Genomic DNA, 110,224 nt, shown 5'->3' on the forward strand with positions numbered 1-110,224 from the left:
CGATCCGGACGAGTTTCGAATTCGGTTTCGTGGATTTTCTGCAGGAACAAAGTGCAAGCGAACTGGCGGCGCTCCAGCAGGAACTCGAAGCCTCATACGCCCAGCATGGCAATTGGGATTTCGCTCGTGAGACCGCGCCAGACCGGCCTCCATTCGACGGCGGGCCGCCGCCAGGCGCGCCGCCGGACGACGGCCGCCCGCCCGATGCGCCGGGCGGCTTCCACGGCAACGACGGCAACGGTGGCCCCTTCGGCCCCGGCGCTACCGGGCACTCGCGGCCGTTTCGCCCGCCTTACACGCTTTACGACGCGAACATGAAACTCGTCACGAGCGCGGGCCCGCCCCCGCCGCCCGACGCCGTGCGCCATCCGCTGCGCGTCGAGGGTCAAACGGTCGGCTGGATCGCGGTGGGGGGACCCACCTCGCTCATCAATCAGGCGGAGCAGCGCTTCAAGGACCGCCAGCTGCAGGCGACGTGGATCATCGTGGGCTTTACGGCGTTGCTCTCCGCCGCCATGTCGATCATCCTCGCGCGCACGCTGCTCACACCAATCAAGCGGATCGTCACGGCCACGCATCGCCTCGCGGGCGGCGACTACGCTACGCGCGTGCCGGCCAAAGGCAGCGATGAGTTGCAGATGCTCGCGAGCGATTTCAACCGGCTTGCGGCGTCGCTCGAAAAAGCCGAAAGCGACCGGCGCGACTTTATCGCCGACATTTCGCATGAGTTGCGTACGCCCCTCTCGGTGCTGCGCGGCGAACTCGAGGCGATCGAGGACGGCGTGCGCCGGCCCGACGCGGCGACCATCACTTCTCTGCAGTCCGAAGTAGCGATGCTCAGCCAGTTGATCGACGATCTCTATGAACTTTCGCTGGCCGACATCGGCCAGCTTTCGTTCGAAACAGTGCCGCTCGACCTCGTACCCATCGTGGAGGCCGCATGCGACGTATTTCGCGAGCGCCTCGCCGCCAAGGACATCACGCTGGAATTCGATCCCGACGACGCTCACGCCACGCTCTCGGGCGATCCTTATCGCCTCACGCAGCTGTGGAAAAACCTGCTGGAAAACGCGCTGCGCTACACCAACGCCGGCGGCCGCGTGAGGCTCTCGGTCACGTCGAACGACAACGACATCCATGTCGACGTTCAAGATTCGTTTCCGCCAGTTCCTGCTCCGCTACTGCCGCATCTGTTCGACCGGTTTTTCCGCGTCGATCCATCGCGCAGCCGTCAAAGCGGCGGCGCGGGTCTCGGGCTCGCATTGTGCAAGCACATCGTGGAGCAACACGGCGGCACGATCGAGGCATCGCGCTCGCCGCTCGGCGGGCTGCGGATCCTGGTCCAACTTCCTCGCCTGCACACGCATCATGATTGATCCGACCATGCGGCCGTCCATCCTCATCGTCGAAGACGAGCCGAAGCTCGCGGCCCTGCTCGCCGACTATCTCGCGAAAGAGGATTTCGCCACGACGATCCTGGCGGACGGCCGCGAGGTCGTGCCGTACGTGCGCGAACACCAACCGTCGATGGTGCTGCTCGACCTGATGCTGCCCGGGCGCAGCGGCCTCGACGTGTGCCGCGAACTGCGCACGTTCTCCGCCATTCCCGTGATGATCATCACGGCGCGCGTGGACGAAATCGACCGTTTGCTCGGGCTCGAACTGGGTGCCGACGACTACGTGTGCAAGCCGTTCAGTCCGCGTGAAGTCGTCGCGCGCGTCAAGGCGATCCTGCGCCGGGCCGAACTGCTTGCGCGGGCGCACCAGGAAGCGGAAGGCAGCGTGGCCTCGCCGTTTTCGATCGATGTCGCGCAACACGCCGCGCGCCTGGATGGTCGGGATCTGCACCTCACACCCATCGAATTTCGTTTGCTCGCGTTGCTGCATTCGGGCCCGGGCCGCATTTACGCGCGCGACTTTCTTCTGCGTGCGCTATACGACGATCACCGCGTCGTGGCCGACCGCACGATCGATTCGCACGTCAAGAACCTGCGGCGCAAACTCCAGTCGATCCGGCCCGAGCAGGACATGATCCGCTCGATTTACGGTGTGGGTTATCGCCTGGAGATCGCGCCTGCCGGCGAATGAATTCGACAGCCTGTACCCGAAACCTGGGCGGCATTCAGCGACGGCGCGCGCATCATGGATTACCTGAGCGTGCTGGTCGCGCGGCGCGTGCGCGAAAATCTTCGGAGTTCGCGCAGCGACGCACACTAGGCTCGTGAAGCCCCGAACGCTCTGAGTGGCAGGAGAGGCAAGCGCGCGCAATGCATGCGCGCACCTGGATTGCGTTTCCGATCAAGGTACGATCGGCTTGCCGCTCGCGTCCTTGACCTTCTCCTTCCACTGCGACTTGATTTCGCTGACGACCGACTCGGGCAGCGAGATGTAGTCGAGGCTATCGGCGGCGGACGAGCCGTTCTTGAAAGCCCAGTCGAAGAACTTGAGCGTTTCCTTGCCCTGCTCCGGCTTGTCCTGTGCAGTGTGCAGCAGCACGAAGGTCGCGCCGACCACCGGCCATGCGTCCTTGCCCGGCTCGTTCGTGAGGATCTGGTAGAACGACTTCTTCCAGTCCGCGCCAGCGGCCGCTGCCTTGAACGTTTCGGTACTCGGCTGAACGACCGTGCCCGCTTCGTTCTTCATCGCGGCGTAGACCATGTGGTTCTGCTTGGCGTACGCCCATTCGACGTAGCCGATCGCGCCCGGCAGACGCTGCACGAAAGCGGCCACCCCGTCGTTGCCCTTACCGCCCGTACCCGTCGGCCAGTTCACGGTCGTGCCTTCGCCGACCTTGCTCTTCCAGTCGGGGCTGACCTTCGAGAGGTAGTTCGTCCAGATGAAGCTGGTGCCCGAACCGTCGGCGCGGCGCACCACGGCGATGTCGAGATCAGGCAGCTTGACCTTCGGGTTCAGGGCAACGATGGCCGGGTCGTTCCACTTCTTGATCTTGCCGAGGTAGATGTCGCCGAGTACCGGGCCCGACAGGGTGATCTCGCCCGGCTTTACGCCCGGCACATTGATCGCCGGCACGACGCCCCCGACCACCGTCGGGAACTGGAACAGGCCGTCCTTCGCCAACTGGTCATCCTTCAGCGGAGCGTCCGAGCCCGCGAAGTCGACAGTCTTGGCCTGAATCTGCTTGATGCCGCCCGACGAGCCAATGCCCTGGTAATTCACCTTGCCGCCGCCCGACTTCTGATAGGCGTCCGCCCATTTCGTGTAGATCGGCGCAGCGAAGGTGCTGCCGGCGCCCGTGATATCCGCAGCCTGGGCGATGCCCGAGCCCAGCGCGAGAATGACAATCGCAAAGAGACTGACTCTCATCCCGTACTCCTTAAAATCGTTATTGATGCGCTGGACGTTACGTTCGCAATGTGACGATTGGGTGACGCTGGAATCGATCGCAAAAGAGAGCTTATGGATGCCGGCGTCACCATTCAGAAGACGTGTTAGCAAGGACTCACTGAACAGGTTCGAAGGTGGATCGTGGCACATATGGAATGTCGCAATAAACCGGATATACTGTTTATACCGTTTTCAGACCGGAGATCGACATGACTGTAGCGACCACACGCAAACCCACCAGGAAGGCGTTCCACTTCCCGAAGTCCGCGGCAACCGAGGCAACTGCGGATGCGCAAAGCGAAACGGCAAAGCCCGCTGCGCCAGCGCCAGCGGAAGCGGCGATTAAGTCCAGGCGCAAGAAGGCCGCGCCCAAAGCGCCTGCGAAGCCCGCTAACGGCGCCGCACAGGCACCGGCGCCTGCACCTGCACCTGCAGCCGCACCCGCGGAGAAGGTCAAGGCCAAGCGCGTGAAGAAAGATAAGGTCGTGCGCGACAGCTTCACGATGCCCAAGACGGACTACCAGCGCATCGCGCTCCTCAAACGCAAGTGCCTGGAGGCCGGCGTTGCGGTGAGAAAGAGCGAACTATTGCGCGCCGGCCTTCAATTGCTCGAAGCGGCGCCGCAGAAGCGACTGCTGGCTGCGATCGAAGCACTTGAAACCGTCAAGACGGGGCGTCCGGCCAAAGGCGACGAAAACGCGTGATGGGCGCGAAGCGTTGAAGATGTTGGGCTTGGGATAGCTGCCTGAGGAAGGCAGATGCATCGGGATTGAACGCCGTGGGCGTTCAATCCGTCACCACGAGGGCCGTGGTGTTACTTCCTGCGCCGCTGGTTGATCAGCCGCACGATATCGTTCGTCGGGCCGCTGGTGAGCAGGCGCGGGATGTCGTCGAGGTGGACCCATCGACACCTGGCTATCTCGCTGCTCGGCCGTGCCTTGGCCTGCCTGGGTATTTCACAGGAGAACACGTGATGGTGTTTCTGCTTGCCGCGAATGTCGAACAGGTACCTGGCCGACTTGCCCAGGAGCCGCGTCTCCTCCTTGAGTTCTCGAAGCGCGGCCTGCGTTAGATGCTCACCGCGCTTCAACATGCCACCCGGTAGTGCCCACTTCGACTGACTGCGTGCTACCAGGAGAATTCGCTTACCTCTACGGCAGATCACGGTGGCCCGTTTCTTCAACTCGAACTCCCACTTCGTTCCCGGGAGGCGCTTCTCGATGCATCCGCACAGCAACGCCTGACGTAGGTAAGCATCGTAATACAGAAAATCAGAAGGTCAACCTGCTGGCGACGCAAAGGCTGTCAACTTGCCAGAATTTGCACACTTCATCAAATCGTCACGAAGATCAGGTTGCCAACCGGCCGTATGGTATGGTTTGGGGCAACCTGTTTTCGTCAGACTCGAGGCACGAATGGATATGGACGGTGACTGGCCTTTACCACGGCCGCGCACTCGCTTCAGAATCGATCGGCGACGCTCCGATGCGTCACTCACCAGCAAGGCCTCCATCGCCAGCACCTTCTCATCATTGGCCATGCCAGTGGTCACCGAAGCGGTGCAAAGGACGAAAGCCCTGTCGACAGGCGTCGACCCCGAAGCATTTCATCAGCTTCGGGTGGCCTTCAGAAAGCTTCGTGCATTGTATTGGGCGTACTCGCCCTGGCTCGGCGAGGAAGCCACCGCGCAGGCCAGCGAAGAATTCAAGCGTCTGGCCGCCGTAGCGGGCGGAACGCGCGACTGGGACATCGCCGGCGACCTCCTGGAAACCGCGCAGAAGTCAGACGCATCCATCGAACTGCTGGTGACCGCCGCGCGCGAGAAACGCGCGCAAGCGGTGGCGCATAGCCAGGCCATGATCAAGAGCGAAGCCGTCGAAGCATTTCTGAACGACGCGGTGCTTCGCGCGCAAACCACGCTGCAGTCGCGTTGCAGTGATCTTCCAATCCGCGCGTTTGCCAGGCAACGGGTCCGTATGGCGCAGCGCACGCTTCGAAAACGCAGCAGACGCGCCGCGCGAAGCGAGGCTGGCCACGAGGAAAGTCTGCATGACGTGCGCAAGGCCGGCAAAAAGCTGCGCTATCTGCTCGAGTTTTTTCAACCCGTCATCAAAGGCGACCACGATCGCACCATCAAGGAACTGACCTCCGTGCAAAAGACGCTGGGGGAATTCAACGACATTGCCGCGAGCGAAACCTTGATCCGCAACACCACATTCGACGAGGTGCCTGCCGACGTCGTCGAGAAGTCGTTGCAGTGGCTGGAAGAAAGGAAGTGCCAGCGAATAGATGTTGCCTCGCGGAGGGTGAGAGCCATTTCCGACTGAACCGGCTGCGCCGCCGTCACTGGCAGGTCACGACGCTAACAGGCAGGTTCTCACTCGCCGTGCCGAGCCGCTCGCGCGATGCGGTGGTGATGGTACCGCCCGGCGGTATGCATGCCGATTGCCCCATTCCCCCGCCGCCTTCCGTTTGCGGCGCGCCGTTGTCGAACGACTGCCACGTGATGATGACCGATGCACCGCAGTTGTTGATCAGGTCGGTGTAGTCGAGACCCAGTTTGGCATTTTTCCCGCGATATTCGCGGTCGATGCAGTCTGTCGAAAGCTCGCTCGGCTCGAAGCCGGGTGAGGCGGCGGCCGACACCGCACGATCGTCGGCGGCGTGGGCCGTGCCATGCACCAGAAGGATCAGGAACAGGACGGTAAGCTGGCTGTTAGCCAGATTGCGGGAAGCGCTCATTTCTTCACCTCGCTTTCGGGTGCCGATCACCGTCAGTTAGCTTCCCGCAGAGGCAGGCGTCAAGCGCCAGGCGCCTGCGTACGTGGGCAAACAAACAATGTCGCCCCCGAGCCGCAAGTTTTTACTAAGGAATTCGAAATGACCGGGACGATGCCCGGGATCCTCACAAGGCTTGCACCTGCACTACGGGTCCGGGCGCACCGCCCACGCTCGGCGCGATCACGAGATATCGTCGGCGGTCGGACACGCCGGGCGTGCCAGGCGCGACGACTTGTCGAATCTGGCCCAGCGTGTTGACGATTGCGGAGCCGGCCGGGTTGGCCTTGAAGCTTGCGAGGACGTCGATTTTGCCACTGCCGTCGGCGTGGTCCGAAAGTCCGAGGAAATACGGCTGGCCCGCCTGCAATCCCGTCACCGCCGCCTGCAGCACCTGCAGCACTCCCTGGTCGAACAACGCTACCGAAGTCGGCGCAGCGCCATGGTCGGCTGCGGCGCCACCCACCGGGATCAGCATGACATGCGTGGCCTCCCCCGCCGCGCCGAGCGGCTGCGTGTTGGCCGTGCCGTCGCCATCCGGCACGGCTTCGGGTACATACGCCACGGCTTGCGGCGCCTGGCCGACCGCAACCGTAGCGATGACCTTGTTGGTCAGCGTGTCGATTGCCGTCATCGCATCGCCGTTTTCGAGGCCCACGTAGACACGCGTGCCGTCGCCGGACGGCCAGATGCCGTGCGGCAGGCTGCCGACCGCAATCGTCGCTACCTGCGAAAAGTCGTCGGTGCGGAACACCTTGATCTGGTTCAGGCCGCCCACCGTCACGTACGCAAACATCCCGTGGGCGTTCTGCACGATGTTCACGTGATTGGTGATCGGCCCCGTGTCGAGCGTTTTCAGCAGCGCAAACGGCGGCCGGGCGTCGAATACCTGCGTCTTGCCCACATCCTTCAACGTGAACCAGACCTGCCGGCCATCCGGCGTCGCTGCGATGTTCGGGCAGAACGGGCTCGCCTGCGTGACGCGGGCCACGATCTTGTGATCGGCGACCGAAACGACGTCGGTTTCCGGATTGAAGGACGAACAGATATACCCGTACTTTCCATCGGGCGAGAAGATCTGCATGCCCGGCCCGGCCGGCACGACAATGCGCGTCTTCTCTTCGAAGGTCTTGCCGTCGAGCACATCGACATAGTTCTCGCCGCGCACGCTCACCCACACTTCGTTGCCGTCGGGCGTGAAAAACGCCTCGTGCGGGGAGCGGCCCACATAGGTCACGTGCTTGACCGCATTGGTTTGGGTATCGATAAAGGTCACCGAGTTCGAGCCGATCGACACAATGGCCAGTGTGCGGTGATCGGGCGAAAAGCCCATCCCATGCACGAGCAACTGACCGTGATAGAGCGGGCTGAAATTGGCCGGGGTCGGCTCCCCGAGGCGGATGACACCGACCAGACGATTGGCCGCCGGATCGATGATCGACACGGTATTCGAAAACTGATCAGACGAATACACCCGGTCCCGATGGCTCACCGCAATATCGGCCGCCGCTAGCGAGCCGGGGACCTGCCCCGCCTCGGCGAGTGTCGTGGCGGCGAGCGCAGCGGCAGTCAGGGCCGCACCAAGCATGGCGTTGTATTTCATGACGTTGTCTCCTGCGTCTTGATGCGAGCGGGTCAGTGGGACATCGGCGCCGGCGGCGTGTTCGGGTCATGCACCGCGAGACGCATGGCAACGATCTCCTGCTGTTGCTCGACCACGATCTCCTGGGCGATCCTGCGTAGCTGTTCGTTGTGTCCGTGCCGCAATTCCGCCATGGCCATGTCGATGGCACCCTGGTGATGGGGAATCATTGTTGCGACGAAATCTCGATCGGTATCGCCTGTCGGCCTGGCCGCCATCCCGGCCATCATCTTCGTCATGGCCGCATCGTTCTCTGAGAGAAACGAGGCTTCGTCATCGCTGCGAGACGATCCCGCGTCACTCGCCGACGCGGCGCATAGAGCGGCCAGGGAAAGCGTGGCCGCAACGCTTGCCGTTGCCCGCAAAACGAGTCGAATTGCAGCGTTCATGACGTCCCCTCCGTTTTGGTCGAATCTCATTCGACATGAAGGCAAACAACGGACTCGCCGATTTACTCCATGCCGGGCGAAATCGATTTGCAGAGCGACGAGCCGCGAAACGTTGGCAAACGCTTCGCATCTCCCCTGTCTCGCGCGGGTCGTGTGGAATAACTTCGTCGATGACGTGTTCGTCCCGTGACATTCGCGTATGCGGGCGTACCATCATTGCACAACGCACGAAGGTCGCACGCGCGGGCCCGACCCATTCATTTTTTGCCGGGCGCCGCATAGCAGGTTAGCCGCGTCGCAGCAGTAAGGAGCGTTACATGGCCACGAGCATTGGGCTTCACGATCAAGGACGGCAACTGTTGCCGTTTCGCGAGTCGGTATTGGCGATGCTCGGCGTCGCTTCGGTTTCGATGCTGATCGCGCTCGACCAGACCATCGTCGGCACCGCATTGCCGCGCATCGTCGCGGAGCTCAAAGGCTTCGAACTCTATGCATGGGTCGCGACGGCCTACATGCTGGCGTCGGTCATCACGATTCCGATCTTCGGGCGTCTGGGCGATCTGTTCGGCCGCAAGCCCTTCATGCTGGCAGCCATCCTTCTCTTTACCCTCGCCTCGGTGCTCTGCGGGATCGCGACCAACATGCTGTTTCTCGTGCTCGCGCGCGGCCTGCAGGGCATCGGCGGCGGCATCATGATGGGGACGGTATTCGCGACCGTCGCCGACCTGTTTCCCGATCCGCGGCTACGCCTGCGCTGGCTGGTATTCGTCTCCTCCGCGTTTGGCCTGGCGAACGTGGTGGGGCCTACGCTCGGGGGCATGCTGACCCAGCACGGCAGCTGGCGCCTCGTGTTCTTCGTCAACGTGCCGGTGGGCGTGGCGGCGCTCTTCTTCGTGAATGCTTTCCTGCCGCATCTGCACCATGCCCGCGAAGGCGCGCGGCTGCGTCTCGACTGGCTCGGCGCTTGCGTCGTCGCCGTCACGTTCGGCGCGCTGCAGCTCGGCATCGAGCTTCTGCCGAGGCAAGGCTGGACGACTTCGACGATCGTGCTGGCCGCGATCGTGGTGGTCTGTTCGCTGACGCTTTTCTTCTGGGAAAAGCGCATGGGCTATCCGATCATCCCCGTTGACATGCTGCTCGACCGCAAACTCGGCCCGCTCTTTGCAATGTCGGTGCTCGGCGGATTTGCATTGTTCTCGCTCGTTTTCTACGTGCCGCTGCTGTTCCAGGGCGGCTATGCGATGTCGCCGCGCGCTTCGGGCATGCTGATCACGCCGCTGCTGCTCGGCACAACGGTCGGCAGTTTCGTGAACAATCGCGTGGTCACGCGCATCCGGCGCGCCAATGCGATCCTTTACGTCGGCTTCGCGTTGGCGGCCTTCGCGAGCCTCGCGGTGGTGGTGCTGCGAGGCAACGAGCCGCATCTCGTGTGGATGGCGTGCATGGGCGCGAGCGGCCTGGGGCTGGGCCTCGTGGGCACGAGCCTCACGGTCTGCTCGCAGCAGATCGTCTCGCGCGACCATCTCGGCGCCGCCACGGCGATGCTGCAATCGCTGCGCACATTCGGCGGCATGCTGGGCACGGCGATGACGGGCGCGTTGCTCGGCCACGTCTACACCATGGGCGTGAATCGCTCACTCGACTCGTATCAGGCGACGCAATGGTTCAGGTCGTTTGCGAGTCCCGAATTGCTCGTAGACCGCGCCGACCAGGCCGCGCTGATCAGCCGCCTCGTGAGCGCCGGGCATGCCGGCGACGCGATGATGAATTCCGCGCGCAGCGCGCTCGTGGATTCGATCCACATGGGCCTCATCGTCGCTGCCGTAGCCGCACTGGCCGGCCTGTGTCTCGCGTGGTTCGTGCCGCCCGTGCGGGTCGGTTATCTCGAGGCGCAGCCGTAAATGGACGCCGCGAAATACTTCTACGCACTTCATTTCCATTGCCGTTTAACATCTGCGTAATAAATTGGTAATTAGGGAGTAATCGAGGGTAAGCATAATTCGCCGCCGTCAGTAGAAATAACCACACAGCATCAATCACGACGACGGAGCCCTCAGCATGCCCGCATCACGCCACCGAATTGCACTGCCGGTCTACCTGGCAGTGCTTACCAGCGTTGCCGCGCTGACCGCCTGTGGAGGCGGCAATAGCGATCCCGCCACCACCGCCGCGATTCCCGCGCCGCCAGCCGACCCCGGCTTCGTGGACAACGCACCGATTCCCGACGTACCGGCTTTTGTCGACAACATCGCGACCAACCAGCGCGGCGACGCGCGTTACGCCACGCTCGCGACGAATGCGGGCGTGCGCGTGGTGGCGCGCTTTCTCGATCTCTGGCAGCCGCTCACGCAGCTGGTGGACGCGGGCGTCTCCGCGCCCGCCAACGGCACATTCCCCGCGGTCGTGCAGTCGACGTGGACGGGCGTCCCCACCGACGGCACGCCCAACGGCACGATCCTCAACAGCACCGTGCTGAACGCGAACATCCAGTACGTCGTGACTGCGACGACCCAGCGCAGCCAGGCGCAGGCCGACGCGGCCTACTACGACGATCGCCGCGGCAAGGGCTACAGCGTGACCGACGGCATGGGGCCGCTCACCGCCGCCTGGCACTCGGCTGCGCAGCAGACGACGAGCATCACGTCGATTCCCGCGGACGCGACCACGACGCTCTACAGCGACTCGGGCAACAACACGGGCGTGGGCAGCACGAGCAACGCAACCTTCGGCAAGGTGGTCGACCTGCTCAACACGATGGGCAACAATGCTTCCACCGAGCCCGCCAAGCGCTTCTACAAATACGCGCGGCCGTTCCGCTGGAGCACGAGCGTCGTGGTCGACCCCACGCTCGTGCCGGCCATCAGCACGACGCCGTCCACAGACGGCGGCTTCATCAGCGGCCACGAAGCCGAAGCCATGCGCGACGCGATGACCATGGCATACCTCGTGCCCGAGCGTTACCAGGAAATGGCGAGCCGCGGCCTCGAGCTCGGCGAAAACCGCATTCTCGCGGGCATGCATTCGCCGCTCGACGTGATCGGCGGCCGCATGTTCGCGCTGGCCGCCACTGCCGCGAATCTCTACGATCCCGCGAACGCCACGCTCAAGAGCGCGGCCTATGCGCAGGCGCACAGCGCGCTCGAACAGGCCACCGGCACGAGCGCCACGACCTTCCCCGCCTTCGCGCATTCGTCCACGACCGCGACCGACCGCTTTGCCGACTATGCGACCAACAAGTCGGAGTTCGCGCGCCGCATGACGTTCGGTTTCAGCCAGATCGAATCCACCGAAGCGCCGCCCGTCGTGCCCAAGGGCGCCGAGGTACTGCTCGAAACGCGCTTCCCGTACCTGAGCGCCGACCAGCGCCGCATCGTGCTGAAGACGACCGAAGTCGTCTCGGGCTATCCGGTCATGGACGACGCCGAGGGCTGGGGCCGTCTGAACATGTTTAGTGCTGCAGATGGTTATGGTGCGTTCAACGGCAATGTGATCGTGGCGATGGACGCGACCCAGGGCGGCTTCAACGCCGCCGACACCTGGCGCAACGACATCGCCGGCTCGGGCAAGCTCACGCTGCAGGGCAGCGGCACGCTCACGCTTGCGGGCAATAACAGCTACACGGGCGGCTCACAGGTGAGCGGCGGCATGCTCGCTGCAGCGTCGACCACGGCCTTCGGCAACGGCGACGTGTACGTCGGGTCCGGCGGCGGCGTGACCGTGGCGACGAGCGCACCGTTGACGGTGGCGGGCAAGTACACGCAGCTCGACGGCACGACGCTCGAACTCGATATCGACGGCAACGGCGGCGGACGCCTGCGTGTGGGCGGCCAGCTCACGGTGGCGGGCGGCACGCTGCATGTGAAGTTCGTGAACGGCTATACGCCGAAAGTGGGCGACACGATCGACGTGATCGACGGCAACGGCGCATCGGTGAAATTCGCGACCGTCACTGTCGATGGCTTCAAGGCCACGCCCGTTTATTCTTCGACCGGCGTTTCGGTGAAGCTCTCGGCTTCGTGACGTAGCCACGCAGTATAAAGGCCCCGAATCGCAACGGTTCGGGGCCTTTTTTACGCATCAGAAGCGATGCCGGATGCCCGCGGCCACGAGCACCTGGTTGCGGCCGCCCGACGGGTCGCAGGTGTTGATCATCGCAAGCGCACCGGACGACGCGCGCTGATAGATCGCCTCGGTATAAACGTCCGTGCGTTTGGACAGTTGATAGCCGGCCTGCAGCGCGCCTTGATGCCAATGCGCGGAGGTCGTGCCCGTGTAGGCATACATGCCCGCGAGCGAGAACGCGGGCGTCACCTGCGATAGCGCATTCACTTCGTAATTGCTGAATGCGATCGAAGGCAAGGGCGCGCCGCCGTCGGCCTCGCTGACACCGGTATGAATGGAACGCGACCAGGCCGCGCCAAGCGTGACGTCGCCCAGCGCGTAGCTCATGCCCGCGCCGATGATGTCTTCGCGCTGCACCGCGACCTCGGTCGGCACGAGGCCCGCACCCGGCAGCACCGACGTCTCGTACGCACCCACCGAAGAGGCGCCGCGGCCGTTGATGTGCATCCACGCCACGCCTGCGCTGAACGGGCCGCCTTCGTAATGGACGCCGAAGCCGTAAGCGCGATTTTGCGCGAAGCGCCCCGCCTCGTTCGAAAACGCGTACATCGCGCCGGCGCTGAAACCACCGTACGTTGCGCTCGCGTACTTCACGGCGTTCGAGGCGAGCCACGAATTGTTGGCGTTGTCGTTGTCGAACGGATGCGCGAATGCCGTGCCGCCCGCGCCGCCCGTTAGCGTGAACGGGGCGAAGTAGTCGTGCATCGTGTCGTACTGGCGGCCTAGCGTGATCGTGCCGAGTCGTTCGGATTGCAGACCAACGTAGAACGGATGGTCGTTGAAGGCTTCGCCAGAGGTGGCCGAGAAGCCGCGCTCGAGGCGAAAGATCGCGGCGTTGCCGCCGCCGAGGTCCTCAGTGCCCTGCAGGCCCCAGAAGCTGCCGTCGACAAGACCCGAGCCTGCACGATATTGGGTGCGGCCGCCAACGTCGCTGACATAGTCGACGCTCGCGTCCATCTCACCGTACAACGTGACCTGCTGCGCCGAGGCGCCAGCGCCGGTGAATGCCAATGCCGTCCCACCCAGGACGGCGAGAATGTTCTTGTTCATGAGTCATCTTGTTTGTGTAGGTGGGATTGTGTGGACGAGCGCCGTCCGCCCCCGCTCGATGCGGCGAGGACGTAGCGAGGTCTGATTTCTGGCTCGATTGACAGCCGGTCACAGTGGCGCGACCGCGCCGGATTCTCACTGGCTTCCCTGCTGCGTTTCGCTTGTGCAGCGCCTACGCGCGAAAAACAGCCGCAAGGATAGCGTAAGTTGCGGGAGCAGCCAAACCGGGTGTTTTTGCCACACGACGCTCGTCAAAGGTTGACGCACCGAATGCGCGGCCCTTACCCTTGCGCCCTGATGGTTCCCGGCGACGGGATCAAAAGGGAACGCAGTGCAAGACTGCGGCTGCCCCCGCAACTGTAAGCGGCGAGTCCATGCCAGAGAAGGCCACTGGGAAACCGGGAAGGCCGGCTGCGGATGTCGACCCGCGAGCCAGGAGACCTGCCATCAACCGAGTCCAGCAGCCGCAGCGGGCGGGGATCCCCGATGCGCAAGCACCGCCCGCGTGGCGATCGCCCGTTGCACGGACAGCCCGTATTTCAGGAGCTGTTTCCAGCCATCGCATCATGAAGTTTCGCCAATTCGTATTGACTTCCGCCGCGCTCGCCTGGGCGTGGCAAACCGCGCATGCCGCCGACGCCGCCGACGCCGCCGACGCCGCCAATGCATCGTCCGCCCAGGCGCGGCAGCAAGCCGGCGGCGACACCACGCTGCCCAATATCCTCGTCGTGGGCGACGCGCAGCATCTGCCACAATCGTTCGATCAGCGCTACGCAACCACCCAGGTGCTTACGCGCCAGGACCTCGAACGCGTGTTCCCCGTCGACCCCAGCATCGCGCAGGCGCTCGCCACGCTGCCGGGTGTCACCGTCTCGCAGACCGGCGGCCCAGGGTCGTACACGGGGGTGAGCATTCGCGGCTCGTCGGCCGACCAGGTGGCCGTGTTCATCGACGGCATACGCATAGGCTCCGTCACCACGGGCACGGCTGAATGGGCCGATCTGGCGACTGCCTCGTTCGACCGCGTCGAGGTGATCTCGGGCCCCGCGGCCGCCTCGTTCGGCGCGGACGCCATGGGCGGCGTCGTGCAGCTCTTCACGCGCCATGCGTCGAACCAGCCGAACCAGACCACCGTCTCGTTCGGCGGCGGCTCGAACAAGACCTTTGACACGCAGGTGCGCACCTCGGGCACAATCCCATCGACAGGACCGCTTTCCGCACTGAGCGGCCTCACCTACTCGCTGGGCCTGCACGACTACAACACGGCGGGCATCGACGCGACGCAGCCCGGGGCCTACGGCCACGAAGACGGCCGCAATCCATACCACGCGCAGAACCTCGACGCGCGCCTTGGCTACGCGCACGACAACTGGTCGATCTCGACCTTCGCGCTCTACCACCGCTCCGATCTCTCCTACGACAACGCGGGAGGCAACGACCGGCAGCGCGACACGCAGCTCACGACCGGTCTCGCGTTCCACCTCGACATCACGCCGACCACGCAGTTCGACCAGTCGGTGGGCTACGCGACGGACCGTCAGTTCCTCTATTCGAACGACCCGACGATCCCGACCGACGAAATCGACTCGACGCGCTTTTCCACCTCCACGTCGATCACGCATCAGGAAAGAGGCCATACGCTCTTCGGCATGCCGCTCGACGGCGAGACCAAACTCGCCTACGACTACACCCGCGAGCTGGCGTTCCTGCCGGTGGATGTGCCGGGCGGCCTGCCCGCGCGCAACGATTCGGCCGTGTCGATGCATCAGTCGACCACGCTCGGACCCGTCACGCTGTTTCTGGCGGGGCGGCACGAAATCGTGCAGGGGCAATCGGTGAATACGGGCAACGTCGCGCTCTCGTGGGCCATCACGCCGGTCTACACGGCGCGCGTTTCGTACGGCAATGCGTTCCGCCTGCCGACGTTCAACGACCTCTACTATCCGGGCTACTCGAATCCCAACCTGCTGCCCGAGCGCAGCGACTCGGTCGAAGCCGCGCTCGATGCCACCACGTCCATCGGCACGTTCACGGCGGCCGTGTACGACACGCGCGTGCACGATCTCATCACGTACAACTCGCAGACCTTCCTGCCCGTGAACGTGGGCCGCGCGCACATTCAGGGTCTCGACCTCTCGTACAAGGGCACGCTCGGCCAGTACACGCCGGTGAGCCTCACGGTGGGGATTCTGAATCCGCAGGACGTGACCGACCAGACCTGGCTCAATCGCCGCCCGCGCCAGACGGTGAGCCTGAGCGTGGATCACACGTGGGACGAGTTCCAGCTCCACGCGCTCAGCACCGGCGTTTCGCTGCTGTATAACGGCTCGACGTTCGACGACCAGCTCAACACGATCTACCTTCCCTCGTGGACGACGGTGAGCCTGCGCGCGTCGTACAAGGTCAATGCGCATCTCGCGCTATCGGCCACGCTGGCGAACGTGTTCAACCGGCAGTACGTGACCGCCTACGGGTACAACACGCTGGGGCGCACGGCGTTTGGCAAGGTGACCTATACGTTCTGAGCGTTGCGTGCGAGCGGGTGCGTTCAAGCGTTTCGCGCGCCCGCTCGCCTAGCCCTCGCGCTTCGGACGCCGCACCGCGCGAATCTTCCCACTGTTCCCGCCGCCGCAGAAAAACTGCTCGCCGCCATCGGACTCCAGCCCCGAAACGGCGGTGCCGGGCGGCATGTCGAGCTGTTCCAGCACTTCGCCCGTGCCCGGATCGATACGCCGCAAATCGCTCTCGTCGCCTTCCCAGGTGCCGTGCCACAGTTCACCGTCCACCCACGTCACGCCCGTGACGAAGCGGCTCGATTCGAGCGTGCGCAGGATCGCGCCCGTCTGCGGATCGACCTGATGGATCTTGCGCTCTCGATACACCCCGACCCAGAGCGTGCCGTCCGCCCACGCGAGCCCCGAGTCGCCGCCGCCTCCGGGCGCGGGAATCGTCGCGAGCACGCGGCCCGTTTCGGGGTCGATCTTGTGAATGCGATCCTCGGCGATCTGAAACAGATGCCGCCCGTCGAAAGCCGTGCCCGCGTGCGCCGCGATGTCGATCGAGCGCTGCGTCTCGCCGCTCTGCGGATCGAGCGACGCGATGCGCTCGCCGACGGCGAACCACACCTGTTTGCCGTCGTACGTGACCCCGCCCACCTTCTCGATGCCGGGGAAAGGGCCGTACTCGCGGACGATTTCGGCAGTCGTTCGTTTCATGGTTTCCTCCTTGAATGACGGGACAGACGTTCATCCTAGTCGCCTGGCAGCGGGGCGGGGAGTAACAAGGTCGTCGCGAATCCGGGGACGGGCGGCGTGGTCCAGCGGCGCGCGCGGCCGTAGCCGAACGATTGCACCTTGTCCGCCGCCGCGAGCGAATCGAGCGCGCGCTGCACGGTGCGCTGGCTCGCGCCGAGCGCGAGCGCCAGCGCCGAACTCGACCACGATTGCCCATCGGCGAGAAAAGCCAGCACGGCGGCGTGCTTTTCTTCCACGGGCCGCGCCAGTACCACCACTTCGCTCGCGTGGCGCGGCGCCAGCGCGAAGCCCTGCTGGGTCGCGCCGATCTCGGCCACGTCGCGCATCAGCGTGCGCAAGCGGCCGATTTCCACGCGCAGGCGGGCGCGGTGCGTTTCGTCGGCGTGCTTCGTGCGAAAGGCGCGGGCGATGAGCGCATCGCGCGGCACGTCGGCGGGCCACGCCTGCGCAAGCGCGCGGGCGAGCACGAACAGCACTGGCCGTCTTGCGAGTTCGATGACGGTTGGCCCCTCGCGCGCGACGTAGCGGCACGCGTCCACGACGAGGGCCTTCGAGGCGAGCAGCGCCTCGACGTCTTCCAGCAGCAACACCCGCTCTTCACCGCGCGCGATGAGTCGCGCCGCCGGTGAGGCCAACAGCAGCGCTGCGCTCTCGATCTCGGCGCTCAGCGCCGCGATGCCCGCCTCACGCGCGGCGCGCGCGGCCGCGCAGAGCGCTTGCCGCGCCGCTTGCGTTTGAATGCGCCGCATGGCAATGCCGGCGGCGATCAGCTCATGCGCCGCGCGCAAAGCGGGCGGCAACGGCGCGGGATCGACTTCGGAAAGCATGCCCCCAGCCTCGTCGAGCCGGCCGATCAGCAGCAAACGGCGAATTTCCAGGTAGAGCGCGTGCGCGGCATTGAGGCGGTCGCCATGGGCTTCGAGCGTTTGCCGCGCCGCAGCGAGCGTATCGGTCGGCCAGCCGAGATCGCGCGAAGCGAGCGCGATTTCGGCCTCGGCGACGACGCAGCGCGCGCGAGCGACGGCCTCGCGAGCGCCGAAGCCGCGCGCCGCGCTGCGCAGCAGCGCTTTGGCGCGCGCGAAGTCGCCGAGCTGCGCCATGGCGATGCCGCGCAGCGCGAGCGCGGGCGCGTCGTCGCGCAACGCGACCCGGTTCAGCGCGCCGAGCGGATCACCGGCCGCGAGCGCGCGCGCGGCAGCCGTGATCAGCGAATCCATGGTCATGGGAATCCCGCCACACTTGTCACTCCCCCTCCTTCTCGGTCCGGACCTAATCTAACACGGCGATCAAATGAATCATCGATCGAACGACGCGGCAGTACCCACAGCACGCCGCCACCGTAGTCAACCCATAGGAGGACCAGGCAATGGCAACCCATACCACAGGAACACGCGAAGACTGGCTCGCGGCGCGCATCGAACTGCTCGCGGCCGAAAAGGAGCACACACGGCGCGGTGACGCATTGGCGCAGCAACGCCAGGCGCTGCCCTGGGTGCGCGTCGACAAGATGTATCGCTTCGAAACCGAAGAGGGCGGCGCCACGCTCGCCGATCTCTTCAAGGGGCGCTCGCAACTGCTCGTTTATCACTTCATGTTCGGGCCGGACTATGCGGCGGGCTGTCCGTCGTGTTCCTCGATTGCGGATGGTTTCGACGGCATCGCGGTACATCTCGCGAATCACGACGTGCGGCTCGTGGCGGCGTCGCGCGCGCCGCTCGCGAAGCTGCTCGCCTACCGCAAGCGCATGGGATGGCATTTTCCGTGGGCCTCGTCGAACGGCAACGACTTCAACTTCGATTTCAACGTGGCGTTCACCACGGCGCAGCAGCGCGCGGGCGACATCGAATACAACTATGCGCGCAGCGGCCACGCCATGGACATGAATCCGCCGCCCGCGCCCGTCGCCGAGTTCGCGGCGAGTTGCGGCACCGACGCGGCGACCTATACGCGCGACCGTCCGGGCCTGAGCGCATTCGTGCTCGAGGACGGCGTGGTCTATCACACGTACTCGACCTATGCGCGCGGTCTCGATGGCGTGTGGGGCATGTACCAGTGGCTCGACCGCGCGCCGAAGGGACGTAACGAGGCCGGCATCTGGTGGCACCGGCATGACGAATACGCACAGAGCTGAGGCGCATCATGGATAACGTCGGCATGACGGTACGGCCCTGCGGCGGTATACCGCGCGCGATTTTCTTCGGCGTTGCGTCGCTGGTCTTCGCGGCGAGCGCGGCGGCAACGTTCGTCCGGTGCGCTTCGATGCAGGCGATGGGCGGCACGCCGATGCCCGGCGGCTGGACGATGTCCACGCTCTGGACGCCCATGTGCGGACGCACCTGGTTCGACGCCACCGTATCGTTTGCCGGCATGTGGAATGTGATGATGGTCGCGATGATGTTGCCTGCGGTCACGCCCGCTTTGTGGCGATATTTCGAGGCGCTGGGCGACGCACGCGCGGCGCGTGCGGGTGGGATGACGGTGATGGCTGGGGTGGGTTACTTCTTTGTGTGGCTCGTGGTTGGAGTGCTCGTGTTCGCGGCGGGGGCGCAACTCACCGCGCTAGTCGTCGATGCGCCTGCATTGGCGCACACCGCGCCAGCCGTGGCCGGTGTCGTCGTCGTGATGGCGGGCGTGTTGCAGTTCTCTGCGTGGAAAGCGCGGTGGCTTGCGTGCTGCGGGAACTTGCCGTCGTGCGGGCATGCGCGGCTCGACGTGCAGGCCGCGCTGCGGCACGGTTCGAGGCTCGGCCGGCATTGCCTGTACTGCTGCGGAAATTTGATGGCGGCGCTGCTTGCGGCAGGCGTGATGGATCGGCCTGCGATGGCGCTGGTCGCGGCGGCGATCGCAGCGGAGCGGTGGATGCCGGGCGGCACAAGAGTCGCGCGCGGGATTGGCGCGGCTGCGATCGCGGCGGGCGTCGCGATGGTGGTGCGGGCGGTGGCCGCATAAAAAAATCGCCGTTCCGCATCCGCGAAACGGCGATAAAACGCTCCGACTCTAACGTCGAACTCACGCCTCCAGACTCGCGCCTGCACACGAGTCTGATCGACGCTCCGGATTGTTGTTAGCAGTCCGGAGTAGCAGCAAGAGGCCGGCCGAATTCCACCTCTGTGCTGCTGGGCGAAGCGCGGCGCGACCAGGGGGACTCCCGGCCTCGCCGCGCTCCGCGCCTCTTGTGGCGGCTTACATGCCGCCGAAAGACTTCTTGACCGTCAGCTTGTTGGTCACCGACGCCACGCCGGGAACGCCCTTCGCGATCTCCTCGACCCTGGCGATCTGCGCGGTGTCCGAAACGGTCCCGTTCAGCGTAATCGCGCCACCCCTGGCCCCGACGCTGATGTTGCCCGCGTTGATCGACTTGTCCTTCCCGATGGCCGCATACACCTTGCGGCGCATGGCACGATTCGCCTGCCTGTCCGTGGGAACTGCCGCGCCAGGAGCAGCCGTTGTCGACGCCGCCTGCGCCCCCGCAGCCGCGCTCGCGTCACCCTGCGCCCACGCACTCATGGAAGCCGCCGCGACGAGCGTCGCGATCGCCAATCCGGCTACCGTAGTTCTCTTCATGAATTGCTCCGTTCTTTCTTGAGTTTATGAGGATCAGAACGCGTGACGAATACCCACCATCGCCGCCGTCGTCGACTGGCCCGGCGCGACCGGCGCTCCGTAGATGATCGTCTGGTTCATGGTCCCCTTGTTGCTGACGTAGCCGACCTGGGCGTAGGCCCTGGTTGCCTTCGAGAGGTTGTATTCGGCGCCCACGGCGACTTCGCTCGAATGATTCGCCGAGTTGTTGCGGTCCTTCAAATAGTAGTAGCCCGAAGTGACCTTGAAGACCGGGCTGAACTGGTAACCCAGGCCGGCCGAGATCATTTCGAAGTTGTAGGTCGCTTTGGTGAACAGGCTGGACGAATTGGACGAACTGAACGAGCCGGATATCGAGAATCCGCTGATCGTGTACATCGCGCCGACATAATAGAAATTGTTGTTGTTGCGGCCCGTCGCCGGCGCGGCCGGCGTCGTCGGATAGGTGCCCGCGTACGGGTTGGTGTCGTGCCCGCTGTAGTAAACGCCAGCCAGGTTCAGGCCGTAGTTCGAGTACTTGAGCACGGCCGACTCGCGCGTGCCGCCCTGGAATTGCCCCGGCACGCCACCCGGCGCGTATTCCAGCGCGAGCGATGCGCCATAGAACTTTGGCGAGCTATAGACGATCGCGTTGCTGTCATAGAGCGCGCCGATCGGCGCATTCGTGCTCGTGCCCGGCCAGCCGGCGGCCTGATTGAGGCCCAGCCACGCGGTGAGAATACTGCCGAAGTACTGCGCGCCGCGTACGTCCGTGTCCGCCATCGCGTAGATCATCGGGATGATCTGCCGGCCTGCGTCGATCGAACCGAACCAACCCGATCCGCCGATGGTCGTGATCTGGTTGAACAGCGCCGTCACGCCCGGCGTGTCGGACAGGCCCGGCTTGCCGTTGTTCGACGTGAACGACCCTTGCAGCTTGAAGTTGATCTTGTAGCCGCCGCCGATGTCCTCGGTCCCCTTCAAACCCCAGATACTCGAAAAGATGCCGCCGTCCTTGAGTTGCCAGACGCTCCCCAGATTCTTCGCAGTCCCCGAAAAGTTTGCGGCCGAAGTGCTCTGGTACAGCACACCGGTGTCGACCACGCCATAAAGTGTGACCGACGATTGCGCATGCGCCGCGCTGGCGAACAGGACCAGCGCTGCCACGCTGCCGAACTTCACTTTCATTGCCTCTCTCCGTGTGTGTGGCTGCCGGGTGGTCCCGGCGCCTTTTGTTGTTGCCTGGTGGGGATTACATGACGTCCTTGCGGCGATCCACGATCTGCATGAGGCGGCTGCTCCATCATCAGACCCTGCATGGTTTGCTATCCTAAGTGACTTCGGTACGTATGCGGTTCTTGAGTGCGATGCCGTGGCTATGCCTGGCTCGGAGCCGGCGTTTCCATGACACTCACCAGCAGCTTTCCTTGCGCAGTCCGCACAGGAAATGTCGTGACCTTCAGCCCGCCCGCGCCCGGCATACAGCCGCTGCGCAAGTCGAAGCGCAGTCCATGCGCGGGGCAGCGCACCACGCATCCTTCGAGCGGGCCGCTCGCGAGCGAAGCGCCGCTGTGGGGGCACGAATTGTCGATCGCGTGCAGCTGTCCTTCGATATTGAACAAAACGATGCTGCGGCCGTCGACGAAAACCAGCTTGCGCTCGCCCGGCGCAAGTTCGTCGGCCGTGCCGACCGGCACTTCACGTGTCATCCCCGTTCCCCTCGACTTTCTTCAACTCGCCTCAGTGCGCGACCGCCAGCGCCATCGTGCCGGCCATCGCGACCGGCGAGTACACGCCCGAGAGCGAGTACCCCGTGTTGAACACGAAATACGGCACGCCGTTCACCTGTGGATCGGCGTACGGCGCGCGCTGTCCGGTCGGGTCCGCGAGGCGCTTCGATGCGGCAATGTGAGCCGCCAGGCGCTCACGCTCGAGGCCGCATTCGAGCCCCAGACGCTCGAGCACCGCGTAATCGCCGATGTTCTGGCCTTCCATGAAGTACGCCTCGAGCACGCGGTCGATCAGCACCGCGCTCTGTTCGCGCGTGCCGCGGCTCGCGGCAAACGTGACGAGGTCGTGCGCGGCCGCGGTGTTCGGCAGCACTTCGATGCGATCGAATGCGAACTCGACACCCGCGTCGCGCCCCGCGCGCTGCACCTGCGCGCGCCTCGCGGCCACCGCTCCGTCGCTGCCCAGGCGGTCGCGATAGAACATCTGATACGGCATGCCTTCGAGCGGCGTCCACGGCAGCAATTGGTGTGAGCGCCACTGCACACGCACACGCACGTCGGGCCGCGAATTCGCGAAACGCGCGAGCGCTTCGTCCAGATTGCGCTTGCCGATCAGGCACCACGGGCAGATGAAGTCGAAGAAGGCTTCGATCGTCAGCACGGGCGGCTCGCCCGCGTCGCGACTCGCCTGCGCCGCCCACTTTTGATCAGACAAGCTCATGAATCAACATCTCCGCCATGGGCCATTCGCCGAAACCCGCTGCGGGATTCAGATGACCGACTTCGCCCAGGTCGACGAGGCTGCTGCCCCAGTCCTTCGCCATGGCCTCTACGCGCTCGAAGCGCGCGAGCGGATCGTTGCGGCTCGCGCCCACGATGCTCGGAAACGGCAGCGGCTTGCGCGGAATCGGGTTCCAGCCGTGCTCGGCCAGTGCTTCGAATGGCGGGTAACCCGGCGGCAGCGGCGTTTCGAGGTCGGCCGGCGCGGCCAGCAGCGCGCCGTGAATCTTGCGGCTGTGCTGCTGCGCCCAATGCACCGTGATCATCACGCCCGCGCTATGCGCCACGAGAATGACGGGACCGTCGATCTTCGCGAGCGCCGCGTCGAGCGCCGCCACGCGCGCTGCACGGCTGAGCTTGTCGTGCTCGAGCGGCGGCACCGAGACCGCGTTGGGCAGCTTTTGCTGCAGCAGCGTTTGCCAGTGCTCCGCCACGTGGTCGCGCAACCCCGGGACCATCAGCATGGTCGGTGTGGTCTTCAGCGTCATTCGTCAAGGTCTCCTGCGCGCTTCAGTACGGCTTATCGCCAATAATGCCGGCGCGTTCCATCTTGCGGTGGCACGGCGGGTAGTCCATCACCGCATAGTGCTGGGTGCTGCGGTTGTCCCAGATCGCGATGCTGTTCGGCTTCCAGCGCCAGCGTACCTGGTACTCCGGAATATAGGCCTGGCTCACGAGATAGCGCAGCAGGTCGCCCGCGCCCGGATTGGCGTCCTGCCCGAAACGCACGCGCTCGGGCGTGTGATAGTTCGTGAAGTGCGTCGTGAATGCGCTCACGAACAGCACCTTCTCGCCGGTCTCCGGATGCGTGCGCACCACCGGGTGCTCCGCATCGGGAAACTGCGCCTTCAGCGCATGGCGTTTCTCGATCGGCATGGCCGCGCCGAAGCTCGCCTCGATGCTGTGGCGCGCGTACAGCCCGGCGATCTGCGCCTTCACGTGTTCCGGCAGCTTATCGTAGGCGAGCGCCATGTTCGCCCACATCGTGTCGCCGCCCACGGGCGGGCACTCCACGCAGCGCAGCACCGCGCCGAACTGCGGCGCCTCGCGCCACGTGGCGTCCGCGTGCCACGCGTTTTCGTAGCGGTCGTTCGGCTGCTCCGGATTCTTGTAGATGCGCACGAGGCCGGGATGCTCAGGGTCGCTGCCCGCCACCGGATGATCCTCCAGCTCGCCGAAGCGGCGCGCAAATGCCACGTGTTCGGTGCGCGTGATGTTCTGGTCGCGCAGGAACAGCACGCGGTGCTTGAGCAGCGCCGCGCGAATCTCGGCAAAGAGCGCGTCGTCGTGAACGGCATCGGCGAGATTCACGCCGGTCAGTTCCGCGCCGATGGCATAGGTCAATTGTTCGACTTGCATGCTGCGCTCCTCAGATGACGAAGACCGACGACCCCGTCGTCTTGCGTGCTTCGAGGTCGCGATGCGCCTGCACCGCGTCTTCCAGCGCGTAACGCTGGTTCAGTTCGATCTTGATGCGGCCCGCAGCGACGTGCCCGAACAGCTCGCCGGCCAGCTCGTTCTTCTCCGCGGGGTCCGCAATATAGTCCGCCAGCGCCGGGCGCGTGAGATAGAGCGAGCCCTTCATCGCGAGGATCTGCGGGTTGAACGGCGGAATCGGACCGGAAGCCGTGCCGACGCAAACCATCAGGCCGCGGCGCTTGAGCGAGTCGAGCGACGCCTCGAAGGTATCCTTGCCCACGCTGTCGAACACCACGTTCACGCCCGCGCCGTTCGTCAGTTCGCGCACGCGCTTCGCGACATCTTCGCGGCCGTAGTACACGATGTGGTCGCAGCCATGCGCGCGCGCCACTTCGCCCTTCGCCTCGTTCGACACCGTGCCGATCACCGTGAGGCCCAGCAGCTTCGCCCACTGCGAGACGATCAGACCGACACCGCCCGCCGCGGCATGCAGCAGGATCGTGTCGCCGGCCTTGAAGTCGTGAATGCGGCGCATCAGGTACGACGAGGTGAGGCCTCGCATGGTCATGCCGGCCGCCGTTTCGCATGCGATCGCGTCGGGCAGCTTGATGAGCGGGGCCGCCGGAATCAGGCGTTCGGTGCTGTACGCGCCGAGCGTGTTGATGAAGCCGGTGTAGGTCACGCGCTCGCCCACCGCCACGTTGCTCACTTCGGGGCCCACGGCCTCGACCACGCCCGCGGCTTCCACGCCCATGCCGGCAGGCAGCGGAACGGGGTACAGGCCCGAGCGGAAGTAGGTATCCGCGAAATTCAGGCCGACTGCCTCATGGCGCAGGCGGACCTGTCCGGGGCCGGGATCGCCCACTTCGACGCTTTCGTAGCGCAAGACTTCGGGACCGCCGGTTTCGTGGAAGCGCACTGCTTTCGCCATGTTCAATCTCCTATCCTTTACTCAAACGCGTCGACTCGAAGTCAGTCAAGCCGACTCGAACTGCCTGTTCAATTTCATCGTTGTGCGTGACCACCGGCTTCTTCGCGCAGGGCATTCACACGATCCAGATCGACGGTGTAGTTGCGCTTGCCGATCAGGAAAACCACTGCCGCCACGAGCGGCGCAAACGGTACGAGTTGCAGCGCGCCAAGCAGGCCGATATGGTCGGCGGCAATACCCGTGAGCACCGCGGCGGGCGCGAGGCCGAGCAGGTTGTTCGCCAGCGTTAGCGTGGCGAACGCCGAGGCATGGATCGAGGGCGGCGTGAGGTTCGCCACCATCGCGCCCGAGGGGCCCGCTGCGCCGGCACAGAAGAACATGGCCGCGCCGATCAGAACCAGCTGCGCCGGGCCGGCCGGCATGCGCAAGCCGACCGCGAGCAGCGCGAAACAGATCAGGCAGTACGCAATCGCGATGCTCCATTTGCGCGCGCCATTATCCTTGCTGAAGCGGTCCGCGAGATTGCCGCACACCACCATGCCAACGCCCGTCACGAGCACGAACACTGCGGCGGTCCCGGCCGCTTTGCCGGTGGCCATGCCGTAGTAGCGGTTCAGGAAGCTCGGCAGCCAGCTCCAGACGGCCGCCGGCACGAGCAGATGCACGCCGCTGCCCACATACGCGCACACCACGGAGCGCGTGGAAAACAGGCCCTTGAGCAGCGCGCGCAGGCTCATGCGCATCCCGAGGCCATTCGCCTCGCGGCTCACGCTCGCCGGCTGCAGCGAGGCAATGCGCTTCTCCGTGACGACGATGCGATAGATCACGACCAGCACGATCCCCATGGCTGCCATCGCGCCAAACGCCGCGCGCCAGCCATGCTGCGCAGCCACCGCACCGCCCAGCGCCATGCCCAGCACCGAGCCGAAGGCGCCACCCGCCATGAATGCGCCCGTAATCGTGGAACGCAGGCGCACCGGAAAAATACTGAGGACAACGGCAATCCCCACGCTGCCATAAGCCGCTTCGCCGATGCCGACGAAGGCGCGTGCAAGCAGCATTTCGCCGTAGTTCGTCGAGAGCGCGCAACCAAGCGTCGCGAGACTCCACAACGCCGCCATCAGGACGATGCTCTTCACGCGGCCCCAGCGGTCGGCGAGCACCGACAGCGGAAACGTGAGCACGCCCACCATCAGTGCGACCACGCTGCTCAGCGAGCCGAGCTGCGTGTCCGAAAGACTCCATGCGGTCTTGAGCAGCGGAAAAACCGCATTCAGGACCTGCCGCGACATGTAGTCGGAAAGCAGCAGCCCGACCGTCAAGGCGAACACCACCCACGCATATGCGCGTACGTTCGTCCCGGTCTTCGTCAATTCGCCCGCGGTGGGCTCGGCATGCGTGAGCATGGGTTGTCTCCGTGGTAGCCCGCTCTTCGTCGGGTTCCGTTGTTCTCTCAGTTTCAGCAGGTACGACGCAAGCGCCAAACCCTCGCTTCGAGGCCCGGCACAAGCCTATGCCCGCGCCGGGCCCCACTGCCATTACGCCGCGCGCAGCGGCAGGTTCTTCACGCCGGCCACGCGGTTCGGCGCCATGCCGTTGGCCGCGAGCGTTTCGTCGACCGTCTCGTACTGCACGCCGATGCGATAGATATCACGCGCTTCCTTGCCCGTGGCAATTTCACGGCCCAGTTCGCGCGCCACGCGCACGCATTGCTCGATCTGCTGCACGGACGTGAAGCGCTTGCCGTGCTGGTCGATGATCGTATCTTCAATGCCGCAACGCGGGTGCAGGCCCATGGACATCGCCATCATGTTGAACGGCAGCACGTTCTTGAGCAGCGACTCGGCGGTGACGGTGCAGCCATCGGGCGCACGGTGCACGAAGTTGAAGAAGTTGAACGGGTTCGGGCCGTCGAAGCCGCCGCCGATGCCGATCCACGTGAGATTCAGCGGCCCCTTGTACGCGCCCTTGCGCACGAGGCGATCGAGCGTTTCGAGCGCGTGGATGCCCGTGAGCTGGAAGTGCGGCTGAATGCCCGAAGCCTGCAGACGGCGCAGATGCTCCTCCACCCATGCCGGGCCGGCCGGCACCGTCATTTCGCTATACGCGGCCATGAACGCCGGGTTGGAGAGCGAGGTGCCCGCCAGGTATTCCGGGTAGAGCAGCTCCATGATGTTCATCTGCGTGGTGTTGATCGCCACCGTCACCTGGTCCGGCTTCGGCTCGAGGTCGGCCAGCATGTGACGCGTATCGTCCGAGAGCCACTTCGCCGCTTCGCCCTCGTCTTCCGGCGCGAACGAGATCGAGCCGCCCACCTGGATGATCATGTCCGGCACCGCGGCGCGCACGCCTGCGATCAGCTCGTTGAACTTCGAGAGGCGTTTTGATCCCTTGCCGTCGAGTTCGCGCACATGCAGGTGCAGCACCGTTGCGCCCGCGTTGTAGCAATCCACGGCCTTCTGGATCTGTTCTTCCATCGTCACCGGAATGTCTTCCGGGAAGTCTTCGGGCATCCATTCCGGACCATACGGCGCGGTGGTGATGACAACCTTGTCCTGGTTCTCGGGGTGCAGCGAATCGTCGAGGAATTGCATCGTGTTCTCCAATATGGGGACGGTATTTCAACGTTTGGCAACGTGGCCGGAAGCCTGAAATAACGCTCGGAACCTGGCTGATCCGTTGAGATGCACGATACGGCAATCCTGCGCTACACTTTTCTGATTGCGCGCCATCGTTTTAGCTTTTCGCGCCACCAGGCGTTAACACCGAGACAAGCGCAAGCCCATGTTTGACGGGCTGAAAAGGCGCAGCGAGGCCGCAGCAAAGAGGAGACACGACAATGGAAACCACGCTGAGCTCGGTCTCGCTGAGCGGTTATTTCGACGTGGCAAAGCGCGTGGGATTGAACCCGGTCGAGCTTGCCCACGAGGCGGGCGTGGACGCCGCGGCGCTCGCAACTCCCGACCAACGCGTCCCCGCCGCCGCTGCGTGCCGGTTGCTGGAGCGTTCGGCGGAAAAGGCCGCGTGCCCGACGTTCGCGCTGCAAATGGCCGAGACGCGCCACAAGTTCGGCACTGGCGTGGTCAACATTCTGCTCGCGCACAAGCGCACGCTGCGCGAGGTGCTGCTCGCCACCGCAGAATACCGGCATCTGCTCAACGAAGCGCTCGCGATCTTTGTCGAAGACGCGGGCGCAACCGTCACGATCCGCGAGGAACTGGTCGTCGATCCGGGCACCCCCACATACCAGGCCATCGAACTCGCAGTGGGCGTGCTCGCGCGTCACTCCAGCGCGCTGCTGGGCGAGCACTGGAAACCGCGCGCGGTGCACTTCGTTCACCAGGCGCCGCCCAGCCTCACGTTTCATCGGCGTTTTTTCGGCTGTCCGCTGGAATTCGGCAGCGACTTCAACGGCATCGTATGCGCGGCCGCCGACCTCGACTACCCGAACCCCGCCGCCGACCCGGAACTGGTGCGCTACGCGGAAAGCCTCGCCGAATCGCTCAACGCAACGGGCGTCGATTCCACGGCACTCGAGGTGCGCAAGGCGATCTACCTGCTGCTGCCGCTCGAGCAGGCCAGCGTCGAAGGGGTGGCCGCGCATCTGCGGCTGAGCGTGCGCACGATGCAACGTCAGCTCGGCGTCGCCAATACGAGCTTCACGCGGCTCTTGGAGGAAGTGCGGGGCGAACTTGCCGTGCGCTACATGAGCAACCCGCGCTATCCCATCGGACGTGTGTCCGCCCTGCTCGGCTACGCCCAGCAGGGCTCGTTCACGAACTGGTTCAGCGCGCGCTTCGGCATGACGCCGCGCGACTGGCGCAATAGCCATTTGATCTGAAGCGACGGGACGACGGCGCGCGTGCCCTGCCGTGTGGTCCTTTAGTCCCTTAATCCCCTGGTCCCTCAGCCCGTATGCGGAAGCGGGTGCAAGTCAGGCGCGTCGGCATCGAACGTGGTCATGAGGCGCACCAGATCGGCAAGCGAGTTCGCCTTCATCTTCTCCATGACGCGCGCCCGGTGAATCTTGATCGTTTTCTCCGCCGCGCCCAGTTCGTCGGCCACGAGCTTGTTCGGCCGGCCCGTCACCACGAGCGCCATGACCTCGCGCTCGCGCGGCGTGAGTTTTTCCACCCGCCGCTGGATCTCCGCGCGCTGCTCGCGTTGTTCGTATAGCTGGCCTGCGCGTTCGAGCGCGCGCGACGTGGCTTCGAATAGCACCTGCGCGTCGATCGGCTTCGTCAGGAAATCCGATGCGCCCGCCTTCATCGCGCGCACCGCCGTATCCATGTCGCCATGGCCCGAAACGAAGACGATCGGCACCCTGCCCTCGAGCCGCTGCTGCAATTCAATGCCGCTCAGGTCGGGCAACTGGAGATCGAGCAGCAGGCAGGCAGGCGCGCTCGTCAGGTCCGCGCCGTTGAGGAAGGCGCTGGCGCTGCCGTACGCCTGTGCCGTGTAGCCGCCGGATCGCAACAAGCGGCATAGTGCGTTGCGAACGTGCTCGTCGTCGTCCACAACGAACACGATGGAAACTGGCGAGTTCATGGTGAAAAACGCGTGGTCGTCTGCACGCACGCGCCCTCCGCGGGAAGTTCGATATGGAACGTCAGGCCGCGATCGGCGTTGCGCTCGGCCCATAGCTGGCCGCCGTGCGCCATGACGATGGTGCGGCTGATGGAGAGGCCAAGGCCCAGCCCGTGGGGCTTGGACGTCATGAACGGCTTGAACAGCGTGACGAGCCGATCGGCATCGACACCCGGCCCATGATCGCGGATCGCGAGGCGCACCTTGCCGCGATTCTCGCTTGCCGTCACGAAGATGCACACCCTGCGATCTTCCGCGTGGCAGTCGTGCACCGCATCGAGCGCATTGAGGAGCAAATTGACGAGCACCTGCTGCAGTTGAACCGCATCGCCGTGCACTTGCGGCAGCCCGTCTTCGATGCGCGCGCCCACTGCCGCGCCACAGGTTTCCGTCTCGCGGCGCAGCAGGCGCACCACGTCGCGCACGAGGCTGCCGACATCGACGGGGCACAGCTCGGGCGGCTCGCAGCGCGCGGACTGGCGCATCTTGCGGATGATCGCGTGCGCACGCGTGCTGTCGGACACGACCTCGCCAAGCAGCTCCCGCAAGTCGCTCATGGCCGGCGGGCTCTGGGCGAGAAACCGTTGCGCGGCCTGTGCGTTGCTGAGAATGGCCGTGAGCGGCTGATCGACTTCGTGCGCGAGCGCGGCGGCCATGTCGCCCACCTCGGACGCCCGTTCCCGACGCAACCGGCGCGGTTCGCTGCCGGACTCCGCGAGCGTCGTGTCGCGCCTTTCCGGTTCGATGACGACCACCATGCGCGCCGCGGGTCCGGCGGCGAGCGATGCCGAAGCGCTCACATGCACGTCGATATCGGCGCCGTTCTTCGCGCGCGCGATGGCCACGCGCGTCACGCTATGCGGCAACCCCTGCGCGGACTTCAGTGCGCCGAACGATACGGGGCGTGCGTCTCTTCGCCAGGCGACGAGCACGTTTTCGATGCGCATGCCGATCAATTCGCCCAGGGCATAGCCGAGCACGTGGGTGGCCATGCCATTGGCCCATGCGACGCTGCCCGCTTCGTCGATCAAGAGCGCCGCCGCGGGCACGACTTCGAGAACGCTGTGCAGACTTTGCGCAATGGCCTGTGTGGCCTGCGCCGACGCGTGGCCGGTGTTGCGCGCGGCCAGTGCGTTGCCGTTCGGCGGAGTGCGCGGCTTGATTCTGTCGAGCCACGCCAGCAGGCCGGCCGCTGCGTGTTCGGCTCTCGGTCTGTTCAGTTTTAGTTTTTCGTTCCCCATGTCTGCCCTGATCACGGTGTCCTCCGGCTACGCTGCCCTGCTCCGGCAGCCTGCGAATCGTTTCAAACGCTTCAGCGCCCAGGCGGGGCGGATTTGACGAGCACCGGCATTCCGGCCGTTTTGCGGTGCAAACTGCGCCCCAATGATGACTGCAGCTTACTTTTGATTATCGAAGAACGCTCCGGCATGGGCGGAGAATGAGTCAGTCATTGAAGAAAAGAACGGATGGGATCATGATTGCGGAACCGCTTCGCTGTACGCTTTCACCGCGCGTTAATTATATGAAAGAAATTGCCGATGATTCGTTCCGCGCGCAATTGTTTTCGATAACTTTTTCCGCATATAACGCTAATCAGGCGCTAAGGCCTTGAATGCGCTTGCACCGGACTATATACACTGACTATTTACCGGGAATATTTGCGAACGTTTTCTTTGATTTGGTAATTGGCTCGCGAAATCATCTCTATTCAATACGAATGGCGATCGTGCAGTTTGTCGCGTGGCATTATCTATTCTGTTTTTTATGAAATAGTCGCCACCATTATTTCGATCTGGAAACGCGCGAAAATGGCCTGCAGAATCCATCACACCTCCGGCGCGTGACAGCTCGGTAAACGCCGTTGTTGATCAAGGCGCCGAAGCTGGCGCGGCTGCACTCGCCGCATGATGTTGCGTCGTATTTTGCTGACCATGTTGCCGGGACTGGTTCGAGCGGGCCTTGTGCTCCGCTTTGCGCTGCACGTCCCGCATCTGCCTGGTACCCATCGTTCCCGCTTGCGCAAATACTTCAGACATGAAGGCGGGCGCACAAAGCAGGAGCACCGTCGCACACGGCACAGCAAGACGCATTTTCATTTGGGATCTCCAGGTGTCGGCGCTGCCAGCCTCGACGAGTGAATAGCATCATTGCGCCGCCATTGCGGTGTCAATAGGACTCTGGTCCGATTGCCAGCACAGCGTGGCTTGCCGGACTATACCCGTGGGGCTCTCCGCCTCGCCACACTCGAACAAGAATGCGCGCACGCGCTCGCCCCTTCACGTTGTCGCTATCCGTCCCGCACTCCGGTTGAGCAAACAATTGGAAGGATCGGCCATGACCTCATGGATCAAACAACGCACGTACACCCTCTGCCTGCTCGTGCTCGCGTTGCTCCTGGCAGGCGCTCAGGCGGTGCGCGCGCAAGACGCGCCGCAGCCCGCCCCCTACAAGCCCGAGGAGCTGGAGGCGCTGGTCGCGCCCATCGCGCTCTATCCCGATTCGGTGCTGGCGCAAGTCCTGATGGCATCGACTTACCCGCTCGAAATCGTGCATGCGGCCCGCTGGGTCAAGGAGCACCCGAAGCTGAAGGGCGACGAAGCCGTGAAGGCCGTGCAGGACCAGCCATGGGACACGAGCGTGAAGTCGCTCGTCGCGTTCCCGCAGGCCCTCGAGCCGATGAACGACAAGCTCGACTGGACCCAGAAACTCGGTGACGCGTTCCTCGCCCAGGAAAAGGATGTGCTCGCCGCCGTGCAGCGCCTGCGTGCACGCGCACAGGACTCGGGCAACCTCAAGAGCAACGAGCAGCAAAAGGTCGTGGTCGAGCAGCCGCCCGCGCAAGGCGGCCAGACCATCGTGAAGATCGAGCCTGCCAAGCCCGAGGTGATCTATGTACCCGCGTACAACCCCACGATCGTGTACGGCGCGTGGAGCTACCCGGCTTACCCGCCGTACGCCTGGCCACCCTATCCTGCTTACTATCCCGGCGGCGCACTGATGACCGGCTTCGCGTGGGGCGTCGGGCTCGCCGCCGCGGGCGCGATCTTCGGCAACTGCAACTGGGGCGGCGGCGACGTCAACATCAACGTGGACAAGGCGCGCAACGTCAATCGCAACTTCGACAGCACCAAGGTCCAGGGAGGCAAGTGGCAGCACGATGCCAGCCACCGCCAGGGCGTCGCATACCGTGACAACGCCACGCGCGAGAAATTCGGCAACAACGTGGCAGGCGCCGACGGCCGCCGCGACTATCGCGGCCGCAATGGCCAGAATGGCCAGAACGGCGCCAGCGTGGCGGACCGCGCCGGCAACCGCACGGGCGGCGGTGCAGGCGGCCAGGGCCTGGGCAATGGCAACCGCGGGAATCAGGGCAATCCCGGCAATCGCGGCGGCGCGGGCAACAACGCGAGCGTCGGCAATCGCGCGAACCTCGCCGACAACGGAGCGGGTGGCAATCGCGGAGACCTTGGCAATAACGGTGCCGGCGGCAATCGCGGCGGCATGGCTAACAATGCCGGCGGGAGCAATCGCGTGAGCACCGGGGCAGGCGGCGGGTTTGGCGGCGGCGGTGGAGGGAGCTACGGCGGCGGCGGCCGCGATGGCGCCTTCCAGGGTGTGGGCGGCGGCGGCGCCACCCAGCGCGACGCGAGTCGCGGCCGCTCCAGCATGCAGTCTTCAGGGTTCAATCGTCCGAGCGGCGGCGGCGGTATGCGCGGCGGTGGCGGCGGTCGTGGCGGCGGCAGACGCTAGGGAGAACGGCCATGAACAGACATGAGTTTCTCCGTCCGGCTGCATCGGCAGTACTCGCGGCGGCGATCGCCATCGCACTGCTGGTATTCGCGCCGCGGCCTTGCGCGGCCGCCGGGCAAAACACCTTCGCTACGCCCGACGCGGCGATGGCCGCGTTCGGCGACGCCGTGGCCGGCAACGACGAGGCGGAACTGCGCACGCTCTTCGGCGCAGATTTCCGCCAGCTCATCCCGCCGGTCGGCGCTCAGATCCGCGACAAGTTCCTGAGTGAATGGCAGACTTCGCACACCATTCAGGATACCGATGCAAATCACGCGATGATCGCCGTTGGCGACGACGGCTGGACCTTTCCGGTCCCGCTCGTCAAGACCGCCCAGGGCTGGCACTTCGACACGCACGCCGGTGTCGAGGAAATGCGCGTGCGCCGCATTGGCCGCAACGAGCTTGCCGTGATGCAGACGATGCTCGCGGTCTACGACGCGCAACGCGAATATGCGCAGACCTATCACGACGGCAGCGACATGCTGGTCTACGCCAGCAAGCTCGCGAGTTCGCCGGGCAAGCATGACGGCCTGTACTGGCCGACCGATCCCGACGCCGCGCCGAGCCCGCTAGGCGTCGCATTCCTCAAGGCCGGCGCGCGCAACGCCGAAAACGCCGGTTACTACGGCTACCACTACAAGCTGCTGACCTCGCAGGGTCCGCACGCGCCCGGCGGCGCATATAACTACATGGTCGACAACAAGCTGTTCGGCGGCTTTGGCGTCGTTGCGTGGCCGGTGCGGTACGGCGACACGGGTATCAAGACCTTCATGGTCAGCCACGACGGCCAGGTCTACGAGCGCGATCTCGGCCCGGATGGCGCGGCAAAAGCCGAAGCGATGACATCCTTCGATCCGGGCCCGGGCTGGTCGAAGGCTGCGCCGTGACACTCGGCACTGGCGCTGCGCCACTGCGTTTCACGGTGCGCGCGCGGGCTCGGGGGCCGACGCTCGCGCCGGCGCGTCTTCACCGAGCATGTAGAGCAGCAGCGCGTCGCGATCGGGTGCGCTCATCGCCGCCGTCGAGCGCATGAGCACCGCGCTCGCCCAGCAGACGTCGGCCATCGTGGCGCCAGGGCCGCCATTCGTGACGCGCTCGAGCCGCGCCACGGACTGCGGATCGCCAGCGAGGGCCGCGTTGACCGCATCGTCGAGATGCCGCAACGCCCGCTCGTATGCCACGGGCGTGGGCAGCCTGACTGGCGCGGCGAGCAGGGATCGGATCACCACGCGATAAAGCAACGAGAAGTATTCGGCCGTGTCGGCATCGCTCATGCTGCCGATCGAAATGCCCTGAGCAAGGTCCTGCACGCTCGCCATGCCCTGGCAATTGCCGCGCGCCGCGCGTCCCATGTATTTCGCGAGCAGCGTGAGGTACGCCAGGCGGTCTTGTGGCGTCAGGCGCGCGATGCCGCCGCGGATCAGGCGCTCGCGCGCCGCGTCGTCGCGCAGCCGGGCTTCGAGGCCCGCCATGCCGCCGGGCACGGCGACCGCCACGGCCGGGTCCGCACGCAGCCGGTAGAACCACGTTTCGACGATGCGCGCCTTGATCGTCTCCTGCTCGACGCCGGCCTCGCGCAATGCCACCGCGCTCTGCGCGGACCTCGGCTCGGCGGGCGCAACAACGTAATCGAGCACTGCGAAGAGTCCCGCCGGCGTGTCCTCGCTGCGAGGCACGCTGCCCGACGCATCGTGGCCCGCCAGCGCCAGCGCCGCGCTCAGTGCGAGCCACGCACAATGCAACGTCTTCATGAGATCCCGCGTAGCGTGCTCACTCCGTCGCACTGCCAACTGTTGGATGGTCCGCGCGAATCGCGGCGGCAATGTCGGCGCTGATGGTGGCGAGTGCGCGATCGTGCGCGTCGACGAGCGCACCGTAGTCCTGGCTCGTCACCTGCTCGTGCGCTACGGTGTGCCCGAGCGTCAGCGCCTGGTGACCCGGCGGGCGCACGACCCATTGCGCGTCGATCGTCACCGAGTCTCCCAGTACGCTGTCGATGCGCGTGATATCGACGCGAACGCGCCAGACCGGCGGGGTGGCCGCGCCATCGAACGTCGAGACGTGCGCCGTCCCGAGCCGCTGTGCAAGGTCCGCGGCAACGACGCGCCCAACGTCCAGTTTGAGCGGCGTGGCCCAGCGCGCGAACTCGTTCATCTGGATCGTGTTGTCCGGATTGCGCGTGACGATTTGCGGCCGGTCCACCATGTCGGGCACAGTCACGGGACCGACGACGACATCGAGTGCAGCGGCGCTCGTCGGCACGGCGGGCGATGCGCTGGCCGTCGCGGCGCTCGCATCATCGGCGCGCAACGCATAGAAGGTCGGCGACGGCGAGGAGCACCCGGCGAGACACGCCATCGCAACGGCGAGAACGGCAGGCAGAGTCAGGTTGCGGCGGTTCACTGCTTGCCTCCAGGTTTGCCCTGCACCACGGCCTCGGGATGGCGCTCGAGGTAATCCGTAAGCATGCGCACGGACGCGGCGGTGCGGGCCAGTTCGCGCATGGCGTCGCTCGTGTTCTGCTGGAGCTGCGAGTCGGGCTGCAAGGCATCGGTGGCCGAGTTGAGCGTGGATCTTGCCGCCGAAAGCGTATCGTGCGCCTGCGGCACCACGTCGGTGCCGAGCTTCGCCACCACGTCGTTCGCACTTTGCAGCGTGCGCTGCGCACTCGCGCCGATGGCCTCGAACGGAATACCGTTGAGCTTCGCGAGCAGTCGCGTGAGCGAATCCTGCAGCGACTGCAACGTGCGCGGCACCGTCGGCATCTCGGGCGGCGTTCTCGACCAGTCGATCTTAGCCATCGCAGCGTCCGGGAAGACGTCGAAGGCGACGTAGAGCTGTCCTGTGAGAGGATTACCCGAGCGCAGCTGGAACCGGAAGCCGCTGGCAACCAGGAACTCGGCAAGCTGGCGCGGTTGCGAAGTGAGGCGTCCGGCCGGCTGGCCTTTCTCGAAGCGCGACGTAAAGCGCTCCGGATACAGATTGATTTCAACAGGAATGCTGAACTGTTTCTTCACCGGGTCGAAGCGCGTGTAGATACGTGTGACCTCGCCAATCACGACGCCGCGGAAATCGACCGGCGCGCCCACTGTGAGCCCGCGCACGGAGTCGTAGAAGGTCACGACGTAGGTGTCGACAATGCGGTCATGCTCCTTCATCGAGTCGGCGTGCGTGGCGTAAAGCTCGAACTTCGAGTCTGCGTCGGCCTCGGGCGGTTCACCGCCGGCGTCGGCGTCGGGCGTTTCAAACGCCACGCCGCCGATGAGCAGCGACACCACCGACTGCGTGTTGATCTGCACGCCGTCCGGGCTGAGCGAGACGTCGAGTCCACTCGCATGCCAGAAGCGCGTGTCGCTGCGCACGAACCTGTCGTAGGGCGCGTTCACGAACACGCGCAGCGTCACGCCCTTGCCGTTCGGGTCCATTTCATAGGCAGCAATCTGTCCGACCTGAAGACGGCGGAAGAACACCGGCGAGCCGACATCGAGCGAGCCCATGTTCACGCTGTGCAACACGAATTCGCGCCCCGGGATGTCGCTCGGGATCGCAGGCGGGACTTCGAGTCCCACGAAGTCGTGGCGCGCTTTGCTGGAGTTGCCTTCGTCCATGCCGACAAAAGAGCCCGAGAGCAGCGTGCTCAGGCCCGAAACCGTACCGCCGGAAATGCGCGGGCGCACGACCCAGAAGCGCGTGTTGTCGACGAGCATGCTCGCCGCGTCCTTCACGAGTTCGCCAGTCGCGATCACACGCTTGTGATCGGGCGAGAGCGTGACCGCCTTCACCACGCCGATATCGACGTCCTTGTACTTGATCTTCGTCTTGCCGGCCTCGAGGCCGTCGCCGGTCTTGAAGCTGATCGTGATCGTCGGCCCTTCCTCGATGATCGCCTTGGCAGCGAGCCAGCCGCCAATGAGCACCGCGACGATCGGCACGAGCCAGACAATCTGCATGCGCCAGCGCGAGCCGCGCGCCGGCTTCGCCTCGGGCAGGTCCGGCAAGGAATCGTCGTTACCGGGTGCTGCCATTTTCGTGCTCCATCGCGTCCCAGATGAGACGCGGGTCGAACATGTTCGCGGCGAACATGGTGAGGATCACGACGGCACCGAAAGCGATCGCGGCGGGCCCCGCCTTGATCGTGGCGAGCGCGTTGAACTGCACCAGCGCGACGAGCATCGTGATCACGTAGATGTCGAGCATCGACCAGCGGCCGACCAGCTCGATCAGCCGGTAGATGCGCGTGCGTTGCTCGGGCAGCCATGTCCAGCGGCGCTGCGTGGTCCACGTCAGATACGAAAGCCCCAGGATCTTCAGCATGGGCACGGCGATGCTGGCAATGAACACGAGCAGCGCGAGCGGCCACGAACCCGACACCCACAGATACACCACACCGCTCATGATCGTGTCCTTCTGCGAGCCGAACAGCGAACTCGTGTCCATGACGGGCAGCACATTCGCCGGTACGTACAGCACCATCGCCGCAACCAGCAGCGCCCACGTGCGCGACAGGCTCGCGACCTTGCGCATGTGCAGCGCGCTGCCGCAGCGCGGGCACGTCGCCGCATGCGCGGCCGCCGGCATGCGCGCGAGCATTCCGCACGCATGGCAGCGCGCGATGCCGCACGCGGCGCCCGTGAGCGGGCCTGCGGCGCGCTCGCCTCGCGCTCTGGCCGCCTCGCCCGACGCGTAGCGCGTCGTCACGCTGGGCGTGTCGAGCACCCTGACCGCGTTGGCCGGTTGCGTTGCCCGCGCCACGCGCGACCAGAACTGGCGCGCGTCGAACGCCGCGCTCGCGCCCGCGAGCACCAGCATCAACGCGCCGAACGACCACAACGCGACACCCGTCACGACCGTTGCGATATGGGACAGCTTCACGAGCGCGACCAGCAGGCCGAGTATCAGCACGTCGGTCATGCCCCACGGCCGTGCGATGTACATTGCGCGGAACAGGAGCGGCGCCTGCCACGGCGCGCGGTCGATCGCGAGCGGCACGAGGAGGGCGAGCAGACACACGACCTGCAGGCCAGGCATGAGGATCGTCGTGGCGAATACCAGCGCCGCGATGGGCCACATGCCGTCGAGATAGAGAATCTCGACCGAATGCCACAGCGTCGTGCGTACGAGATTGCCGTTCACCGAGAGTCCGACGATCGGATACAGGTTGGAAATGACGAACAGCACGAGTGCGCCCAACGCGAACGCGAGCGCACGGCCGAGGCTTTCCGGCAGATTCCTTTCCAGTTCGGCGTTGCAGCGCAGGCAGCGCAGGGTGCCCCCCGGCGGGCAAGGCGCGCCGCGCTGCATGAGATCGCAGTCGTGGCAAACGAGAAGCTCAGCGCGCTTCATTGCGGGGCCTCCCTGAATCCGGTCGTGGCGTGGTCGATTCATCGTCGCTGTACCGATTCGGCATGCGGGGCGTCAGCCCGGCGGCGGCACGCCCAGCACCGCATGGACCGCGCCGATGAGCGCGGAGTCGTCGAACGGCTTGCGCAGGTACGCAACCGCGCCGGCTGCCTGTGCCTGCTCGCGCACGCGCGCATCGTCGTGCGCCGTAATCACGATGCACTGGATGCCGGTGCCACCCAGCCGACGCTGTACCTCGATACCGTTGATGCCGGGCATCTGGATATCGAGGACCACGCACACGGGCGCGTGAGGCGCCGCGGCCGCCAGGGCGTCGAGAAATGCCTCGCCGCTCGTGTACACGTCGGAGTCGATGCCGACCGACTTCAACAGGCGCTGGATCGCTCGCCCGACCGACTCCTCGTCGTCGACGACGGCCACGGATCGTGTCACGGTGTTCATTTGACTTAGCGTTCGGTTACCGGTGAGGACAGCCAGAGCGGCGCCGCCGTGCGCGCCGACCGGCATCCTGAGCGCAAGCGGCTTCTCCATGCGCGACTACTTGTGTGGTGCAGGCTTGACGGATACGGCGAACGCTTCCGTATACACTGCCTCGACCTGATCGCCGACCTGCACGTTTGCAAGCTGCTGGGGATCCTCGACCCGCAGATCCATCGTTCCCCCTTCGGGGCCCATCAGGGTGACCGTTTTCGTCTTGGTGTCGACCGCTACGACATTCGCCGTGACTTTCACCTCACGGCCCACCATGCCGCCGGGCTTCTCGCCGGCAGCCGCACGCTCGACCTGCGGCGTTTCCTGCACCGAGGTCTCGCCGTCGCCTCCCTTCTTCAGGCTCAGCGTGAGTGATTCCTTATAGGTCATCGTCACGACATCGCCGACCTTTAGTTGATCGAAGTTTCTGACTTCCGGTCCCAGTTCGGCTTCTACCAGCTTGCCGTCGTGACGCTTGAGCGTGACGGTGCGGGTATCGGCGTCGATCTTCGTGATGGTCGCCGTCACCTTGTGCATGCCGGTGACGGTTGCCTTGCCCGGCTCGTGCGTCACGTTGGCCGTCGTCTGGCCCTGAGCCGCGGCAAGCTGCGCCGCGGCAACGATGACGGCTGAAACAACCCATTTGAGGTACGACATCGCGACCTCCTGTTACAGATCGAGCTTCGTCACCTTCGTGCCAGCGACCGACGCATCGGCCATGATGCCCGTATTGGTCATCACGATCGCCTGGACCGGCGCCGTTGCGGTTCGCGTGTCGATCTGCCCATTCGCACCGACCTTGACGAGCGCAACGGCAACATCGCCGCCAACCGACCAGCCCTTCGAGTTGCGGAACTTGTCGAGCGAGTCCTGCGTCATGAAGAGAAAGATCACGGCAGTGGACTGCACCCCTGCCTGCAAGCCGAACGAAGCGGCCGCCGTGCTGTAGTACCCGACCGTCGATCCGCCCACGCGCAACGCACCCTGGCCGTACGACCCGCCAATGATGAACGCTGCCTTGCCGACCGATGGAAAGACCAGCACGCCTTGCGACTTCGAAACGAGTTCCTGCGAGCCCGGGACAGTCGAGAACAGCCGGGACATCGTGCCGTCCACGGCGGCATCGATCTCCTGGCGTTTCGCCGCATCGGTCGCGCCGCTCGTCCCACTGCCCGTGGTCGTGCTGCAACCCGCTGCAGCGAGCCCGGCCGCGGCCGCCGCCGTAAGCACAAAAATCCGTCGCTTCATTGTTGTCCTCCATTGAGTTTAGACAGCCCGGACACGGCACTCACGCATGCGGATCGAACGTCACGCGGGAATGAGACGTTGCTCGCACATCGTTGCTCATCGTTCAGTTACATAGTCGCAGACGCGGCGCACAGGACAAATCGGACCTTGGTCTTACGCCGCCTCAGGCCGCTTCATGCACGGCGCACTACTGCACCGTGTAGCCGCGCCCTTGCATGCACGCGGCAAACGCGCGGTTGAACGTGTCGATCGCGCCCTGCTGCTGTTGCTGCGCGTTGGCCTGCTGGGCACGCCGTTCCTGGCGCGCGCGTGAGCCGCCCACCATCGTGCCGGCCGCCGCGCCCACTGCCGCGCCCCTGCCCGCATCGCCGGTGATCGCGCCGATCACCGCGCCGCCCGCCGCGCCGCGCGCCGCGCCCTGGACACGCTGGCCGCCGCCCACCGCCGGCCCCGAAGGCGGCGGTGGCGTCGACGCGACCTGTTTCGGGTCAATGCCCGTGTTGCTCCTGGCCCACGAGTAGCATGCCGATTCGTCCGAGTGCTGTTGCTGCGCGCTCTGCCCCTTCGCGGGATACGCAATAGGCGTTGCCTGCGCGGCACTCATCAAAAGCAGCACGGCGGCGCACAGGGCGCCGGTCCGACAATTTATATAGGTATCCATATCAACTCCTTGAGCGCGTGCGAGATCGCGCCGATTACGCCTGCTGCTATCGGCGGGAGATTGGACAATGACAGTCGTGCCTTCGGCACGACGCCCGAATGCGGGACGAACACCGCGCCGTGCAACCGGCGCAGTGGTCTGTTCAATGATGTGGGAGCGGCACGGCGAAGACAATCAGACCATGGTCCTACCGTCCCCCATAGGGACAGGCAGGCGCCATGAAGCGCCCGCCGTCGCACGGCCCGAACGGCCATGCGGTGCGGCGGGCGTAGAAGAATGGCTGCAGTGACTCAGAACTTGTGGCGGATGCCGAGGCTCACCATGATTTGCGAACTCGAGCTGCCGTTCAGCCCATAGTCCGCCACGGAAGCGACCGCGGTGGTCAGGATGGAACCCGTTGCGGTCGGTACGCGCTGCGTGCCGTTGGCGTGCTGCCACGCGCCGACGAGGTATACGTCGGTACGCTTGGAGAGGTTGTAGTCGCCGCCCAGCGAGACCTGGTTATAGGTCGCCGAGGTGTCGCCCGCGCTGTGCGTCCACGTATAGCCAACACCGATGAGCGACGCAGGCGTAACCGCGTAGTTCACGAAACCGGCAGCGACGTTGTAGCGCTGGTTGGATGGGAAAAGCGATTGCGAGTCCGCCTTGTACTGCGCGTTGCTATACCGGCCGCCGAACGTAAACGGTCCGGCCACGTATTGCAGGGCAACGGAACCAATGCCGACCCACTTGGCGGTTTCATAGGCGAGGTTCTGAAAACCGCCGTCGAAGGTGCCGTCCGAGGTGCTGGTCCAACCGGTGCGAGGAATCGTGGAGTTGGCATTAGTCATGCGGACGTAGCCCGCCGCGATGCTGAATGAGCCAGTCACATAGCTCGCCGCGGCCGACCAGGTCTGCTGCGAACCTGTCGCGCCCGCGACGCCGCCGAACGCATACATGCCTTCGATCTGGAAGCCCGCGAATTGCGGCGAGAGATACTTGATCGCATTGTTCGTACGAGAGCTGTTGTCGTTGTTGTCCACGTCGCCCGGCGTGGTGAAGGTGCTGCCCCAGTAATTGTCTGCGGTAAGCGGCTGGACCATGTCGACGACCGGGTCGTACTGGCGACCCAGTGTCAGCGTTCCATACTGCTGGTGCGTCAATCCTACGAAGGCTTGACGGCCAAATAGCAAGGTATTGCCGTTGTAGTTGCCCATCTTGCCGCTATTGATGTCGAATCCGCTTTCCAGCTGGAAGATCGCTTTCAGGCCGCCGCCCAGATCTTCCGTTCCCTTCAAGCCCCAGCGGGACCCTTGCAGATTGCCACCTTGCATCCGATACAGATTGTTGCCCTGAGCGTCGGCGTTGTGGACGAACTGAAAGGCTTCGTCGATCACGCCGTACAGGGTAACGCTGCTTTGCGCGTGAGCGACCGGCGCCAACATGGTGAGCGGAACAGGAAGCAACATAAGCGCAAGCTTTTTCATGTTTGCAACTCCTTCACGCACCGGGTAATCGGTATTCCTATATTAGTCGCTTGCTCCGGAACGACCTCAGCGTGAAATTGGTGCCGTTGTCGGCACAAGACATCCAATGCAACATGAATGAAGGCCATGGCTGTGTAACCGCAGCTTAACTAAAGCATTAAAACCGCCATGTTTGCAAATGCCGCGAAGCCCTTCGCTCACCGGGCCGATGTTCGTTTCGCACAAACAATCAGGAGTCCCAATCATTCGAGAAATTCCCTGATCGCGGCGGCAATCTCGTCGGCGTGCGTTTCCAGCGCGAAGTGGCCGGTGTCGAAAAAGCGCACCACGGCTAGCGGCAAGTCGCGCTTGTATGCCTGCGCGCCGGGCGGCAGGAAGAACGGATCGTTCTTGCCCCACACGGCGAGAAACGGCGGACGATGCGTGCGGAAATACGCCTGAAATTCGGGGTAGAGCGCAACGTTGTTCCGGTAGTCGCGGAACAAGTCGAGCTGGATCTCGTGCGCGCCGGGGCGGTTCATATAGTAGTCATCGAGCGAATAGCCGTCCGGCGACACCGCCGACGCATCGGGCACGCCGTGCGTGTATTGCCAGATCGTCGCTTCGCGCGAGAGCAGCGCACGCAGTGCCTCTCGGTTGGCCGGCGACGCGTCCTGCCAGTAAGCCCGAATCGGATTCCAGCCGTCGCTCAGGCCTTCCTCGTAGGCGTTGCCGTTTTGCGAAATGATCGCCGTGATGCGCTCGGGATGCGCAAGCGCGAGGCGAAAGCCCGTGGGCGCGCCATAGTCGAACACGTACACCGCGAACCGCTCGAAGCCGATGCGCTCGGTGAAGCGCGCCATCACCTTCGCAATATTCTCGAACGTGTAAGCGAATTCCTCTCGGTCCGGCAAGTCCGATTGACCGAAGCCCGGCAGATCCGGCGCGACGATATGAAAGCGGTCGGCCAACTTCGGAATGAGGTCGCGGAACATGTGGCCGGCGCTCGGAAAGCCGTGCAACAGCAGGAGCTTCGGCGCGCCGACGCGCCCGGCTTCCCGGTAGAACACGTTGTAGCCGTCGACATCGGCGCGGCGGTAGGCAATGGCAGTCATGGGTTCCTCCAGAGGTGGAACGGAAAAGCTCGCTTTACCGTGAGACATGCTTCGCTCCTTATGTAACCGTGTTGATCGTGCATTAGAGGTTACTGATCCGCGGTGTAACTTGTCAAGAACGATTTTGACGGTTACACTGAATGCACCCTGATTACCCTTTTGCGGCAAGAAAATGGACTACCGTCCCATACCGGCGATATTCGTGGCCGACGCGCCGGGGCTCGACTTCCTGAACTCGGTTGCCACACCGGTGGACGTTCCCATCGACTGGATCGCCGACGGCGAAGGTTTGCTGTCCTGGCTCGCACAGGCGGGCATGGTCCCCGCGCCGGCGCTTGCTGCGCTGCGCGCGCAGTTCACCGCGGCCGGGTTCGACACCGTCGCGGGCGAGGCGCGCGCGCTACGTGAATGGTTCAGGTCCTTCGTGCGGGACAAAAAAGGCCGGCCGCTCGCCGCCGCCGATCTGGGCGAACTCGCGCCGCTCAACGATCTGCTCGCGCGTGACGACCGCTATGGCGAAGTCGTTGCGGTCGGCAGTGACGGCGCGGCGACGTTCGAATACCGCGTGAGTCGCCGCTGGAATACGCCGGAATCGCTCTTGATGCCGATTGCCGAGGCGCTGGCGAAACTCGTCGGCGAGCAGGACTTCACGCACGTGAAAGCCTGCGAAGGCCCGAAATGCACCCTCCTGTTCGCCGACCACACGCGCGGGCACGCGCGCCGCTGGTGCAGCATGGCGATCTGCGGGAATCGCGCCAAAGTGGCCGCGCACCGCAAACGGCTCAAGGAGCGTGAAAGCGCGTAGAACGTATTCGCGCGCCGGGCGCGAGCCTTGCGGGATCTGGCGGACCTACCGGAATGGGAGAGGAACGATGACCGCCAGCAACCCGAAGCCCCATGAACAGGGCGCCAGCAAAGCGAACGAAAACCAGCAGAAACCCACCGAGCACAGCGACGACCAGCGCAGCGCCATGCCCGAGCGCGATGACAAGTCGCGCAAGCAGTCGCCCGCCGACCGCCCGGGCAAGCAGTCCGGCGAAGGGGAGCCTTCGGTGGGTTGATCTAGTGTCTGTAACGCGAAAGAGACTTGCATGGCATCGTGCAAGCCTCTTTCACAATGGTGCCGCACTTACTTCGCATCCCTGAACGAATCGCTTCAATCGCGATCCGGTGCGCCGAGCGGAAAGAGCGGACGATATGGCCGCGCCTCGTTCACGGCCCGCGCGAACGAAGGCCGCGCGAGCAGGCGCTCGCGATAGGCGCGCAGGACGGGATAGGTCGGGGCGATGCGATGCGTCCAGTCAGCATAGAAAAGCGATGAAGACCCGGCGCAGTCCGCCATCGTATAGTCCTCGCCCGCTGCCCACGTCTTGCCCGCGAGGTGGCCTTCGAGCCATGCATAAGCGAGCTCGAGTTTTTCCTCGGCAAAGGCGCGCCCTTCGTCGCGCCGCGCCGGATCGCCGGTCAACGCGCCATCCACGGCGCGCTGCACGGGCGTCATGACATGCAGGTCGAAGAAGCGGTCCAGAAAGCGCACGTCGAGCGCGGCCACGGGATCGGCGGGCAGCAGGCGCACCGGCCCGGGATGCGCGAGCTGCAGGTATTCGATGATGATGCTGGTTTCCGCAACGTTGCGCTCGCCGTCCACGAGCACCGGAAACTTGCGCAGCGGCCAGCGTTGCAGCCACTGCGCCGTATGCTCGGGAGAATCCGGACCGACGCCGCGGAACCCGAAAGGTGTGTCGTTCTCATACAGCGCGATGAGCACTTTCTGCGTGTACGAGGAAAACGGATGTCCATATAGCGCGAGCGGCATCGTCGAGTCTCCTGGTTCGAGCCGGGGAAAGTCGTTGAACCATGCACCGGTTGCGTGCGGATTGCAAGCGTTGCCGGGAACTGCAGCGGCGCATGTTCGGGGAACTGTACATGGCCGCGGCCACATGCATGACGTATCGTGCACGGGCGCGGCTCCCTCTTCTTTCCTTTCGATATGCTCAACATTCTCGGCAAAGCATCGTCCATCAACGTTCGCAAGGTACTCTGGACCTGTGTCGAATTAAACCTGCCCTTCGAGCGTGAGGATTGGGGTTCGGGCTTTCGCTCGACGCATACGCCGGCGTTCCTCACATTGAATCCCAACGCGCTCGTGCCGGTCATCAGGGACGGCGATTTCGTGCTGTGGGAGTCGAACACCATCATCCGCTATCTGGCGTCCCGCTATGGCGGCGCGCATCTCTATCCTGCCGATGCGTGCGAGCGGGCTCGCGTCGATCAATGGATGGACTGGCAGGCGACCGACCTGAACCGTTCGTGGAGCTATGCATTTCTCGCCTTGGTCAGAGCGTCGCCGGCTCACCAGGCGCCCGGCGAAATTGCCCTTTCCATCGAGAGCTGGACCCGGCATATGCGCATTCTCGACGCGCGGCTGCAGGCGACCGGCGCGTTCGTCGCCGGCGCGCAATTCTCGCTGGCCGATATTCCCATTGGGTTGTCGGTGAACCGCTGGTTCGGCACGCCGTTCGAGCATCCGCATTTGCCGGCTGTTGCTGCATATTTCGAACGGCTTGCCGAACGGCCCGGGTTTGCAGTGCATTGCGCAAACGGGACGCCGTGAGGAACGGCGCGGACCGCGGGTCAAATTGCCAGGAAATTCAGGCAGCGAAGTCAGTCGATGTCGACAGATCCTGCCATGTTTGCATTCGTAGCATTCGCGCGCGAACGCCAGGCCGTGCACAATACCGCCATGCAAGCCCAAGACCTCGAACGCCTCGTCACCTTCGCCATGCCCTTCGGCAAATACAAGGGCCGGCTCATCGCCGACCTGCCGGGGCATTACCTCAACTGGTTCGCCCGCGAAGGGTTCCCGCCGGGCGAGATCGGCCGGCTGCTCGCGCTGATGCAGGAACTGGACCATAACGGCCTGAAGGGCTTGCTCGAGCCGCTGCGCAAACGCGGCTAGCGCCAATCGGGCACCCGGCGCAGAATGCCCGGGCGAATCTCTTGCGAGGCTGCCCGACATGGCCAATTTTCAGCCCGATGGATGGCACACCGTTACGCCCCGAATTGTCGTACGCGACGCGGAGAACCTGGTCGCCTTCATCAAGACGGTGTTTCAGGCACAAGGCGCATTTCGCCATGGGTTGCCTGCCGAGATCAGGATCGGCGATTCCGTCGTGATGGTTAGCGGCGCAGACGGTCTTCGCGAGCCGATGCCGGCATTTCTGTACGTCTACGTTCAGGACACCGATTCGACCTACCAGCGAGCGATCGCGGCGAATGCGGTCTCGCTCGAGATTCCTGCCGATCTGCCATATGGCGACAGGCGCGCGATGGTCAGAGATCCGTGGGGAAACACCTGGCAGATTGCCACCCATCAGCGCGACCTTTCCGCTGCCGAGGTCCGTTCAAGGATGGACAGCGAAGGTTAGGCCGATATTCGGGCATTACGCGAATGGGGATTGCAGGACAATCGCATCGTCGCGTTCAGGGCCGGTGGTGACCATCGCCGCGGGCACGCCGACTTCGTTCTGGATCGCTTCGATCAGCGCCGCTGCCTGTGGCGGCAGGTCGCCATAGGAGCGCACGCCCCGGGTCGAACCGGCCCAGCCGTCGAAGCGCCTGAGAACCGGCTGCAGACGCTGCTGCTCGGCGTTCGTGGATGGCATGTAGTCGATGCGCGCCCCATCGAGCATGTAGCCCACACAGAGCTGCAGCGACTCGAAGCCATCGAGCACATCGAGCTTGGTCAGCGCGAGCTGGTTGATGCCTGCGACCTTGCAGCTTTGACGCAGTTGCACGGTGTCCAGCCAGCCGCAGCGTCGCGGGCGGCCGGTGTTGACCCCGTACTCGCCGCCGCGCTGCCGGAGCACGTCGCCGAGCGCGCCGTCCAGTTCCGACGTGAACGGGCCTTCGCCGACGCGCGTCGCATAGACCTTGCTGACGCCAAGCACCCGCCCCAGTTGCGACGGCGCGATGCCGGCCCCGCTGGCCGCGCCCGCGGCGATGGTGCTCGACGACGTCACATAGGGGTAGCTGCCCCAATCCACGTCGAGCATGATCGCCTGCGAGCCTTCGAACACGACGCGCTTGCCCGACGAATGGGCGTGGTCGAGCTGTTCCCAGACGCGGCCCACGAACGGCAGGATGCGCGGCGCCATGGCAAGCAGGCCGCTCAGCATCGGCTCGCGCGGGAATGGCGCCTGGCCCGAGCCGCGAAGCCACGCGTTGTGGTGCTCGAGCAGAACGTCGAGCTTCTCGGCCAGCAGGTCCGGTTCGGCCAGGTCGCACACGCGCAGGCCGCGGCGCCCAACCTTATCCTCGTACGCCGGCCCAATGCCGCGCAAGGTGGTGCCGAGCGGCTTCGCACGCATCCGTTCCTGGGCAGCGTCGAGCGCGCGATGCACCGGCAGCACCAGCGCGGCCGTCTCGGCGATCTGCAACACCTCCGGCGTGACGCGGATACCCAGCGCCGCCATGCGGTCGATCTCCGCGAGCAGCGCCTCGGGATCGAGCGCGACGCCATTGCCGATCAGGCCAAGCTTCCCGCGCACGACGCCGCTGGGTAGCAGCGCCAGCTTGTAGGTCCGGCCGTCCACCACGAGCGTGTGACCGGCGTTGTGGCCACCGTTGTAACGGACGACGATATCCGCCTTCTCCGCGAGCCAGTCGACGATCCGGCCCTTTCCCTCATCGCCCCACTGCGCGCCGACCACGACGACATTCGACATGCGAGATTTTCCCTGGTGAGTTAATCGAACAGATCCAGAACCGGAGCTGCTGCAAAGGGGCTCAATATAGGGCGACTCCGCCGCCACGAAAAGCGATGTAAACTCACGGGACTTGTCAGGAAAAGTCACATAGGAATCCGGTCAATGTCGCGTCGTCTGCCGCCGTTGAACGCCCTGCGCGTATTCGAAGCCGCCGCCCGCGCGGAGAGCTTTTCCATGGCGGCCGAGGAGCTTTGCGTCACGCACGGGGCCGTTAGCCGACAGGTTCGGCAACTGGAGGACTGGCTTGGACTCGATCTGTTCGAACGCCGCGGCCGCAGGGTCGTCTTGACTGCGTCGGGGCGCGCCTACCTGGCCGAGGTATCGGCGGCGCTGGATCGCATCGCGCTGGCCACCAGTGAGCAGCTTCGGGCCACGCGCGCGCAGATCGTGAGGGTCAACGCGCCGACGACGTTCGCGTTGCGCTGGCTATTGCCGCAGCTTTCCAGCTTCCAGCTGACCCATCCGGCAGTGGAGGTCCGGCTGACGACTTCGGACGAGCCAATCGAAAAGCTCGGCGACGAATGCGACGTGGCGATTCGCGGCAGCGAGCAAAAATCGGCGGGCTATGCGGTCAAGGAGTTTTTATCGGAAGTCCGGCTCCCGGTGTGCTCGCCCAAGGTACTGGAGTCTCATCCGATACACCGTGTTTCGGACCTGGCGCACCACACCCTGCTTCACACGGCGACCTATCCCGGCCTTTGGGCGGAATGGCTTGCCGCGAGCGGCCACCCCGGGCTTGCCACGCGCCATTCCCAGCAACTGGATCACTTTTATTTGACCCTGCAAGCCGCCATCGACGGCCTGGGGATCGCAATGGGACCTACCGCGCTCGTCGCGCTCGACGTCAAAGAGGGCCGTCTCGTCTTCCCGTTCGACGGCCCCGCCCTGCCGGCATGGCGCTATTGCAGCTATGTCCGCGAAGCACGCCTCGACGATCCTGCGATCAACACCTTTCTGGCCTGGTTGCGCGAACTCGGCCAGCGCTTTTCACATCGCGCGTAGCGCTGGATTGGCGCAGCGCCTGCTCCGCGGTCGCCGGTTGACAGTGCGGACTCGATGCTTTAAAAAGTAAAGCATGAAAATTCCACGGCCAGGACAACCTGTACGCGGCTCGACCACCGGACGGCCAATCATGGTCGTGCTGGACCTGCTCGGGCGGCGTACCGCACTGCGGATACTGTGGGAACTTCGCGGCGAGGCGCTGACGTTTCGCGCACTCCAGGAAGCGTGCGACACCAATGCCCGCCTGCTCAATACGCGGCTCGCGGAATTGCGGGCGTCCGGTCTCGTCGCGCATGGCGATGGCGGTTACCGCATGACAGCCGAAGGCAGGAAGCTTCTGGCCGCATTGCAGCCGCTGCTGGCCTGGGCGCATCAGTGGGCCGAGCGCGATCCGCAAGGGTTCGACGCCGCCGATCCCGATCACGCCGACCGCGAGGCGTAATTCGCGGTTTTTCATACAAGGGATGTTGCACACCGTGAACCATCTCCGCTGGAAGATCGTGGCAATGCTCGTTGCGCCACTGACGTTCGTGATGACGCTCGACCGCACGGCCATGGCTGTCGCGGCCCCGACGATCCAGAATGAACTGGGCCTGTCGATCGTCGAGATGTCGATGATTCTCACGATCTACTTCTGGGCGTATGCAATCGGGCAGATACCGGCCGGCCGTGCTGCCGAGCGCTTCGGGTCGCGCAAGGTGCTGTTCGGCACGAGCACGCTCTGGTCGCTCATGATGCTCGCCACGCCGCTGGGCACCTCGTTCGCCTGGCTCTTCGGATGCCGCCTCGTGCTGGGCGGGGCGCAGTCTGCGGACTGGTCGAGCAGTGTCGTCGCGCTCAAGCGCTGGGTTCCGGCCAGCGAGCGTGCGAAAGGCAATGCCCTGCTGCTCGCCGGGCTCTATCTTGGCCCGATCGTTTCGGCGCCGCTCACGGCGTGGACCATCGCCCGGTTCGGCTGGCACGCCGTTTTCTTCGGATTCGGCGCGCTGGGCCTGCTGCTCGGCGCGATCTGGTGGTTCGGCTACCGCGACACGCCGGCGGCGCACCCACTCATCACAAAGGCGGAAGTCGAGTACATCGCCGCCGGCCAGCCACCCGAGCGCGTGGCAGCCAGGGGTGCGCTCAGGCGCTGCCTGAAGCAGCCGCGCTTCTGGATCTTCGGTGTCCAGTACTTCCTGCTGGTGCTGATCCAGAGCTTCTACACGACGTGGCTGCCGACCTATCTCATGCGTGCGCGCGGGCTATCGCTCAAGGCGATGGGTCTGTACGCGTCGTTGCCCTGGGTTGCCGTGTTCGTGGCGGTATTCGTCGCGGGGGCATTCAGCGACTGGCTGCTTCGAAAAACCGGCTCGATCTATCGGGCGCGCACGCCCGTTGCAATGACCGGATTCGTCGTGAGCGCGCTCGCATTGACGGCGGCCTCGCGCGCGGAATCGATGGCGATGGTCATCGGCTTGCTGTGCCTCTCTTTTGCCGCGGTGGGATTCGTGCAGGTGGTCGTGTGGTCGGCCACGCAGGATCTCGGGCGCGCGTTCGCCGGTGTCATGTCGGGCTGGACGAACGTGTGGGGCGCACTCTCGAACGTCGCGGGCCCCATGACGCTGGCGTTGATCGTCAAGGTCACGCATAGCTGGGCAAGCGGCATGATCGTGATCGGCGCGGCGGCCGCCTGCGGTGCGCTGCTATGGCTGTTCGTGCACCCTGAGCGCCCCTTGCTCGGCGACGACGCGGCCGGACCGCTGCCGCCTGCAGAAACGGGCGCGGCACCGGAGTCCGTCGATACCGGTGAGGTGTCCGAGGATGGTGGCTTTGCCGATGGCTCGCATGCGGTCAACGAAAGTCTCCATCGGCAGCGTTGAGTGTCTACCCTACGTCATGCCTCCCGGCCGAACGCCGGCGGATGACACGTCAGGCGAGCGGTCCTTCCTTGTCTTTCCGGCTAACCGAGACCGAAATGGCGCTGCCGACGATGAGTGCAATTCCCACAAGTGACAGCGGCTGAAGCATCTCGCCCCAGATGACGTAACCGAATAGCGCCGCCCAGACGATGCTCGTGTAGTTATACGGTGCGAGCTTCCCGACGTCCGCCTGGCGAAAAGCGACCGTCATCAAGATCTGACCTGCGGTCGCGAACGCGCCAAGAAGTGCCATGATCAAGAGCGCCTTCACAGATGGGGTGCGCCAGTTGAACACGACAGTAAGACCGGTAACGACCGTCCCTACGAGGGTGAAAAACAGAACCGTCGTCACCGAGTCGTCGGTAGATCGTATGCGTTTGATCTGGACGATGGACAGCGCGCCGAAGAAAGCACTGAGGAGAAGGAACACTGGACCGAGCCAGCTCGACTGACCGCCACCCGGGCGCACCACGAGCAGCACACCGCAGAATCCGACGAGCGCCGCGGCGACTCCACTTCCCGTCAATCGCTCTCGCAAAACCAAAGGCGCGAGCAGGATGACGATTAGCGTTTCCGAATACGCGAGTGCAACCGCTTCTCCCAATGGGACGTAAGGCAAGCCGGCAAAGAAAAGTCCTGAGGCGCCGAGGAGCGTCAGCGCACGTGCAGTCTGCCCTTTGATGTCGATGTTGGCCAGGCGCTCAGTTATCGAAAGACGCCCACGGCAGCGCATCGCGACTGCCGGCACCAGACCGAAGAGCATCCGGAAGAAGGTGACTTCATTTGCTGGATATTGCAGCGCGACTGTCTTCGCCAGTGCATCCACTACAGCGAAGCAAAACATCGAAGCCAGTATGGTGGCCACGCTGTTCAGCGCAAGCGATGTCGTTCGTGTGGCGCTGGATGATGGCATGGCGATGCGCAGATGTGGTGAGTATTGGCATCATCGCATATGGCCTGCGTCCAAATGGCGAAAGTGGCCGACCGCGACTTGAACGGACAGGCAGGTGGCAATGGCCGAACAGTTGCATTTAAGGCTGCACCAGCTCGAACGGCATCGCAACGTATATTGCGGCGCGTTGCGCGTTTGTATGCGGCCGGCGCGTTCTGGTTGCCAGCACGCACGAACGGCAACTTTCAAGGTGCAATGGACGCTCGCCGCCCGCCTCATCCGGTACGTGCGGTCCGCCGGACCATGCTGGGATCTACCGAAGATTCGCTTGAAAAAACGTGAGCACCATTTCGTCAAACTGCTTGTGAAAGACTATCCGGTTGAATCCGTTCGCATCGGCGCAGAGGTCCGGCTCATTGTTCTTCATTGCCGCAGGACACGGAGCAAGAAAAGCAAAATGCGCCGCGCTGGAAACAATGTGATATTCAGGCCTGTGAGGAAGGGTCCTGGCGAGTGCGTCGGCGTTGCGCGGCAGCACGCCGGCGCCACCGAACTGGGAAGCCCAAAGCTGAATGGGCGCTTGCACATTCTTCAGGCTCGCCGCGGTTGGGAATGCATTGAACGGGTCCGCCAGCACAAAGGCTTTGATCCGTGCGTCATGAGTCAGGTGTTCGGTGGACACCACTCCACTTCGAACCTGTTTGCAAATCGGGGCGCCCGGGTCCGGGCACGTAATATCGGCGTGCGGGAAATCCGGGTTGCCGCCGGCCAACACCAGGCCCGTGTAGCCGCCGCGCGAAAAGCCAAAAAAGCCTATCCGTTGCGGGTCGATTCTGGCTGCGTCGGGGGCGGTGCTCAACATGTAATCGATAAGACGCTTGATGTCGGTCGGTCGCTCGACGAACACAGACATATCGTCGGCCCGGGTCATATCAGAGAATGTATCGCCTGGATGATTGATTGCCGCCACGACAAAGCCCGCCTCGGCCAGCGTCTCGGCAAGGTCTCTGTGGCCAAGGTACGATCCGGCATAGCCGTGCGAAATGACAACGAGGGGAAGCTTTTCGCCAACGGTCGGACAGTCGCGCCGCCCCTTCAGGACATATGGACCGATCGGCACCTCCTGGGCAGGCTCAGCACACGGTGTCCACACGATCGCTTTTAACGCCGGACCGGCGGCATCAGCCGGAATCTGCGCGAACTTTATTCCCGCGGCGTGTGCAATTGCCGTAGACAGGCACAACAGAACGGCCAATATGGACGTTTTCATGTGGTTTTGCGAGGCGAGTTGTCTGCTTCCAATATCCTGATCGGCGGTATCACTGCGAAACGGCTCGAAGGTCGAATTCGGTCGGATCCTGATTTTATCCCCGTGCGCCAACGGCGGGATTTCGGATGATGCGGTCGCTCAGGTGTCCGATTTCCCAAGCAGACCAAACGCTCAATCGCTGGACGCGCGATTCGTCAGCTCGCAACTTCGCGCGCCCTCTAGTCACGCACGATGGCGTGCGGATCGATGGTGTAAGGATGCACGGGAGTGTTGGGACCAATCTCGGCAGCGACGCGCGACAGCCAGGCAGCGAGTGCACGGTAGGCTGGCAGGTCGATACCGATATCGCCTGCCAGGTGGGTATATGCGTAGATCGATATATCGGCAATGGACAGGCCGTCACCGACCAGGAAGGTCGCATCCGTCAGGGACCGATCGAGGGCTCGCAGCGCCTTCGTGGCGGTCTCCTGTTTGTCTGGGACCATCGCAGCATTGCGCTTTAACCGCCCCGTCAATGTCCGGAAACGCAAGGAGCCGATGACCGGTTCGATGTAGTACTGCTCGAAGCTGAGCCATTGAGCAACCTTGGCGCGCCCGAATCGCTCAGAAGGCAGGAAGGCGGTCCCCTCAGACAGGGGCGGCAATTGTTGCGGGCGAAAATGCGGACCGACTCAAACCGACACGCAGACGATACTTCGTCTGCATGGCTAACCATGCGCGACAACATAAAGTACTATTTGCACGGCAGTGGAACGTCGCGTTTGCAATACACGCTTCTCCGCGTTCGACGTTCTCGCGTTGTGAATATGAACCGCGTGTCGAAAGACAGGAGAACTGTGAATGGAGTCGATCCCGCCAATCGCGCCGGCCCAAACCGCGCTTCTCGTCATGCACTATCAGACCGACATTCTCGGGCTCTTCCCATCGGTCGCGCCGGCCTTGCTTGCCAATACGCGCAAGCTCTGCGACGCGGCGCGAACCAAAGGCGTCAGCGTTTATTTCGCCAACCTCCGCTTCAGCCCGGGCTATCCAGAAGTCAGCCCATTGAACAAGAATGGGCAGGGAATCAAGCAACTCGGTCTCTTTGTCGACGACCATATCCCGCCGGAGTTAGGGCGGCAGGCTTGCGAACCCGTCATCGTTGCACACCGGGCCAGCGTGTTCTTCGGCACCGACTTGCAGGCACGACTTCTCGCACAAGGTGTCGATTCGCTGATTATGGTCGGCATCGCATCGACCGGTGTTGTGCTGTCGTCGGTCGCGTATGCGAGCGACGCGGACTTCCGCCTGTATACGGTCAAGGATTGCTGCTATGACCCGGATCCGGTGGTACATGAACACCTGTTCTCCACCGCATTCGATTCGCGCACCACGGTACTCTCGCTCGCGGATGCCTTGCTGCTGCTCGCCTAGATATCCTCGCCTTCTCTCCCCCAAATCCCGCGAAGCAATCAAAAAGCCCCTCTCGATTCAGAAGAGGGGCTTTCGCGTAACGTGTGATGCGTTGGTGCGACGTGCTGTGAGACCACTCAGGACAGTGCGTCGGCGCACTGTCTTACTGACCGAAGTAAACCGGCTTCAAACCGGGAATGGCCGCCGCGGGCGCGCCAGACGCTGACGATCCGCTGACCATCCCGCCGTAACTGCTCCCGCCGTTCTGCGCAGCCACGCGCGCTTCGGCAGCCTGGATATCGGCTGGATAGCTTGCATTGTCGCCGTCACCGACGTGATAGCCAGCCTGTTCGAGCTGGACGAGTTCGGCGCGAACTTGTTCAGTTGTCACGGGGCCGTTCGACTGTGCGAGCGAGAGCACCGGAGCAGCCGCGATAGTAAGGATAACGACAGTTTGAGCAAGGTATTTCATGATTCCTCCTGCAACGAACGAGATCTTGCTCAAGGCGAACCTCCTTGCCTTGAGCACGACTGGGTTGAACATATGCAAACTATCGGCGCTCGAGGGCTGCGACAGCGAGCGTCGCGCAGGCTCGCATCGCCATGCGCTTGCTGCTGCACGGCTTCGGCAAACGCCCGGCGACAGAGCGTCGGCGTTGGGTAGATAAGACTGTATGCGCCGACTCCATGTGCATGGACCAGGCACCTGTCCTAAAAGAGGCTAGGGGATTGTCTTATTCGGCGGGCTGGCTCAGCCCTATTGGCTCTCGATCCACTGAATGGCGAAGCGCGTCAGCTCCTTGCCGCTACGGATGTTCAGCTTTTCCTTGATATTGGCCTGGTGCGCTTCGATGGTCTTCACGCTCCGGTTCAGCTTCTCTGCGATATCGCGGGTGCTGAAGCCGAGTCCGATCAGGTGCAGAACTTCGAATTCCCGTTCCGAAAGGTTCGCAATTTGGCTCTCGGCCTTTTTGTGTGGGACGGCAAGCGCCCGCGCCAGCTTCTCGTGCATGGCGGCGCTCATGTAGATATTCCCCGCCAGCACTTCGCGGATAGCGCTCACGACATGCTCCGTGGCCTCGAGTTTCATGAGATACCCGTTTGCCCCGGACCGCAGTGCGCGTTCGGCAAACAGGCTTTCGTCGTGCATGCTAAGGACAAGGATTGCCAGATCCGGATAACGGTGCCGCAGCGTCTTGACCAGCTCGAGGCCGGAGTCCGTCTGCAGGCTGATGTCCACAATGGCCATGTCGGGCAGACACTTCATCGCCGCGAGCGCTTCGTCTGCGCTGCCCGCTGCACCGCAGACGTGCAGATCCTCCTGCAGATTGAGCAAGAGCGTCATCCCGTCCCGGATGATGGGGTGGTCATCCACGATCAGGATTTGAGTCGCACGGCCTGGGCTAGCGCATTTCCTCTGCACGGCCAGTACCCTCCGGTAGCGGATAGCTAATGGCGACGGTGGTGCCGCCCAAGCCGTTGCGGGTCACGGTGCAGGAGCCGCCCAGAAGGCTCGCCCGGTGGCGCAGGTTGTGCAGTCCAAGACCCGCGGCACGCTCCATTTCCTCAGGGCCGATGCCTACCCCATCGTCGCTGATCGAGAGCGTCTGCAGACCGCCCGCCCGCTCGAGGTCGATCCAGATGCGGTGGCCACGACAATATTTCAGCGCGTTGTTGACGGCTTCCTGTGCGGCTCGGTACAGGTTGATCTGCAGCAGCGGGTCCAGCAAGTCCACATCCGGCGCGATCCGCAGCTTGCAATCTACGCCATCGAGCGCGCCAGCCGTCTCCGCCAGCGCTTGCAGTGCGTCCGCAAGTCCGCCGTATTCCATCGCGACCGGATCGAGGCCGTGGGCGATCCTGCGGGTCATCAGGGACGCCTGCTTCGCGAGGCCGACGACGGTAGCGGCGTCAGCGGCGGCCGGGTGGCCCTGGGTCTGCAGTTTCTGATTCAACGCCGCGCAGTACAGTCCCAGGCTGGTCAGGTGTTGCCCAAGTCCGTCGTGCAGTTCCTGGCCGATGAGTCTCTGCTGCTGATCGCCGATCCGGATCAGCTCGCCCTCCAGCAAACGGCGTCGCTGCATCTCATCTTTTAGCTCGTTGTTCGCCTTCGCGAGGTCTTCGGTACGCTCCTCCACGCGTCGCTCGAGTTCGATGTGGGCCGCCTGCAGCAGATCATGGGCGCCCTGTTCCTGAACGCGTGCCGCCGCCAGCAGCAGTCCCGTCACCGCCACGACGTTCGCGAAGGCGCACCACCTCACCAGGCTGTCCACAGGAGATTCGGCGGCAAAGGGCCCCGTACCGTGGGTAGTGCCCCAGATAGCCACGACCGAGACCACTAGCGTGACGATGCTCGCGCCAAGGCGATCGAAGCGCAGCGCCGCCCAGATAATGAATGGAAAGATCGCGAGCGCTGCCGGGTAGTAGCCGTGCCCCGCAAGTTGCGGGGCACCGAAGATGAGGTAGCTCACCCAAAAGGTCGCAGCAATCAGTCCGCACGCTTCCATGATCCGCTGTGCGGATCGCACAGGGTTTGAATACGTGAGGAGGCTGAACAGGGCCGGCGCCACGACGAGAACCCCCATCATGTCGCCGAGCCACCATTTCAGAAAGGCTGCGGCGTACCGGGCGGCAGGCACGAGTCCCCCTCCCAGCAGGGCGGTCGTGCCGATCAGCGCACTGACCCCCGTACTCGCCACCGCAGCGAGGGCGATGAAGGCCAATACATCGTTGATGCGCGCGAGGGTGATCCGGAATCGTGTCGCGCGGTTGAGCAATAGCGCTGCCGTCAACGGTCCAGCCATGGAGCCGATGCTTATCGCCGCGGCCACGGCAGCAGGCACGCCGCTCGACACGTTGGCGAGGAAGGACCCGACGGCAATACCCGGGGCCACTTCGATGCCGAGTGCGAGCAGCGCAACGAGTGCGATGCCGCTGGAAGGCCATACGAGTGAGATTGCGCCGCCCACTACCGCATAGGAAAGGCCTAGCTTTGCACCGGCGAAATACGCCAGGGCGACCATTCCGGTGTGCAGGAAAAGGCTGAATCTGGAAGTGTCCCGAACGGTGGCCATTTTCGCTTCCAATCCGGAAGCCGGAGTGCGGATACGCTACGTGCCCCCCGGGGGCGAACGCGGAGGGAGCCGCCCGTCAGTCCGTGAGTCACTCGGCGCTTGTTCCCGACCTGACTTTATGATTGTGGTGGCACCCACCGCGTTAATCAAACACTACACAGCACGCCTTATGCGTGAAGTGCTTCACGTTACGGCGTCATTTCGCTGACGATCGCCAACGCCGCAAACATCGAACCGTTTACGGCCTCATGTCGTAACGCCTTTCAACAACGTCAGGTTCTTCGCTCGTTGGTGCTGGTCGGATGCACACCGTGATCAAAGTCAAAGACCGTGGCGTCCGCCTCGGGCGCCAGCGAACCGCGTTTGAACTCAGCCGTCGCGGAAAATAAAGCTGTACGCGCTCAAAGCCGGCACGCCGCCCAGATGCGCGTACAGCACCTTCGACCCGGGCTCGAATTCGCCACGGCGCACTTTGTCGATCATGCCGTGCATCGACTTGCCCTCGTACACGGGGTCGGTCAGCACGCCCTCCAACCGCGCGCACAAACGAATCGCCTCCAGCGTGCCTTCGTTCGGCAGCCCGTACTCAGGGCCGCCGTAACGTGTGTCGAGAATCACGTCCTTCTCGCTGATATCGCGGTTCAGATCGACGAGCCCGGCGGTATGACGTGCGATGCGCGCGATTTGCGCGTGGGTCTTCTCCGGCGTAGCCGAAGCGTCGATGCCGATCACGCGGTCCGCCCGGCCGTCCGCCGCGAAGCCGACCACCATGCCCGCCTGCGTGCTGCCTGTCACCGAGCACACGACGATGTAGTCGAACTTGAAGCCCAATTGCGCCTCCTGCGCCCGCACCTCCTCGGCAAAGCCCACGAAACCGAGGCCGCCGAGCGGATGCTCCGAGCAGCCCGCCGGTATCGCATACGGTTTGCCACCCGCCGCGCGCACGCTCTCTAGCGCCTCCTCCCAGCTCGGTCGAATGCCGATGTCGAAACCGTCTGGCACGAGCCGCACGTCCGCGCCCATCATGCGTGACATCTGGATGTTGCCTACGCGGTCGTAGACGGCATCGGAATAGTTGACCCAGTTCTCCTGGACCAGCACGCACTTCATGCCGAGATGCGCAGCGACGGCTGCAACCTGACGCGTCTGGTTCGACTGGATGCCGCCAATCGAGACTAGCGTGTCGCAACCTTGAGCGAGCGCGTCGGGAATCAGGTACTCGAGCTTGCGCGTCTTGTTGCCGCCAAACGCGAGTCCGCTGTTGCAGTCCTCGCGCTTCGCGTAGAGCTCGACCTTGCCGCCGAGGTGCTGGCTCAGGCGCTTGAGCGGTTGGATGGGCGTGGGTCCGAAAGTGAGTGGATAACGGGGAAAACGCTGGAGGTTCATCGAATATCTCCGGGAGGTCGGCTCATGCGGGGCGTGGTCAACGGTCGGTACGCGCCTGGAACGCGCAATCCGATGGAGAAATGTTAGGCGCGATGCCGCGAAATGAGCTTGCTAAAAAAATATCGACGGCCTACGTTTAAAGCATTCTTTTTGGCTTCGAAAAACTTTTAATGTGCAAAACGGTTAAACGACGCAATGAAATTAACCAGACACTCTCCCGCTACGCCGAATGAGCCGCCTGCATTGGATCGCATCGATCGCGCGATCCTCAGGCATTTGCAGCAGGACGCATCGATTTCCAATGTCAGCCTCGCTGCCAGGGTGAAGCTCAGTGCGCCCGCGTGCCTGCGGCGTGTGGAACGGCTCAAGGAGTTAGGGCTGATACGCGGAATCGTCGCGCTGCTCGACCCGAAGGCGCTCGGCGCAGGCATGCTGGTCGTGATCGGCTTCGTGCTCGACCGCTCGACGCCCGAGGCGTTCGCCGCATTCGAGAAAGCGGCCCAGAAGGTTTCAGGCTGTGTGGAATGCCACGTCGTGACCGGCGAATTCGATTACTTCATGCTGGTGCGCACGCGCGACAACGAAAGCTTCAACCAGCTGCATGCGGAGCAGTTGTTGTACTTGCCGGGCGTGCGGCAGGTTCGCAGCTTCATGGTGCTCAAGGAGATTCTGTCGACGCATGCGTTACCGCTGTGACGGTGCGCGCGAATGCAATCCATTGAAAATGGCTGCGCGAATTTCGATGCGATGCGGGGAAGTGAATCAGGATGATGAAGCAACGTGCTCGAAGGCCACGCGTTCTGTTGGTGGAGGTAAGCGGGATCGAACCGCTGACCTCTTGCATGCCATGCAAGCGCTCTCCCAGCTGAGCTATACCCCCATGCAGAACGGCTTCTGCGCCAGTGGGATGACGCAGAATCGAACAGGTCAGCTTGCGGACCTGCTCGAAGAGCGGCGATTATATACGCGGCGCACGCATCCTCGCAAGCACTCCCGCGCGCTCGCCTGGAACTATGTTGGAGTCCTTATGATTGCCCGCAAAATAAAAAGCCGGCTTATCAGCCGGCTCTCTTGGGCCATTCGCAGCAGAAGCGCGCGAATGCAATTCGCTCCAGTATCACCACGCAGGTCCCGCGCACGATACTCGATTCAATTTTGGTGCCGACGGCGAGACTCGAACTCGCACAGCTTTCGCCACTACCCCCTCAAGATAGCGTGTCTACCAATTTCACCACGTCGGCAATCCAATACAACTCGGGACGCGTAAAGATCCCGTCTCTTCTCGCCTCGTGGGCTCGAAGGGTCGCCATTGTATCGACTCGCCGCGCATTTTTGAAGGCCCCGCGCGAAGATTTTTTGAAGCCCCGCGCCAACGCTTAAAACTCCGGCGTTGAAGTCAATTCAGGCGTGCGCCCGAGTCCCGCGCCCGGTGATTCGACCCCGCCGCACTCCAGCAGCGCCGGTTGGCCGCATTCTCCAGCCTTTCTTTGGTCGCTCATGACTATCTCCGCAGTTAATATCGCCTTGAGCGCATCGCGCGTGCCGGCAAAAGTTCGCCCTGCGTGGCGCCCGCGCCGGCATTCTGCAGTGATCCGGGAACATGTCTGGCTCCAGCTTTGTGAACCCACTCATAGGCTCCAGGCTCGTCGCGAGCGACGAGCCCAACGACATGAACACCTCCTCCGATTTGATCATTGCCCTTCCTGAGGGACTGTACTGCCCGCCGGGGGCGTTTTACATCGATCCATGGCAGCCGGTCGAACGGGCGATCATTACTCATGCGCACGCTGACCATGCACGCGTTGGTCATCGCCACTACCTGGCGGCACAAGCGGGACTCGGCGTACTGCAGACCCGATTGCCAGGTATCGCAGTGCAGGGTTTGCCGTACGGCGAACAGATCGAAGTCAATGGCGTGCGCGTGTCATTGCATCCGGCAGGACACGTGCTCGGCTCGGCCCAGGTGCGGCTCGAGCATGCCGGGCGTGTATGGGTCGCATCGGGAGACTACAAGATCGAACCGGACCCGACATGCACGCCGTTCGAACCGGTCCGGTGCGACACGTTCATCACGGAATCGACTTTCGGCTTGCCTGTCTACCGGTGGGAACCGTCGCATGCCGTATTCGACGGCATCAACGCCTGGTGGCGGCATAACGCGGCCCAAGGGCTGGCGTCGGTGCTGTTTTGCTATTCCTTCGGCAAAGGGCAGCGTGTGCTCGCCGGCGTGGACCCTGGCATCGGCCCGATCTTCTGCCACGGCGCCGTCGAAACGTTGAATCGAATCTATCGTGATGCGGCAGTCGACTTGCCCGCGACGCGACGCGTCGGCGAAATCCCGATGCACGACAAGGCCGCATTCAGAAACGCGCTGATCATTGCGCCGCCCTCCGCGAAAGGCAGCGCGTGGACACGGCGTTTCGGCGAGCATCGCGACGCATTGGCATCTGGCTGGATGCGTTTGCGTGGTGCGAGACGCAGGCGCGGAGTCGACCGGGGATTCGTCTTGTCGGATCATGCGGACTGGCCCGGTCTCAACGATGCCATCAAAGCAACTGGCGCTGAGCGCGTGATCGTCACGCACGGTTACATCGAGCCGATGGTGCGATGGCTTCTCGAACATGGATTCGATGCCGGCACCTTCGCAACCGAATATGGCGGCGACGCGATCGAGGCAGACGCCGATGCCGCCACGACGGAGGACGCGCCGAAATGAAACGGTTTGCGGCACTCTACGCAGCGCTCGACGCGACGACGTCCACCAACGACAAGCTCGAAGCATTGGTTGCCTATTTTTCCGGCGCCGAACCTGAAGACGCGGCGTGGGCGGCGTACTTCCTCGCAGGTGGGAAGCCTCGCCAGTCGGTGCCTACGCGAATGCTGATCGAATGCGCACGCGATTGCGCCGGCCTGCCGCAATGGCTGTTCGACGAGTCATATCAGGCAGTCGGCGACCTCGCAGAGACGATCGCGCACGTGCTGCCGCCAGCGTCGCGTGAATCGGAACTGGGTCTGGCGCAATGGGTCGGGCAGCGCCTGCTGACGTTGCGAGGCAGCGAGCCGGACGCCGTACGCGAGCGTTTGACCGCCTACTGGGACGAACTGAACTGGAGCGAGCGGTTTTTGCTCACCAAGCTCATCGGCGGCGGTTTTCGCGTCGGCGTCTCACGGCAGCTCGTCGTGCGCGCGCTCGCGCAGGTCGCGGGCGTCGACCACAAACGCATCGCGCAGCGCTTCGTCGGTTGGACGCATTCGCACAAGACACCGACAGCCGCCGGGTATCTCCGGCTAATCACCGCTTCGGCCGATGGCGACGACACCGACACGCCGCAAGCCACCGACATCGGCTTGCCCTATCCGTTCTTTCTCGCGCATCCGTTGCAGGCCGACCCCACAACGCTCGGCCCGACCGCGGACTGGATCTTCGAATGGAAATGGGACGGCATTCGCGCACAACTCGTCAAACGCGCAGGACGCGTCTGGATCTGGTCGCGGGGCGAAGACCTCGTAACCGAACGTTTTCCGGAGCTGGAGGCGATGGCTGCTGCGTTGCCGAACGGCTCGGTCATAGACGGGGAAATTCTCGCGTGGGAACCGGGGGCGAGTGCACCATTGCCATTCGCGCGTCTGCAGCCGCGTATCACGCGCAAGTCGCTGACCAGAAAGGTGCTCAGCGAGTCGCCCGCCGCGATGGTCGCATACGACCTGCTCGAAGCCGAGGGTCGCGATCTGCGCACGCAACCGCTCGAAATACGACGCGCGCGACTCGACGCGCTTGTCCAGTCGTTGTCGCAATCGCCCGCGACCGAATTGCTGCGCGTATCGCCGGTCGTGGCCGCCGAAGACTGGAACGCGATCAGGCAATTGCGCGAGGAGAGCCGCGCGCGCAGCGTCGAAGGGTTGATGCTGAAACAGCGGACATCGATGTACGGCGTCGGACGTACCAAGGCATCGGGTACGTGGTGGAAATGGAAGATCGATCCGTTTTCGATCGACGCCGTGCTGCTGTACGCCCAACGTGGTCACGGCCGGCGGGCGAGCCTCTTCACGGACTACACGTTTGCGGTCTGGGACGAAGCAGACGGCGTGCGCACGCTGGTGCCGTTCGCCAAGGCGTACTCAGGACTCACCGACGAAGAAATCCGCAAAGTCGATGCAATCGTGCGCAAGACGACAATTGAGAAGTTCGGACCGGTGCACGGCGTCACACCAACCCTGGTGTTCGAGATCGGCTTCGAAGGAATTCAGGCAAGCTCGCGGCATAAGTCGGGCATCGCAGTGCGCTTTCCCCGGATGCTGCGTTGGCGCACCGACAAGTCAGTCGAGGACGCGGATACGCTCGGCATGCTCAAGGGCTTCTTGAGCGAGGCACAGACATGAGCGCGTTCGCACCTGGCGCCTGAGTGTTGCGAGCGAGCCGCTTTCGTTGCGACGACGCCGCGGCCGCCATTACGCATGACTCGTACCTGTCAGGTCTTCGTTGCGTGCGCGGGAACAGGCTGTGCTGAGTGTCAGCAAACACCCGACTGGGATGAACCGCGGCAGCGCTCCCCGTTCGCAAGATCGAAGAGGAAACCATCATGGGCAAAGTGCGGATCGGCATTTCCGGCTGGCGCTATGATGGTTGGCGCGGCACGTTCTATCCGCCCGGCTGGCCGCAAAAGCGCGAGCTCGACTTCGCGTCGCGCGCCGTGCAGACCATCGAAATTAACGGCACGCACTACAGTCTGCAATCGCCGGCATCGTTCGAGCACTGGCGCGACGAAACGCCGGAAGGTTTCGTCTTCAGCATCAAGGGCGCGCGCTACCTCACACACATGCTGCGCTTCCGCGACGAAACGGTAACCATTGCCTGCGCGAACTTCTTTGCGCAAGGGTTGCTCGCACTGAACGACAAGTTGGGGCCTTTACTCTGGCAGTTCCCGCCAAATTACACCTTCCATGTCGAGCGCCTCGAACGCTTCCTCGCACTGCTGCCGCCCGACACGGAAGCCGCACTGCGTCTGGCGAGGCGCCACGACGCGCGGGTGAAGGCTCCGTGGCTCACCATCGACCAGAACCGGACCATGCGCCACGCCATCGAAATCCGTCATGCGAGTTTCGTTGTCCCTGCGTTCGTGGATCTGCTACGACGCTATCGGGTCGCGCTCGTGGTGTCCGACTCCACCGAGCCGTGGCCGTATGCCGAGGACGCCACGGCCGACTTCACCTACGCGCGGCTGCATGGCTCGACCGGAAGATATGCGGGCGCCTACAGCGACGCGTCGCTGGACAAATGGGAAGCCCGCTTCAGAGCATGGAGCGAGGGGAAATCCGCCGCGCACGCGCGACTCATCGCTCCGGAACTCGGTGCATCTGAGCGCAAGCCGCGCGACGTGTACTGCTATTTCGACAACGATCAGAAGACCGAAGCCCCTTTCGACGCTCGCCGGCTGATGACCCGGTTTGGTTGCGCGCAAGAAACGCCGCCACGTCGCGACTATACGGATTGCTGAGCAAGCTGGTTGAAGTAATGCTCAATACGCGAGAACGCGTATTGAGCGGCCGCGGCGCGAATCTCGTTGCGCGATCCCACAAAGCGCTCGGTTTCGGTGAAGGTCACGCATCGCCCATCTTCCAGACGCCAGGACCAGCCGAAGCACTGGGTGCCGGCCGGCGGCCCATTGCCGTCGCAGACCGCGTCGGCAACCCCGGTATTGGAGACGGCTACATCCGCGTTGCACCCATCCGCCGCCAGCGCTCCTTCGGCCATCTCGCGCGCGACCTCTTCGCTCGTGAGCCCGTAACGCTCCATCGTCTCTTCGCGCACGCCGAGGAAACCGGCCTTTCCCGTGGGCGAGTACGCGACGAACCCGACGTCCAGGCACCCACCGCTTCCCGGCACGGCAGCCAGCGTGGCGGCCATCAGTCCGCCCGTGCATGACTCCGCGGTGGCGAGTTTGCGCCCCACGGAGGTCAGAAATGAGACGACGTGCTGTTCGATACCCATCGCAAGTCTCCACGTTTTCCGGCACATCGCTCATTCCGGAACGACGGCGCTCACGGGCAACGTCCGCTTATGGCGCGTCGCTGCATGGAATCGCCGCATCATCAAACTCCCTTCGGATTTTTGAGCCGCGCTTTTTGCTCCCTCGCCTTCGTTCGCTCGGGTGCTGTCCTGTCCGCGCAAGGAGCGTGCCCTGGGTGCCGCCCGCGCGGTACGCCAGTTGCGCATCCTCCTGGACCGCAATGGCGATTCGCGTTTGTCGCGCGCGTCGCCCACCGTTTGGGGAGCAACGATGAAACTGGCCAGTCCGCGTTTCGTTCCAGTCAGCGCTCTCGCCGTGCGCGAGGCAACGCAGTGACATCGCGCACACCGCACGGCCATCGGGATCGCGACGAATCGCACCCCACGCGCCGCACCGTTACCACGCAGGCCGATCCTCATCAGGAACCCGATTCGCTGGAAGCATGCCGGCGCTGCACGTTGTGGAAAGACGCCACCCACGGGGTGCCGGGCGCGGGCAACGCGCGCGCCACGCTGATGCTCGTCGGCGAGCAGCCCGGCGACAGCGAGGATCGCGCGGGTCTGCCGTTCGTCGGCCCGGCAGGCGCGCTGCTCGACACCGCGCTCGAAGAGGCGGGCATCGAACGGAAGGCCGTCTATGTGACCAATGCGGTTAAGCACTTCAAATGGGAACTGCGCGGCAAGCGCCGCCTGCACAAGACGCCTGCCCAGCGCGAGGTGGAAGCCTGCGCATACTGGCTCGAACGGGAACTTGCGCAAATCAGGCCGAAGGTCGTGGTCGCGCTCGGCGCAACCGCCTTGCGCGCGATTTTGCGCGACCCGAACGCGCGGCTGAAGGCCTACATGGAACACGCGGGTCGCATCGGCGATCTCGTCATCGTGGCAACCTGGCACCCTTCGTACGCGCTACGGGCGCCGAACGTCGAGGCGCGCGACAAAGCGCGCGCGCAGATCGTCGAGGCACTGCGTCTCGCAGACGCGCTTGCTGGCAAACGTTGACGAGCCGCGTCATGCAACGGTGTCGGCACGCGCGAATCGAGTCGAAGCAGACGAGCGCACGTGCCGCGACGCTGTCTTGCCCGTTTCCGGTTTCTGTGTCTTTGTCGCGCCGCCATTAGCGCGGTCCTTCGCCCCCTTCGCGCGTACTTTACGGCTCGTTTGCGCGAGCAGGCGGACGAGGCTCGCGTCGCTTGACTCGCCAGCGCGATCGCGGCGCGACATCTCACGCGTCCGCCGCTTCGCGTCGCGCTTCAGAAAGACGACGAGCGCCGCCTCGTCTGCCTTCAGTCCGCGCAGGCGCACTGCGGGTAGCGCCTGCGCGAGGGCGCCCGCCTCGAACGCTTCGATCACGGCCGGATGGATATAGCACTTGCGGCAAACCGCCGGCGTATTGCGCAGCATCTGGGAGATCTGCTTGACGGTGTCGGCGACGTGCTTGCGCGCCTGCGTCGCCGTTTGCCACTCCAGCTTGCGCAGCGCCGCAAGCGCAAACACGCTGCCCGCCCACGTGCGGTAGTCTTTTGCGGTGAAATCGGCGCCGGTGACCTCATGCAAATAGTCGTTGATGTCCGAGGAGGTGACAGAATACCGCGCGCCATCGGCATCGAGATACTGAAAGAGGTCCTGGCCCGGCAGTTCCATACAGCGCCTGACGATGCGCGCAACCCGTGCGTCGCTGACCGCGACGTCGTGCTCGATGCCGCTCTTGCCGCGAAACCGGAAGCGCAGCCGGTCAGACGACACTTCCAGATGCCGCTTGCGCATCGTGGTCAGGCCGTACGAGCGGTTCTCCCGCGCGTACTCCTCGCTGCCCACGCGAATCAGTGTGCTATCGAGCAGCCGCACGACGGTCGCCAGCACTTTGTTTCGCGGCATGCCGTCGAGCGCGAGATCGCGCGCCAGCCGGGCGCGCAGTTTCGGCAGCGCGGTGCCGAACCCCAGCAAGCGCTCGTACTTGGTCGCGTCCCGTGTTTCACGCCAATACGGGTGATAGCGGTACTGCTTGCGACCCCGCGCGTCACGGCCCGTCGCCTGCAAGTGGCCACGCCCATCCGGGCAGATCCACACATCGGTATAGGCAGGCGGAACCGCCAATGCGTTGATACGGCGAATCTCGGCAGCGTCCTTGATGCGCTTGCCTCGCGTATCGAAGTAGACGAACGCTCCGTCGATCCGCTCGCGCGTGTACCCGCGATGCGAGTCATCGACATAGCGCAGGCCGCAAGGCCCGAGGTCAGTCGGCGATATGCCGCTCGCGCGCGCGGTACTTTTGCGGCCCGGCTTTCCTGAATTTGCGTGATTCTTTGCCACGGCTTGCCTCGGTCGGATTTGCCTTGTTTGGGCACGAGGAGCAATAGCCATGCCGCCAACGCCGGAGCGTAATTCTGCGCCGAGGCAGCGCGCAGCCGTACGTGCCGCCCTTCGTGCGAACCACCGGCCGAATCGGGAACAAGCGATGCGGCGATGCAGCAAGACCGCGGAACCCTATCTGCCCGGTCAAACCTCAAATCGGAGCCGATGATGATTGAACCACCGATCGCACTACCCGACGCAGGCCCAGACAACGCGCCTGAACGAGTTACGTCCCTGGGCACGGAAATGAACGAACTGGCACGCCTGTGTGTTGAGACCGCTGGCCGCATCGCAGAACTGAATAGCCATGCGTTCAGTACCACCCTGAATGAGCAGCGCGCAATCGCAATCGAATCGGCTAGCGAACGTTCGCCATTTGACGCATGGCGCTTGAACGCAGGCTACGCTTTAGCGGGCACAGTAAAGACTGCAGCCTACTGGCGGCACATCAACGAGATCATGCTTGGCGCGATCGTCGATTGCGTTAGCGGTATCGAAAGCCGCCTGAACCGGGACTTCATGGCCTGGAGTAACGCGTTCGAGGGCACCACCTCGTAAGGGCATGCGGCGGGGGCCGTGCGAGGGACACACGCCCCGCTTCCAACCGGTGCTGCGCGGGGTCAACAGAAGGCCTCGCGCGCACCGCCGCAATGTTTCCTGCTGCAACGGCTGCCCCCTTGACAAAGCCGCTCACTCAGGAATGCGTACCGACTTTCTGGGCCAGTGCCTGGGCCATCCGGTAATGTTCTTCGATGGTTGGCAACGCCTTGCGCGCCGCCGCCTTCAGGCTGTCGTTCTTGCCGTCGCTGATTTCCTTCTGGAACGCGGCCACCGCTTCCTTGTGGCCTTCTACCCCCACCTTCTGCGCGTATGCACTGTCAAATTGCGCATCCTTGAGCGGCCGTAACGAATCGAGAATCGACGTATCGGAATTGTCCTTCGGCACCGTGACACCGTGCGGCGCCGCGAGCTTTAATTGCGCTGCAAGCTTCATATGATCGGCGATCATGTGCTCTGCAAATTTGTGCACGTCCTTGTTCTTCGTGTTATGCATGGCGAGCTTCGCGGCGTCGATTTCCGTCGATCCAGACATCGATGCCGCCTGAACGAAATCGCGATCCACATCCGGCAGCGGATTTGCCGCGGTGGCGGAAGCCGCTTGGGATTCTTGTGCTGTGGCCGCGAGCGGAAGACTGCATGCCATGGCCAAACCGAGAATAGCGAAAAGGAGTTTCATGGTTGACATCCTTGGGTCGTTGAACGGTCGCGGGGCCCATATGGACCGCGCATGGGCCGTCGCGCACGGTGCGTGCCGCGGCGCATGCGGCCTCGCGCACCGCCCGGCCTGCCTTCATCGAGAGACCGGGAGCTGGGTACGCGCGCTGCGCAACACGGGCATGTCCCGTGGAGACCTGTCATGAACGAACCGAAACAGACCAGCGATGCGCTCGCGCTGCTGATCGCCGACCACCGCGCCGTCGATAAACTTTTCGATGCCTACCGGGGTGCCGGCGAGGCCACCGAAGATGCGCGCTTCACGATCGCCAAGCGAGCGTGCGAGCAACTCGCCGTGCATACGATGCTTGAGGAAGAGTTGCTCTACCCCGCAGCGAGCGAAGCACTACCCACAGAGGCGCTTGATGTGGACGAGGCTCGAGTCGAGCACTATCTCGTGAAAACGCTCATCCAGCGCTTCACCACGCTGACACCCGCGCATGCTGGTTTCGACGCGACGTTCCGTGTGCTGGCCGACCTGGTTCGCCACCATGTCGAAGAAGAAGAGAAAGAGCTATTCCCGCTCTTGCGCCGCAGTAATCTGGACCTCGCAGCGCTGGGCCGCCGTATCGCGTCGCGCAAGGCCGAGCTCGATGCAAAGCTCGAGGCCGCCGGGGTGAAGAGCACCGGCGACAAGACGTTGGTGCTCTCGCACCTCGATATGCCGCTTTGAGATGCCGCCCGGTGACGATGCTTCAAACACGGCGCAAATGCGAGGGATCACCGCGAAGAAGCGAGGCCGCTTAAGGCTGCGGTTTGACTGGAAGCGCTTTCCCGAAGCATCGAGCGTCGCTCATGGTCGTGTATTCGCCGTACGGGTCGATGTGTTGGTAACCGTGGCGCCGATAAAAGGCGATTGCGCGCCGGTTCGCCTCACGTGTCTGCAAGATGACCCGGCGAAAGTCCATTGCGGCGGCGAGTTCTTCGAGATATCGCAGAATCGCAGCGCCGGCTCCATGGAATTCGGCACGCCGGTATATCCGCTTGAACTCCGCCACTTCAAACGAGAAACGGCGCAGGGCCCCACAGCCTATCGCCTGGCCGTCGGTGGTACGGGCAATGACAAAGGCGCCGCGCGGCGTCATCGCATCCTGCTCGTTGAATCGGGATTGGGCGCCATCACCGCAGTACAGCGCGACCATGGCGCTCAGTTCGTCGAGCAGTAAGCCCGCGTCGCGCGTAGCGGGATCCTCCCGTCGCACAGTGACCACTACGGGCGATTCCTTCATCGCGCATTTCCTCCCGGACCTAGTATTACGCACTCGCGTTGTCGCGCCGCGAGGTCTAGCCGCGCGTTCAGCGCAGCAGCGCCCAGCGTGTTTTCCATGAGGTCTGAGTGCTCATCGGGGCTCTCTTCCGCTCGGGGACGCGGCATCGCGCCCAGGCCCGATTCCGCATCGCTCATGCCCGGAACAGCCGCTGGCTCCGGTGTTGGTCGAAACCGCTTTTTCATGGCTTCCGTCGGCCAGGACAAACCCGGTGCATGAGCATCGGGGAGACCGAACCACCTCTGGATATCGACCACTCCAGCGATGCGTCATCAATCCTCGGGACGCTCGACATCCAGCCGCACAAACTCTTTGGCGAGTTCGCGCACGGCGAGTCGGGCTTCGTCGGCAGTTGCGAATGGCCCGGGAACGAGACAGCCGTCGAACGGGTAGATCAACTTCCCATCAGCCTTTCGCCTGATCCTTAGGTATCCGACATATTGGCCCATCGCATTGATCTTCTGTCGGCAAACCACCTCGTAGCCCACAATTTGAAGTGCGTCTTCGGCGCGATCGGGCTTACCCATGGTTTTTCTCCCCCAAATACCGTCATAACAATCCCGCTTGATGCGCTGAGTGTCCAAGCATTTCGCGCACCTGACCTTACAAATGTGTCGTGTGGGTGAGCGCTCCGTGCGCTCAGCCCATGGGGAAAGGGTTGTCCATAAGGATGCATTTACGGACACGCCTCCCTGATACTCGACAGGTGACGGCGGGCATATGCTCCTATGAGCCACCAGCAAGCTACTTCCGGCCAAAAAGAGCGATCCGACTGGCGCACTACCAGCTCGCCTCGCGCATGTCACGCGGAGGTCGATCACACGCCACACGAGGAGGTGTGCGCGGTCAGATGTCGTTTCGGCGGACAACTATCAGGGCGGCAAGACCGCTCGTTCGAGAATCCAGGAGACATAAGTGCTGAGCCCTCACGAATTTGCGACGCTCATGCTGGTCAAGTCATCGCCGGACCAGATCGACATGGGCCGCGAGGAACTCGACACACTGCTCGAGCAACAGCTCGTAGCACTCGAGAGCCTCGCCACCGGTATGCCGCGTCCGCGTATAACGGATGAAGGCGAATTCCTGCTCGAAACGATCATGCGAAAGCGGTGACCGGCCCGCGGCACGCTCTTCGAAGAAGCCACCCGAAATGCGCCAGCCGGTTCCGAGGCAGCAGTGGCAGCACTCAGCTCGGCGATCACCGTGGCCAATGCGCTCTATGGGGCACTCGGGACCACCGGGCAGTCCGCGATCGAGGTTGCACAGGGCAAAGTCGATGTGATCGCCGACGCAGCGTCGAAAAGTGCGAGGCGCGTGAACCCGCAACGAGAACAAACGGCCAGGGAATGACGAGTGTCGCCGGCGCGAGGGCAACGTGACCGGATGCCGACTTGTTGAATGAAGGATGTATCGACAAGACAAGTACCACGGATCTCAAATCGGGATGAGCGTGAAAACGCGAGCCGCGCCTGCCGTCGCAGGGATCTGACGAATGTCCTGCGTCGACAAGGCGGAGATAGCCCGGACTCCAGCGTCACCTGGGACGACATGACCGCTCACGCGTGACCAGACGAGAGGGGCATGGGAAACAAAAATCTTCCAGCCGGTTACGGGGGGCAACGAGTAAGCTGCGATGGACGACGAGACTGAGCTACAAGCCCTGATACTTGCGGACCGCCATATCCACGAGGCGGTCTGGCGTATACGTAAGCAGCGTGCCTTACTGACGATCATCCACAGCGACGAACAACGGAAAGTCGGCGCCGTATTGCTGGCCGCCTTGTACGACGGTCTCAGGGTAGAAATCGGGCACCGCCGTCTCATCCGGCATACGTGGTTTACCAGGCATCCCCCCGGTCAGAATAGTCAGCAATACGAAACGTAAGGGGTCGGGCTGTCCGTGGATACTCCGTCTCCGCCTGTGACACGGGCGGGCGCCCGAATGAACGGCGGCAGGAACAGAATATGCGCAGACGTTCACCGGGGTTAGGGTGAACGGTATGACTCACATACTTCACCTATCGATGCCGTTCATCAGTTCGCGATCTCCGGCTCAAGAAAAAGATCGGACAGCCTTCGCGGCCGTGGTCTCACTACGAAGCTAGAAAGCGAACTGTACGAACGGCTGGCATTCAGTATGCGGGCTTGCGTCAACATGAGTAGCGTACGAATCACCTTCCTGCGCGACGTCCCGAGGCGCGTTCAAGCCGGCAGGGAGCTTCGCAATGCACCGTCCTCGCGTGCCAGGCATGCACGGCGGACAGCGTCCAGGCGTTGCTGGGCTGTAAAGGAATCGAACATGTTGCCGACGGACGCCTGCGCGCTTCTCGAACTGCTCGGAGATGAGGCGCGAGCCGTTTCCCTGAAGTATTTCAGGACACAGCTCGACGTTACCGCAAAGTCCGACGATACGCCCGTCACGGTGGCGGACCGCGAGATTGAGCGACAGCTTCGGGAACGCATCCTGTCTCGGTATCCTTCGCACAATATTGTGGGGGAGGAGGAAGGCGGAGACGTTGGGGATGGCATAACCTGGGTGATTGACCCCATCGACGGGACGAAAAGCTTCGTGGCAGGTCTGCCGCTGTTCGGCACACTCGTAGCAGTGCTTGAAGGGCGACGTCCCCGTTACGGCATGATTGAAGTCCCCGTACTCTGCGAGCGCTGGATCGGCAACGGCAATCGCACCGTTCTCAATGGGGTACTGTGCGAGGTCAGTGCGTGTAGGCAACTGCGAGATGCGCGGCTCTGCGCAACCGACCCCCAAACGTTCGCGGGCAAGGCGTCAACGGCCTTTTCAACCCTGTCGCGCGCTGTTTCAGTCACGCGGTTCGGCACCGACTGTTACGGCTACGCCTTGCTAGCCTCCGGACACGTTGACCTTGTTGTGGAAGCTGAACTGGAAATGTTTGACGTCATGGCGCTGATACCTGTCGTCCAGGGCGCGGGCGGCGTCGTGACGACATGGTCAGGTCGTCCAGTCGATAGACGTTTCGATGGCACGGTCATCGCAGCGGCGACCCCAGAGCTCCACGCCGAAGCGCTTCGATTCCTCGTGTAATAGGCTTCCAGGTTCCGCTACGTGCACGCCGCGGTTGCGTGCGAGAAGTGAACACCATGCGTTGACCACCGGCATCGCGGGGACGCGCGGGACAATCGAACCGAATGGGCAGGCGTAGCATCGCTCGTCAATGAAGGCGACATTCGCTCAACGAGGGTGCAGTTCGATGTAGTCGCTGACGCGGAGGACCGACATAGCGTCAAGCAGGTTGCCGCCTGCTCCTCCAGCAATACGGCGGCGGTAGCGGCAGTCAACCAATACTGCCTGGAGACTGCCGTCGGACCCCTACCCGAAGGCCCTGGCCTTGGTGAGGGCCTTCGCTATTTCCGCGACGAGCTGATGTTGCAGATACGGCTTACGGAGCCTCTGAATTCCGACGTCGGCTCCCTGTGGAAGCTCTGCGTAGCCGGTAGCCAGGATCACAGGGAGTGTCGGGCGCAACTCGCGCGCGGCCAGCGCCAGCTCCAGGCCCGTCATCCGTGGCATCGAATAGTCGGTGAGCAGGAGATCGATCCTGCGTCCCGCCTTCAGGATCTCGAGTGCGGCTGCGCCCGAGTCGGCTTCGATCACCTCATGTCCCATATCCTGAAGGAGGTACGCGGTGCTCGTTGCGATCAGGGCATCGTCATCGACGAGAAGAATGCTCGCCTGGATCGGATCGATTACGCTGCCCTCGGGCTGCGCATCGTGCTGCAGATCAGGCGTCGTGACACGTTGCGAGGTAACGGGCAGCCATAACTCTACCCGCGTGCCTCGTCCTGCTTCGCTCTCGAGGCGCAGGGCACCGTTCAGCTGCAGCGCGAGTCCGTGAATCATGGAAAGACCCAACCCTGTTCCCTTGCCGAGTTCTTTCGTTGTAAAGAACGGCTCGGTTGCTTTCGCAAGGGTGTCCGCATCCATGCCTTTCCCGGTATCAGCGACGATGATTCGGACATATTCGCCCGCGGGCAGTCCGTTGTCGCCCCACGTTTGCACGTCATCGACCGCTATTGACAACGTCCCTCCCTCAGGCATCGCGTCGCGGGCGTTGACGACCAGATTCAGGATCGCGAGTTCGACCTGATTCCCATCGGCAAGGGTAAGCGGAATCCCCTCCGGCAATTTCAGCTCGAGCGCCACTCGCGGCCCTATCGACCGCTCCAGAAGATCGGTCATCCCCCGAACCACGGTCGGGAGGTGGGTCGGCTCGACCTTGAGATCCTGCTGCCGCGCGAAGGCCAGAAGGCGCTGCGTAAGAGCGGCGCCACGCTGGGCTCCCCTAAGCGCGCCGTCGATCAGTCGCGTTGCTCGAATGGCGTCCTGCGGCTGCTTGCGCAGCAGTTCGAGATTGGCCATGATGGCCATCAGCAGATTGTTGAAATCGTGGGCAACTCCACCCGTCAACTGCCCGATCATTTCCATCTTCTGCACCTGGCGCAACAGCTCTTCTGCGCGCTCGCGCTGCCGCATCTCGTCCAGCACGAGTCGGTGGCTGCGCTCGAGCTCCGCAGTGCGCTGGGCAACCCTCGCCTCGAGCATGTCGTTGGCCTGTTGCAGGCTGTCTTCCGCTGCCTTGCGCATGGTGATATCGGATATCACCCCGACGAGCCGTGCGGTCTTTCGAGTGCCATCTCGAACCAGCCGCGCGCGCATGTCCGCCCAATGAACCGTCCCGTCCGGCCAGAGCGTACAGAGCTCGAGTGCGAAATCGCAGCCGGTTGCCAGGCTGCAGTCGATTGCGTCGGTCATCCGGGGCCTGTCGTCTCGACTGATGCCGGCAAGGAGATCGGAGTACGTGAAAGGCGCGCCTGACGCATGCCCGAAAATCGCGCGACACGCAGGCGAAACCACCAGTGCAAATGTCGACAGGTCCAGTTCCCATGAGCCCAGTTTCCCTGCTGTCAGGGCGGTGTGCAGGCGCGCTTCGCTTTCGCGCAGTTCATCCATACGCAGGCGCGCTTCGAATTGCCGCGCCCGGCCGCGCAGTGCTGTGCCAACCGCGCTGACGAACGTCCGCGGATGAAACGGGCGCTCGATGAATGTCGCGTTTCCCAGCGTCGCCGCGAGTCGGCTCAGTTCGGGGTCCTGATCGGGCGCGCCCCGGCGCTGCGTGAGGATGATGAACGGAAAGTCGGACCATGTGGGCTGCGCTGACACCCAGTTTCCGAGTGGCTTGAGGTCGGCGTCTCGCAGGCCCTCGTCGGTCACGATCGCGCAACAGATTCCCTCATCCAGCATGGCGACGAAATGCTCGAAGTCGCGACATACGAGCGCAAGAGCGCCTGCCTCTTTCAGGAGAGCCGTGGCAACCACAGCGTCTCGCCCAATAGGTGTAAAAACCAGTGCGGGACAGCGATTGAAATCAGGTGCTTTCATTACCAGCGGCGCCCGTCGGCATAAGCGGCCCTGAGTTACCCACAAACGTGGGTACACCGCGCAGGATGCCCTGGAAACTGTCGAGCGGTGCCCCGACGTTCAGACCGAATCGCCCAATGCGAAATTCCCGGATCGTCTCTTCGTGACGGCCGGTGCGTTTCTTGATGATCGACACCGCCCGCCGCACGCTTCCCAGCGCCTCGAAGTACCGCAGCAGGATGACCGTGTCGGCAAGGTACGTGACGTCGACTGGCGCTTTCATGTCGCCAACGAGCCCATGCTGCGCTACCGTCAGGAAAGTCGTCGCGCCTTGCCTGTTGAGGTATTGCAGCAATTCGTGGATATGAAGGACGAGCGCGTTCTCCTGCGGCATGGCGGCCTGGTAACCGTTGAGACTGTCGATGGCCACCGTTTTGGCCTCGGCGTGATCAACGCAATCGCGGACGCGCTGGGCAAACTCGCCGGGCGAGAGTTCCGCGGCATCGACCTGCTCGACATGCAACCGGCCGGTCTCGCGCATCGCTTCAAGGTCGAAACCCAACGCGCGGGTCCGGTCGAAGAACAGTCCAAGTTCTTCGTCGAAGGCGAACAGTGCCGCCTTCTCGCCTCGAGCGACCGCAGCCGAAATGAACTGAAGCACAAAAATGCTTTTGCCGGTGCCGGCCGGTCCTAACACCAGGGTGCTCGAGCCCTGTTCGATGCCGCCGCCGAGAAGCGCATCGAGTTCCGCCACGCCGCTCGTCATTTGCTCGCGCGCAAACCGGGTGCGATGTTCCGCAGCAACGAGCCGGGGAAACACGGAAACACCTCCGCGTTTGATGGTGAAGTCGTGATACCCGCCACGGAACGCCTGCCCCCGGTACTTCGAAATCCTCAACCTGCGCCGCTCGGCTCCATAGTCGGGGGCAAGTTCTTCGAGCTTGATGACGCCGTGGGCGACGCTGTGTACGGTTTTGTCTGCGGCATCTGCAGTCAGGTCGTCGAGCAGCAGGACGGTCGCTCCTTGTCGCGAGAAGTAATGCTTGATGGCGAGCACCTGGCGGCGGTAACGCAGCGAGCTCTGCGCGAGCAGACGGATTTCCGAGAGGCTGTCCAGGACGACCCGCCTGGGCCGTACTCGCTCGAAAGCGTCAAAGATCAGGCGAGTCGTCTCGCCGAGCTCGAGATCGGACGAGTACAGCAGACTCTGCTGCTGATCCGCATCGAGCAGGCTCTCTGGGGGCACCACTTCGAACACGCCGACGCGATCGCCCAGTTGCCAACCGTGGGACGCGGCGCCGTCGCGCAATTCCCGCTCAGTTTCGGACAGTGTGATGTAAAGGCCCTGATCGCCCGCCTCGGCACCTTCAAGCAGAAACCGCAGGGCGATGGTCGTTTTCCCCGTGCCGGGGCTGCCTTCGAGAAGGAAAAGGTTTCCCTGAGTCAGCCCTCCCGCCAGAACATCGTCCAGGCCGGGAACGCCAGTACGCACGACCCGCATGATTTTGGTCTCATCGTCCATCAGGCGCTCCTGACTGCTCGGTCTTTGACGCGATATTCCCGGATCGCGGGCGGTCTGCTCACTGTATCCGTCTCCATGCACTGACTGCGGCGCGCTACGTGCGCAAAACGCATGCCCGCCCTTCTTCCCCCGCCCCATGGAAGCAGCCGAAGGATATCTCGAAGCGAGTGCCAGCTTGCCGTGCAGCGGCCATGGAACGTGTCTGCCAGCGTATCCGCGAGGCACGCGGAATGCGCGTGGCAAGTCCATCGCCCATCTCAACACGGAGAAAGACCATGAGCAAAAGCACGGATTCCAGCGTCTATAAGGTGACGGAAATCATCGGCACGAGCACAACTTCCTGGGAGGAAGCCGCAAAAAATGCAGTGGAAACCGCAGCCGCGTCGTTGCGTGACCTGCGAATCGCCGAAGTCTGCAAACTCGACATCAAGATCGAAGACGGCAAGGTCGTTGAATATCGGACCCGGGTCTCCGTGTCCTTCAAATACGAGACCTGAGAAGATCGCAGGTCACGATTGCGCCCCGGGCGTCGTGAAGCAATCCGGAAGTGGCGCGCGCTTCGGTCTTTCTACTGCGCTTTGCGACCGGAAGCGCTTTGGCCGGAGTTCGCTGTCTCGCCGCCTGTTGCGGAACTGGCCGGCGCGCGTCGCTTGTCGCGCCATTCCGCGACTTGCCATGCGACGAGCCCGGGCAAAAAGACGATGATGTCACGAAGCCTTCGCGCACCCGCAAGTGCGAGGCAAGTCTGCGGATTGAAACCGAGTACCGTCCCGATCAGCAAGAATCCCCCCTCCTGAACACCGAGTCCGCCAGGCACAAAGAACGCGACACTACTGAGCGCCTGGATGAGCGACTGGAGTGCGATCGCTTGCAGAAAGCTTCCTTTCGCCCCGAGAAAATAGAGCGCGAGCCAGAGTTCCAGCGCGGTTGCGATGCATTGAAGTGACTGCCAGATGAGCAGATAACGAATGATCATGCCGCGCTGACGCCAGAGATCGCTGATCGACTGATCGATGCGCACCGACTCGCCGACGAGCGAACGGAACTTGCCGCTCGTGATGCGATTGAACAGTTTCGTCAGGCGAGCGAACGGACTCATGCGCTGCACGAACAAAAACGCGAGGAGCAGGACGGCAAGTATGGCGATACCTCCTCCGAGTCGCGCAGCGAGGTGCAACGCTCCGGCACCCGCATGTGCGATCAGATAGCCGATGGCTGCAATAGCAAAGAGCATCTCGCTGATCAGCGTTAGCTGAAGATCGACGACGAGGCTCGCCATCGCCGGGGCCGGCTGCATGCCCCATTTGCACATCATGCGGAACGTCACGACTTCACCGCCGACACGCGCAACGGGCAACGTACCGTTCACCGACTCCCGAATCCAGACGAGGCGCAGGACGCCCGACAGCGTTGGACGTCTCGCACCGCGCATCAACATTTGCCAGTTCCTTGCATTGGCGAGCATCGGCAGAACATGAGCGATCCCTGCAAGCGCGAGCCCGCCGCCGGCTGCGCGCATCAAACTGAGCACCGCTCGCGCATCGGCGTGCCAGACGAGCCAGACTGCGATGGCGAGGCCGGCGAGTGCGGCGATTCGGGGGAGATATTTCATGGGGACCTGTCACTGTGTCTGGCACGTCAGTGCGGCACAGCCGGGACGCGACGCTGTCCGAAGTCATGCGTCACGCGGGATCGTTCGGGTACGAGCGCGAGCACTACGACGCGCCGCATCTCGACGATTCCCTACCGCAGGAGCTTCTCAGTGCCGCCGCCGCTCACAAGGGTTGCGTCCAGCCCGGAGACCAGTTCGTGGATCGAGCCAACTTCATGGATACGGGCGTCGGCGGATGTCTCCGCAGTCGACATCTGCTTGCCGCACTGCAGCATGAAGGTCGGCACCCACGGCGCGGCGCTGGCCATGCCGTCGATAGTAAGTGGGGCGTGCGACGCCCCGCGCTCCCGGTAAATGACAATCGCGCCGGCTTCCTGCGCCGCCATCACGCTTCGCAGCTCGAGGAGCGTGGTCGCTGAAATCGCGTGGTAGCCCTCCGCGCGAAGCAATACCGTCAACGATTTCCTGAGCAGTTCCGACTCGCTGAAAACGATGACGGTGATCGGACGACGACGCGTCGTTTGCCGGACTATCCCCCGGCTTCGTAGCCGAAGTTCGCACGAGAGCAAAATCACCCTGGCGAGATCGTAGGCTTTGCGCGCTTCGTGGGCCTGAGCCGAATCGACCGAATGGCGGCGTATGGCGCGCTCGAGTGCAGCAGACCTCGCGTCGAGGATTTCCAGGGCAAGGTCATATTCTCTCTCGAGCGAGCCGCCTTCAGGCTGGGAACTTGCCATGTCATCTCCCGCGACCCATTTCTTCGTGAGTGGCTACCGTAATTTTAGTAAATATTGCGAGCTAGACTCGCGCTCCGGGCGGCTACAACGGCGCGAGATTTGGTGTATTCCCCAGGCATCATTTCTATCTCCTCGATTTAACATTGATGCAATGCATCATCGAGTTGACCATGATGAGGGGGACAGAAAAATGGTTTGCACGACCGACGATCTGCTGGTAGCCCTGCTGAATATCGATGCGGAGATCAAGGCGTGCATGGAGCGCCTTTCCGAGGTCGAACGCGGCACGGACCACCACGCGGCAGCGTGGTCGACCGAGATTCGAACCGCCTTGCGAACCGACCTGGTTTTAATGAAGGAACGCCGCGAAGAATATTTTCTCCGGCTGAATGGCGCGCAGCCCGATCCGGCGCCCAGATCTGCATCATCGGTAAGTATCGATTCCCGCCCTGCGCGGCTGAGCGGCGCGAGAACCTGCGAGTGTCTGTGAGACGCCCCTGACAACGTCGGCATCGACTGCCACATCGAGCGTGAATCCGTCGTATTCGTCACTTCGATGCCTATCCGGCTCTGCGCGTCGCGTGCGATTAATCTTTCCGCGGCCCACGGTCATGGGCTGATTCGGGAGTGGACAGCACTGTCAAATTGAGCGCAGAGACTGTCATTTCGAGAGGTACTTTTCCGAGCGCAATCGCGATGTCTTCCGTACGCGACGGATCGGCTTCGATAATGTCGACTGTCATGAAATCCATGCCGTCATTGCGATCGGCATGGACATTCCAGCGAACGACCCTGGCACCGCTCTGTGCCAGGCATCGCCACACCGGGATGATTCTGAGCTTGCCCGGGGCAGCCCGAATTGTGAGCCTTTGCACAACCATTTCAGTACTCATGGTGTCACTCGTCCTGGCGGCGAAACGCTCGTATGTGGCTTGTATGAGCATATTCCAGCGGTGGCTCGCAAGTACAGAATGGACGTGTGTCCGTAAATCCATCCTTAAGGGCAACCGTCCCAGGCGGGCGCGAATGTCTTTCTGGTAGCGCCTTAGCGGCAAGGACCACCCCGATGGTTGCGGTCAATCCAGTCAATCGCTTGCAGCCTTGCAAGCGCCGCCATTTCATCCGGAGCACCCCGCATCTGCAGATCACCACTTGAGATGGGAATGCCGAGAGCCCTATGCGGATCGCTGGGCGTTAGCGTCCACTGCGCACCGAATGTATGACCGTCAACCGAAAATGGCGCAAAGTCGATTGTGAATCCGCGATAGATCAGTGAATAAGCCATTGCTCACACCTATGCGCATTTATCGAAAGGACGTTTGCAGAAGTCTGACTTCGGTTTCTGGAGCAGTGAATTATAGGTCGAGCCCTGAATTAGCTTTTTGTACGAAATCCGTTCTTTCCGGACATCGTGGCGAAGCCGCGGGAATGTTCGGTGCGCGATGAACGAGACCATGACCGCACCGCTATACATCGCCCTCGCTGTTGCCGCCGCCTTACTGATCTACGGTTGCGCCATGGCCTTGCTGTACTGGCTGCAAGGCCGTCTGATCTACCCGTCGGAGCGGCTGCAGCGCGGGCCGCTACGCCCGGACGCGCAGGGCCGCATCCGCCACGTGCGCGTGCATACCGCCGACGGCAACGAACTGGTTTGCGGCCACGCGGCACCGGCGGACCCCGCCCGCGCCACGGTCGTACTCTTTCATGGCAACGGAGAGGACCTCACCCAGCGAACGCACATCGCGCATGCGCTGCTCGACGCAGGCTACGGCGTCCTGCTTGCGGGCTATCGTGGTTACGGCGGCGCGCCCGGGCGTCCCAGCGAAGCGGGGCTCTACGCCGACGGCCGCGCTGCCATCGCATTCGCCGCGCGGCACTCGCGCGACGTCGTCCTCCATGGTTATTCGCTCGGCTCGGCCGTGGCAGTGCAGATCGCGACCGAACGCCCTCTCGCCGCGCTGTTGCTCGAAGCCCCGTTCACCAGCGTCGCCGATGTCGCCGCCGTGCACATGCGATGGCTGCCGCGCATCGTTCCCATGCGGTGGCTCGTGCGCGACCGCTATGACAATCTCGCCAAGATCGGCAGCGTGCGCGCCCCCATCCTCATTTACGGCGGCGACGCTGACCACGTCGTTCCCCCAGCGCAATTCTCACGGCTCTTCACGGCCGTCCGGGCGCCCCGGCGCTTTGCGATCATAGCGGGCGCCTCGCACGTCAATGCATGGGAGCGCGGAGGTCATGCTCACGTGTTGCGTTTTCTCGACGACGTGCTGGGCTCGCAGTCCTGATCCTGGTGGAACACGGTTTGCTGTTGTCACTGCGATAGCGCTCGGCGCCCGCAAGCGGTGAGCGCACAGGAGCGTGCTGCCGTGCTCATTTTTCTCATCGGCCTGTCGTGCGTCTGCGTTGTCGCCCTCGTGTCGATGACGCTTGCCTGGCGCAGGCTCAAGCAAACCGCTGCCATCGACCGAGGCAGCCGCCGCCGCGGCATCGAAGGCGCCTTCGTGCAGGCTGGGCCATACCGCATGTTCTATCGAGTCGCACGCTGCCACGCGCACGCGCCCCGCCGATTGCCAGTGGTGCTGGTCCACGGCCTCGTCGTCTCGAGCCGTTACATGGAACCGCTCGCGTACGCGCTCAAGCGCGACTTTGACGTGTTCGCGCCCGACCTGCCCGGCTTCGGCGAAAGCCCGCTCGCGCGGAGGCGCGACGCGCTGAGCCTCGCGCAACTCGCCGATGCGCTGCATTTGTGGCTCAACGCATGCGGCGTGAAACGAGCGATGTTCGTGGGCAACTCCTTCGGCTGCCAGGTCCTCGCCGATTTCGCAGTGCGCTACCCGCAGGCGGTGGATCGCCTCGTTCTGCAAGCACCCACACCGGACCCTCGCGCCCGCTCGCTGCCGCGCCAGGCGTGGCGCGACTGGATCAACGGACTGCGCGAGCGTCCCCACACGCCGGCGAAGGCCGGCCGGATCGACTACGCGAAGGCGGGATTGTGGCGCGCGTTTGCCACCATGCGCATGCTGGTGCGCGAGCCCGTCGACGAGCGGCTCCCGCGCATCGCTGCGCCCGCCCTTGTCGTCGTGGGCACGCGCGACCCCGTCGCGCCGCTCGGGTGGGGCGCGGAGGCCGCGCGCAAACTGCAGCACGGCAGGCTGATGACGATAGAAGGCGGCACGCACACACTCAATTACGCCGCGCCCAATGCGTTCGCGTTTGCGATCACACCGTTTCTCAAGGCCGGTGCCGTTGGCGTTTAGCAAGGGAGCACTTCAATGAACAAGCCGCCGCCGGGCATCGCCCGTTTCGATTCCGCCGCCGCCATGGCCCAGGCACTGGCGAGCATGTTGCACGGAAGACGTTTTTCGAGCCCCAGCCAGTCGCCCCTGCTCGACCGCCTCATGCCCGCAATCAATGCGCTGCCGAAACGCCAGCGCGAATGGGCCTATATCGTCGGCGGCATGAGCGAGGGCATCGATCCTCGCCGCGCGAAGAGCCTCGACGTCGAACGCATTGCGCAGTGGCTTGCCGACCTTTATCCGCAAGTCCCCCGCCGCTGCGCGTTTATCGGGTCGTCGAACGGTGCGATGATCCATCTCGCGGCCGCGCTGCGCGCACCCTGGCTGCCGCAAACCTTTCTATGCCCGGTCCGCGCGCCGTTCAGCGATCCCGATGATGCCCAGCGGGGCTTCGACACGAGCCGGCGCATCACGGAAGCCCTGCTCGCCGCCGACGATCGCATTGCCGTTCATCATATGCACGATCCCAACCAGGACCGTCTGATGTTGCATGGCATGCGCTATTTCCGGCTCAAGTTTCGACGCCTGCCGCTCGCGTTTCGCGAGTTCCTGCTCGGCAATCTCGAGCGCGGCGGGACCCTCTACGTGGTCAACTGCACGCGCGATTGGGCAGTCACCCGCACGAGCGAGCGTTCGGTGTTCCAGTTCGGCGCCACGGGTGGCGCGAGCGAAGACGAATATCTGCACGGCGGCGAGCGCGTGCGCGCGTTTCTCGCGCACTACGGCAGCGTGCGCACACGGTGGGACCCCCCGGCTCCCGACGCGCGCGCCCCGGAAGCCGAGTGGGGCTTCGACGCCGTTCTGCGCGACGATCTCGCCGAGCTGGCCGGGCCAATGCAATGGCGCATCGTCGAGATCCGGTTTGAGGAACCCGAAGCGCTGAGCTTCGCGACCGCGGCTGTTTATCGGCGCTGGTATCAGGAAAGCGTGATCGAGACGCGCCGCCTTCTCGTCGACTCTTTCATGCTGATGGATCCCCTCACGACGCTCGAGATTCACGCCATACCGTTCTGGCTGCTGTTCGGTGTCGAGCCCTCGGCCGACGCCCTGCAGCGCTTCCTCGACAGCACGCCCGCATTCGAGGACATCGACATGACGCTGTTCTCCCACGGCACGCAAAGCATCGGGCTCGCGCCGATCTCGCGCTGGCGAGCGCTGCTGGCCCACGCCGCTCATGAGGGGCGCTTCGCGGGCGTCGATAGCGAGCGCTACCCACGCGATTTCGCCACATTCGAGCGATACGGGCGGGCACTCGCGCAGTTGAAGCCGCGGCTCGGGCCGCCCTCGCCGCTCGAACCCGCGCACTTCGAAGCCTTGCTCGCCGAATTTGGCGAACCTTTCGGTGTGCAGTGCGAAACGACCACGCGCCCCGTGAGCGCCGAAATGTGACTTGGGGCGCAGGACCACGTCCACGCCACGAGTGTCATCTATTGGCTCGCGCTACCAGGCGTCGCCGCCTTTCTTTCGGCGTTCTGAATATCGTTCGGATAATTTGGATCGTTTCCCGCAGCCGGGTTATATCCATTTTCTTCGAGCTTCTTCAGTTCCGCGTTTCTTTGCGCTCGCGCCTGCTTGCGTGCTTCCTTGCGTTGCGCCTTCGATGTGCTCCCATTCGCTGACGCGTCAGGCGCGCTCGTCTGCGCGGCAGCTACGCCGGGCGCTAACGCGATCGAAAGCACCGTCACTGCCGTGACTAGCATGGAATGCGGCTTTGCCATCTCACTCTCCCTGAAAAGAATACGTCGACTGGCGGACGTCCCGAGGGCGCAACCATCGCACCCGGCCGCCTCGATTACGCCTGCAAAGGCGTTCTGCGTGACCACGCCCATGGCCCGCGATCAGCGCGCGGGGCACGCGATTTCAGGACGTCTTCTGCGTCGTTCCCGGTGGTATGGGATTCTTTTCCTGGGTGGACGGCAACTCGTTCTCAGACGTTTCGTGCTTGCTCTTCTCGCTCTCGTCGCGCTTCTCCTGTCTCGTGCGTGCAGGCGGCGCAGTGTTGCGCCGCCCGGCTTCAGGCGATTGCGCGGGGCGCGTACCGGATTCATCTTTCATTGTCGACCTCCTTTCAGTATGGCGCGTCGTCCCGAACAGAAATTAGAGCGCTCTTCGGTCCGGTCGATCCAGTTCTCGATCAGGCTCGCCGTGGCGACGTGGTCCGGCTGTGTGCGCACCGGTTGTGCCTGGAGGCCGCTTCGCACTGGGGGGCGGGCGCCAGCGGCGTCGGAGCCCTTGCGCCCACCGCTGCCCCTTGACATCCCTGGCCGCCGGCTCATGGGAACGGTCAATGCGCCTGCAACGGGTGCACGCATTCGCGATGAGGCGAGACCTCGCGTGCGCCAGGCCCACTGCGCGCAGCTCGCGCGCTTCCCGAGGAGAGTCACGTGAAAGCTGTCGTCTACGAAGGTCCGCGTAAAGTCACCGTCAAAGCTATGCCGGACGCAAAGATAGAGCGCCCTACCGACGTGCTCGTCAAGATCACCAGCACCAATATCTGCGGCTCCGACCTCCATATGTACGAGGGACGCACCAGCATGGAAACCGGCCGCATCCTCGGCCACGAAAATCTGGGCGTGGTGATCGAGGTGGGTTCCGCCGTCGTGCGCGTGAAGGTGGGCGACCGCGTCTGCATGCCGTTCAACATCGGCTGCGGGTTCTGCAAGAACTGCGAGCGCGGGCTCACCGGCTTTTGCCTGACGGCCAATCCGGGCATGGCGGGCGCGGCGTACGGCTTCGCCGACATGGGTCCGTACAGCGGCGGTCAGGCCGAACTGCTGCGCGTGCCGTTCGGCGACTTCAACTGCCTGCGCCTGCCGCCCGATGCCGAGGAAAAGGAGAACGACTACGTCCTCCTGTCCGACATTTTCCCGACCGGCTGGCATGCGACCGTGCTCGCGGGCGTGCAGCCCGGCGACAGTGTCGCCATTTATGGTGCGGGACCCGTCGGTCTCATGGCGGCGCTCTCGGCCCAGGTTCAGGGTGCAAGCAAAATCATGGTCGTCGATACCCACCCGGACCGTTTGCAACTGGCGGAAAAGCTCGGCGCGATTCCCATCGACGACAGCGACGGCAACTCCGCGCAGCGCATCGTCGAAATGACCGGCGGAGAAGGGGCCGACCGCGGCTGCGAGTGCGTGGGGTATCAATGCACCTGTCACGGCCGCGAAGTACCGAACCTGACGATGAACAATCTCGTGAAGGCTGTGCGGCCGACGGGCGGCATCGGCGTGGTGGGCGTATTCGTGCCGAAGGATCCGGGCGCGGAGGACGAGTTGGCGAAGAAGGGGCAGTTGGCTTTCGACTTCGGCCAGTTGTGGATGAAGGGACAGCACATCGCCACGGGTCAGGCCAACGTGAAGGCGTATAACCGCAAGTTGCGCGATCTCATCGCGGCAGGCAAAGCGCGGCCCTCACAGATCATTTCGCATACCTTACCGCTCGGGCAAGCGCCCGATGCTTACCAGCAGTTCGACGCGCGCAACGAGGGCTGGACCAAGGTCGTGCTCAAGCCCGCCGGCTGACCGGAGCCTCGCGGGGCGTGCGGCATATGTCTTGCGCTTCGCGCGGTACGCAGAAAACATGCAACGTCATTTCGAAGAGGTAAGGACCATGAACGAACATCGCCCCGCCCCGCCCATGCCCGATCAGCAGCAGGACCGCACGCCCGGGCGCACCGCACCTATGGACCCGCAACCCGATCACGGCGAAAAGAGTTATCGCGGGTCGGGACGGCTTGCCGGCAAGGTCGCCCTCGTCACGGGCGGCGACAGCGGCATTGGCCGCGCGGTATGCATCGCGTTTGCGCGCGAGGGCGCCGACGTGGCCATCGCGTACTACGACGAGCACGACGATGCGAAGGAAACGGCGCGCTGGGTGGAAGACGCCGGACGCCGCGCGCTCCTTCTGCCCGGCGACATCCGCGACCGTGCGTGGTGCCGCGAGCTCGTGAGCAAGACCGCGCGCGAGCTGGGCAAGCTCGACATACTCGTGAACAACGCCGCGTACCAGATGACGCACGAGTCGATCGAATCGATCAGCGACGAGGAATGGGATCGCACCTTCGATACCAATATCGGCGCCATGTTCCGCATTTCACGCGAGGCGGTCGCGCTCATGCAGCCGGGCGCTGCCATCATCAATACCGCGTCGATCAACGCGGACAAGCCCAAGCCCACACTGCTCGTCTATGCCGCCACGAAGGGCGCGATCCAGAACTTCACCGGCGGTCTCGCCCAACTCGTGGCCGGGCGCGGCATCCGTGTGAACTGCGTCGCGCCGGGGCCGATCTGGACACCGCTCATTCCGTCGACCATGCCGGCCGAAGACGTGCGCGACTTCGGCAAGGCGACGCCAATGGGGCGGCCAGGGCAACCTGCGGAGCTAGCCGGTGCGTATGTGCTGCTCGCGTCGCACGAGGGCAGCTACATCTCTGGCGCCACTGTTGCGGTGACGGGCGGCACGCCCCTCATCTAGACGGCGGGCCGGAGTCAGTGGCTGGCGCCGGCGCTTTCGTTACCGCCTTGCGTTGCCGCGACGATCGCGGCGAGCAGCGCCGGCACCGCAACTGGCTTGGTGAGCCGCGCGGCGAACAGGCTGCGTTCTTCGCCGGGGGAATCGGCGCGCGCAACCTGGCCCGTCATGGCGATGGCAGGAAGCGCTTTGCCTGCATAGTCGCCGCGCGCTTCCATGTCTCGTAGCGCTGCGACGATTTGCGTTCCGTCTTCGCCGTCTAGCTGCAAGTCGCACAGCAGTACATCTGGCCACCTGGCGCGCGGCGTCTCGCGCAACCCGGCGAGCCATCGCGCACCGCTGCTTTCGAGCTGCACGATCGCCCCATGCAAAGTGAGCGCAGCTTCCAGCGCATCGCGCGTTTGCTCTTCGTCGTCGAGCACGGCTATGCGCAGTCCGCCGAGTTCGCCGCCGCGCTCCGGGGTGCGCTCGGGCAGCAGCGCATGCAGCGGCAGCGCCACGGCGTAGCGCACGCGGCGGCCTTCGGGATCTAGCGTGAGACTCGCGCCCGCCTTGCGCAGCAGCGCTTCGATACGCGCGAGGGCGCTGTCGTCGAGCGGTGCGGGCCGCGCGCCGCCCGCCACGCCGAGCAAAACCGTATTGGCGCTGCGCCGCGCGGCCAGTTGCACGCCGCGCGTTTCTCGCGTAGCCCCTGCCGAGGTAACAGAAGCCGCGATCGACGCCGCATTCTGCACTTCGTTCTCCACCAGCAGCGTGAGGGCCACCAGTAACGCGTCGCCGTTCGCGACAGTGGCATAGAGCCCCTCGTCGGGTTGCGTGACGAGCCGCGCCGCCGCTTCGCCCAGCGAATCACGAACACGCTCGGCCACCCGTGCAAGCAGGTTCGCCACGTTCACGGGCGTCGTCACGAGCCGCCGCTCGGCGTGCTCGAGATCGTCCTGCTGCCATTGCATCGCCCACATCTTCGCGTACACGCCCTGGCGGGCGAGCAGGGCGTCGTGCCGCCCCTGTTCGACGATTCGGCCGTGCTCCATCACGAGGATCAGATCCGCGTCGACGATCGTCGAAAGACGATGCGCGATCACGATCGTCGTGCGCCCGTGGGCGAGGCGCTGCAGCTCGTTCTGGATCGCTCGCTCCGAGCGCGTATCGAGCGCCGAGGTCGCTTCGTCGAACACCATGATGCGCGGGTTCTTGAGAATCGCGCGTGCGATTGCGATGCGCTGCCGCTCTCCGCCCGACAGGCGCACGCCGCGCTCGCCCACACGCGTTTCGTAGTGGTCGGGCAGACGCTCGATCAACTCGTCGAGCTGGGCCGCGCGCGCGGCGCGCACGACATCCGCCCGGGTGGCGTCGGGCTGGCCGTAGGCGATGTTGTACGCGATGGTCTCGTTGAACAGCACCGTGTCTTGCGGCACGATGCCGATCGCTTCGCGCAGGCTCGACTGCGTGGCGTGCGCAATATCGTGGCCGTCGATGGAGATGGTCCCGCGCTGAGGCTGATAGAAGCGGAACAGCAGCCGGATCAGCGTGGATTTGCCTGAGCCGCTGCCGCCCACCACGGCAACGGTGCGCCCTGGCTCGGCCAGGAACCCCACATCGTGCAGCACGGGCCGCCCCGCGTCGTAGCCGAAATCGACGTGCCGGAATGCCACCTCGCCTTCGCGCACGACCAGCGCGCGCGCTCCGGGCGTGTCCTCATCCTCGCCCGGCGTGCCGCGCGCACAGAGGATGGCGAAGAGCCGCTCGACATCGACGAACGCATCGTTGGCCTCGCGAAACACGAAGCCGAGTGTATTGAGCGGTGCGCACACCTGAATGATGTACGCGTTGATGAGGATGAGGTCGCCCACCGTCATCGCGCGAGTCAGCACGTTCTGCACGGCGATCACCATCACCGCCGCAATACCTGCCGCCACCACGCCGCTCTGGCCCACGTGCAGCACGGTCAGCGCGCGCTGATTCGCCGTGCGCGCGAGGACCCAGTCGTCGAGCACGGTGCGCAGCCGAGCGACCTCGTGCTGCTCCGTCGAAAAGTACTTCACCGTGTCGTGATTGAGCAGGCTGTCGACGAGCCGGCCGTCCGCCTGCGCCTCCAGCGAGTTCACCGCGCGCTGGAACGCGAGCCGGCGGCGGGTGTAAATCGCGGTCCATGTCCCATAGCACGCAAAGGTCCCGGCGATGGCGAGCACAAAGGCGTTGTCGTAGTGCGACGCGACGATCGCCACGACCACGGCGATTTCGAACATCGTTGGCAGCACTGAAAAGAGCGCGGTGCCAAGCAGGAAGCCCAGACCGTCCGCACCCTTCTGGACGTCCCGCACGATCGCACCCGTTTCGCGCTGCGCATGAAAGCGCGCGCCCAGCCGGTGCAGCTGAGCGAACGTGCGTTCGCGCAGCGTGGCCACTGCGCGTTGCACGACGATGCTGAACGCCACATCGCGTGCCTCGCCGAGCGCGTCCGACAGGAAGCGCAGCAGCGCATAGACGATCGCGAGCAGCGCCGGCAGCGCCGCCAACGAGTGAATGTGGCCGAGATCGTCGATCAGATGCTTGAGCGCGATCGGCACCGAAATGGCACCGAGGCGCGCCAGAATCATCAATGACGCCGCCGCTGCGCTCGCGCTGCGGTGCCGCCACAGCGCTTCGCCGAGCGTGCGCAGGATGCGCGAGCGCACGGCGCGTCGGCTGGGCGTTGCTCCATTCATCGCGCGGCTGCCCCCAAAGTGATACTGAAGCGGACCGTTGCGCAATCGACGCTCCCGCGGCGCGCAGCCCGCCCACAACGCCCGGGGCGTTGTCGAAACGTCTTGCCGCCTGGTGTAAAAGCGCGTCGCCTCTTTGGCAGATGCGTTTTGGTATTCGTCACGGCTGAGCGGCGCCGATGCGGAAGGTCCACAGATGCCCGTTTCGAGCAATACACGCGAGGTTCGCGCACCGCGCCGCCCCCGGTTCCTGTGCACGTCCAATCAACGGCACAGCAAATGCGCTTACGCCGTTGCACCGGGTGCAACATTCGAGCAGTTCTTTCCGCGCCCCCTTTGAACGCGACACACAGCTCGCCATCCACTTCTCGCGAGGACACGTCATGAAAATCGCACTCGTCAGTGAACACGCGTCGCCGCTCGCCGTGGCGGGCGGCGTCGATACCGGCGGACAGAACATCTACGTCGCGCATGTCGCGCGTCAACTCCAGCGCGCCGGACATCAGGTCGACGTCTTCACGCGGCGCGACCGCGCCTTGCTGCCGCCCATTCTGGAGATGGACGGCGTACGCGTGATTCACGTCCCCGCCGGGCCGCCCATGCAGCTGCCCAAGGAACTGCTGCTGCCCCACATGCCCCGGTTCGCCGAGTTTCTCGTGGACTTTTGCCGCGCCGAAAGGCGTCCCTACGACGTCATTCACGCCAACTTCTTCATGTCGGGCCTGGCGGCGCTCGCGGTCAAGGACGCGCTTCATGTGCCGCTCGTCATGACGTTCCATGCGCTCGGACGCGTGCGGCGCCTCCACCAGGGTGCGAACGACGGCTTTCCCGATGAGCGCTTCGCGATCGAAGACGAGCTCGTGCGACGCGCGGACTGTATCGTTGCCGAGTGTCCGGCCGATGAAGCCGATCTCGTCGAGCACTATCGCGCCGACCCCGCGCGGATTGCCGTCATTGCCTGCGGCTTCGATCCCGACGAGTTCTCGCCTGTGGACCGTCGGCAGGCGCGCCGCCGACTGGGCTGGCCCGCCGGCGAATTCTGCGTGCTGCAACTCGGCCGCCTCGTGGAGCGCAAGGGCATCGACAACGTCGTGCGCGGTGTGGCCGCGCTCGAGGCGCGCCACGGCGTGAAAGCCCGGCTCTACGTCGTGGGCGGCGACGCGCAAACGCCCAACGAAATCGCCACACCCGAGATCGCCCGCCTGCGCGGCATTGCGCACCGCTGCGGGATCGAGCCGCGCGTGACCTTCGTGGGCCGCCGCGAGCGCTCGCAGTTGCGCGACTTCTATAGCGCCGCCGACGTCTTCGTGACCACGCCGTGGTACGAGCCGTTCGGCATCACACCCGTGGAGGCAATGGCGTGCGCCACGCCCGTAATCGGGGCGGATGTGGGTGGTATTCGCCATTCGGTGCGTCACGGCGAAACGGGCTGGCTCGTGCCGCCGCGCGACCCCCAGGCGCTCGCCGAGCGCCTGTTCGCCATTCATGGCGACCCCGCGCACGCCCGCGCGATGGGCGAAGCGGGACGCAAGCGAGCCCAGACGTACTTCACGTGGCGACAGATCGGTCTCGAACTCGAAGACGTCTATGCGCAGCTTGCCGGAGTGCGCCTCGACACGCGCGAGGACGCGAGGGAAAGCACCCAGGGCCGCGTGCTGCGCGCCGTGGGTTGAGGAGCGAACCGTATGCTGAACCGAACCACCGGGCCCCGCGGGTTGCTCGCTACCCGCCCAGCGGTGTTCCTGGACAAGGACGGCACGCTGCTCGAAGACGTGCCGTACAACGTCGAGCCCTCGCGTATGCGTTTTGCCCCGGGCGCCGCGCAGGCGCTCACGCTGCTCGCGCGAACGCCACTACCGCTATTCGTGGTGAGCAACCAGCGCGGCGTTGCGCTGGGGCGCTTCGCGCACGCGGCGCTCGGCGACGTGGAGGCGCAATTGCGCCGCATGTTCGCCGGCTGCGGCGCCACGCTGCAGGCTGCGTACTGGTGCCCGCACGACCCGCTCGGCCATGTGGCGCCCTATGCGTGCAACTGCACCTGTCGCAAGCCTGCGCCCGGCATGCTGCTGCGCGCGAGCCGCGAGCATGGCATCGACCTCGCGCGCAGCTGGATGGTCGGCGACATCCTCGACGACGTGGAAGCGGGCAATCGCGCAGGTTGCCGCGCGATCCTCGCCGATTGCGGCAACGAGACCGAGTGGCAAAGCGCGCCGGCGCGCCTGCCCTACGCGATCGTTGCGGATCTGCATGAGGCGGCGCAGGTGATCGTGGAGCGTTACGAGCACGAACGGCGCGTGCGGGCGGCAACGCGCCACGGTGCACAGGAGGAGGCGCTGCGATGAACGGAACCGCCTTTGCGATCGCGCCGCGCGATGCGCACGCGCGCTCGCCCCGCCGCCAGCCGGCAAGCGAGCCCTGGGGGGCCGAGGTCCAGCGCATTCTCTGCGTGCGCCTAGATCAACTAGGCGACGTGCTGATGACCACGCCCGCAATGCACGCGCTGCGCGAAAGCGCGCCGCGCCGTCATATCACGCTGCTGACTTCGGCCGCAGGCGCGGCCATGGCGCCCTATCTGCCCGACGTGGACGACGTCATCGAATACGACGCGCCGTGGGCCAACGGCGCTCACGGATCGGCCAAAGGACACGCCGACGGCGCGGGCAACGAAGACGCCGTGCTCGCGCGCGTGCGCGCCGGACGCTTCGACGCCGCGGCGATCTTCACGGTCTACAGCCAGAATCCGCTGCCGGCCGCCACGCTGTGCTTCTTCGCGGGGATCGAGCGGCGTCTCGCGCATTGCCGCGAGAATCCTTACGCATTGCTGACTAACTGGCTGCCGGAGCGCGAGCCGCAGACGGACGTGCGCCACGAAGTCGAGCGGCAGCTCGCGCTCGTGCGCAGCGTGGGCGCCGATCTCGCCGACCCGGCCGATTCACGCATGCGCATGAGCGTGGACCCCGCCGCGCGCATCACGCTCGCGCAGAAGCTGCGCATGTATGGCGTCGATCCGGCCGAGCCTTGCATCGTCGTGCATGCGGGCGCGAGCGCGCCTTCGCGGCGGTATCCCCCGGCGCTCTTCGCCGAAGCGCTCGATCTGCTCGCGCCCACAGTGCGTTGCCCGTTCCTGCTCACCGGAAGCCTCGGGGAAAGCGCGTTGACGCGCGACGTGATGCGTTTCTCGCGTTCTCCGGGCAGCACGCGTCTGGTCGATCTCGCGGGAGCGCTCACGCTCGGCGAATTGATCGCATTGCTCGACCAGGCTTCACTGCTCATCGCCAACAACAGCGGGCCGGCGCATCTGGCCGCCGCGCTCGGCAAACCCGTGGTCGATCTCTACGCGCTCACGAATCCGCAGCACTCGCCGTGGATGACGCCGCACCGCCTGCTCTATCGCGACGTGGCGTGCCGATGGTGCTATCGCGGCGAGTGCCCCGAAGGCCACCACGCCTGCCTGCGCGGCGTGCCCCCGGGCGACGTCGCGCGAGCGGCGCGCGAACTGCTCGAGGAAGCCGGCGCGCTCGTGCCACAGCCCGCCTGACCCCTGCAACCCACCGCCCGCAACGGGAGCCCGTTCATGTACACACTCGGAATCAATGCCGTTTATCACGACAGCGCCGCGGCGCTGGTCCATGACGGCGTGGTGATCGCCGCCGCCGAAGACGAGCGCTTCACGCACGTCAAGCACGCCAAGCGTCCCGTGCCGTTCTCGACATGGCAACTGCCCTTCGACGCCATCGACGCCTGCCTCAGGGAAGCCGGCATCACGCTAGCCGACGTCGATCACGTTGCCTACTCCTACGACCCGGCTCTCTTTCCGGATATGCCGACCCGGCCCGGCGCGACCATCGCGTTGCCGCTCGACCCCTCGCGCGCGCGCATGGAAGCCAACGCGTCGCCATGGGATCCGCTCTTTCTCAGCTATATCGTGAACGCGAAGGCGCAGTTGCTGGACGGCGCGCCGCATCATCTGCGCAAGCGCTTTGCGGGCGTGGACCGCGAAAACGGCTTCGTCTGGCACAACGTCGAGCACCACCTCGCTCACGAAGCGAGCGCGTTTCTCGCAAGCCCCTTCGACGCATGCGCCGTTCTGACCATGGACGGTCGCGGCGAAGGCGTCACCACGAGCCTCGGCGAATTTCGCGACGGCAAGTACAAGCGCATCACCCAGGTGGAGTTGCCGCATTCGCTCGGACTCCTCTACGAAGCCGTGACAGGCTGGCTCGGCTTCCTGCATTCTTCCGACGAGTACAAGGTCATGGCCCTCGCCTCATTTGGCGAACCGGCCTATGCCGATCAGTTCCGCGAAATCGTGCAGTACAACGGCAATGGCCATTACACCGTCGCCGACCCGCGCCTCGTGGACCGCTTCGGCATGCCGCGCGAACGCGGCGGCCCGCTGGAGCAGCGGCATTTCGATATCGCCGCCTCGCTGCAACTCGTGCTGGAAGAAACGGTGCTGGAGATGGCGCGCTGGCTCCATACGCGCACGGGACTGCCGAAGCTGTGCATGGCGGGCGGCGTAGCGCTGAACTGCGTGATGAACTCGTATGTGCGAGATAACGGCCCGTTCGACGACATCTGGGTGCAGCCCGCCGCGGGCGACGCAGGCACCGCGCTCGGCGCGGCGCTCTGGACCGACTACCGCTTGCGCAGCGAGGCGGCGCAAGCCGCAGGCGAACGCGCGGAACGCCGCTGGCAGATGGACCACGCCTACCTCGGGCCGGCGTTCGACGACGAGACCATCGAGCAATTCCTGCGCTGGTCGAAAACGCCCTACCGGCGGCTCGACAACATCGCCGAGGAAGCCGCGCAACTGCTCGCCGACGGCGATGTGATCGGCTGGTATCAGGGCCGCACGGAGTTCGGCCCGCGTGCGCTCGGCGCCCGTTCGATACTCGCTTCGCCCGTCGATCCCGGCATGCAGGCGAAGCTCAACGAGATCAAGGACCGCGAGGACTTTCGGCCGGTCGCGCCGGTCGTGCTGGAAGAGCGCGCCGCGCAATGGTTCGTGGGCGCGAGGCGCGCGCCGTTCATGCTGTTCATCTTCGACGTGCAGCCCGGGAAGGCCGAACGCATTCCCGCCGTGCGCCACGTGGACGGCACCGCGCGCATTCAGACCGTAAACCGCGACCAGCATCCGCTCTACTACGACCTGATCGCGGCGTTCGAACGGCGCACCGGCGTGCCGGTGCTCGTCAACACGTCGTTCAACACCCGCGGCGAGCCGATGGTCAACTCGCCGCGCGACGCGCTCGAATCGTTCTGGACCTCGCCGCTCGATGCGCTCGTGATCGGCCCCTTCCTCGTGCGCAAGAGCGAGGCACGCGCATGAGACCCGCCGACGTCGAGTTGCGCGAGCCGCGGCCCATCGGCGCGGAGGAACCCCAGTTCGATGGCTATGCGGGCGCATTGCTCGAACACCTGCGCATTGCCGTGGTCGTGCCGACGTACCAGCGCGCGACGCTACTCGGACAGTGCCTCACCGCGCTGTGCGCGCAGGATCTCTCGCCTGACGACTATGAAATCGTCGTGTGCGACGACGGACCGGACGACGAGACGCGCGCGACGGTGGAACGCATGGCGGCGATGCAAGCGCCGCGCGGTCTGGCGATCCGTTACGTGCCGGTGCGCGCCACCCAAGGGCCGGCCGCGGCGCGCAATGCGGGCTGGCGCGCGGCGCGCGCGCCGCTCATCGCGTTCACCGACGACGACACGATTGCCGACCCCGGCTGGCTGCGCGCGGGGCTCGCCGCGCTCGCGCACGCGCAAGCCGCCGCGGGCCGCATCGTCGTACCGCTGGGCGTGGCACCGAGCGATTATGAGCGCGACGCAAGCGGCCTTGCGCACGCCGAATTCGCTACGGCCAATGCGTTCGTGCAGCGCGCGACGCTCTCGCAGATCGGCGGCTTCGACGAGCGCTTCACAGCGGCGTGGCGCGAGGATTCGGACCTGCAGTTCGCATTGCTGCAGGCGGGCGCGAGTGTAGTACGCGCCGACGATGCCGTGGTCGTGCACCCTGTGCGTCCCGCGCGCTGGGGTGTGAGTCTCGCGCAGCAGCGCAAGAGCCGCTTCGAGGCGCTGTTGTTCCGCAAGCATCCGGCGCTGTATCGCGAGCGCATCGGGGCGGGGCCGCCGCTCCTTTACTACGTGGTGCTGATCAGCGTACTCGTGCTGCTAGCTTCTCTCGCCTGGGGTCAGCCGAGGGTCGCCCTGGCTGCGTTCGCCGCATGGATCGCCTGCACCGCTGCGTTCTGCGTACGCCGCTTGCGCGGTACGCGTCGCGACGCGCTCCATGTAGCCGAAATGATCTGGACGTCGCTGTGGATTCCGTTTCTTTCGATTTTCTGGCGGCTCCAGGGAGCCGCCAGTTACCGCGTGTGGTTCCTCTAACGGATGTGCCCATGCCGACTCTGCTCGACGCCCTCGCCCCCCGCCGCATCGTGATCTTCCGCGCGCTGCAGCTCGGCGACATGCTCTGCAGCGTGCCCGCGTTGCGCGCGTTGCGTGCAGCCTGCCCCCGCGCGCACATCGCCCTCGTCGGTCTGCCGTGGTCAGCCGATTTCGTGGCGCGCTACCCCACGCTGGTCGATGAGCACATTGTCTTTCCCGGCGCGCGCGGCTTTCCCGAACAGGCCGAGGACGAGCGCGGCCTGCCTGCCTTTCTCGACGCGATGCGCATGCGCCGCTTCGATCTCGCGATCCAGCTCCATGGCAGCGGAGGCGTGGCAAACGTGCTGGTCGACGAGTTCGGCGCGCGCGCGCTCGGAGGCTTTAGCCAGCCCGGCGAAGCGCCGCCGCCCGGCTGCTACGTGCCGTGGCCCGATGCGCTGCCCGAGCCGCAGCGCTACCTCGCGCTGATGCACGCGCTGGGCGCGCGAGGCCATGCGCTGCGCGACGACACCCTCTGGTTTCCGCTCTACGACGCGGACTACGCTGCGTGCGACGACCTCGTCGAGCGCTTTGGACTCGAAGCCGGGCGGCTCGTGCTCGTGCATCCGGGTGCGCAGCTGCCCTCGCGGCGCTGGCCGGCCCAGCGCTTTGCCGCCGTTGCCGACGCGCTCGCCTTCGACGGCTGGCAGATCGCCGTGACCGGCACCGCAGGCGAACGCGAGTTGACCGCGAGCGTACTGGGCGGCATGACGCAGACGGCTCATCATCTCGCGGGCGAAACCACGCTCGGTGCGCTGGCGGCGCTCGTGCGCCAGGCCCGGCTCGTGCTCTGCAACGACACGGGCATTTCGCATGTGGCGGCCGCCATGCGCACGCCGAGCGTGGTCGTCGCCTCAGGCAGCGACACGCGGCGCTGGGCGCCGCTCGACCGCGCCCGGCACCGCGTGCTCGCCGACTGGCCCGCTTGCCGCCCCTGCTCGTTCCACGCCTGCCCGTATGGCCACCCTTGCGCGCTCAACGTGAGCGCCGAGCAGGTCGCGGCCGTTGCGCAAGCGCACTTGCTCGATACCCACCGCATGCCCGGCTTCGCAGCCCGGGGAAGCGTTGCCCCCATGCCGATGAGGAGGACCCCGCCATGCTGATGCGGAACACGCGGCCCTTGCGTGTGCTCACCTGGCACGTACACGGCAACTATCTTTATTACCTTACGCAGGCGCCGCACGACTTCCATGTCGTGACCAAACCGGGGCGCCCGTCGGGCTACGCGGGCCGCGCGGGTGTGCTTCCCTGGGGCGCGAACGTCCATGAGGTCGTGGCCGAGGACGTCGCCTCGAATGAGTTCGACGTAGTCGTGTACCAGCAGCGCAGCCATTGGGAGCATGACCGGTTCGAGCTGCTGAGCGACGCGCAGCGCCGCTTGCCGCGCGTGTATATCGAGCACGACCCGCCGCAGGAGGCGCCGTTTGCGCAGCGGCACTGGGTAGACGACGGCGGCGCGTTGCTCGTGCACGTCACGCCGTTCAACGCGCTCATGTGGGACAGCGGCGCGACGCCCACGCGCGTGATCGAGCATGGCGTGCTCGTGCCTGAAGGCGCGCGCTACACGGGCACGACGCCGCGCGGCATCGTCGTCGTCAATCATCTGCGCGAACGGGGGCGGCGGCTCGGCGCGGACGTGTTCGCGCAGGTTCGTCACAAGGTGCCGCTCGATCTCGTGGGCATGGAGGCGCAAAGCCTCGGCGGCATCGGCGAGATATCGAATGTCGAGCTCGCGCAGTTCGTGTCGCGCTACCGCTTCTTCTTCAATCCGATCCGCTGGACGAGCCTCGGTCTGGCCATTGTCGAGGCGATGATGGTCGGACTGCCCATTGTCGGGCTCGCCACGACGGAACTCGCAAGCGTGATACGCGACGGCGAGAACGGCTTCGTCGATACGCGCATCGATCGCCTGGTCGACTGCATGCGCACGCTCATCCGGGAACCTGCACTCGCACGGCGCCTCGGCGAAGGCGCGCGGCGCGGCGCGCTCGAACGCTTTTCCATCGATCGCTTCGCGCACGACTGGGATCTCGCGTTGCGAGAAGTGACCGCGTAAACGCGTGGCTTGCAGCGCTTTTCAAAGGACGGCAAACGTGAAAGAACTCATCCGCAAACGCATTCTCGTCACCGGCGGCGCAGGCTTTCTCGGCTCGCATTTGTGCGAGCGGCTAGTGGCGCTGGGCCACGACGTGCTGTGCGTCGATAACTTCTATACCGGCTCCAAGCGCAACGTGGCGCATCTGCTCGACAACGCCAACTTTGAACTGATGCGCCACGACGTCACCTTTCCGCTCTACGTGGAAGTGGACGAGATCTACAACCTCGCCTGCCCCGCCTCGCCGGTGCACTACCAGCACGATCCGGTGCAAACGACCAAGACGAGCGTGCACGGCGCGATCAACATGCTCGGGCTCGCCAAGCGCGTGCGGGCGAAACTGCTGCAGGCCTCCACCAGCGAAGTCTACGGCGACGCGCGCCGCCATCCGCAAACCGAGGACTACTGGGGCCACGTGAATCCCATTGGCCCGCGCTCGTGCTACGACGAAGGCAAGCGCTGCGCCGAAACGCTGTGCATGGACTACATGCGCCAGCATGGCCTCGACATTCGCATTGCGCGGATCTTCAATACGTACGGACCGCGCATGCATCCCCGCGACGGCCGCGTCATCTCGAACTTCGTCATGCAGGCGCTGGGCGGCGAGCCGCTGACCGTCTATGGCGACGGATCGCAAACGCGCTGTTTCTGCTACGTGGACGATCTGATCGACGCCCTCGTACTGCTGATGAGTCGCGCAACGCCCCCGGACGGCCCCGTGAATATCGGCAACCCGCAGGAAATCTCGATGCTCGACACGGCCCGCCGCGTGATCGCCGCCGCGCAGTCGAGCTCGGAGATCGCCTTTGCGCCGCTGCCCGTGGACGATCCGTGCCGCCGTTGCCCTTCCATCGAACGCGCGCGCGCGCTGCTCGGCTGGTCGCCGCACACATCGTTCGATGCCGGCTTGAGCGCGACCATCGCGTATTTCCAGCGCGAGATCGCAAGCGCTGATCCAGGAGGCTTGCTCGCGAGCACCGCCGCGGCAGCGGCGAAGACGAACCGTGTGGAGACGCAGGTATGCAAGGTCTCTTCTTCCTGAACCGCCGCATCAGCGTGGTCGTGCTCACGCACAACCGGCGCGCCGAAGTCATGCGCACGGTCGCCTCGCTGTTGCGTCTGCCGGAGCGGCCCGAAGTCATCGTGGTGGATAACGGCTCGACCGACGGCACGCCAAACCTGCTCGCGCAGACGTATCCGGGTTTGCGCGTGCTGCGCTGCGAAGCCAACCTCGGCGCAGCCGCGCGCAATGCGGGCGCCGCCCGCGTGACGACGGACTATGTGGCGTTCAGTGACGACGACACCGACTGGCAGCCGGGGTCGCTTACGCGCGCTGTCGAATTGCTGGACCGCCATGCGCGCATTGGCGTGCTCACGGCGTCCGTGCACGTGGGCGAGGAAGACACACTCGATCCAGCCTGCGCATTGATGGCCGCGAGCCCATTGGCGCATGCGGCTCATCCTCTGCCGAATCTGGTCGGCTTCATGGCAGGTGCATGCGTGTTCCGCACCGCGCTCTTCAACGCGCTGGGCGGTTATGAACCGCGTCTTTTCATCGGCGGCGAGGAAGCATTGCTTTCGCTCGATGTCTTGCAAGGCGGCCACGATATTGCTTATGCGAGCGAACTCGAAGTGCACCATCGGCCTTCGCTCGCGCGTGACAGCGCGCTGCGCCGCCGAATGCTGGCGCGCAATGCTGCGCTCGTTGCGTGGCTGCGTCTGCCCTGTGGCGAAGCGCTGACGGCGACGTGGCGGGCACTCGGCAGCGCGTGCCGTGCGGGACGGCCAGGCGAGGATCTTCGTGAGCTTTGGCGGGGCATAGGCTGGGCCCTGCGCCGCCGACGGCCCGTTGCTGCGCGCGTGCTGCGCATGCGCGCGGCCGTGCGGGAGGCAGAAAAAAACCGTGGCGATCGCGCGCCGCGGGGGGCCGTCGAGCACTCGGACACGTCGGCTTCAAATTGGTAGTGGAGGCGCTGTGCCTACGTGGGCAATGCAGGCCGCTCCACCTGCCAGTAACGCTCGGGCCGCTCCACATCCGGCGGAAACGGCCCAAATGCACGCATCTGGCTCGGATACGCCCCCACTGCGCGCCGCTTGATCGCCGCGAGCCGCCGAGCCGGATACCGGCCGAACGCCTGCGCGCGCATCGGGCTCACCCGCAAGCGCTCTGCTTCGAGGCGCTGGAAGCCTGCATCGAGCACACCGGGCATTGCGCGGTAAATCGCGTCCTCATAGGCGATATATCGTTTAATGCGCTCCGTTTGCAGCAGCGAACGGCACGCGGCGCCCACGAGTTGATGATCGGAGTGCCACAGGCCGAACGGGCACACGGGCAGCCAGGCGCCGAAACGCGCGAACTGCTCGGCCAACGCGTGCGCAACGTCCGCGACGTCGGGCGTCGCGCCGTACTGTCCATCCAGAAAATCCAGCCACAACGGCGTCGCGCCACACAGCGCAAGTGCGCGCTCGTCCTCCCGCTTGCGCGCGCGCACGGCTTCGTGCGCATCGGCAAAGCCGCTGGCTTCATCCCATTGCGTATGCATCGGCGTGGCGGGTTCACCCGCGAACACCGTGCAAACGATCGAACCAGGGCACCTTGCGATGAGACCTGCGCAGCCGAGCACCGCGTCGTCCAGATGTGGCGAAACCACAATCAGCCGCGGCGCGCCGTCGCTCATGTCGTGAGGCAGAGCAATCGACATCGTTTCTCCTTTTGGGCTCCAGACGCCCAATGGCATGCACGTGATATGGCGCGGTGGTGCCCCGGATCGTATCGCTTGCAGCGCTTGCACGTAGCTTCTACAACTGCATATGGCCGTGCAATGCCGGTCAGATTCATTTCGCACGCGGCGGCTCGATACCTTCGTCGGCGCGATGCAGCTTGCCCGCGCGGAGCGCGACCACCGCTTTTCCCACCGCGCGCGCCACGTTGGCCACCTCCTGCTGGAAGCGCACGTCGGCGTCGAGTGCGTCATGTGAGCTCGCGTAGGGTTCGTAGTAGCCCACCATGCGATCGATGCGCGCCGACGCGCCCGCGTCGACCCAACCCATCCAGTCGAGCCAGTCGGAAAGCGCGCGGCGCGTGTCCTCGATGCCTGCCACATCGCCATGCACGATCGCGCCGTACGCTCGTCCCGCAAGATGCCTGGGATAATGCCAGCCCGCCAGTTCAAGCGCTTTCGCTTCGTCCGGATGCTTGCCGTGAGTCGAGGAGGGATCGGGATTGCCGCCGTCCGCGCATACGAGTCGGTCCATCATCAGCTTGAGCGGGCTACTCACCTGATACCAGTACACCGGCGTCACGAAAATCGCGCCGTGGCAGGCCGCGAAGCGCTCGTAAATCTCCGCCATCCAGTCGTTGACCTGACCGAGCGAATGGTTCGGATAGCAGCTGCACGGCCAGTGGCATAGCGGCATTGCCGTGGAAACACAGCCCTTGCACGGATAAATGTGAAGGTCGGGTTCGGCAGCGAGGCGCGAGAGGTCGAGCATGTCGGCTTCGATGCCGGCCTGCGTCAGTTCATGCTCGCAGAGCTGCGCGAGCCGAAAACTCTTCGACATCTCTCCCGGGCACGTATAGTCATTGCGCGACGACGCATTCACCACGATCACGCGGGAGCGCGTGCCGCTCTCCCGCTGGCGCCGCTGCGCGGCTTCAAGGCGCTGGTGCGTGAGGCGCCATTCGGTGGAGAGGTCATAGTCGGGGTCGGCGTAACCCTCTCCCGCCTTCGCGGTCAGCGGCGCCTTGCGTCCTTCGCTATAGGCATCCCAGGCAATCGTTTCGAGGCGCGCGAGTGCGGCGTCTTCGGCACGAAACGCGGGATCGTGATAGCGGGCCATAAAACGCGCCCGAAACGCTTCGCGCGACAGACCTTGCATCATCTGTCCTTTTCGCACCCGCGGCGTGCGTACTTCCGCCGGCTTCTGTTTCATGATGGATCCCTTGTCGATACGGCTTGTCGAACGCCTCTCCCGCGCAATTGGCGTTCCGGCTCGGCCCGTTGCCATGGCGCGCCGACGCGGGCGCGCGGGTTGCGGAACGGTGTTTGCGTGCACACCTGGGCGCCGCCGCTGTGCCGCGACCGCCGGCGCGGTCCTCGGGTCCGGCGAAGACTGGCGGCAGCGCTAAAACCCGCGATCGCAAGGATAACGATGGACCGTCCCCCCACATCGCTCGCCAGCTATTTCGACAGCAAGTTCGCCGCGAACCCCGATCCATGGCACTACCGCGACAGCTGGTACGAGGCGCGCAAGCGCGCGCTGCTGCTCGCGTCGCTGCCGCGCGAGCGTTATCGCATGGCCTTCGAGCCGGCTTGCGCAATCGGAGCCTTGTCCGCCGACCTGGCGCGGCGTTGCGAGCATCTGGTCTGCGCGGACTTCTCGCCTCGCGCCGTCGCGGCGGCACAAGAGCGCCTTGCCGCGTTCGCGAACGTGGACGTGCACGCGCTCGCCATGCCGCGCGACTGGCCCGCCGGACAGTTCGACTTGATCGTGATGAGCGAATTCGCGTACTACCTGAACGCAAGCGACTGCACTTCGCTCGCCACGCTAGCCGCCTCCTCGCTCGCCGCCGATGGCACGCTGGCATGCTGCCACTGGCGTCACGGCGGCGAGACGTGGATGCTGCAAAGCGCCCAGGTGCATGGCATCTTCGCGCAGGCGGCGGCAAACGCCGCGCTGCATGCCGTCGTTCAGATCGAAGACACGGATTTCCTGCTCGATGTCTGGAGCCGCGATCGGCTCAGTGTCGCGCGCCGCGAACGCGCGTGAAGACACGCTGAGACTCAAGGCGCAACCGACTGCTCGCTATCGTCCACGCCGTCCGCCCACGCGGCGAGCGTGTCGCCGAAGCCGCCGCGCGTACGCGCGTCGCGCCGCCCGCTGGTCACCACGCGCGGCGCCGCGCTCCACGCGAGCGTGGCGCCTGTCGCGATCAGCAGATCGACCAGCGCGACGTCTTCGCTGCAGGCAAGCGGCGGAAAACCGCCAGCGCGCAAATACGCGTGCGCCGCGACGCCCAGGTTTGCGCCATGAATGTGGCGATGCCCGTCCGCGTCGCGGTAGCGCCGCTCCCAGGTCGCGCGGGCGCAAGGCGCCAGCGCGCTCCAGTCGTCCACGCTCACGGGCCCGCACACGGCGTCCGCGGCAAGCGCGAGCTGCGCGGCAAGCCAGTCGGGCGCCACGTGACTGTCCGCGTCGGTGAAGGCCAGCCAGCGCGCGCCGCAGGCGAGCAAGGCCTCAGCACCGGCAGCGCGGGCGACGCCAACGTTGCGCGCTTCTATGCATAGGGCCTCGAACCCGAAGTCCGAGACGATCTCAGCCGATGCGTCCGTGCAGGCGTCGAGCACCACGAGCGGCCGAACCGCTTCGCCTCGCAGCGAAGGATGCGTCGCGGCGCACCGCACCGAGGCAAGACACGCGGCGATCAGGCCCGCTTCGTTGTGCGCAGGAATAATGACCCCGATCATTCGAACTCCATGGTGTTGGCGTGACATTGCGTCATGCCACCCGAAGTTCCATCGTGGCGTACGCAGCAAAGGCCAGACTGCATGCGCACGCATTTCGCGCTCGAGCGGCGCAGTCTCATCCCCTGCAGCGCACGCCGGATGCCTGCGCCGACCGCCCCTATACCGGCGCCTGCGCGGCCTTCGACACCCGGGGTCGCAATGTCGACGCGTACGTACCGTTCTCGTCCACTCCTTCGCCGATGCCTCAGTCGAACCTTTTCGCAGCGTTGCGCCGGCCCCGCTCGCGCCCGGGCGCGGCATTGGCGCACGCGTCTCCCGGCACATCGATTGCGCTTGGGGTCCCACAGAAGAGACCGGAGCACGCTATGGCTGGATGGATCAAGGCAATGGATGTGGCAGCAGTGCCCCCGACGGCCATGCGGCGCATCGAGCTGGAAGGGGTCGCCGTGCTGCTCGTGAACGCGGGCGATCGCATCCGCGCATTCAGCGCGGACTGCCCGCATGCGGGCGCGCCACTCGAACAGGGCGCGCTGTGCGCAGGCCGCATCGTATGCCCATGGCACAAGGGCGTGTTCTCGATCGAAAGCGGCGCGTGTCTCGAACCGCCTGCACTGGAGGGGCTGACGTCGTACCCCGTGCGTATCGAAGGCGACGCCGTCCTCGTCGAACTCACGCCACAGCGTGCCGCCGCGCCTCGCACGCCCTCCGCGCACGCCAGGTCCGCCCGTCGTTTCGCGGTGATCGGCGGCGGTGCGGCGGGCGCAGCGGCCGTCGCCACGCTGCTGGAAAGCGAATTCGCGGGCGAGGTGACGATATTCGCCGCCGAGCCGCAAGTGCCCTACGACCGTACCTGTCTCAGCAAATTCGTGCCCGCCGGCGAGATGACGCCCGACGAGGTCCCGCCGATCCTGCCCGAAAGCGTGGCCCACGACAAGCGCTTGCGCGTCGAGCACAGAGCGGTCAAACACTGCGACGTCCAGACGAGACACGTCACACTAGCCGATGGCGACATGCATACCTTCGACGCCGTGCTCATCGCGAGCGGCTCGGTGGCAAAACGACCCGATATACCGGGCGCCGAACTTGGCAACCTGTTCACGCTGCGCAACCTGGCAGACGCCGCAGCCATACTCCACGCGCTCGCGCCAACCGAGCGCGCCGTGGTGCTGGGTGACAGCTTCATCGGCCTGGAAACGGCCTCGGCATTGCGCAGACGCGGCGTCGAAGTCACCATCGTGTCCCCCGCAGGTGTGCCGCTGCAACGCGTGCTTGGCGAGCGTATCGGCGGGATGTTCCGCGACTGGCACGAATCCCACGGCGTGATGTTTCGGCGCGCGAAGGCGCTGCGCTTCAGCGGCGCGCGCGAGGTCGAAGCGGTCGAACTCGACGACGGCAGCGCGCTGCGCGCGAAGGCCGTGATCGTCGGCATTGGCGTGCGACCGGCTACGCACTTTGTCAGCGGCGCCGAGATCGGCGAGGACGGCGGACTCGATGTGGATGCGACGATGCGGGTCTGCGGCGAAACCTACGCGGCGGGAGATATCGCGCGATTCACGCTCAGCAGCGCGTTGGAAACGCCGCAGCGCACACGCATCGAACATTGGCGCGTTGCACAGCAACAAGGACGCATCGCGGCGCTCAACATGCTGGGCCAGACGGCAAGCTACGACGGCGTGCCGTTCTTCTGGACCCAGCACTACGACAAGCGCGTCGACTATCTGGGGCATGCCGGACATTGGGACGATCTGGTGATTGCCGGCCGCGCCGGCGACGATCGCTTTGGAGTCCTCTACGCTGAGTCGGGCCGCCTTCGGGCCGCACTCGCCGGCGGCTACGATCGCGAGATGGCGCTCATGAGCGAGCGCATGCGCAGGCCCCTGTCCGTCGACGCAGCGCGCGGAATTCTGGGCTTTTGATCAGGCGAGCTGCATATCGGCCATAAGCGCCGCGCCATCGTCTTTGCCGTACCCCGTTTCGTACCATGACTCGAGGCGCTGATTCTTTAACGCCTGGTAAGTCCAAACAGCAAGCTCGCCAAAAAGAGGATCACGAAAATGACGAACAGAATTTTGGCGATACTCGCCGCGCCTGCGGCGATCCCACCAAACCCGAAGACAGCTGCGATGATGGCTATCACGAAAAAAACGATCGCGTAGTAAAGCATTGCCCGCTCCTTGAAGTATGCCAACCAGAGCGCACCCTCTGTGCCTGGGCGCGCACTGCGAGGAACTGGCTGTCAAACGGAGTGTTTGCGTGAAATGGGATTGCGCGGCATGCGGGATGCTGTTCAGTGATCGCCTCTAACCACCCTGGAGCACGAAATGACTACCTCTGATCCCCTCTCGCCCAACGCTGGCGCCAAGATCACCGGAGGCGGTATCGGCGATGGGCCGGGCCCTGAAGTCATGGCCGCCGCCACGCTCGACGGCAACAAGGTTTATTCGTCCGACGGCGAACACGTGGGCAAGATCTCCGACATCATGCTTGATGTGCGAAGCGCCCGCGTTGCTTACGCCGTGCTGTCCGAAGGCGGATTTCTCGGTATGGGAACCACCCTTCACGCGATCCCGTGGAGCGCGCTGACGCTGGACACTGCCGAAAAATGTTTCCGCGTCGACCAGACGGCCCAGCGCATCAAGGACGACCCCGGCTTCGACAAGGATCACTGGCCTTCGATGGCCGACGTTTCGTGGGGTACGCAATTGCATGACTACTACAACCGACGCCCGTACTGGAGCGCGAGCGGATCGCCTGTCGCGCGTAGTGGATCGGAGGACCCACTGCTCTGAGAGCCAATGGCGGAGGTTTGGCAGTCATGCCTCCCTTCGGCTATGAATGTCCGCGCTGTGGCCTCTTCGAGGCCCGGCGCGCGATCGCCCAGCGAGACCACGAACGCGCTTGCACGGCTTCATGAGAACGCTATGCAGCGACGGCAGCGCCGGGCGGCTGCATGCCATTCTCCCAATGATGGTCTGACTATTCGCGATGAGCCATCCTGTTAACCATACCCAACCTCACTATCTCCATGGTTCGCATCGCGATGCATGCTCTATTGTGGCCGGAGCCCCATATTTTCTTTTAATTCGTTTCCCATCGAATTCAGAATTAATATTTGTGCTCCGGGCCTGAAGGCTTGGCTTCGAATTCGCAAGGTCCGGAAAAGCTTCCGGAATAAATGCCAATTTCTCGCGACTGATCGTCTGAAGGCGTGGCGCCCCTATGTCCTTCCTTATGTATCTCACGTGAAATCTCCATGCTGAAGCCCGACGACGCGCTCGCATTCGGTACTGCGGTGGCCGAGCTGAAAAGAGCGACGCAGGACCTGGAACGCCTTGAGCACGATCCAGCGACGTCCCCCGCTGGGCTTGCGAGGGCGCAGGATCGCTATTATCTGTCTCGACTGGAGTGGCTGCGCAGCGAGTGCCAGCTGCGCAGGTCTGCCGCCCATGGCGTACCGAAACCAGCGCCGGTATCCGGACCGATTGTGATTGTTGGGCACGACAAGTGGGTCCGGGATTCGTTAGCCGTTTTGCTCGACGTGAAGGGTTACGGGCGGGGTTACGGGCGGTCGAAGGCGCGTGCCTTCGATACCTGGCACGAAGTCTGGCTCGAACCATCGCAACTGATCGTCGTCGATGTCTCGCTGTTTTCTCGCGGCGCCTCCACGTTGCTGATAGAGGGCTTTGATACCTGCATCGAAAGACCACCTATCATCGCACTGGTGTGGCCGCAGGACGCGCCGGCTTTCACCGGCAAGGTCGACGAGATCATCCACAAACCACTGGCGCTCAATGAGCTGCTAAACGCGATCGACAGGATCGGCGACTGCCATGTCGAGCGCATAGCAGACGACCACTGACCGCGTGCCGATCATGCTCCCGTACGGGCCGACTCAATGAGATCGCGCAACTGCTCTGCCGAAAACGGTTTGCGCACGGAGGCGAACTCAAAGCCCACATCGTGGGCGGGCGGCGCCTCGGTGCCCGAAGCAAAGATGACTTTCAGTGTCGGCACCCGCTGAAGTGCAATCCGGGCGAGTTCGATGCCCGACCCGTCGGGCAGCGCGATATCAGTGACAAGGATCTGCACACTTTCACTCACCTCGCGCAGGGCGCACTCCAGATTGCCGGCCTCCCGGACTGCGTAGCCCATCTGCGACAGTAGTTCGCTCACTGCTTCGCGGGAAGCAGCGTCATCGTCGACTACAAGTATGGAAACTTGCGGCGCGCCCGCGTTGGGTGCACTTCGCGCAGCGGGACGAACCGAACCGGGCCGATGTGCCAGCATGCGCCGTATTTTCCTTGCCAGCTGTTCACGGCTGTACGGCTTGCTGAGCAGATGCACCCCCGGGTCAAGCCGTCCTCCATGGACGATGGCGTTCTGTGTGTAGCCCGAAGTAAAGAGCACCTTCAGGCCCGGCAAGACACGCACCGCCATTTTTGCCATTTCGGTGCTGCGCATCGGCCCCGGCATCACCACGTCGGAAAACAGCAGATCAATCCTGGCGCCGCTCCGGATGATCACCATCGCGCCTTGTGCGTCATCCGCCTTCAGCACGACGTAACCAAGTTCGGTGAGCATCTCGATCACGGTGGACTGAACACGCTTGTCGTCTTCGACCACGAGAATGGTTTCTGAGCCGCCCGGAACTCGTGGCATCGGTAAAGGCTCCGGCTCGACAACCTCTTCCGTCGATCGCGGCAGGTAGATCTTGACCGTGGTCCCGTGTTCGACTTCGCTGTAGATCCGCATGTGGCCTCTACTCTGCTTGACGAAGCCGTAGGCCATGCTCAATCCCAGTCCCGTCCCTTCCCCTTCGGCCTTGGTGCTGAAATACGGTTCGAACGCATGCTCCATCACTTCCGGCGGCATGCCCGTGCCTGTGTCCGTAATCGCAAGCAGCACATACTGCCCCTCGGCGACATCGTCAGGAAGCGCGTGATAGTGGCTGTCGAGCGTTGTGTTCGACAACTCAAGCGTCAGCCGACCGCCCCGGGGCATCGCGTCGCGGCTGTTGATGGCGAGATTCAGCACGACATTCTCCAGGTGATTGGGGTCGACGAGCGTGTTCCAGAGACCACCCGAGACCACCGTTTCCACCTGAATCATTTCGCCGAGCGCCCGGCGCAGCATGTCGTTCATATTCCTGAGCATGACCGCAAGGTTGACCACTGCGGGCTGCAATGCTTGCCGCCGACCGAAGGCGAGCAGTTGTGAAGCGAGGGTTGCGCCTTGCTCGGTCGCCTCGATTGCCTTTTCGAGGCGCTCGCGGGACCAGGAATCGCGGTGGCGGCGCTCCAGCAGCTCGAGATTGCCACGCAGCACCTGAAGGACGTTGTTGAAGTCGTGCGCGACTCCGCCGGTCAGCTTGCCGATGGCTTCCATTTTCTGCGACTGCAGCAATGCGGCCCGCGCCTTCTCCAGCTGTTCCTGGGCAACCTTGCGCTCGGTCACGTCGCGCGTGATCTTGGCGAAGCCAACGAGTTCGCCGTGCTCATCCCGAATCGCATCAATGATGGCGTTGGCCCAGAAACGACTTCCGTCTTTCCTGACGCGCCATCCTTCCGCTTCGAAGCGGCCCTCACGCGCAGCGATCTCCAGACCGCGTTCGGGTAGCCCCTTCGCAGCGTCTTCGGGCGTATAGAACCACCGCAGGTGAGTCCCGACGATTTCGTCCGCCTCGTAGCCCTTGATTCTGGCAGCGCCGACGTTCCAGTTCGTGACAATGCCCTCTGGCGAGAGCATGAAGAGCGCGTAGTCGGTAACACCCTGGACGAGCAGCCTGAAATTGCGCTCGCTTTCGAGCACTGCTTCGTGAGCAAGCCGCTTGTCCGTGACATCCCGGACGATGTTTGCGAACCCGCTCAAACTTCCGTCCGGTGCCGAAAGCGGTATAACCAGGACGTTCGCCCAAAAACGTGAGCCGTCCTTGCGCAAGCGCCACGCCTCGGCCTCGCAGTGCCCGTGCTCACGGGCAGACTGCAGCATCGCCTCCGGCACGCCGGCTTGCCTGTCCTCGGCGGCGTGGAAAACGGAGAAGTGCTTGCCGATTATCTCCGCGGCATCGTAACCGCTGATGCGCGCCGCGCCTGGGTTCCAGGTGGCGACGATTCCCGCATCCGTCAGACGGAAGATCCCGTACTCGGAGACGCGAGCGACCAGCGCCATTTCCCAGGCCATCGCTGGGTCGGTGGATGGAGACTGGGACATGCGCTGCTCCATTATC

General features: G+C 64.3%; 110 protein-coding genes, 2 tRNA genes and 2 riboswitches (1 of these 114 running past the window's edge). Of the genes, 53 read left to right on the forward strand and 59 right to left on the reverse strand.

The genetic code is table 11. The features are described 5' to 3' along the window. The 3 genes in view from AB3X99_RS23290 to AB3X99_RS23300 are tightly spaced (each overlapping or abutting the next) and all read left to right on the forward strand, a layout consistent with a single transcriptional unit that may run on beyond the window. Positions 1-1,376, forward strand: partial view of an ATP-binding protein gene (locus AB3X99_RS23290; RefSeq protein WP_368618274.1) — the 3' portion only. 79 nt of this gene lie to the left of the window's left edge; 1,376 of the gene's 1,455 nt are visible here — the last part of the coding sequence; its start codon lies beyond the left edge, outside the window; its stop codon occupies positions 1,374-1,376. Beyond that, complete coding sequence (locus AB3X99_RS23295) at positions 1,369-2,088, forward strand: response regulator (RefSeq protein WP_368618275.1); 720 nt, start codon at positions 1,369-1,371, stop codon at positions 2,086-2,088. Before AB3X99_RS23290 ends, AB3X99_RS23295 begins: the two co-directional genes overlap by 8 nt. Then, positions 2,089-2,217, forward strand: a complete 129-nt coding sequence (locus AB3X99_RS23300) for a DUF3562 domain-containing protein (RefSeq protein ID WP_368618361.1) — start codon at positions 2,089-2,091, stop codon at positions 2,215-2,217. Positions 2,218-2,298: 81 nt separating this feature from the next. Here the strand turns inward: AB3X99_RS23300 and pstS are convergent, their stop codons facing one another. Further along, positions 2,299-3,324 (reverse strand): phosphate ABC transporter substrate-binding protein PstS, encoded by a 1,026-nt coding sequence (gene pstS, locus AB3X99_RS23305; RefSeq protein ID WP_368618276.1) that lies wholly within the window; start codon positions 3,322-3,324, stop codon positions 2,299-2,301. Between the two features lie 230 nt (positions 3,325-3,554). On the opposite strand from pstS, the gene AB3X99_RS23310 reads away from it, so the two are divergent. After that, positions 3,555-4,049: a hypothetical protein gene (locus tag AB3X99_RS23310; protein ID WP_368618277.1), complete on the forward strand. Its 495-nt coding sequence runs from the start codon at positions 3,555-3,557 to the stop codon at positions 4,047-4,049. Between the two features lie 110 nt (positions 4,050-4,159). On the opposite strand, the gene AB3X99_RS23315 is transcribed toward AB3X99_RS23310, so the two are convergent. Continuing rightward, positions 4,160-4,528, reverse strand: coding sequence for an NUDIX hydrolase (locus tag AB3X99_RS23315; RefSeq protein WP_069263547.1), 369 nt, complete (start codon positions 4,526-4,528; stop codon positions 4,160-4,162). 232 nt (positions 4,529-4,760) lie between these two features. On the opposite strand from AB3X99_RS23315, the gene AB3X99_RS23320 reads away from it, so the two are divergent. Beyond that, the gene (locus tag AB3X99_RS23320; protein ID WP_368618278.1) at positions 4,761-5,672 is read left to right on the forward strand and encodes a CHAD domain-containing protein; all 912 of its coding nucleotides are present in this window, start codon (positions 4,761-4,763) and stop codon (positions 5,670-5,672) included. Positions 5,673-5,688: 16 nt separating this feature from the next. Here the strand turns inward: AB3X99_RS23320 and AB3X99_RS23325 are convergent, their stop codons facing one another. The 3 genes from AB3X99_RS23325 to AB3X99_RS23335 all read right to left on the reverse strand — a co-directional run bounded on the left by AB3X99_RS23325 (position 5,689) and on the right by AB3X99_RS23335 (position 8,154). Further along, entirely contained in the window at positions 5,689-6,117 is a 429-nt protein-coding gene (locus AB3X99_RS23325) for a hypothetical protein (RefSeq protein ID WP_368618279.1), read from the reverse strand. Between the two features lie 133 nt (positions 6,118-6,250). Continuing rightward, positions 6,251-7,726 (reverse strand): YncE family protein, encoded by a 1,476-nt coding sequence (locus AB3X99_RS23330; RefSeq protein WP_368618280.1) that lies wholly within the window; start codon positions 7,724-7,726, stop codon positions 6,251-6,253. A gap of 32 nt (positions 7,727-7,758) precedes the next feature. Further along, positions 7,759-8,154, reverse strand: coding sequence for a DUF305 domain-containing protein (locus AB3X99_RS23335; protein ID WP_368618281.1), 396 nt, complete (start codon positions 8,152-8,154; stop codon positions 7,759-7,761). 317 nt (positions 8,155-8,471) lie between these two features. On the opposite strand from AB3X99_RS23335, the gene AB3X99_RS23340 reads away from it, so the two are divergent. Further along, entirely contained in the window at positions 8,472-10,055 is a 1,584-nt protein-coding gene (locus AB3X99_RS23340) for an MFS transporter (protein ID WP_069263146.1), read from the forward strand. Between the two features lie 157 nt (positions 10,056-10,212). After that, positions 10,213-12,174, forward strand: coding sequence for a phosphatase PAP2 family protein (locus AB3X99_RS23345; protein WP_368618282.1), 1,962 nt, complete (start codon positions 10,213-10,215; stop codon positions 12,172-12,174). A 57-nt stretch (positions 12,175-12,231) separates the two neighbouring features. On the opposite strand, the gene AB3X99_RS23350 is transcribed toward AB3X99_RS23345, so the two are convergent. Next, positions 12,232-13,326 (reverse strand): porin, encoded by a 1,095-nt coding sequence (locus tag AB3X99_RS23350; RefSeq protein WP_368618283.1) that lies wholly within the window; start codon positions 13,324-13,326, stop codon positions 12,232-12,234. Between the two features lie 56 nt (positions 13,327-13,382). After that, positions 13,383-13,517: riboswitch (cobalamin riboswitch) on the reverse strand. Between the two features lie 90 nt (positions 13,518-13,607). Continuing rightward, positions 13,608-13,790: riboswitch (cobalamin riboswitch) on the forward strand. A gap of 102 nt (positions 13,791-13,892) precedes the next feature. Between AB3X99_RS23350 and AB3X99_RS23355 the strand changes: the two genes are divergently transcribed. Then, positions 13,893-15,851 carry a TonB-dependent receptor gene (locus AB3X99_RS23355; RefSeq protein WP_368618284.1) on the forward strand — a complete coding sequence of 653 codons (1,959 nt, stop codon included), beginning with the start codon at positions 13,893-13,895 and terminating at the stop codon, positions 15,849-15,851. A 48-nt stretch (positions 15,852-15,899) separates the two neighbouring features. Here the strand turns inward: AB3X99_RS23355 and AB3X99_RS23360 are convergent, their stop codons facing one another. Further along, entirely contained in the window at positions 15,900-16,541 is a 642-nt protein-coding gene (locus AB3X99_RS23360) for a glutamine cyclotransferase (RefSeq protein WP_368618285.1), read from the reverse strand. Positions 16,542-16,576: 35 nt separating this feature from the next. Then, positions 16,577-17,797 (reverse strand): helix-turn-helix domain-containing protein, encoded by a 1,221-nt coding sequence (locus AB3X99_RS23365; RefSeq protein ID WP_368618362.1) that lies wholly within the window; start codon positions 17,795-17,797, stop codon positions 16,577-16,579. Between the two features lie 149 nt (positions 17,798-17,946). Between AB3X99_RS23365 and AB3X99_RS23370 the strand changes: the two genes are divergently transcribed. After that, positions 17,947-18,711 (forward strand): DUF899 domain-containing protein, encoded by a 765-nt coding sequence (locus tag AB3X99_RS23370; protein WP_368618286.1) that lies wholly within the window; start codon positions 17,947-17,949, stop codon positions 18,709-18,711. A gap of 8 nt (positions 18,712-18,719) precedes the next feature. Further along, a complete protein-coding gene (locus AB3X99_RS23375) occupies positions 18,720-19,529 on the forward strand; it encodes a DUF2182 domain-containing protein (protein WP_368618287.1) in 810 nt (269 codons plus the stop codon). 234 nt (positions 19,530-19,763) lie between these two features. Here the strand turns inward: AB3X99_RS23375 and AB3X99_RS23380 are convergent, their stop codons facing one another. The 9 genes from AB3X99_RS23380 to AB3X99_RS23420 all read right to left on the reverse strand — a co-directional run bounded on the left by AB3X99_RS23380 (position 19,764) and on the right by AB3X99_RS23420 (position 27,595). Then, on the reverse strand, positions 19,764-20,144 hold the full coding sequence (locus AB3X99_RS23380; RefSeq protein WP_069263139.1) for a BON domain-containing protein: 381 nt from the start codon (positions 20,142-20,144) through the stop codon (positions 19,764-19,766). A gap of 33 nt (positions 20,145-20,177) precedes the next feature. After that, positions 20,178-21,329 (reverse strand): porin, encoded by a 1,152-nt coding sequence (locus AB3X99_RS23385; RefSeq protein WP_368618288.1) that lies wholly within the window; start codon positions 21,327-21,329, stop codon positions 20,178-20,180. Positions 21,330-21,517: 188 nt separating this feature from the next. Beyond that, the gene (locus tag AB3X99_RS23390; protein ID WP_368618289.1) at positions 21,518-21,850 is read right to left on the reverse strand and encodes a Rieske (2Fe-2S) protein; all 333 of its coding nucleotides are present in this window, start codon (positions 21,848-21,850) and stop codon (positions 21,518-21,520) included. Positions 21,851-21,881: 31 nt separating this feature from the next. Then, a complete protein-coding gene (locus tag AB3X99_RS23395) occupies positions 21,882-22,592 on the reverse strand; it encodes a DsbA family oxidoreductase (RefSeq protein WP_368618290.1) in 711 nt (236 codons plus the stop codon). Beyond that, positions 22,579-23,139, reverse strand: a complete 561-nt coding sequence (locus AB3X99_RS23400; RefSeq protein WP_368618291.1) for an RBBP9/YdeN family alpha/beta hydrolase — start codon at positions 23,137-23,139, stop codon at positions 22,579-22,581. Before AB3X99_RS23400 ends, AB3X99_RS23395 begins: the two co-directional genes overlap by 14 nt. Before the next feature lie 22 nt (positions 23,140-23,161). Then, entirely contained in the window at positions 23,162-24,010 is an 849-nt protein-coding gene (locus AB3X99_RS23405) for a TauD/TfdA dioxygenase family protein (RefSeq protein ID WP_368618292.1), read from the reverse strand. Positions 24,011-24,020: 10 nt separating this feature from the next. Then, positions 24,021-25,001 (reverse strand): quinone oxidoreductase, encoded by a 981-nt coding sequence (locus AB3X99_RS23410; RefSeq protein ID WP_069263134.1) that lies wholly within the window; start codon positions 24,999-25,001, stop codon positions 24,021-24,023. Positions 25,002-25,075: 74 nt separating this feature from the next. Then, on the reverse strand, positions 25,076-26,407 hold the full coding sequence (locus tag AB3X99_RS23415) for an MFS transporter (protein WP_368618293.1): 1,332 nt from the start codon (positions 26,405-26,407) through the stop codon (positions 25,076-25,078). Positions 26,408-26,539: 132 nt separating this feature from the next. Next, complete coding sequence (locus AB3X99_RS23420; protein ID WP_342948615.1) at positions 26,540-27,595, reverse strand: 3-keto-5-aminohexanoate cleavage protein; 1,056 nt, start codon at positions 27,593-27,595, stop codon at positions 26,540-26,542. Positions 27,596-27,840: 245 nt separating this feature from the next. Between AB3X99_RS23420 and AB3X99_RS23425 the strand changes: the two genes are divergently transcribed. Further along, positions 27,841-28,842: an AraC family transcriptional regulator gene (locus AB3X99_RS23425; RefSeq protein ID WP_368618294.1), complete on the forward strand. Its 1,002-nt coding sequence runs from the start codon at positions 27,841-27,843 to the stop codon at positions 28,840-28,842. A 65-nt stretch (positions 28,843-28,907) separates the two neighbouring features. Here the strand turns inward: AB3X99_RS23425 and AB3X99_RS23430 are convergent, their stop codons facing one another. Both AB3X99_RS23430 and AB3X99_RS23435 read right to left on the reverse strand, forming a co-directional pair. Further along, the gene (locus AB3X99_RS23430) at positions 28,908-29,549 is read right to left on the reverse strand and encodes a response regulator transcription factor (protein WP_069263130.1); all 642 of its coding nucleotides are present in this window, start codon (positions 29,547-29,549) and stop codon (positions 28,908-28,910) included. Then, positions 29,546-30,829: a PAS domain-containing sensor histidine kinase gene (locus AB3X99_RS23435; RefSeq protein WP_368618295.1), complete on the reverse strand. Its 1,284-nt coding sequence runs from the start codon at positions 30,827-30,829 to the stop codon at positions 29,546-29,548. The genes AB3X99_RS23430 and AB3X99_RS23435 overlap by 4 nt, the downstream gene beginning before the upstream one ends. A gap of 1,093 nt (positions 30,830-31,922) precedes the next feature. Here AB3X99_RS23435 and AB3X99_RS23440 point away from each other — a divergent pair. Both AB3X99_RS23440 and AB3X99_RS23445 read left to right on the forward strand, forming a co-directional pair. After that, positions 31,923-33,338, forward strand: a complete 1,416-nt coding sequence (locus AB3X99_RS23440; protein ID WP_069263128.1) for a DUF3300 domain-containing protein — start codon at positions 31,923-31,925, stop codon at positions 33,336-33,338. Between the two features lie 11 nt (positions 33,339-33,349). After that, positions 33,350-34,267, forward strand: coding sequence for a DUF2950 domain-containing protein (locus AB3X99_RS23445; protein ID WP_083245164.1), 918 nt, complete (start codon positions 33,350-33,352; stop codon positions 34,265-34,267). Positions 34,268-34,297: 30 nt separating this feature from the next. Here AB3X99_RS23445 and AB3X99_RS23450 read toward each other — a convergent pair whose 3' ends face one another. The 10 genes from AB3X99_RS23450 to AB3X99_RS23495 all read right to left on the reverse strand — a co-directional run bounded on the left by AB3X99_RS23450 (position 34,298) and on the right by AB3X99_RS23495 (position 43,681). Continuing rightward, complete coding sequence (locus AB3X99_RS23450; protein WP_368618296.1) at positions 34,298-35,131, reverse strand: hypothetical protein; 834 nt, start codon at positions 35,129-35,131, stop codon at positions 34,298-34,300. 19 nt (positions 35,132-35,150) lie between these two features. After that, positions 35,151-35,783 (reverse strand): membrane integrity-associated transporter subunit PqiC, encoded by a 633-nt coding sequence (locus AB3X99_RS23455; RefSeq protein ID WP_368618297.1) that lies wholly within the window; start codon positions 35,781-35,783, stop codon positions 35,151-35,153. Continuing rightward, positions 35,780-37,405 carry an intermembrane transport protein PqiB gene (locus AB3X99_RS23460; protein ID WP_368618298.1) on the reverse strand — a complete coding sequence of 542 codons (1,626 nt, stop codon included), beginning with the start codon at positions 37,403-37,405 and terminating at the stop codon, positions 35,780-35,782. The genes AB3X99_RS23455 and AB3X99_RS23460 overlap by 4 nt, the downstream gene beginning before the upstream one ends. Further along, positions 37,389-38,723 (reverse strand): paraquat-inducible protein A, encoded by a 1,335-nt coding sequence (locus tag AB3X99_RS23465; RefSeq protein ID WP_368618299.1) that lies wholly within the window; start codon positions 38,721-38,723, stop codon positions 37,389-37,391. Before AB3X99_RS23465 ends, AB3X99_RS23460 begins: the two co-directional genes overlap by 17 nt. A 72-nt stretch (positions 38,724-38,795) precedes the next feature. After that, positions 38,796-39,182, reverse strand: coding sequence for a response regulator (locus AB3X99_RS23470; protein WP_342948605.1), 387 nt, complete (start codon positions 39,180-39,182; stop codon positions 38,796-38,798). 96 nt (positions 39,183-39,278) lie between these two features. Next, entirely contained in the window at positions 39,279-39,869 is a 591-nt protein-coding gene (locus tag AB3X99_RS23475) for a hypothetical protein (protein WP_342948604.1), read from the reverse strand. Positions 39,870-39,881: 12 nt separating this feature from the next. Further along, a complete protein-coding gene (locus tag AB3X99_RS23480; RefSeq protein ID WP_368618300.1) occupies positions 39,882-40,460 on the reverse strand; it encodes a YSC84-related protein in 579 nt (192 codons plus the stop codon). A 187-nt stretch (positions 40,461-40,647) separates the two neighbouring features. After that, a complete protein-coding gene (locus AB3X99_RS23485; protein ID WP_342948603.1) occupies positions 40,648-41,121 on the reverse strand; it encodes a glycine zipper family protein in 474 nt (157 codons plus the stop codon). 290 nt (positions 41,122-41,411) lie between these two features. Then, complete coding sequence (locus tag AB3X99_RS23490; RefSeq protein WP_368618301.1) at positions 41,412-42,587, reverse strand: porin; 1,176 nt, start codon at positions 42,585-42,587, stop codon at positions 41,412-41,414. Positions 42,588-42,829: 242 nt separating this feature from the next. Continuing rightward, positions 42,830-43,681, reverse strand: coding sequence for an alpha/beta fold hydrolase (locus AB3X99_RS23495; RefSeq protein WP_368618302.1), 852 nt, complete (start codon positions 43,679-43,681; stop codon positions 42,830-42,832). Between the two features lie 172 nt (positions 43,682-43,853). Here AB3X99_RS23495 and AB3X99_RS23500 point away from each other — a divergent pair, with 172 nt between their 5' ends. After that, complete coding sequence (locus tag AB3X99_RS23500) at positions 43,854-44,486, forward strand: ABATE domain-containing protein (RefSeq protein ID WP_368618303.1); 633 nt, start codon at positions 43,854-43,856, stop codon at positions 44,484-44,486. A gap of 67 nt (positions 44,487-44,553) precedes the next feature. Then, positions 44,554-44,742: a hypothetical protein gene (locus tag AB3X99_RS23505; RefSeq protein ID WP_342948599.1), complete on the forward strand. Its 189-nt coding sequence runs from the start codon at positions 44,554-44,556 to the stop codon at positions 44,740-44,742. Between the two features lie 95 nt (positions 44,743-44,837). Here the strand turns inward: AB3X99_RS23505 and AB3X99_RS23510 are convergent, their stop codons facing one another. Next, the gene (locus tag AB3X99_RS23510) at positions 44,838-45,497 is read right to left on the reverse strand and encodes a glutathione S-transferase family protein (protein WP_368618304.1); all 660 of its coding nucleotides are present in this window, start codon (positions 45,495-45,497) and stop codon (positions 44,838-44,840) included. A gap of 174 nt (positions 45,498-45,671) precedes the next feature. On the opposite strand from AB3X99_RS23510, the gene AB3X99_RS23515 reads away from it, so the two are divergent. From AB3X99_RS23515 to AB3X99_RS23525, 3 genes are all read left to right on the forward strand, one after another. Beyond that, entirely contained in the window at positions 45,672-46,295 is a 624-nt protein-coding gene (locus tag AB3X99_RS23515; RefSeq protein WP_368618363.1) for a glutathione S-transferase family protein, read from the forward strand. 129 nt (positions 46,296-46,424) lie between these two features. Further along, complete coding sequence (locus tag AB3X99_RS23520) at positions 46,425-46,640, forward strand: DUF3820 family protein (protein ID WP_069263529.1); 216 nt, start codon at positions 46,425-46,427, stop codon at positions 46,638-46,640. 58 nt (positions 46,641-46,698) lie between these two features. Then, complete coding sequence (locus tag AB3X99_RS23525; protein ID WP_368602731.1) at positions 46,699-47,109, forward strand: VOC family protein; 411 nt, start codon at positions 46,699-46,701, stop codon at positions 47,107-47,109. Positions 47,110-47,124: 15 nt separating this feature from the next. Here the strand turns inward: AB3X99_RS23525 and AB3X99_RS23530 are convergent, their stop codons facing one another. Then, entirely contained in the window at positions 47,125-48,408 is a 1,284-nt protein-coding gene (locus AB3X99_RS23530; protein WP_368618305.1) for an adenylosuccinate synthase, read from the reverse strand. Between the two features lie 144 nt (positions 48,409-48,552). Between AB3X99_RS23530 and gcvA the strand changes: the two genes are divergently transcribed. From gcvA to AB3X99_RS23545, 3 genes are all read left to right on the forward strand, one after another. Next, positions 48,553-49,452, forward strand: coding sequence for a transcriptional regulator GcvA (gene gcvA, locus AB3X99_RS23535; RefSeq protein ID WP_368618306.1), 900 nt, complete (start codon positions 48,553-48,555; stop codon positions 49,450-49,452). Between the two features lie 130 nt (positions 49,453-49,582). Then, positions 49,583-49,894: a winged helix-turn-helix transcriptional regulator gene (locus AB3X99_RS23540; RefSeq protein ID WP_256094589.1), complete on the forward strand. Its 312-nt coding sequence runs from the start codon at positions 49,583-49,585 to the stop codon at positions 49,892-49,894. A gap of 34 nt (positions 49,895-49,928) precedes the next feature. Continuing rightward, positions 49,929-51,311 carry an MFS transporter gene (locus AB3X99_RS23545; RefSeq protein WP_368618307.1) on the forward strand — a complete coding sequence of 461 codons (1,383 nt, stop codon included), beginning with the start codon at positions 49,929-49,931 and terminating at the stop codon, positions 51,309-51,311. Between the two features lie 49 nt (positions 51,312-51,360). On the opposite strand, the gene AB3X99_RS23550 is transcribed toward AB3X99_RS23545, so the two are convergent. The 3 genes from AB3X99_RS23550 to AB3X99_RS23560 all read right to left on the reverse strand — a co-directional run bounded on the left by AB3X99_RS23550 (position 51,361) and on the right by AB3X99_RS23560 (position 54,156). Next, a complete protein-coding gene (locus AB3X99_RS23550; protein ID WP_368618308.1) occupies positions 51,361-52,263 on the reverse strand; it encodes a DMT family transporter in 903 nt (300 codons plus the stop codon). A gap of 292 nt (positions 52,264-52,555) precedes the next feature. Then, a complete protein-coding gene (locus tag AB3X99_RS23555) occupies positions 52,556-53,512 on the reverse strand; it encodes an alpha/beta hydrolase family protein (protein WP_368618309.1) in 957 nt (318 codons plus the stop codon). A 218-nt stretch (positions 53,513-53,730) separates the two neighbouring features. After that, positions 53,731-54,156, reverse strand: a complete 426-nt coding sequence (locus tag AB3X99_RS23560; protein ID WP_368618310.1) for a glutathione S-transferase family protein — start codon at positions 54,154-54,156, stop codon at positions 53,731-53,733. A gap of 196 nt (positions 54,157-54,352) precedes the next feature. On the opposite strand from AB3X99_RS23560, the gene AB3X99_RS23565 reads away from it, so the two are divergent. Further along, the gene (locus tag AB3X99_RS23565) at positions 54,353-54,925 is read left to right on the forward strand and encodes an isochorismatase family cysteine hydrolase (protein WP_141710623.1); all 573 of its coding nucleotides are present in this window, start codon (positions 54,353-54,355) and stop codon (positions 54,923-54,925) included. A gap of 142 nt (positions 54,926-55,067) precedes the next feature. Here the strand turns inward: AB3X99_RS23565 and AB3X99_RS23570 are convergent, their stop codons facing one another. From AB3X99_RS23570 to AB3X99_RS23585, 4 genes are all read right to left on the reverse strand, one after another. Then, positions 55,068-55,376 (reverse strand): DUF4148 domain-containing protein, encoded by a 309-nt coding sequence (locus AB3X99_RS23570; protein WP_069263525.1) that lies wholly within the window; start codon positions 55,374-55,376, stop codon positions 55,068-55,070. A gap of 285 nt (positions 55,377-55,661) precedes the next feature. Next, the gene (locus AB3X99_RS23575) at positions 55,662-56,279 is read right to left on the reverse strand and encodes a response regulator transcription factor (protein ID WP_342949778.1); all 618 of its coding nucleotides are present in this window, start codon (positions 56,277-56,279) and stop codon (positions 55,662-55,664) included. A 28-nt stretch (positions 56,280-56,307) separates the two neighbouring features. Beyond that, positions 56,308-57,978, reverse strand: coding sequence for an MASE1 domain-containing protein (locus tag AB3X99_RS23580; RefSeq protein ID WP_368618311.1), 1,671 nt, complete (start codon positions 57,976-57,978; stop codon positions 56,308-56,310). A gap of 369 nt (positions 57,979-58,347) precedes the next feature. Beyond that, positions 58,348-59,364, reverse strand: coding sequence for a 1-aminocyclopropane-1-carboxylate deaminase (locus AB3X99_RS23585; protein WP_368618312.1), 1,017 nt, complete (start codon positions 59,362-59,364; stop codon positions 58,348-58,350). 195 nt (positions 59,365-59,559) lie between these two features. On the opposite strand from AB3X99_RS23585, the gene AB3X99_RS23590 reads away from it, so the two are divergent. After that, positions 59,560-60,060 carry an Lrp/AsnC family transcriptional regulator gene (locus AB3X99_RS23590; protein WP_342949775.1) on the forward strand — a complete coding sequence of 167 codons (501 nt, stop codon included), beginning with the start codon at positions 59,560-59,562 and terminating at the stop codon, positions 60,058-60,060. Between the two features lie 108 nt (positions 60,061-60,168). On the opposite strand, the gene AB3X99_RS23595 is transcribed toward AB3X99_RS23590, so the two are convergent. Together AB3X99_RS23595 and AB3X99_RS23600 are read right to left on the reverse strand one after the other, a co-directional pair. Then, positions 60,169-60,244: transfer RNA gene (locus tag AB3X99_RS23595), tRNA-Ala, on the reverse strand. A gap of 276 nt (positions 60,245-60,520) precedes the next feature. Continuing rightward, a tRNA-Leu gene (locus tag AB3X99_RS23600) sits at positions 60,521-60,605 on the reverse strand. A 428-nt stretch (positions 60,606-61,033) separates the two neighbouring features. On the opposite strand from AB3X99_RS23600, the gene AB3X99_RS23605 reads away from it, so the two are divergent. From AB3X99_RS23605 to AB3X99_RS23615, 3 genes are all read left to right on the forward strand, one after another. Continuing rightward, entirely contained in the window at positions 61,034-62,080 is a 1,047-nt protein-coding gene (locus AB3X99_RS23605; RefSeq protein WP_368618313.1) for a ligase-associated DNA damage response exonuclease, read from the forward strand. Next, positions 62,077-63,744, forward strand: coding sequence for an ATP-dependent DNA ligase (locus tag AB3X99_RS23610; RefSeq protein WP_069263103.1), 1,668 nt, complete (start codon positions 62,077-62,079; stop codon positions 63,742-63,744). Before AB3X99_RS23605 ends, AB3X99_RS23610 begins: the two co-directional genes overlap by 4 nt. A 200-nt stretch (positions 63,745-63,944) precedes the next feature. Next, positions 63,945-64,859: a DUF72 domain-containing protein gene (locus AB3X99_RS23615; RefSeq protein ID WP_368618314.1), complete on the forward strand. Its 915-nt coding sequence runs from the start codon at positions 63,945-63,947 to the stop codon at positions 64,857-64,859. Here AB3X99_RS23615 and AB3X99_RS23620 read toward each other — a convergent pair. Further along, positions 64,844-65,353, reverse strand: a complete 510-nt coding sequence (locus AB3X99_RS23620) for a CinA family protein (protein ID WP_368618315.1) — start codon at positions 65,351-65,353, stop codon at positions 64,844-64,846. The genes AB3X99_RS23615 and AB3X99_RS23620 overlap by 16 nt on opposite strands. Positions 65,354-65,704: 351 nt before the next feature. Between AB3X99_RS23620 and AB3X99_RS23625 the strand changes: the two genes are divergently transcribed. Next, on the forward strand, positions 65,705-66,370 hold the full coding sequence (locus AB3X99_RS23625) for a UdgX family uracil-DNA binding protein (protein ID WP_368618316.1): 666 nt from the start codon (positions 65,705-65,707) through the stop codon (positions 66,368-66,370). Positions 66,371-66,379: 9 nt separating this feature from the next. Here the strand turns inward: AB3X99_RS23625 and AB3X99_RS23630 are convergent, their stop codons facing one another. Further along, positions 66,380-67,618, reverse strand: a complete 1,239-nt coding sequence (locus AB3X99_RS23630; protein WP_368618364.1) for a DNA topoisomerase IB — start codon at positions 67,616-67,618, stop codon at positions 66,380-66,382. A 351-nt stretch (positions 67,619-67,969) separates the two neighbouring features. Between AB3X99_RS23630 and AB3X99_RS23635 the strand changes: the two genes are divergently transcribed. Next, complete coding sequence (locus tag AB3X99_RS23635; protein ID WP_368618317.1) at positions 67,970-68,281, forward strand: phasin family protein; 312 nt, start codon at positions 67,970-67,972, stop codon at positions 68,279-68,281. Between the two features lie 136 nt (positions 68,282-68,417). Here the strand turns inward: AB3X99_RS23635 and AB3X99_RS23640 are convergent, their stop codons facing one another. After that, positions 68,418-68,960, reverse strand: coding sequence for a DUF4142 domain-containing protein (locus AB3X99_RS23640; RefSeq protein WP_368602746.1), 543 nt, complete (start codon positions 68,958-68,960; stop codon positions 68,418-68,420). 180 nt (positions 68,961-69,140) lie between these two features. On the opposite strand from AB3X99_RS23640, the gene AB3X99_RS23645 reads away from it, so the two are divergent. Further along, positions 69,141-69,671, forward strand: coding sequence for a hemerythrin domain-containing protein (locus AB3X99_RS23645; protein WP_368618318.1), 531 nt, complete (start codon positions 69,141-69,143; stop codon positions 69,669-69,671). A gap of 70 nt (positions 69,672-69,741) precedes the next feature. On the opposite strand, the gene AB3X99_RS23650 is transcribed toward AB3X99_RS23645, so the two are convergent. Together AB3X99_RS23650 and AB3X99_RS23655 are read right to left on the reverse strand one after the other, a co-directional pair. Then, positions 69,742-70,227 (reverse strand): GNAT family N-acetyltransferase, encoded by a 486-nt coding sequence (locus AB3X99_RS23650; RefSeq protein WP_368618319.1) that lies wholly within the window; start codon positions 70,225-70,227, stop codon positions 69,742-69,744. A 311-nt stretch (positions 70,228-70,538) separates the two neighbouring features. Continuing rightward, positions 70,539-70,793, reverse strand: a complete 255-nt coding sequence (locus AB3X99_RS23655) for a DUF6723 family protein (protein ID WP_368618320.1) — start codon at positions 70,791-70,793, stop codon at positions 70,539-70,541. Between the two features lie 388 nt (positions 70,794-71,181). Between AB3X99_RS23655 and AB3X99_RS23660 the strand changes: the two genes are divergently transcribed. From AB3X99_RS23660 to AB3X99_RS23675, 4 genes are all read left to right on the forward strand, one after another. Next, entirely contained in the window at positions 71,182-71,379 is a 198-nt protein-coding gene (locus AB3X99_RS23660; RefSeq protein WP_069263094.1) for a hypothetical protein, read from the forward strand. A 63-nt stretch (positions 71,380-71,442) separates the two neighbouring features. Continuing rightward, entirely contained in the window at positions 71,443-71,616 is a 174-nt protein-coding gene (locus AB3X99_RS23665; RefSeq protein ID WP_368602750.1) for a hypothetical protein, read from the forward strand. Between the two features lie 283 nt (positions 71,617-71,899). Then, positions 71,900-72,151, forward strand: coding sequence for a hypothetical protein (locus AB3X99_RS23670; protein ID WP_069263092.1), 252 nt, complete (start codon positions 71,900-71,902; stop codon positions 72,149-72,151). Between the two features lie 414 nt (positions 72,152-72,565). Further along, on the forward strand, positions 72,566-73,327 hold the full coding sequence (locus AB3X99_RS23675; RefSeq protein ID WP_368618321.1) for an inositol monophosphatase family protein: 762 nt from the start codon (positions 72,566-72,568) through the stop codon (positions 73,325-73,327). Positions 73,328-73,612: 285 nt separating this feature from the next. On the opposite strand, the gene AB3X99_RS23680 is transcribed toward AB3X99_RS23675, so the two are convergent. Further along, a complete protein-coding gene (locus AB3X99_RS23680; protein ID WP_368618322.1) occupies positions 73,613-75,682 on the reverse strand; it encodes an ATP-binding protein in 2,070 nt (689 codons plus the stop codon). Beyond that, entirely contained in the window at positions 75,669-77,183 is a 1,515-nt protein-coding gene (locus AB3X99_RS23685; protein WP_368618323.1) for an ATPase domain-containing protein, read from the reverse strand. Before AB3X99_RS23685 ends, AB3X99_RS23680 begins: the two co-directional genes overlap by 14 nt. A 275-nt stretch (positions 77,184-77,458) precedes the next feature. Here AB3X99_RS23685 and AB3X99_RS23690 point away from each other — a divergent pair, with 275 nt between their 5' ends. Further along, positions 77,459-77,680 (forward strand): dodecin family protein, encoded by a 222-nt coding sequence (locus AB3X99_RS23690; protein WP_069263088.1) that lies wholly within the window; start codon positions 77,459-77,461, stop codon positions 77,678-77,680. Between the two features lie 71 nt (positions 77,681-77,751). Here the strand turns inward: AB3X99_RS23690 and AB3X99_RS23695 are convergent, their stop codons facing one another. Together AB3X99_RS23695 and AB3X99_RS23700 are read right to left on the reverse strand one after the other, a co-directional pair. After that, on the reverse strand, positions 77,752-78,795 hold the full coding sequence (locus tag AB3X99_RS23695) for a lysylphosphatidylglycerol synthase domain-containing protein (protein ID WP_342949763.1): 1,044 nt from the start codon (positions 78,793-78,795) through the stop codon (positions 77,752-77,754). Between the two features lie 131 nt (positions 78,796-78,926). Next, a complete protein-coding gene (locus AB3X99_RS23700) occupies positions 78,927-79,532 on the reverse strand; it encodes a hypothetical protein (RefSeq protein WP_342949762.1) in 606 nt (201 codons plus the stop codon). Here AB3X99_RS23700 and AB3X99_RS23705 point away from each other — a divergent pair. Beyond that, positions 79,531-80,022: a hypothetical protein gene (locus AB3X99_RS23705; protein WP_368618324.1), complete on the forward strand. Its 492-nt coding sequence runs from the start codon at positions 79,531-79,533 to the stop codon at positions 80,020-80,022. The two genes, AB3X99_RS23700 and AB3X99_RS23705, sit on opposite strands and share 2 nt — an antisense overlap. 97 nt (positions 80,023-80,119) lie before the next feature. Here AB3X99_RS23705 and AB3X99_RS23710 read toward each other — a convergent pair whose 3' ends face one another. Together AB3X99_RS23710 and AB3X99_RS23715 are read right to left on the reverse strand one after the other, a co-directional pair. Continuing rightward, a complete protein-coding gene (locus tag AB3X99_RS23710; RefSeq protein WP_368618325.1) occupies positions 80,120-80,425 on the reverse strand; it encodes a hypothetical protein in 306 nt (101 codons plus the stop codon). Between the two features lie 152 nt (positions 80,426-80,577). Beyond that, entirely contained in the window at positions 80,578-80,817 is a 240-nt protein-coding gene (locus tag AB3X99_RS23715) for a hypothetical protein (RefSeq protein WP_342949760.1), read from the reverse strand. Positions 80,818-80,986: 169 nt separating this feature from the next. Here AB3X99_RS23715 and AB3X99_RS23720 point away from each other — a divergent pair, with 169 nt between their 5' ends. The 3 genes from AB3X99_RS23720 to AB3X99_RS23730 all read left to right on the forward strand — a co-directional run bounded on the left by AB3X99_RS23720 (position 80,987) and on the right by AB3X99_RS23730 (position 84,220). Beyond that, positions 80,987-81,820 (forward strand): alpha/beta hydrolase, encoded by an 834-nt coding sequence (locus tag AB3X99_RS23720; RefSeq protein ID WP_368618326.1) that lies wholly within the window; start codon positions 80,987-80,989, stop codon positions 81,818-81,820. An 81-nt stretch (positions 81,821-81,901) separates the two neighbouring features. Next, positions 81,902-82,792 (forward strand): alpha/beta fold hydrolase, encoded by an 891-nt coding sequence (locus AB3X99_RS23725; protein WP_256094586.1) that lies wholly within the window; start codon positions 81,902-81,904, stop codon positions 82,790-82,792. A gap of 15 nt (positions 82,793-82,807) precedes the next feature. Next, on the forward strand, positions 82,808-84,220 hold the full coding sequence (locus AB3X99_RS23730; RefSeq protein WP_368618327.1) for a hypothetical protein: 1,413 nt from the start codon (positions 82,808-82,810) through the stop codon (positions 84,218-84,220). Positions 84,221-84,258: 38 nt separating this feature from the next. Here AB3X99_RS23730 and AB3X99_RS23735 read toward each other — a convergent pair whose 3' ends face one another. Together AB3X99_RS23735 and AB3X99_RS23740 are read right to left on the reverse strand one after the other, a co-directional pair. Next, on the reverse strand, positions 84,259-84,549 hold the full coding sequence (locus tag AB3X99_RS23735) for a DUF4148 domain-containing protein (protein ID WP_342949756.1): 291 nt from the start codon (positions 84,547-84,549) through the stop codon (positions 84,259-84,261). A gap of 142 nt (positions 84,550-84,691) precedes the next feature. After that, positions 84,692-84,886 (reverse strand): hypothetical protein, encoded by a 195-nt coding sequence (locus tag AB3X99_RS23740; protein WP_342949755.1) that lies wholly within the window; start codon positions 84,884-84,886, stop codon positions 84,692-84,694. Positions 84,887-85,215: 329 nt separating this feature from the next. On the opposite strand from AB3X99_RS23740, the gene AB3X99_RS23745 reads away from it, so the two are divergent. Together AB3X99_RS23745 and AB3X99_RS23750 are read left to right on the forward strand one after the other, a co-directional pair. Beyond that, positions 85,216-86,352, forward strand: a complete 1,137-nt coding sequence (locus tag AB3X99_RS23745) for a glutathione-independent formaldehyde dehydrogenase (protein WP_342949754.1) — start codon at positions 85,216-85,218, stop codon at positions 86,350-86,352. An 88-nt stretch (positions 86,353-86,440) separates the two neighbouring features. Then, positions 86,441-87,304: an SDR family oxidoreductase gene (locus tag AB3X99_RS23750; protein ID WP_342949753.1), complete on the forward strand. Its 864-nt coding sequence runs from the start codon at positions 86,441-86,443 to the stop codon at positions 87,302-87,304. A gap of 14 nt (positions 87,305-87,318) precedes the next feature. On the opposite strand, the gene AB3X99_RS23755 is transcribed toward AB3X99_RS23750, so the two are convergent. Then, positions 87,319-90,009, reverse strand: coding sequence for an ATP-binding cassette domain-containing protein (locus tag AB3X99_RS23755; RefSeq protein ID WP_368618328.1), 2,691 nt, complete (start codon positions 90,007-90,009; stop codon positions 87,319-87,321). A gap of 380 nt (positions 90,010-90,389) precedes the next feature. Here AB3X99_RS23755 and AB3X99_RS23760 point away from each other — a divergent pair, with 380 nt between their 5' ends. The 9 genes from AB3X99_RS23760 to AB3X99_RS23800 are packed head-to-tail and all read left to right on the forward strand — an operon-like array spanning position 90,390 to position 100,495. Continuing rightward, a complete protein-coding gene (locus tag AB3X99_RS23760; protein WP_342949751.1) occupies positions 90,390-91,679 on the forward strand; it encodes a glycosyltransferase family 1 protein in 1,290 nt (429 codons plus the stop codon). Between the two features lie 12 nt (positions 91,680-91,691). Next, positions 91,692-92,348, forward strand: coding sequence for an HAD-IIIA family hydrolase (locus AB3X99_RS23765; RefSeq protein ID WP_342949750.1), 657 nt, complete (start codon positions 91,692-91,694; stop codon positions 92,346-92,348). Next, entirely contained in the window at positions 92,345-93,544 is a 1,200-nt protein-coding gene (locus AB3X99_RS23770) for a glycosyltransferase family 9 protein (RefSeq protein WP_342949749.1), read from the forward strand. The genes AB3X99_RS23765 and AB3X99_RS23770 overlap by 4 nt, the downstream gene beginning before the upstream one ends. A gap of 36 nt (positions 93,545-93,580) precedes the next feature. Next, positions 93,581-95,338 carry a carbamoyltransferase gene (locus AB3X99_RS23775; RefSeq protein WP_368618329.1) on the forward strand — a complete coding sequence of 586 codons (1,758 nt, stop codon included), beginning with the start codon at positions 93,581-93,583 and terminating at the stop codon, positions 95,336-95,338. After that, the gene (locus tag AB3X99_RS23780) at positions 95,335-96,396 is read left to right on the forward strand and encodes a glycosyltransferase family A protein (RefSeq protein WP_342949747.1); all 1,062 of its coding nucleotides are present in this window, start codon (positions 95,335-95,337) and stop codon (positions 96,394-96,396) included. Before AB3X99_RS23775 ends, AB3X99_RS23780 begins: the two co-directional genes overlap by 4 nt. Before the next feature lie 5 nt (positions 96,397-96,401). After that, a complete protein-coding gene (locus tag AB3X99_RS23785) occupies positions 96,402-97,538 on the forward strand; it encodes a glycosyltransferase family 9 protein (RefSeq protein ID WP_368618330.1) in 1,137 nt (378 codons plus the stop codon). Further along, positions 97,535-98,491 (forward strand): glycosyltransferase family 4 protein, encoded by a 957-nt coding sequence (locus tag AB3X99_RS23790; protein ID WP_368618365.1) that lies wholly within the window; start codon positions 97,535-97,537, stop codon positions 98,489-98,491. The genes AB3X99_RS23785 and AB3X99_RS23790 overlap by 4 nt, the downstream gene beginning before the upstream one ends. Positions 98,492-98,528: 37 nt before the next feature. Further along, positions 98,529-99,572 carry a UDP-glucuronic acid decarboxylase family protein gene (locus tag AB3X99_RS23795; protein ID WP_069263071.1) on the forward strand — a complete coding sequence of 348 codons (1,044 nt, stop codon included), beginning with the start codon at positions 98,529-98,531 and terminating at the stop codon, positions 99,570-99,572. Next, positions 99,551-100,495 (forward strand): glycosyltransferase family 2 protein, encoded by a 945-nt coding sequence (locus AB3X99_RS23800; RefSeq protein ID WP_368618331.1) that lies wholly within the window; start codon positions 99,551-99,553, stop codon positions 100,493-100,495. The genes AB3X99_RS23795 and AB3X99_RS23800 overlap by 22 nt, the downstream gene beginning before the upstream one ends. A gap of 14 nt (positions 100,496-100,509) precedes the next feature. Here the strand turns inward: AB3X99_RS23800 and AB3X99_RS23805 are convergent, their stop codons facing one another. Further along, entirely contained in the window at positions 100,510-101,232 is a 723-nt protein-coding gene (locus tag AB3X99_RS23805) for a PIG-L deacetylase family protein (protein ID WP_176732853.1), read from the reverse strand. A gap of 133 nt (positions 101,233-101,365) precedes the next feature. Then, positions 101,366-102,400 carry a flavodoxin family protein gene (locus AB3X99_RS23810; protein WP_368618366.1) on the reverse strand — a complete coding sequence of 345 codons (1,035 nt, stop codon included), beginning with the start codon at positions 102,398-102,400 and terminating at the stop codon, positions 101,366-101,368. Between the two features lie 282 nt (positions 102,401-102,682). Here AB3X99_RS23810 and AB3X99_RS23815 point away from each other — a divergent pair, with 282 nt between their 5' ends. Next, positions 102,683-103,300 carry an SAM-dependent methyltransferase gene (locus tag AB3X99_RS23815; protein WP_069263069.1) on the forward strand — a complete coding sequence of 206 codons (618 nt, stop codon included), beginning with the start codon at positions 102,683-102,685 and terminating at the stop codon, positions 103,298-103,300. Positions 103,301-103,314: 14 nt separating this feature from the next. Here the strand turns inward: AB3X99_RS23815 and AB3X99_RS23820 are convergent, their stop codons facing one another. Next, complete coding sequence (locus AB3X99_RS23820) at positions 103,315-103,998, reverse strand: glycosyltransferase family 2 protein (RefSeq protein WP_069263068.1); 684 nt, start codon at positions 103,996-103,998, stop codon at positions 103,315-103,317. A 386-nt stretch (positions 103,999-104,384) separates the two neighbouring features. Here AB3X99_RS23820 and AB3X99_RS23825 point away from each other — a divergent pair, with 386 nt between their 5' ends. After that, a complete protein-coding gene (locus AB3X99_RS23825) occupies positions 104,385-105,914 on the forward strand; it encodes an FAD-dependent oxidoreductase (protein ID WP_368618332.1) in 1,530 nt (509 codons plus the stop codon). 86 nt (positions 105,915-106,000) lie between these two features. Here the strand turns inward: AB3X99_RS23825 and AB3X99_RS23830 are convergent, their stop codons facing one another. Beyond that, positions 106,001-106,162 carry a DUF1328 domain-containing protein gene (locus AB3X99_RS23830; protein ID WP_069263066.1) on the reverse strand — a complete coding sequence of 54 codons (162 nt, stop codon included), beginning with the start codon at positions 106,160-106,162 and terminating at the stop codon, positions 106,001-106,003. A 157-nt stretch (positions 106,163-106,319) separates the two neighbouring features. On the opposite strand from AB3X99_RS23830, the gene AB3X99_RS23835 reads away from it, so the two are divergent. Together AB3X99_RS23835 and AB3X99_RS23840 are read left to right on the forward strand one after the other, a co-directional pair. Next, positions 106,320-106,787 (forward strand): PRC-barrel domain-containing protein, encoded by a 468-nt coding sequence (locus AB3X99_RS23835; RefSeq protein WP_069263065.1) that lies wholly within the window; start codon positions 106,320-106,322, stop codon positions 106,785-106,787. A 464-nt stretch (positions 106,788-107,251) separates the two neighbouring features. Beyond that, positions 107,252-107,857: a response regulator receiver protein gene (locus AB3X99_RS23840; RefSeq protein ID WP_368618333.1), complete on the forward strand. Its 606-nt coding sequence runs from the start codon at positions 107,252-107,254 to the stop codon at positions 107,855-107,857. An 11-nt stretch (positions 107,858-107,868) separates the two neighbouring features. Here AB3X99_RS23840 and AB3X99_RS23845 read toward each other — a convergent pair whose 3' ends face one another. Then, the gene (locus tag AB3X99_RS23845; protein WP_368618334.1) at positions 107,869-110,208 is read right to left on the reverse strand and encodes a PAS domain S-box protein; all 2,340 of its coding nucleotides are present in this window, start codon (positions 110,206-110,208) and stop codon (positions 107,869-107,871) included. Positions 110,209-110,224: the final 16 nt, after the last annotated feature.

The organism is Paraburkholderia sp. BR10882 (assembly GCF_040948855.1).
Classification (GTDB): domain Bacteria; phylum Pseudomonadota; class Gammaproteobacteria; order Burkholderiales; family Burkholderiaceae; genus Paraburkholderia; species Paraburkholderia nodosa_A.

What these genes read in the sequence shown, in the direction of transcription:
- AB3X99_RS23295 (WP_368618275.1), top strand. Translation starts at nt 1,369, where the DNA reads ATGATTGATCCGACCATGCGGCCGTCCATCCTCATCGTCGAAGACGAG.
- pstS (WP_368618276.1), bottom strand. Translation starts at nt 3,324, where the DNA reads ATGAGAGTCAGTCTCTTTGCGATTGTCATTCTCGCGCTGGGCTCGGGC.
- AB3X99_RS23310 (WP_368618277.1), top strand. Translation starts at nt 3,555, where the DNA reads ATGACTGTAGCGACCACACGCAAACCCACCAGGAAGGCGTTCCACTTC.
- AB3X99_RS23320 (WP_368618278.1), top strand. Translation starts at nt 4,761, where the DNA reads ATGGATATGGACGGTGACTGGCCTTTACCACGGCCGCGCACTCGCTTC.
- AB3X99_RS23330 (WP_368618280.1), bottom strand. Translation starts at nt 7,726, where the DNA reads ATGAAATACAACGCCATGCTTGGTGCGGCCCTGACTGCCGCTGCGCTC.
- AB3X99_RS23335 (WP_368618281.1), bottom strand. Translation starts at nt 8,154, where the DNA reads ATGAACGCTGCAATTCGACTCGTTTTGCGGGCAACGGCAAGCGTTGCG.
- AB3X99_RS23340 (WP_069263146.1), top strand. Translation starts at nt 8,472, where the DNA reads ATGGCCACGAGCATTGGGCTTCACGATCAAGGACGGCAACTGTTGCCG.
- AB3X99_RS23345 (WP_368618282.1), top strand. Translation starts at nt 10,213, where the DNA reads ATGCCCGCATCACGCCACCGAATTGCACTGCCGGTCTACCTGGCAGTG.
- AB3X99_RS23350 (WP_368618283.1), bottom strand. Translation starts at nt 13,326, where the DNA reads ATGAACAAGAACATTCTCGCCGTCCTGGGTGGGACGGCATTGGCATTC.
- AB3X99_RS23355 (WP_368618284.1), top strand. Translation starts at nt 13,893, where the DNA reads ATGAAGTTTCGCCAATTCGTATTGACTTCCGCCGCGCTCGCCTGGGCG.
- AB3X99_RS23360 (WP_368618285.1), bottom strand. Translation starts at nt 16,541, where the DNA reads ATGAAACGAACGACTGCCGAAATCGTCCGCGAGTACGGCCCTTTCCCC.
- AB3X99_RS23365 (WP_368618362.1), bottom strand. Translation starts at nt 17,797, where the DNA reads ATGGATTCGCTGATCACGGCTGCCGCGCGCGCGCTCGCGGCCGGTGAT.
- AB3X99_RS23370 (WP_368618286.1), top strand. Translation starts at nt 17,947, where the DNA reads ATGGCAACCCATACCACAGGAACACGCGAAGACTGGCTCGCGGCGCGC.
- AB3X99_RS23375 (WP_368618287.1), top strand. Translation starts at nt 18,720, where the DNA reads ATGGATAACGTCGGCATGACGGTACGGCCCTGCGGCGGTATACCGCGC.
- AB3X99_RS23380 (WP_069263139.1), bottom strand. Translation starts at nt 20,144, where the DNA reads ATGAAGAGAACTACGGTAGCCGGATTGGCGATCGCGACGCTCGTCGCG.
- AB3X99_RS23385 (WP_368618288.1), bottom strand. Translation starts at nt 21,329, where the DNA reads ATGAAAGTGAAGTTCGGCAGCGTGGCAGCGCTGGTCCTGTTCGCCAGC.
- AB3X99_RS23390 (WP_368618289.1), bottom strand. Translation starts at nt 21,850, where the DNA reads ATGACACGTGAAGTGCCGGTCGGCACGGCCGACGAACTTGCGCCGGGC.
- AB3X99_RS23395 (WP_368618290.1), bottom strand. Translation starts at nt 22,592, where the DNA reads ATGAGCTTGTCTGATCAAAAGTGGGCGGCGCAGGCGAGTCGCGACGCG.
- AB3X99_RS23400 (WP_368618291.1), bottom strand. Translation starts at nt 23,139, where the DNA reads ATGACGCTGAAGACCACACCGACCATGCTGATGGTCCCGGGGTTGCGC.
- AB3X99_RS23405 (WP_368618292.1), bottom strand. Translation starts at nt 24,010, where the DNA reads ATGCAAGTCGAACAATTGACCTATGCCATCGGCGCGGAACTGACCGGC.
- AB3X99_RS23410 (WP_069263134.1), bottom strand. Translation starts at nt 25,001, where the DNA reads ATGGCGAAAGCAGTGCGCTTCCACGAAACCGGCGGTCCCGAAGTCTTG.
- AB3X99_RS23415 (WP_368618293.1), bottom strand. Translation starts at nt 26,407, where the DNA reads ATGCTCACGCATGCCGAGCCCACCGCGGGCGAATTGACGAAGACCGGG.
- AB3X99_RS23420 (WP_342948615.1), bottom strand. Translation starts at nt 27,595, where the DNA reads ATGCAATTCCTCGACGATTCGCTGCACCCCGAGAACCAGGACAAGGTT.
- AB3X99_RS23425 (WP_368618294.1), top strand. Translation starts at nt 27,841, where the DNA reads ATGGAAACCACGCTGAGCTCGGTCTCGCTGAGCGGTTATTTCGACGTG.
- AB3X99_RS23430 (WP_069263130.1), bottom strand. Translation starts at nt 29,549, where the DNA reads ATGAACTCGCCAGTTTCCATCGTGTTCGTTGTGGACGACGACGAGCAC.
- AB3X99_RS23435 (WP_368618295.1), bottom strand. Translation starts at nt 30,829, where the DNA reads ATGGGGAACGAAAAACTAAAACTGAACAGACCGAGAGCCGAACACGCA.
- AB3X99_RS23440 (WP_069263128.1), top strand. Translation starts at nt 31,923, where the DNA reads ATGACCTCATGGATCAAACAACGCACGTACACCCTCTGCCTGCTCGTG.
- AB3X99_RS23445 (WP_083245164.1), top strand. Translation starts at nt 33,350, where the DNA reads ATGAACAGACATGAGTTTCTCCGTCCGGCTGCATCGGCAGTACTCGCG.
- AB3X99_RS23450 (WP_368618296.1), bottom strand. Translation starts at nt 35,131, where the DNA reads ATGAAGACGTTGCATTGTGCGTGGCTCGCACTGAGCGCGGCGCTGGCG.
- AB3X99_RS23460 (WP_368618298.1), bottom strand. Translation starts at nt 37,405, where the DNA reads ATGGCAGCACCCGGTAACGACGATTCCTTGCCGGACCTGCCCGAGGCG.
- AB3X99_RS23465 (WP_368618299.1), bottom strand. Translation starts at nt 38,723, where the DNA reads ATGAAGCGCGCTGAGCTTCTCGTTTGCCACGACTGCGATCTCATGCAG.
- AB3X99_RS23470 (WP_342948605.1), bottom strand. Translation starts at nt 39,182, where the DNA reads ATGAACACCGTGACACGATCCGTGGCCGTCGTCGACGACGAGGAGTCG.
- AB3X99_RS23475 (WP_342948604.1), bottom strand. Translation starts at nt 39,869, where the DNA reads ATGTCGTACCTCAAATGGGTTGTTTCAGCCGTCATCGTTGCCGCGGCG.
- AB3X99_RS23480 (WP_368618300.1), bottom strand. Translation starts at nt 40,460, where the DNA reads ATGAAGCGACGGATTTTTGTGCTTACGGCGGCGGCCGCGGCCGGGCTC.
- AB3X99_RS23485 (WP_342948603.1), bottom strand. Translation starts at nt 41,121, where the DNA reads ATGGATACCTATATAAATTGTCGGACCGGCGCCCTGTGCGCCGCCGTG.
- AB3X99_RS23490 (WP_368618301.1), bottom strand. Translation starts at nt 42,587, where the DNA reads ATGAAAAAGCTTGCGCTTATGTTGCTTCCTGTTCCGCTCACCATGTTG.
- AB3X99_RS23495 (WP_368618302.1), bottom strand. Translation starts at nt 43,681, where the DNA reads ATGACTGCCATTGCCTACCGCCGCGCCGATGTCGACGGCTACAACGTG.
- AB3X99_RS23500 (WP_368618303.1), top strand. Translation starts at nt 43,854, where the DNA reads ATGGACTACCGTCCCATACCGGCGATATTCGTGGCCGACGCGCCGGGG.
- AB3X99_RS23505 (WP_342948599.1), top strand. Translation starts at nt 44,554, where the DNA reads ATGACCGCCAGCAACCCGAAGCCCCATGAACAGGGCGCCAGCAAAGCG.
- AB3X99_RS23510 (WP_368618304.1), bottom strand. Translation starts at nt 45,497, where the DNA reads ATGCCGCTCGCGCTATATGGACATCCGTTTTCCTCGTACACGCAGAAA.
- AB3X99_RS23515 (WP_368618363.1), top strand. Translation starts at nt 45,672, where the DNA reads ATGCTCAACATTCTCGGCAAAGCATCGTCCATCAACGTTCGCAAGGTA.
- AB3X99_RS23520 (WP_069263529.1), top strand. Translation starts at nt 46,425, where the DNA reads ATGCAAGCCCAAGACCTCGAACGCCTCGTCACCTTCGCCATGCCCTTC.
- AB3X99_RS23525 (WP_368602731.1), top strand. Translation starts at nt 46,699, where the DNA reads ATGGCCAATTTTCAGCCCGATGGATGGCACACCGTTACGCCCCGAATT.
- AB3X99_RS23530 (WP_368618305.1), bottom strand. Translation starts at nt 48,408, where the DNA reads ATGTCGAATGTCGTCGTGGTCGGCGCGCAGTGGGGCGATGAGGGAAAG.
- gcvA (WP_368618306.1), top strand. Translation starts at nt 48,553, where the DNA reads ATGTCGCGTCGTCTGCCGCCGTTGAACGCCCTGCGCGTATTCGAAGCC.
- AB3X99_RS23540 (WP_256094589.1), top strand. Translation starts at nt 49,583, where the DNA reads ATGGTCGTGCTGGACCTGCTCGGGCGGCGTACCGCACTGCGGATACTG.
- AB3X99_RS23550 (WP_368618308.1), bottom strand. Translation starts at nt 52,263, where the DNA reads ATGCCATCATCCAGCGCCACACGAACGACATCGCTTGCGCTGAACAGC.
- AB3X99_RS23555 (WP_368618309.1), bottom strand. Translation starts at nt 53,512, where the DNA reads ATGAAAACGTCCATATTGGCCGTTCTGTTGTGCCTGTCTACGGCAATT.
- AB3X99_RS23565 (WP_141710623.1), top strand. Translation starts at nt 54,353, where the DNA reads ATGGAGTCGATCCCGCCAATCGCGCCGGCCCAAACCGCGCTTCTCGTC.
- AB3X99_RS23570 (WP_069263525.1), bottom strand. Translation starts at nt 55,376, where the DNA reads ATGAAATACCTTGCTCAAACTGTCGTTATCCTTACTATCGCGGCTGCT.
- AB3X99_RS23580 (WP_368618311.1), bottom strand. Translation starts at nt 57,978, where the DNA reads ATGGCCACCGTTCGGGACACTTCCAGATTCAGCCTTTTCCTGCACACC.
- AB3X99_RS23585 (WP_368618312.1), bottom strand. Translation starts at nt 59,364, where the DNA reads ATGAACCTCCAGCGTTTTCCCCGTTATCCACTCACTTTCGGACCCACG.
- AB3X99_RS23590 (WP_342949775.1), top strand. Translation starts at nt 59,560, where the DNA reads ATGAAATTAACCAGACACTCTCCCGCTACGCCGAATGAGCCGCCTGCA.
- AB3X99_RS23605 (WP_368618313.1), top strand. Translation starts at nt 61,034, where the DNA reads ATGAACACCTCCTCCGATTTGATCATTGCCCTTCCTGAGGGACTGTAC.
- AB3X99_RS23610 (WP_069263103.1), top strand. Translation starts at nt 62,077, where the DNA reads ATGAAACGGTTTGCGGCACTCTACGCAGCGCTCGACGCGACGACGTCC.
- AB3X99_RS23615 (WP_368618314.1), top strand. Translation starts at nt 63,945, where the DNA reads ATGGGCAAAGTGCGGATCGGCATTTCCGGCTGGCGCTATGATGGTTGG.
- AB3X99_RS23620 (WP_368618315.1), bottom strand. Translation starts at nt 65,353, where the DNA reads ATGGGTATCGAACAGCACGTCGTCTCATTTCTGACCTCCGTGGGGCGC.
- AB3X99_RS23635 (WP_368618317.1), top strand. Translation starts at nt 67,970, where the DNA reads ATGAACGAACTGGCACGCCTGTGTGTTGAGACCGCTGGCCGCATCGCA.
- AB3X99_RS23640 (WP_368602746.1), bottom strand. Translation starts at nt 68,960, where the DNA reads ATGAAACTCCTTTTCGCTATTCTCGGTTTGGCCATGGCATGCAGTCTT.
- AB3X99_RS23645 (WP_368618318.1), top strand. Translation starts at nt 69,141, where the DNA reads ATGAACGAACCGAAACAGACCAGCGATGCGCTCGCGCTGCTGATCGCC.
- AB3X99_RS23650 (WP_368618319.1), bottom strand. Translation starts at nt 70,227, where the DNA reads ATGAAGGAATCGCCCGTAGTGGTCACTGTGCGACGGGAGGATCCCGCT.
- AB3X99_RS23655 (WP_368618320.1), bottom strand. Translation starts at nt 70,793, where the DNA reads ATGGGTAAGCCCGATCGCGCCGAAGACGCACTTCAAATTGTGGGCTAC.
- AB3X99_RS23670 (WP_069263092.1), top strand. Translation starts at nt 71,900, where the DNA reads ATGGACGACGAGACTGAGCTACAAGCCCTGATACTTGCGGACCGCCAT.
- AB3X99_RS23675 (WP_368618321.1), top strand. Translation starts at nt 72,566, where the DNA reads ATGTTGCCGACGGACGCCTGCGCGCTTCTCGAACTGCTCGGAGATGAG.
- AB3X99_RS23680 (WP_368618322.1), bottom strand. Translation starts at nt 75,682, where the DNA reads ATGAAAGCACCTGATTTCAATCGCTGTCCCGCACTGGTTTTTACACCT.
- AB3X99_RS23685 (WP_368618323.1), bottom strand. Translation starts at nt 77,183, where the DNA reads ATGGACGATGAGACCAAAATCATGCGGGTCGTGCGTACTGGCGTTCCC.
- AB3X99_RS23690 (WP_069263088.1), top strand. Translation starts at nt 77,459, where the DNA reads ATGAGCAAAAGCACGGATTCCAGCGTCTATAAGGTGACGGAAATCATC.
- AB3X99_RS23695 (WP_342949763.1), bottom strand. Translation starts at nt 78,795, where the DNA reads ATGAAATATCTCCCCCGAATCGCCGCACTCGCCGGCCTCGCCATCGCA.
- AB3X99_RS23705 (WP_368618324.1), top strand. Translation starts at nt 79,531, where the DNA reads ATGTCATCTCCCGCGACCCATTTCTTCGTGAGTGGCTACCGTAATTTT.
- AB3X99_RS23700 (WP_342949762.1), bottom strand. Translation starts at nt 79,532, where the DNA reads ATGGCAAGTTCCCAGCCTGAAGGCGGCTCGCTCGAGAGAGAATATGAC.
- AB3X99_RS23710 (WP_368618325.1), bottom strand. Translation starts at nt 80,425, where the DNA reads ATGAGTACTGAAATGGTTGTGCAAAGGCTCACAATTCGGGCTGCCCCG.
- AB3X99_RS23715 (WP_342949760.1), bottom strand. Translation starts at nt 80,817, where the DNA reads ATGGCTTATTCACTGATCTATCGCGGATTCACAATCGACTTTGCGCCA.
- AB3X99_RS23720 (WP_368618326.1), top strand. Translation starts at nt 80,987, where the DNA reads ATGACCGCACCGCTATACATCGCCCTCGCTGTTGCCGCCGCCTTACTG.
- AB3X99_RS23730 (WP_368618327.1), top strand. Translation starts at nt 82,808, where the DNA reads ATGAACAAGCCGCCGCCGGGCATCGCCCGTTTCGATTCCGCCGCCGCC.
- AB3X99_RS23735 (WP_342949756.1), bottom strand. Translation starts at nt 84,549, where the DNA reads ATGGCAAAGCCGCATTCCATGCTAGTCACGGCAGTGACGGTGCTTTCG.
- AB3X99_RS23740 (WP_342949755.1), bottom strand. Translation starts at nt 84,886, where the DNA reads ATGAAAGATGAATCCGGTACGCGCCCCGCGCAATCGCCTGAAGCCGGG.
- AB3X99_RS23750 (WP_342949753.1), top strand. Translation starts at nt 86,441, where the DNA reads ATGAACGAACATCGCCCCGCCCCGCCCATGCCCGATCAGCAGCAGGAC.
- AB3X99_RS23755 (WP_368618328.1), bottom strand. Translation starts at nt 90,009, where the DNA reads ATGAATGGAGCAACGCCCAGCCGACGCGCCGTGCGCTCGCGCATCCTG.
- AB3X99_RS23760 (WP_342949751.1), top strand. Translation starts at nt 90,390, where the DNA reads ATGAAAATCGCACTCGTCAGTGAACACGCGTCGCCGCTCGCCGTGGCG.
- AB3X99_RS23765 (WP_342949750.1), top strand. Translation starts at nt 91,692, where the DNA reads ATGCTGAACCGAACCACCGGGCCCCGCGGGTTGCTCGCTACCCGCCCA.
- AB3X99_RS23770 (WP_342949749.1), top strand. Translation starts at nt 92,345, where the DNA reads ATGAACGGAACCGCCTTTGCGATCGCGCCGCGCGATGCGCACGCGCGC.
- AB3X99_RS23775 (WP_368618329.1), top strand. Translation starts at nt 93,581, where the DNA reads ATGTACACACTCGGAATCAATGCCGTTTATCACGACAGCGCCGCGGCG.
- AB3X99_RS23780 (WP_342949747.1), top strand. Translation starts at nt 95,335, where the DNA reads ATGAGACCCGCCGACGTCGAGTTGCGCGAGCCGCGGCCCATCGGCGCG.
- AB3X99_RS23800 (WP_368618331.1), top strand. Translation starts at nt 99,551, where the DNA reads ATGCAAGGTCTCTTCTTCCTGAACCGCCGCATCAGCGTGGTCGTGCTC.
- AB3X99_RS23805 (WP_176732853.1), bottom strand. Translation starts at nt 101,232, where the DNA reads ATGTCGATTGCTCTGCCTCACGACATGAGCGACGGCGCGCCGCGGCTG.
- AB3X99_RS23815 (WP_069263069.1), top strand. Translation starts at nt 102,683, where the DNA reads ATGGACCGTCCCCCCACATCGCTCGCCAGCTATTTCGACAGCAAGTTC.
- AB3X99_RS23820 (WP_069263068.1), bottom strand. Translation starts at nt 103,998, where the DNA reads ATGATCGGGGTCATTATTCCTGCGCACAACGAAGCGGGCCTGATCGCC.
- AB3X99_RS23825 (WP_368618332.1), top strand. Translation starts at nt 104,385, where the DNA reads ATGGATGTGGCAGCAGTGCCCCCGACGGCCATGCGGCGCATCGAGCTG.
- AB3X99_RS23830 (WP_069263066.1), bottom strand. Translation starts at nt 106,162, where the DNA reads ATGCTTTACTACGCGATCGTTTTTTTCGTGATAGCCATCATCGCAGCT.
- AB3X99_RS23835 (WP_069263065.1), top strand. Translation starts at nt 106,320, where the DNA reads ATGACTACCTCTGATCCCCTCTCGCCCAACGCTGGCGCCAAGATCACC.
- AB3X99_RS23840 (WP_368618333.1), top strand. Translation starts at nt 107,252, where the DNA reads ATGCTGAAGCCCGACGACGCGCTCGCATTCGGTACTGCGGTGGCCGAG.
- AB3X99_RS23845 (WP_368618334.1), bottom strand. Translation starts at nt 110,208, where the DNA reads ATGTCCCAGTCTCCATCCACCGACCCAGCGATGGCCTGGGAAATGGCG.